The 115,343-nt window shown below is 67.8% G+C and carries 96 protein-coding genes, 1 other RNA gene and 1 riboswitch (2 of these 98 only partly in view); of the genes, 34 read left to right on the forward strand and 63 right to left on the reverse strand.

Translation table 11 applies throughout. The features are described 5' to 3' along the window. The 10 genes in view from murC to mraZ are tightly spaced (at most 40 nt apart) and all read right to left on the reverse strand, a layout consistent with a single transcriptional unit that may run on beyond the window. Positions 1-678: the 5' end (the start) of a UDP-N-acetylmuramate--L-alanine ligase gene (murC, locus tag B9Y64_RS04505; RefSeq protein ID WP_100439636.1), read on the reverse strand. Its footprint begins 759 nt before the window's first position; 678 of the gene's 1,437 nt are visible here — the first part of the coding sequence; it begins with the start codon at positions 676-678; its stop codon lies off the left edge, out of view. Between the two features lie 40 nt (positions 679-718). Continuing rightward, positions 719-1,807, reverse strand: a complete 1,089-nt coding sequence (gene murG, locus B9Y64_RS04510) for an undecaprenyldiphospho-muramoylpentapeptide beta-N-acetylglucosaminyltransferase (protein ID WP_100439637.1) — start codon at positions 1,805-1,807, stop codon at positions 719-721. Continuing rightward, a complete protein-coding gene (ftsW, locus tag B9Y64_RS04515; protein ID WP_100439638.1) occupies positions 1,804-3,135 on the reverse strand; it encodes a putative lipid II flippase FtsW in 1,332 nt (443 codons plus the stop codon). The genes murG and ftsW overlap by 4 nt, the downstream gene beginning before the upstream one ends. A gap of 1 nt (position 3,136) precedes the next feature. Continuing rightward, positions 3,137-4,222 (reverse strand): phospho-N-acetylmuramoyl-pentapeptide-transferase, encoded by a 1,086-nt coding sequence (gene mraY / locus B9Y64_RS04520; protein WP_100439639.1) that lies wholly within the window; start codon positions 4,220-4,222, stop codon positions 3,137-3,139. Then, on the reverse strand, positions 4,212-5,606 hold the full coding sequence (locus tag B9Y64_RS04525; RefSeq protein WP_100439640.1) for a UDP-N-acetylmuramoyl-tripeptide--D-alanyl-D-alanine ligase: 1,395 nt from the start codon (positions 5,604-5,606) through the stop codon (positions 4,212-4,214). Before B9Y64_RS04525 ends, mraY begins: the two co-directional genes overlap by 11 nt. Further along, the gene (locus tag B9Y64_RS04530) at positions 5,603-7,111 is read right to left on the reverse strand and encodes a UDP-N-acetylmuramoyl-L-alanyl-D-glutamate--2,6-diaminopimelate ligase (RefSeq protein WP_100439641.1); all 1,509 of its coding nucleotides are present in this window, start codon (positions 7,109-7,111) and stop codon (positions 5,603-5,605) included. The genes B9Y64_RS04525 and B9Y64_RS04530 overlap by 4 nt, the downstream gene beginning before the upstream one ends. Next, positions 7,108-8,952 (reverse strand): peptidoglycan D,D-transpeptidase FtsI family protein, encoded by a 1,845-nt coding sequence (locus B9Y64_RS04535; protein ID WP_100439642.1) that lies wholly within the window; start codon positions 8,950-8,952, stop codon positions 7,108-7,110. The genes B9Y64_RS04530 and B9Y64_RS04535 overlap by 4 nt, the downstream gene beginning before the upstream one ends. Next, positions 8,949-9,212, reverse strand: a complete 264-nt coding sequence (gene ftsL, locus B9Y64_RS04540; RefSeq protein WP_014035980.1) for a cell division protein FtsL — start codon at positions 9,210-9,212, stop codon at positions 8,949-8,951. The genes B9Y64_RS04535 and ftsL overlap by 4 nt, the downstream gene beginning before the upstream one ends. Then, positions 9,209-10,177, reverse strand: a complete 969-nt coding sequence (gene rsmH / locus B9Y64_RS04545) for a 16S rRNA (cytosine(1402)-N(4))-methyltransferase RsmH (protein ID WP_019661066.1) — start codon at positions 10,175-10,177, stop codon at positions 9,209-9,211. The genes ftsL and rsmH overlap by 4 nt, the downstream gene beginning before the upstream one ends. A 14-nt stretch (positions 10,178-10,191) precedes the next feature. Then, positions 10,192-10,638: a division/cell wall cluster transcriptional repressor MraZ gene (gene mraZ, locus B9Y64_RS04550; protein ID WP_004143635.1), complete on the reverse strand. Its 447-nt coding sequence runs from the start codon at positions 10,636-10,638 to the stop codon at positions 10,192-10,194. A gap of 324 nt (positions 10,639-10,962) precedes the next feature. Between mraZ and B9Y64_RS04555 the strand changes: the two genes are divergently transcribed. Further along, positions 10,963-11,751 (forward strand): NRDE family protein, encoded by a 789-nt coding sequence (locus B9Y64_RS04555; RefSeq protein ID WP_100439900.1) that lies wholly within the window; start codon positions 10,963-10,965, stop codon positions 11,749-11,751. Positions 11,752-12,067: 316 nt separating this feature from the next. Beyond that, entirely contained in the window at positions 12,068-12,538 is a 471-nt protein-coding gene (locus B9Y64_RS04560; protein ID WP_100439643.1) for a DM13 domain-containing protein, read from the forward strand. Between the two features lie 113 nt (positions 12,539-12,651). Here B9Y64_RS04560 and rnpB read toward each other — a convergent pair. Further along, positions 12,652-13,003, reverse strand: an RNA gene (rnpB, locus tag B9Y64_RS04565) — RNase P RNA component class A. A gap of 66 nt (positions 13,004-13,069) precedes the next feature. Beyond that, positions 13,070-13,888 carry a 16S rRNA (cytidine(1402)-2'-O)-methyltransferase gene (gene rsmI / locus B9Y64_RS04570; RefSeq protein ID WP_100439644.1) on the reverse strand — a complete coding sequence of 273 codons (819 nt, stop codon included), beginning with the start codon at positions 13,886-13,888 and terminating at the stop codon, positions 13,070-13,072. Between the two features lie 81 nt (positions 13,889-13,969). Here rsmI and B9Y64_RS04575 point away from each other — a divergent pair, with 81 nt between their 5' ends. The 4 genes from B9Y64_RS04575 (at position 13,970) to B9Y64_RS04590 (ending at position 18,249) form a co-directional block, all read left to right on the forward strand. Next, entirely contained in the window at positions 13,970-15,691 is a 1,722-nt protein-coding gene (locus tag B9Y64_RS04575) for a penicillin-binding protein activator (RefSeq protein ID WP_100439901.1), read from the forward strand. Beyond that, a complete protein-coding gene (locus B9Y64_RS04580) occupies positions 15,681-16,049 on the forward strand; it encodes a YraN family protein (protein ID WP_202909039.1) in 369 nt (122 codons plus the stop codon). Before B9Y64_RS04575 ends, B9Y64_RS04580 begins: the two co-directional genes overlap by 11 nt. 110 nt (positions 16,050-16,159) lie before the next feature. After that, on the forward strand, positions 16,160-16,867 hold the full coding sequence (locus tag B9Y64_RS04585) for a metal-dependent hydrolase (RefSeq protein ID WP_100439646.1): 708 nt from the start codon (positions 16,160-16,162) through the stop codon (positions 16,865-16,867). Next, on the forward strand, positions 16,864-18,249 hold the full coding sequence (locus B9Y64_RS04590) for an FAD-binding oxidoreductase (protein ID WP_100439647.1): 1,386 nt from the start codon (positions 16,864-16,866) through the stop codon (positions 18,247-18,249). Before B9Y64_RS04585 ends, B9Y64_RS04590 begins: the two co-directional genes overlap by 4 nt. 170 nt (positions 18,250-18,419) lie before the next feature. Here the strand turns inward: B9Y64_RS04590 and thiL are convergent, their stop codons facing one another. The 5 genes from thiL to B9Y64_RS04615 all read right to left on the reverse strand — a co-directional run bounded on the left by thiL (position 18,420) and on the right by B9Y64_RS04615 (position 22,326). Then, the gene (gene thiL, locus B9Y64_RS04595) at positions 18,420-19,382 is read right to left on the reverse strand and encodes a thiamine-phosphate kinase (protein ID WP_100439648.1); all 963 of its coding nucleotides are present in this window, start codon (positions 19,380-19,382) and stop codon (positions 18,420-18,422) included. 126 nt (positions 19,383-19,508) lie between these two features. Then, positions 19,509-19,988, reverse strand: a complete 480-nt coding sequence (gene nusB / locus B9Y64_RS04600; protein WP_005408062.1) for a transcription antitermination factor NusB — start codon at positions 19,986-19,988, stop codon at positions 19,509-19,511. Then, entirely contained in the window at positions 19,985-20,452 is a 468-nt protein-coding gene (gene ribH, locus B9Y64_RS04605) for a 6,7-dimethyl-8-ribityllumazine synthase (protein WP_049443133.1), read from the reverse strand. Before ribH ends, nusB begins: the two co-directional genes overlap by 4 nt. Positions 20,453-20,602: 150 nt before the next feature. Then, entirely contained in the window at positions 20,603-21,703 is a 1,101-nt protein-coding gene (gene ribB, locus B9Y64_RS04610; RefSeq protein ID WP_100439649.1) for a 3,4-dihydroxy-2-butanone-4-phosphate synthase, read from the reverse strand. Further along, positions 21,700-22,326 (reverse strand): riboflavin synthase, encoded by a 627-nt coding sequence (locus B9Y64_RS04615; RefSeq protein WP_100439650.1) that lies wholly within the window; start codon positions 22,324-22,326, stop codon positions 21,700-21,702. The genes ribB and B9Y64_RS04615 overlap by 4 nt, the downstream gene beginning before the upstream one ends. A 74-nt stretch (positions 22,327-22,400) precedes the next feature. Continuing rightward, positions 22,401-22,546, reverse strand: a riboswitch (FMN riboswitch). 297 nt (positions 22,547-22,843) lie between these two features. Between B9Y64_RS04615 and B9Y64_RS04620 the strand changes: the two genes are divergently transcribed. From B9Y64_RS04620 to B9Y64_RS04630, 3 genes are all read left to right on the forward strand, one after another. Further along, positions 22,844-23,479, forward strand: coding sequence for an outer membrane beta-barrel protein (locus B9Y64_RS04620; RefSeq protein ID WP_100439651.1), 636 nt, complete (start codon positions 22,844-22,846; stop codon positions 23,477-23,479). Between the two features lie 147 nt (positions 23,480-23,626). Beyond that, the gene (locus tag B9Y64_RS04625; RefSeq protein WP_100439652.1) at positions 23,627-24,511 is read left to right on the forward strand and encodes a hypothetical protein; all 885 of its coding nucleotides are present in this window, start codon (positions 23,627-23,629) and stop codon (positions 24,509-24,511) included. Positions 24,512-24,602: 91 nt separating this feature from the next. After that, the gene (locus B9Y64_RS04630; RefSeq protein ID WP_100439653.1) at positions 24,603-25,151 is read left to right on the forward strand and encodes a hypothetical protein; all 549 of its coding nucleotides are present in this window, start codon (positions 24,603-24,605) and stop codon (positions 25,149-25,151) included. Between the two features lie 186 nt (positions 25,152-25,337). Here the strand turns inward: B9Y64_RS04630 and ribD are convergent, their stop codons facing one another. The 6 genes from ribD to B9Y64_RS04660 all read right to left on the reverse strand — a co-directional run bounded on the left by ribD (position 25,338) and on the right by B9Y64_RS04660 (position 30,119). Then, a complete protein-coding gene (ribD, locus tag B9Y64_RS04635; RefSeq protein ID WP_100439654.1) occupies positions 25,338-26,423 on the reverse strand; it encodes a bifunctional diaminohydroxyphosphoribosylaminopyrimidine deaminase/5-amino-6-(5-phosphoribosylamino)uracil reductase RibD in 1,086 nt (361 codons plus the stop codon). A 157-nt stretch (positions 26,424-26,580) separates the two neighbouring features. Further along, on the reverse strand, positions 26,581-27,102 hold the full coding sequence (gene nrdR, locus B9Y64_RS04640) for a transcriptional regulator NrdR (RefSeq protein WP_004143350.1): 522 nt from the start codon (positions 27,100-27,102) through the stop codon (positions 26,581-26,583). 149 nt (positions 27,103-27,251) lie between these two features. Beyond that, positions 27,252-27,701: a hypothetical protein gene (locus tag B9Y64_RS04645; RefSeq protein ID WP_100439655.1), complete on the reverse strand. Its 450-nt coding sequence runs from the start codon at positions 27,699-27,701 to the stop codon at positions 27,252-27,254. Positions 27,702-27,728: 27 nt separating this feature from the next. Beyond that, the gene (locus B9Y64_RS04650; protein WP_100439656.1) at positions 27,729-28,145 is read right to left on the reverse strand and encodes a hypothetical protein; all 417 of its coding nucleotides are present in this window, start codon (positions 28,143-28,145) and stop codon (positions 27,729-27,731) included. A gap of 75 nt (positions 28,146-28,220) precedes the next feature. Further along, on the reverse strand, positions 28,221-29,489 hold the full coding sequence (gene glyA / locus B9Y64_RS04655) for a serine hydroxymethyltransferase (RefSeq protein ID WP_100439657.1): 1,269 nt from the start codon (positions 29,487-29,489) through the stop codon (positions 28,221-28,223). A gap of 186 nt (positions 29,490-29,675) precedes the next feature. After that, the gene (locus tag B9Y64_RS04660) at positions 29,676-30,119 is read right to left on the reverse strand and encodes an RcnB family protein (RefSeq protein WP_100439658.1); all 444 of its coding nucleotides are present in this window, start codon (positions 30,117-30,119) and stop codon (positions 29,676-29,678) included. Positions 30,120-30,372: 253 nt separating this feature from the next. Between B9Y64_RS04660 and ettA the strand changes: the two genes are divergently transcribed. From ettA to B9Y64_RS04675, 3 genes are all read left to right on the forward strand, one after another. Then, the gene (gene ettA, locus B9Y64_RS04665) at positions 30,373-32,037 is read left to right on the forward strand and encodes an energy-dependent translational throttle protein EttA (RefSeq protein WP_100439659.1); all 1,665 of its coding nucleotides are present in this window, start codon (positions 30,373-30,375) and stop codon (positions 32,035-32,037) included. A gap of 92 nt (positions 32,038-32,129) precedes the next feature. Continuing rightward, a complete protein-coding gene (locus tag B9Y64_RS04670) occupies positions 32,130-33,446 on the forward strand; it encodes an NCS2 family permease (RefSeq protein ID WP_005408048.1) in 1,317 nt (438 codons plus the stop codon). A gap of 82 nt (positions 33,447-33,528) precedes the next feature. Continuing rightward, positions 33,529-34,533 carry a DUF4434 domain-containing protein gene (locus B9Y64_RS04675; RefSeq protein ID WP_202909040.1) on the forward strand — a complete coding sequence of 335 codons (1,005 nt, stop codon included), beginning with the start codon at positions 33,529-33,531 and terminating at the stop codon, positions 34,531-34,533. Here B9Y64_RS04675 and B9Y64_RS04680 read toward each other — a convergent pair. The 8 genes from B9Y64_RS04680 to B9Y64_RS04715 all read right to left on the reverse strand — a co-directional run bounded on the left by B9Y64_RS04680 (position 34,527) and on the right by B9Y64_RS04715 (position 48,205). After that, positions 34,527-37,361 (reverse strand): NfrA family protein, encoded by a 2,835-nt coding sequence (locus B9Y64_RS04680; protein ID WP_100439660.1) that lies wholly within the window; start codon positions 37,359-37,361, stop codon positions 34,527-34,529. The two genes, B9Y64_RS04675 and B9Y64_RS04680, sit on opposite strands and share 7 nt — an antisense overlap. Next, a complete protein-coding gene (locus B9Y64_RS04685; RefSeq protein ID WP_100439661.1) occupies positions 37,358-39,505 on the reverse strand; it encodes a glycosyl transferase family protein in 2,148 nt (715 codons plus the stop codon). The genes B9Y64_RS04680 and B9Y64_RS04685 overlap by 4 nt, the downstream gene beginning before the upstream one ends. 6 nt (positions 39,506-39,511) lie before the next feature. Continuing rightward, positions 39,512-41,713, reverse strand: a complete 2,202-nt coding sequence (locus B9Y64_RS04690; protein ID WP_100439662.1) for a hypothetical protein — start codon at positions 41,711-41,713, stop codon at positions 39,512-39,514. Further along, positions 41,710-42,894: a non-hydrolyzing UDP-N-acetylglucosamine 2-epimerase gene (gene wecB / locus B9Y64_RS04695; protein WP_100439663.1), complete on the reverse strand. Its 1,185-nt coding sequence runs from the start codon at positions 42,892-42,894 to the stop codon at positions 41,710-41,712. Before wecB ends, B9Y64_RS04690 begins: the two co-directional genes overlap by 4 nt. Before the next feature lie 266 nt (positions 42,895-43,160). Further along, positions 43,161-44,195, reverse strand: a complete 1,035-nt coding sequence (locus B9Y64_RS04700; RefSeq protein WP_100439664.1) for a fimbrial protein — start codon at positions 44,193-44,195, stop codon at positions 43,161-43,163. Next, positions 44,186-46,750, reverse strand: coding sequence for a fimbria/pilus outer membrane usher protein (locus B9Y64_RS04705; protein WP_100439665.1), 2,565 nt, complete (start codon positions 46,748-46,750; stop codon positions 44,186-44,188). The genes B9Y64_RS04700 and B9Y64_RS04705 overlap by 10 nt, the downstream gene beginning before the upstream one ends. Before the next feature lie 92 nt (positions 46,751-46,842). Next, positions 46,843-47,571: a fimbrial biogenesis chaperone gene (locus B9Y64_RS04710; RefSeq protein ID WP_100439666.1), complete on the reverse strand. Its 729-nt coding sequence runs from the start codon at positions 47,569-47,571 to the stop codon at positions 46,843-46,845. Between the two features lie 85 nt (positions 47,572-47,656). Then, positions 47,657-48,205 carry a fimbrial protein gene (locus B9Y64_RS04715; protein ID WP_100439667.1) on the reverse strand — a complete coding sequence of 183 codons (549 nt, stop codon included), beginning with the start codon at positions 48,203-48,205 and terminating at the stop codon, positions 47,657-47,659. 459 nt (positions 48,206-48,664) lie between these two features. Between B9Y64_RS04715 and B9Y64_RS04720 the strand changes: the two genes are divergently transcribed. Continuing rightward, positions 48,665-49,030, forward strand: a complete 366-nt coding sequence (locus B9Y64_RS04720; RefSeq protein WP_049468305.1) for a hypothetical protein — start codon at positions 48,665-48,667, stop codon at positions 49,028-49,030. A 25-nt stretch (positions 49,031-49,055) separates the two neighbouring features. Here B9Y64_RS04720 and pncB read toward each other — a convergent pair whose 3' ends face one another. The 17 genes from pncB to purL form a co-directional block, all read right to left on the reverse strand. Beyond that, the gene (gene pncB / locus B9Y64_RS04725) at positions 49,056-50,234 is read right to left on the reverse strand and encodes a nicotinate phosphoribosyltransferase (RefSeq protein WP_100439668.1); all 1,179 of its coding nucleotides are present in this window, start codon (positions 50,232-50,234) and stop codon (positions 49,056-49,058) included. 86 nt (positions 50,235-50,320) lie between these two features. Continuing rightward, positions 50,321-51,160: a glycosyltransferase family 2 protein gene (locus B9Y64_RS04730; RefSeq protein WP_100439669.1), complete on the reverse strand. Its 840-nt coding sequence runs from the start codon at positions 51,158-51,160 to the stop codon at positions 50,321-50,323. Further along, positions 51,157-52,008 (reverse strand): glycosyltransferase family 2 protein, encoded by an 852-nt coding sequence (locus B9Y64_RS04735; protein ID WP_100439670.1) that lies wholly within the window; start codon positions 52,006-52,008, stop codon positions 51,157-51,159. The genes B9Y64_RS04730 and B9Y64_RS04735 overlap by 4 nt, the downstream gene beginning before the upstream one ends. Positions 52,009-52,543: 535 nt before the next feature. Continuing rightward, on the reverse strand, positions 52,544-54,745 hold the full coding sequence (gene gspD, locus B9Y64_RS04745; protein WP_100439671.1) for a type II secretion system secretin GspD: 2,202 nt from the start codon (positions 54,743-54,745) through the stop codon (positions 52,544-52,546). Between the two features lie 9 nt (positions 54,746-54,754). Then, on the reverse strand, positions 54,755-55,543 hold the full coding sequence (locus B9Y64_RS04750; protein WP_100439672.1) for a general secretion pathway protein GspN: 789 nt from the start codon (positions 55,541-55,543) through the stop codon (positions 54,755-54,757). Beyond that, positions 55,533-56,252: a type II secretion system protein GspM gene (gene gspM, locus B9Y64_RS04755; protein ID WP_100439673.1), complete on the reverse strand. Its 720-nt coding sequence runs from the start codon at positions 56,250-56,252 to the stop codon at positions 55,533-55,535. Before gspM ends, B9Y64_RS04750 begins: the two co-directional genes overlap by 11 nt. Then, on the reverse strand, positions 56,227-57,372 hold the full coding sequence (locus B9Y64_RS04760) for a PilN domain-containing protein (protein ID WP_100439674.1): 1,146 nt from the start codon (positions 57,370-57,372) through the stop codon (positions 56,227-56,229). The genes gspM and B9Y64_RS04760 overlap by 26 nt, the downstream gene beginning before the upstream one ends. After that, a complete protein-coding gene (locus tag B9Y64_RS04765; protein ID WP_100439675.1) occupies positions 57,369-58,232 on the reverse strand; it encodes a general secretion pathway protein GspK in 864 nt (287 codons plus the stop codon). Before B9Y64_RS04765 ends, B9Y64_RS04760 begins: the two co-directional genes overlap by 4 nt. Then, positions 58,229-58,861, reverse strand: a complete 633-nt coding sequence (locus B9Y64_RS04770; protein WP_100439676.1) for a type II secretion system protein J — start codon at positions 58,859-58,861, stop codon at positions 58,229-58,231. Before B9Y64_RS04770 ends, B9Y64_RS04765 begins: the two co-directional genes overlap by 4 nt. Then, entirely contained in the window at positions 58,858-59,277 is a 420-nt protein-coding gene (xpsI, locus tag B9Y64_RS04775; RefSeq protein WP_100439677.1) for a type II secretion system protein XpsI, read from the reverse strand. Before xpsI ends, B9Y64_RS04770 begins: the two co-directional genes overlap by 4 nt. Beyond that, positions 59,274-59,768, reverse strand: a complete 495-nt coding sequence (gene xpsH / locus B9Y64_RS04780) for a type II secretion system protein XpsH (RefSeq protein ID WP_005415226.1) — start codon at positions 59,766-59,768, stop codon at positions 59,274-59,276. The genes xpsI and xpsH overlap by 4 nt, the downstream gene beginning before the upstream one ends. 6 nt (positions 59,769-59,774) lie before the next feature. Next, a complete protein-coding gene (gspG, locus tag B9Y64_RS04785) occupies positions 59,775-60,218 on the reverse strand; it encodes a type II secretion system major pseudopilin GspG (protein ID WP_100439678.1) in 444 nt (147 codons plus the stop codon). A gap of 49 nt (positions 60,219-60,267) precedes the next feature. Next, a complete protein-coding gene (xpsF, locus tag B9Y64_RS04790) occupies positions 60,268-61,488 on the reverse strand; it encodes a type II secretion system protein XpsF (protein WP_100439679.1) in 1,221 nt (406 codons plus the stop codon). A 24-nt stretch (positions 61,489-61,512) separates the two neighbouring features. Continuing rightward, positions 61,513-63,234, reverse strand: coding sequence for a type II secretion system ATPase GspE (gene gspE, locus B9Y64_RS04795; RefSeq protein ID WP_100439680.1), 1,722 nt, complete (start codon positions 63,232-63,234; stop codon positions 61,513-61,515). A 136-nt stretch (positions 63,235-63,370) separates the two neighbouring features. Then, positions 63,371-65,224: a S8 family serine peptidase gene (locus B9Y64_RS04800; protein WP_100439681.1), complete on the reverse strand. Its 1,854-nt coding sequence runs from the start codon at positions 65,222-65,224 to the stop codon at positions 63,371-63,373. Between the two features lie 157 nt (positions 65,225-65,381). After that, complete coding sequence (locus tag B9Y64_RS04805) at positions 65,382-72,569, reverse strand: ESPR-type extended signal peptide-containing protein (RefSeq protein ID WP_100439682.1); 7,188 nt, start codon at positions 72,567-72,569, stop codon at positions 65,382-65,384. A 439-nt stretch (positions 72,570-73,008) separates the two neighbouring features. Further along, positions 73,009-76,893, reverse strand: coding sequence for a phosphoribosylformylglycinamidine synthase (purL, locus tag B9Y64_RS04810; RefSeq protein WP_100439683.1), 3,885 nt, complete (start codon positions 76,891-76,893; stop codon positions 73,009-73,011). An 884-nt stretch (positions 76,894-77,777) separates the two neighbouring features. Between purL and B9Y64_RS04815 the strand changes: the two genes are divergently transcribed. Continuing rightward, on the forward strand, positions 77,778-79,877 hold the full coding sequence (locus B9Y64_RS04815; RefSeq protein WP_100439684.1) for a glycosyl hydrolase family 18 protein: 2,100 nt from the start codon (positions 77,778-77,780) through the stop codon (positions 79,875-79,877). 118 nt (positions 79,878-79,995) lie between these two features. Here the strand turns inward: B9Y64_RS04815 and B9Y64_RS04820 are convergent, their stop codons facing one another. Beyond that, positions 79,996-80,778, reverse strand: a complete 783-nt coding sequence (locus tag B9Y64_RS04820) for a thioredoxin fold domain-containing protein (protein ID WP_100439685.1) — start codon at positions 80,776-80,778, stop codon at positions 79,996-79,998. Positions 80,779-80,878: 100 nt separating this feature from the next. Beyond that, entirely contained in the window at positions 80,879-81,856 is a 978-nt protein-coding gene (gene xerD / locus B9Y64_RS04825; protein WP_100439686.1) for a site-specific tyrosine recombinase XerD, read from the reverse strand. Positions 81,857-81,912: 56 nt separating this feature from the next. Between xerD and B9Y64_RS04830 the strand changes: the two genes are divergently transcribed. After that, complete coding sequence (locus B9Y64_RS04830) at positions 81,913-82,404, forward strand: RDD family protein (RefSeq protein WP_100439687.1); 492 nt, start codon at positions 81,913-81,915, stop codon at positions 82,402-82,404. Positions 82,405-82,631: 227 nt separating this feature from the next. Here B9Y64_RS04830 and lptG read toward each other — a convergent pair whose 3' ends face one another. Beyond that, entirely contained in the window at positions 82,632-83,738 is a 1,107-nt protein-coding gene (lptG, locus tag B9Y64_RS04835; protein ID WP_100439688.1) for an LPS export ABC transporter permease LptG, read from the reverse strand. Then, on the reverse strand, positions 83,735-84,817 hold the full coding sequence (gene lptF, locus B9Y64_RS04840) for an LPS export ABC transporter permease LptF (RefSeq protein WP_100439689.1): 1,083 nt from the start codon (positions 84,815-84,817) through the stop codon (positions 83,735-83,737). The genes lptG and lptF overlap by 4 nt, the downstream gene beginning before the upstream one ends. Before the next feature lie 104 nt (positions 84,818-84,921). Between lptF and B9Y64_RS04845 the strand changes: the two genes are divergently transcribed. The 5 genes from B9Y64_RS04845 (at position 84,922) to B9Y64_RS04865 (ending at position 90,931) form a co-directional block, all read left to right on the forward strand. After that, a complete protein-coding gene (locus tag B9Y64_RS04845) occupies positions 84,922-86,400 on the forward strand; it encodes a leucyl aminopeptidase (protein ID WP_100439690.1) in 1,479 nt (492 codons plus the stop codon). Between the two features lie 82 nt (positions 86,401-86,482). Beyond that, complete coding sequence (locus tag B9Y64_RS04850; RefSeq protein ID WP_005415211.1) at positions 86,483-86,908, forward strand: DNA polymerase III subunit chi; 426 nt, start codon at positions 86,483-86,485, stop codon at positions 86,906-86,908. A gap of 19 nt (positions 86,909-86,927) precedes the next feature. Further along, positions 86,928-87,119: a YqaE/Pmp3 family membrane protein gene (locus tag B9Y64_RS04855; RefSeq protein WP_100439691.1), complete on the forward strand. Its 192-nt coding sequence runs from the start codon at positions 86,928-86,930 to the stop codon at positions 87,117-87,119. A 33-nt stretch (positions 87,120-87,152) separates the two neighbouring features. Then, on the forward strand, positions 87,153-89,981 hold the full coding sequence (locus B9Y64_RS04860; RefSeq protein WP_100439692.1) for a valine--tRNA ligase: 2,829 nt from the start codon (positions 87,153-87,155) through the stop codon (positions 89,979-89,981). Positions 89,982-90,109: 128 nt separating this feature from the next. After that, positions 90,110-90,931 carry an EamA family transporter gene (locus B9Y64_RS04865; protein ID WP_100439693.1) on the forward strand — a complete coding sequence of 274 codons (822 nt, stop codon included), beginning with the start codon at positions 90,110-90,112 and terminating at the stop codon, positions 90,929-90,931. Positions 90,932-90,998: 67 nt separating this feature from the next. Here B9Y64_RS04865 and rimI read toward each other — a convergent pair whose 3' ends face one another. Genes rimI through pssA form a run of 3 tightly spaced genes read right to left on the reverse strand, consistent with a single transcriptional unit; the run spans position 90,999 to position 92,769 of the window. Then, positions 90,999-91,496 carry a ribosomal protein S18-alanine N-acetyltransferase gene (gene rimI / locus B9Y64_RS04870; RefSeq protein WP_100439694.1) on the reverse strand — a complete coding sequence of 166 codons (498 nt, stop codon included), beginning with the start codon at positions 91,494-91,496 and terminating at the stop codon, positions 90,999-91,001. After that, positions 91,493-91,996, reverse strand: coding sequence for a hypothetical protein (locus B9Y64_RS04875; RefSeq protein WP_100439695.1), 504 nt, complete (start codon positions 91,994-91,996; stop codon positions 91,493-91,495). The genes rimI and B9Y64_RS04875 overlap by 4 nt, the downstream gene beginning before the upstream one ends. Beyond that, positions 91,993-92,769, reverse strand: coding sequence for a CDP-diacylglycerol--serine O-phosphatidyltransferase (pssA, locus tag B9Y64_RS04880; protein WP_100439696.1), 777 nt, complete (start codon positions 92,767-92,769; stop codon positions 91,993-91,995). The genes B9Y64_RS04875 and pssA overlap by 4 nt, the downstream gene beginning before the upstream one ends. An 80-nt stretch (positions 92,770-92,849) precedes the next feature. Between pssA and B9Y64_RS04885 the strand changes: the two genes are divergently transcribed. The 3 genes from B9Y64_RS04885 (at position 92,850) to B9Y64_RS04895 (ending at position 96,229) form a co-directional block, all read left to right on the forward strand. Next, complete coding sequence (locus B9Y64_RS04885; protein WP_100439903.1) at positions 92,850-93,227, forward strand: DUF4124 domain-containing protein; 378 nt, start codon at positions 92,850-92,852, stop codon at positions 93,225-93,227. Positions 93,228-93,920: 693 nt separating this feature from the next. Continuing rightward, complete coding sequence (locus B9Y64_RS04890) at positions 93,921-95,624, forward strand: proline--tRNA ligase (protein WP_100439697.1); 1,704 nt, start codon at positions 93,921-93,923, stop codon at positions 95,622-95,624. Positions 95,625-95,845: 221 nt separating this feature from the next. After that, positions 95,846-96,229 carry an H-NS family nucleoid-associated regulatory protein gene (locus tag B9Y64_RS04895; RefSeq protein ID WP_049398421.1) on the forward strand — a complete coding sequence of 128 codons (384 nt, stop codon included), beginning with the start codon at positions 95,846-95,848 and terminating at the stop codon, positions 96,227-96,229. A 98-nt stretch (positions 96,230-96,327) separates the two neighbouring features. Here the strand turns inward: B9Y64_RS04895 and B9Y64_RS04900 are convergent, their stop codons facing one another. Further along, positions 96,328-97,587: a threonine/serine ThrE exporter family protein gene (locus B9Y64_RS04900; protein ID WP_014645868.1), complete on the reverse strand. Its 1,260-nt coding sequence runs from the start codon at positions 97,585-97,587 to the stop codon at positions 96,328-96,330. A gap of 91 nt (positions 97,588-97,678) precedes the next feature. Between B9Y64_RS04900 and B9Y64_RS04905 the strand changes: the two genes are divergently transcribed. The 4 genes from B9Y64_RS04905 to B9Y64_RS04920 are packed head-to-tail and all read left to right on the forward strand — an operon-like array spanning position 97,679 to position 101,197. Next, positions 97,679-98,800 carry an MlaE family ABC transporter permease gene (locus B9Y64_RS04905; RefSeq protein ID WP_100439698.1) on the forward strand — a complete coding sequence of 374 codons (1,122 nt, stop codon included), beginning with the start codon at positions 97,679-97,681 and terminating at the stop codon, positions 98,798-98,800. A gap of 1 nt (position 98,801) precedes the next feature. After that, the gene (locus B9Y64_RS04910; protein WP_100439699.1) at positions 98,802-99,629 is read left to right on the forward strand and encodes an ABC transporter ATP-binding protein; all 828 of its coding nucleotides are present in this window, start codon (positions 98,802-98,804) and stop codon (positions 99,627-99,629) included. Between the two features lie 3 nt (positions 99,630-99,632). Next, on the forward strand, positions 99,633-100,559 hold the full coding sequence (locus B9Y64_RS04915) for an MlaD family protein (RefSeq protein WP_100439700.1): 927 nt from the start codon (positions 99,633-99,635) through the stop codon (positions 100,557-100,559). Further along, a complete protein-coding gene (locus B9Y64_RS04920; RefSeq protein WP_100439701.1) occupies positions 100,556-101,197 on the forward strand; it encodes an ABC-type transport auxiliary lipoprotein family protein in 642 nt (213 codons plus the stop codon). The genes B9Y64_RS04915 and B9Y64_RS04920 overlap by 4 nt, the downstream gene beginning before the upstream one ends. 56 nt (positions 101,198-101,253) lie before the next feature. Here B9Y64_RS04920 and B9Y64_RS04925 read toward each other — a convergent pair whose 3' ends face one another. The 3 genes from B9Y64_RS04925 to B9Y64_RS04935 are packed head-to-tail and all read right to left on the reverse strand — an operon-like array spanning position 101,254 to position 103,256. Further along, positions 101,254-101,841: an alpha-ketoglutarate-dependent dioxygenase AlkB family protein gene (locus B9Y64_RS04925; RefSeq protein WP_100439702.1), complete on the reverse strand. Its 588-nt coding sequence runs from the start codon at positions 101,839-101,841 to the stop codon at positions 101,254-101,256. A 46-nt stretch (positions 101,842-101,887) separates the two neighbouring features. Then, entirely contained in the window at positions 101,888-102,520 is a 633-nt protein-coding gene (locus tag B9Y64_RS04930; protein WP_100439703.1) for a CoA transferase subunit B, read from the reverse strand. A 1-nt stretch (position 102,521) separates the two neighbouring features. After that, entirely contained in the window at positions 102,522-103,256 is a 735-nt protein-coding gene (locus B9Y64_RS04935; RefSeq protein ID WP_100439704.1) for a CoA transferase subunit A, read from the reverse strand. 139 nt (positions 103,257-103,395) lie between these two features. Here B9Y64_RS04935 and B9Y64_RS04940 point away from each other — a divergent pair, with 139 nt between their 5' ends. Both B9Y64_RS04940 and B9Y64_RS04945 read left to right on the forward strand, forming a co-directional pair. Beyond that, positions 103,396-104,742, forward strand: coding sequence for a phosphomannomutase (locus B9Y64_RS04940; RefSeq protein WP_100439705.1), 1,347 nt, complete (start codon positions 103,396-103,398; stop codon positions 104,740-104,742). A gap of 11 nt (positions 104,743-104,753) precedes the next feature. Beyond that, positions 104,754-106,157, forward strand: a complete 1,404-nt coding sequence (locus B9Y64_RS04945) for a mannose-1-phosphate guanylyltransferase/mannose-6-phosphate isomerase (protein WP_100439706.1) — start codon at positions 104,754-104,756, stop codon at positions 106,155-106,157. Positions 106,158-106,255: 98 nt separating this feature from the next. Here the strand turns inward: B9Y64_RS04945 and rfbD are convergent, their stop codons facing one another. The 4 genes from rfbD to rfbB are packed head-to-tail and all read right to left on the reverse strand — an operon-like array spanning position 106,256 to position 109,657. Beyond that, the gene (gene rfbD, locus B9Y64_RS04950; protein ID WP_100439707.1) at positions 106,256-107,149 is read right to left on the reverse strand and encodes a dTDP-4-dehydrorhamnose reductase; all 894 of its coding nucleotides are present in this window, start codon (positions 107,147-107,149) and stop codon (positions 106,256-106,258) included. Continuing rightward, positions 107,146-107,703 carry a dTDP-4-dehydrorhamnose 3,5-epimerase gene (gene rfbC, locus B9Y64_RS04955; protein WP_059036223.1) on the reverse strand — a complete coding sequence of 186 codons (558 nt, stop codon included), beginning with the start codon at positions 107,701-107,703 and terminating at the stop codon, positions 107,146-107,148. Before rfbC ends, rfbD begins: the two co-directional genes overlap by 4 nt. Next, entirely contained in the window at positions 107,700-108,587 is an 888-nt protein-coding gene (gene rfbA, locus B9Y64_RS04960; protein WP_100439708.1) for a glucose-1-phosphate thymidylyltransferase RfbA, read from the reverse strand. The genes rfbC and rfbA overlap by 4 nt, the downstream gene beginning before the upstream one ends. Positions 108,588-108,601: 14 nt before the next feature. Next, positions 108,602-109,657 (reverse strand): dTDP-glucose 4,6-dehydratase, encoded by a 1,056-nt coding sequence (gene rfbB, locus B9Y64_RS04965; protein ID WP_100439709.1) that lies wholly within the window; start codon positions 109,655-109,657, stop codon positions 108,602-108,604. Positions 109,658-109,946: 289 nt separating this feature from the next. Between rfbB and B9Y64_RS04970 the strand changes: the two genes are divergently transcribed. The 5 genes from B9Y64_RS04970 to B9Y64_RS04990 all read left to right on the forward strand — a co-directional run. Beyond that, the gene (locus B9Y64_RS04970; protein WP_100439710.1) at positions 109,947-110,693 is read left to right on the forward strand and encodes an electron transfer flavoprotein subunit beta/FixA family protein; all 747 of its coding nucleotides are present in this window, start codon (positions 109,947-109,949) and stop codon (positions 110,691-110,693) included. Continuing rightward, entirely contained in the window at positions 110,693-111,631 is a 939-nt protein-coding gene (locus B9Y64_RS04975; RefSeq protein WP_100439711.1) for an electron transfer flavoprotein subunit alpha/FixB family protein, read from the forward strand. Before B9Y64_RS04970 ends, B9Y64_RS04975 begins: the two co-directional genes overlap by 1 nt. Further along, positions 111,632-112,615, forward strand: coding sequence for a lysylphosphatidylglycerol synthase transmembrane domain-containing protein (locus B9Y64_RS04980; RefSeq protein WP_100439712.1), 984 nt, complete (start codon positions 111,632-111,634; stop codon positions 112,613-112,615). Positions 112,616-112,728: 113 nt separating this feature from the next. Further along, on the forward strand, positions 112,729-114,147 hold the full coding sequence (locus B9Y64_RS04985; protein WP_100439713.1) for a UbiA family prenyltransferase: 1,419 nt from the start codon (positions 112,729-112,731) through the stop codon (positions 114,145-114,147). Beyond that, a protein-coding gene (locus tag B9Y64_RS04990) for an FAD-binding oxidoreductase (RefSeq protein ID WP_100439714.1) crosses the window boundary here: on the forward strand, positions 114,144-115,343 show its 5' portion. The gene runs 114 nt beyond the window's last position; the window shows 1,200 of its 1,314 coding nt (coding positions 1-1,200); its start codon is at positions 114,144-114,146; its stop codon lies beyond the right edge, outside the window. Before B9Y64_RS04985 ends, B9Y64_RS04990 begins: the two co-directional genes overlap by 4 nt.

Raw genomic sequence — 115,343 nt, forward strand, 5'->3', positions numbered from 1 at the left:
GCACAGCACCGCCAGGCCGTAGAACGGCAGGCGCTGCAGGAACTCGGCGAACGCCGCCTGCACGCGGGCGAAATCGTTGCCGTAGTTCTCCAGGTGGTCGGCATCGATGTTCGTGATGATCGACATCAGCGGGTTCAGGCGCAGGAAGCTGCCGTCGCTTTCGTCAGCCTCGGCCACCAGCCACTGCCCACCCCCCAGCTTGGCGTTGGCACCGGCGGCCAGCAGCTGGCCACCGATCACGAACGTCGGGTCCAGGCCACCTTCGCTCAGTACCGCCGCGGTCAGGCTGGTGGTGGTGGTCTTTCCGTGGGTACCGGCCACGGCAATGCCGCGGCGGAAGCGCATCAGCTCGGCCAGCATCGCCGCGCGCGGCATGATCGGAATGCGCTGGCTGCGCGCTTCCATCAGTTCCGGGTTGTCTTCGCGGATGGCACTGGAGACCACCACGCAGTCGGTGCCCAGCACGTTGGCTGCAGAGTGGCCGCGCATGATGCGCGCGCCCAGGCTGGCCAGGCGACGGGTTGCCACGTTGTCAGCGTTGTCCGAACCGGACACTTCATAGCCCAGCGTCAGCATCACTTCGGCGATACCGCTCATGCCGGTGCCGCCGATGCCGACGAAATGCACGCGCGGGAACGCGCGCACCAGGTCGTTGGTGTCGTGCAGGCGACGGATCATGCGCGGCCTCGCGCAGGGCAGGCGCGGTGGCATGCCTTCTTCATACAGCTTCCTCGAGAATGATATCGGCGATGCGCTCGGCGGCATCAACCTTGGCCAGGGCACGCGCGGCTTGCGCCATCTGCATGCGGCGGGCGGGATTTTCGGACAGATCGCGCAGCAGTGCGGCAATGCCGTCGGCCAGCGTTCCGTCCTGCTTCAGCAAAATCGCCGCGCCGCGCTCGACCAGGTACTCCGCATTGCGGGTCTGGTGATCGTCGACGGCGGCGGGGAATGGCACCAGCACGCTGCCGACACCGACCGCGCACAGCTCGGCCAGCGTGGACGCGCCGGAACGGCACACGACCAGATCGGCCCAGGCGAAGGCCTCGGCCATGTCGGCGATGAACGGGGTGATTTCAGCCTGGACGCCGGCCTTGGCATACGCCTCGACCGCTTCGGCATGCATCTTCTCGCCGCTCTGGTGGCGCACCTGCACCGGCACGCCCGAACCCAGCGCAGCAATCGCCTGCGGCACGCCGGTGTTGAGAGCACGCGCACCCTGGCTGCCCCCCACCACCAGCACGCGCAGCGGGCCGTGACGGTCGGCGAAGCGCTGTTCCGGCGGGGCAATGGCGGCGATCTCCGCACGCACCGGGTTGCCGACGAACTCCTCGCGCTTGGCGAAGGTGCCCGGAAAACCGGTCAACAGGCGGCGCGCATAGCGCGACAGGATGCGGTTGGTCAGGCCCGGCGCACGGTTCTGCTCATGCACGATCAGCGGCAGGCCATGCAGGCGCGTGGCCATGCCACCGGGGCCGGAGGCGAAGCCACCGAAGGCGACCACCGCGCGCGGCTGGCGCTTGCGGATGATCAGCCCAGCCGCGCGCAGCGCACGCATCAGCCGCCACGGCGCAGCCAGCAGGGCCAGCTTGCCCTTGCCGCGCAGGCCGGTGATGGCCAGCGTGTCGATGGCGATGTCGTGCTGCGGCACCAGGCGGGTTTCCATCGCGCCGTCGGCGCCCATCCAGGTCACCGGCACGCCGCGCTCGCGCAGCACGCGGGCCACGGCCAGGCCGGGGAAGATGTGGCCGCCGGTGCCACCGGCCAGGATCATCACCGGACGTCCATTCTCGGTGGCTGCACTCATGACAGCCTCCCGAAGGTCGGTTCGATGCGCGACTGCAGGCGGCTGGTGCCGCGTGCGGCGTTCGCTGCAGCGGATGCGGGCGCCGATGCGGCTGGTTCGGCGCTCATCGGCACGCTGGCGGCCACCGCAGCGGCGGGCTCGTCCATCGGCTCGGCAGCGGCGTCTTCGGAGCCACCGATGCGCACGGCCTGGCGGCGCTCGGCGCGCTTGAGTTCATAGGACACGCGCAGCAGCAGGCCCATCGCCACGCAGGTCATCAGCACCGACGAACCGCCGGAGGAGATCAGCGGCAGGGTCAGGCCCTTGGTCGGCAGGATGCCCAGGTTCACGCCGATCGAGACGAAGGTCTGCATGCTGATCCACAGGCCGATGCCGAAGGCGATGTAGCCGGAGAAGTGGCGCTTCATTTCCACGCAGCGCATGCCCAGCCAGAAGGTGCGGCCCACCAGCAGCGCGTACAGCGCCACGATCACGCAGGTACCCAGGAAGCCGAATTCCTCGGCGGTGACCGAGAAGATGAAGTCGGTATGCGCTTCCGGCAGGTAGTACAGCTTCTGCACCGAATTGCCGAGGCCGACGCCGGTCCATTCGCCACGGCCCACCGCCATCAGCGCATTGGACAGCTGGTAGCCGTCGCCCTGCTGGTCGGCCCACGGGTCCAGGAAGGAGGTGATGCGGCGCATGCGGTACGGCTCGATGATCGCCAGTGCGCTCATGCCGACCAGGCCGATGATCACCGGCATCGACATGCGCGGCATGTTCACCCCGCCCAGCACCAGCATGCCGGCGGTGATCGCCAGCAGCAGGGTCGAAGAACCGAAGTCCGGCTGCAGCAGCAGCAGCACCACCAGCGCACCGGCCACGCCCAGCGGCTTGAGCATCGCCGGCCAGGTCGCATTGACCTCGTCGCGGAAGCGCACCAGGTAGCTGGACAGCCAGACGATGTACAGCACCTTCACCGCCTCGACCGTCTGGAACTTGGACACGCCCAGGTTGATCCAGCGGCGTGCACCGTTGACCGTGCTGCCCAGGCCCGGCATGAACACCGCCAGCAGCAGCACGAAGCAGCCCAGCAACAGCATCTGGTTGTACTGCTCGATGGACTTCAGCTCGGTGCGGGCGGCGATGACCGCCAGCACGATACCCACCGCCAGGAAGATCAGGTGGCGGTTGAGGTAGTAGAACGGGCTGCTCATCAGTGCGATCGAGCTGGACGCCACCATCACCACGCCGACACCGGTGAGCGCGATGATCGCGCCCAGCAGCCACTTGTCGTAGCTGCCTTCGATGGCTTCAAGGCGTGTTGCCTGGCGGGACAGGTCGTTCATCTCAGCGCACCTTCAACGTGGCCAGGCCGATCAGCACGAGCACGACGGAGATGATCCAGAAGCGCACGATCACGCGCGGCTCCGGCCAGCCCTTCAGTTCGAAATGGTGGTGGATCGGCGCCATGCGGAACACGCGCTTGCCGGTCAGCTTGAACGAAGCGACCTGGATCATCACCGACAGCGTTTCGATGACGAACACGCCGCCCATGATCACCAGCACCAGCTCCTGGCGGGTGATCACTGCGATGGTGCCCAGCACCGCGCCCAGCGACAGCGCGCCGATGTCGCCCATGAAGACCATGGCCGGATAGGTGTTGAACCACAGGAAGCCAAGGCCCGCGCCGGCAATCGCCGCGCAGATGATGACCAGCTCGCCGGCGCCCGGGATCTGCGGAATCTGCAGGTAGTTGGCGAACACCACGTTGCCCGAGGCATAGGCGAACACGCCCAGTGCGCAGGCCACCAGCACGGTCGGCATGATCGCCAGGCCATCCAGGCCGTCGGTCAGGTTCACCGCATTGGAGAATCCGACAATCCAGAAATAGGCGATGGCCACGAAGCCGATGCCGGCCAGGGGCAATGCCACCGACTTGAACATCGGGATGTAGAAGGTCAGCGCCGCCGGCACGTCGGCCGTGTAGAACAGGAACAGGCCCGCAGCCAGGCCGAAGATCGACTGCAGCAGGTACTTCCAGCGCGACTTCAGTCCGTTCGGGTCACGGCGGACGATCTTGATCCAGTCGTCATACCAGCCGATGGCGCCGAAGCACAGCATCACTGCCAGCACCAGCCACACGTAGCGGTTGCGCAGATCGGCCCACATCAGCACCGACAGCGTGACGGTGAGCAGGATCAGCGAACCACCCATGGTCGGCGTGCCGGCCTTGGAGAAGTGGGTCTGCGGGCCGTCCGTGCGGATCGGCTGGCCGCCCTTGAACTGGGCAAGCTTGCGGATCATCGCCGGGCCGAGCCACAGCGACAGGAACAGGGCCGTCAGCGCGGCAAGGATGGCGCGGAACGTCTGGTAGTTGAACAGCCCGAACAGGCTCTCCAACTGCTGCAACCATCGAGCCAGTTCATACAACATGCGGGGATTCCTCTCCTTGCGCCAGCAGCGCTTTGACGATCAGGTCCATGGCACTGCCACGGGAACCCTTGACCAGGCAGCGCACACCAGCGTGCAACTCGTCCTGCAGCGCCTTCGACAGCGCATCATGGGTGGCGAAATGGCGGCCACCTTCGCCGAAGGCAGCCGCAGCGGCGGTGCTGAGCGGGCCCAGCGCGTACAGACGCTTCAAGCCTGCGGCGCGCGCGCGCAGGCCGGCCTGCGCATGCAGCGCCTGCGCATCCGGGCCCAGCTCGCGCATGTCGCCCAGCACCAGCCACCCCTCTTCCGGCGCGGCGGCCAGGGCATCGATGGCAGCGGCCAGCGAACCGGGGTTGGCGTTGTAGCTGTCATCCACCAGCACCGCGCCGTTGCGCAGCTGATGGGCAATCTGGCGGCCCGGTACCGGCTGCGCTTCGGCCAGGCCGGACGCAATCAGCGCCAGATCGACACCGGCGGCCAGGGCCAGGCTGGCGGCGGCCAGCGCATTGCTGACGTTGTGTCGGCCCGGCAGGCCCAGCACCACGCGGGCTTCGCCGGTCGGTGCGACCAGGGTGAACTGGCTGCCCTGCGCACCGGCGCGGATATCACGCGCGGTCACGTCCGCCGAGTGTTCCAGGCCATAACGCAGCACACGGCAGCGCGCCGGGGTGCCGATGAAGTGCTGTTCGAACCAGCGGCCATAGGCATCGTCGGCGTTGATCACCGCCACGCCATCGGCCGGCAGCGCGGCATAGATCGCGCCCTTGGTCACCGCCACGCCAAGCAGGCTGCCCATGCGTTCCAGGTGTGCCGGGGCGATGTTGTTGACCAGTGCATAACGCGGGCGGGCGATGTCGGTCAGGTAGGCGATATCGCCCGGCTTGCCCGCGCCCATCTCGTAGACGGCGTAGTCGGCATCTTCCGGCGCATCGATCACTGCCAGCGGCAGGCCGATCTCGTTGTTGCGGTTGCCCGGGTTGGCATAGACCACCTTGTGCGCGTGCCGGGCCACCTGCTGCAGGATGGCCAGCAGCAGGCTCTTCACGCTGGTCTTGCCATTGCTGCCGGTGATCGCGAACACCTCGGTGCCGCGGTCGCGCTGCATGCCGGTGGCGATCTTCGCCAGTGCCAGTTCGCTGTCGGCCACCAGTACCTGCGGCAGTTCGATCGGCAGCAGGCGCTCGACCAGCAGCGCACTGGCACCGCGTGCCTGTGCGTCGGCGGCAAAGTCATGGCCGTCGAAACGCTCGCCGCGCAGCGCCACGTACAGGCTGCCCGGGCCGAGGTTGCGGGTGTCATTGCTGACCGCATCGATGGCCACGTCGTCGCCGTGGATCTCGCCACCGGCCCAGTGTGCGATCAGCGAAAGCAGGGTGCGCTTCATGCGATGCCCTCCCCGGCCTGAGCGGCCAGCACACCGGCCTTGGCCGCCAGTGCAGCGGCAGCCACTTCGGTGTCGTCGAAGTCATGGCGCACGCCATTGACCTCCTGGTAGGGCTCATGGCCCTTGCCAGCGATCAGGATGATGTCGCCGGCGCCGGCACGCTTCACTGCCAGGCCGATCGCACGCGCGCGGCTGCGCTGCACGGTCACGGCATCGGCATTCTGGAAGCCGGCCAGGATGTCGGCGACGATCACGTCGCCATCTTCGCCACGCGGGTTGTCATCGGTGACGATGACCTGGTTGGCCAGGCGCTCGGCAATCGCCGCCATCTGCGGGCGCTTGCCGGTATCGCGCTCGCCACCGCAGCCGAACACGCAGAACAGCGCCCCGTGCAGGTGGCCATGCAGGCTGTCCAGCGCCTGTTCCAGCGCGTCCGGGGTATGCGCGTAGTCGACCACCACGGTCGGCAGGCCGTCTTCGCCGCCCAGGCGGTTCATGCGGCCACGGATCGGCTGCAGCGCCGACAGCACCTCGGCGATACGCGGCAGCGGCTGGCCCTGCGCATGCAGGGTACCGGCCACGGCCAGCAGGTTGTCCACGTTGAAGCGGCCCAGCAGCGGCGACTGCACCGCCGCGCGCTGGCCGTCGATGACCAGCTCGAAAGCGATACCGCGTCCATCCAGCTGCAGCGCCTCGGCGCGCACGCTGGCGTCGCTGGCACCGCGCGAGCTCAGGCCGATCGCCTGCACCCCGGCCGGCAGGCCAGCGAACAGCTGGCGACCGAAGGCGTCGTCAAGATTGATCACCGCGGCCTTCAGGCCCGGGCGGTGGAACAGCCGCGCCTTGGCCGCGCCGTAGCTGGCCATGTCACCGTGGTAATCCAGATGGTCGCGGGTGAGGTTGGTGAACACCGCCACGTCGTAGTGCACGGCGTCCACGCGGCCCTGGTCCAGCGCGTGCGAGCTGACTTCCATCGCCACCGCGCGCGCACCGGCATCGCGCAGCTGCGCCAGCAACGCATGCATCTGCAGTACCAGCGGCGTGGTGAAGCCGGTCGGCTCGACCGAACCATAAAGTCCGGCGCCCAACGTGCCGATACTGCCACTGGGCGTTCCGAGCAGGTGCCAGGCCTGGGCCAGCAGCTGCACGGTGGATGTCTTGCCGTTGGTGCCGGTCACGCCCACCATCGCCATCGCCCGCGACGGCGCGCCATGGAACTGGTCGGCCATCGCACCCATGCGCGCGCGCAGGTCCGGCACGGCGATGGCATCGCCCGGTGCTGGCAGTTCGGCAGGTGCCGGCGGTTCGAACAGGATGGCGCTGGCACCGGCGGCGCGGGCCTGCTCGACAAAGCCCAGGCCATGCGCGCCGAAACCGGCGATGGCGACGAAGGCATTGCCGGGGCGCACGGCACGGCTGTCCAGCACCAGGCCGGTCAGAACGGGGTCGTGCCCTGCAAGGGCAACGTCCGGAAGCAACTGCGAAAGCAACATCGAAGGACTCATTGCGTGCCTCCCGTAGCGGGCGGCGTCAAAGCTTGTGCGCTCGGCAGCGCAGCATCGAATTCAGCAGCGGCATCGACCGGCAGTGCGGTCTCGGCCGGCGGCGCGGGCAGGATCGAGGCCGAATGGCCGACCTTGCCGGACTGCTGTGCGGCCAGCCACGACTGCAGGTCGTCCAGCGGCACGTCCATCAGGCGCAGGGTGCCTTCCATCACGTTGTGGTAGACCGGCGCCGACACCAGGCCGCCGTAGAACTTGCCGGCCTGCGGGTCGTTGATGACGATGACGGTGGCGAAACGCGGATTGGTGGCCGGCACCACGCCAGCGAACAGCGCGTTGTAATGGCCGCGCTCGTAACCGCCGGGGCCGGCCTTGCGCGCAGTACCGGTCTTGCCGGCCACGCGGTAGCCCAGTACCGCCGCCTGCTTCGCGCCGCCCTGGGTGACCACCGTTTCCATCATCGCCACCACCTGCCTGGCGACGTTCTCGTCGATGATCTGCTGGCCTTCGTTGCGCTGGCCCTTGACGAAGGTCGGCGCGATCAGGCGGCCGCCGTTGGCCAGCGCCGAGTACGCGGTGGCAATCTGCAGCGGCGTGACCGACAGGCCGTAGCCATAGGACATGGTGGTCTTGGTGGTGCCCGACCAGCGTGCCGGACGCATCACCACACCGGCCGACTCACCCGGGAAACCGCTGTGCGGCGCCGAGCCATAGCCGAAGCGGCGCACGCCGTCATAGAAGGTCTGGTCCGGCATCTTGGCCGCGACCTTGGCGGCACCCACGTTCGAACTGCGGGTGATCACGCCGGTCACGTTCAGCACGCCGTTGTTGCGCGGCACGTCGCGGATGGTGAAGCGGCCCAGGGTCATGTAGCCCGGGTTGGTGTCGATGACGGTGTCCTTGGTCACCGCACCGGCCTGCAGCGCGGTGGCGATGGTCAGCGGCTTCATCGTCGAACCCGGCTCGACCAGGTCGGTCACCGCGCGGTTGCGGCGCGTATCGGGGATCGCGCCGGTCAGCGAGTTCGGGTTGTAGGTCGGCAGGTTGACCATGGCCAGGATCTCGCCGGTGGTCACATCCATGATCACCATCGAACCGCCCGCCGCCTTGTTGGCCACCAGCGCGTTGCGCAGCTCCTTGAAGGCCAGGTACTGGATGCGGCGGTCGATGCTGAGGGTCAGGTCCTTGCCCGGTTCGGCGGCGCGCAGCAGGTCGCTCTCGACCGTCTCGCCCTTGCGGTTGCGGATCACCCGCTTGGCACCGGCCTTGCCGCGCAGCCATTCGTCGAACGCCAGTTCCAGGCCTTCCTGGCCGCGGTCGTCGATGTTGGTGAAGCCCAGCACGTGCGCCATCGCCTCACCCTGCGGGTAGAAGCGACGGAACTCGCGCTGCGCGGCCACGCCCGGAATCTTCAGCGCGACCACCTTCTCCGCTTCGTCCGGATTGATCCGGCGGCGCAGGTACATGAATTCCTTGTCCGACTTCTGCGACAGGCGGCTGCTCAGCTCATCCACCGACATGCCGACCGCCTGGGCCAGCTCGGGAATACGCTCGGGCGAGCGCAGCAGGTCCTGCGGGTTGACCCAGATCGAGGCAACCGGCGTGGACACCGCCAGCGGCTCGCCGTTGCGGTCGGTGATCATGCCTCGCGACGTCTTGATCGGCAGCTCGCGCAGGTAGCGGGCCTCGCCCTGGCGCTGGTAGAAATCGCTGTTGATGATCTGCACGTAGGCCGCACGACCGACCAGCGACACCGAGCACAGGCCGAGCGCCAGCGCGACCCAGCGCAGGCGCTGGCGCAGGTTGAAGGCATTGCGCGGGCGGTTGCGGCCGGTCTTGCTCATGGGCGCACCACGACGATGTCGCCGGCCTCTGGGAACTTCATGCCGAGCTTCTCGCGGGCAATGCGGTCCACGCGGTTGGCCTCGGCCAGGGTCGCCTGCTCCAGCTGCAGGCGGCCGAATTCAAGGTTGATGTCATCACGCGTGCGCTCGGCACGCGACAGTTCGATGAACGTCTGCCGATGACGGTGACGCACGAACACGACGCCGATCGCCGAGGCCACGGTGCAGGCCAGCAGGATGATCAGCAGCAGCCGGCTCATGCGTCGGCCTCCCGCTTCTGTGCCACGCGCAGCACGGCGCTGCGGGCACGCGGGTTGGCGGCCAGCTCTTCGTCGGTGGCCTTGATCGCACCGCCGATCAGGTCCAGCGTCGGCACGAACGCAACGGCCTCGGGCAGGCGGCGGTTGGCCGGCGGCGCCTTGGCCAGGCGGTTCATGTACTGCTTGACGATGCGGTCTTCCAGCGAGTGGAAGCTGATCACCGCCAGGCGGCCACCGGGCTTGAGCCGTTCCACCGCCGCATCGAGCCCGGCTTCCAGATCGGCCAGCTCGCGGTTGATGTGGATGCGGATGGCCTGGAAGCTGCGCGTGGCCGGGTGGATCTTGTCCTTGCCGCGCGGCATCACCGAGGCGATCAGTTCGGCCAGTTCGGCGGTGCGGGTAAATGGCTGCTTCTCACGGCGGGCCACGATGGCGCGGGCGATGCGCCGGCTCTGGCGCTCTTCGCCATAGGTCCACAGCACGTCGGCAATCTCGCGGTCTTCGACGCGGTTGATCCACTGCGCGGCGCTTTCACCGCTGTCCGGGTCCATGCGCATGTCCAGCGGGCCGTCCTTGCCGAAGCTGAAGCCGCGTTCGGCCACATCCAGCTGCGGCGACGACACGCCGAGGTCGAACAGCACGCCGTCCAGGCCTTCAGCCGTCGCATCCCACTGCAGCAGCTGGGCGAAGCTGCCACGGAAGATGGACACGCGCGGGTCCGGCGCGAAATCGCGCTCGGCAACGGCGATGGCTTCCGGATCCTTGTCCATGACCAGCAGGCGCCCCTCGGGACCGAGCTGGGTAAGCACGCCACGTGCATGACCGCCACGACCGAACGTGCCATCCAGATAACGTCCGTTTTCGATCACCCTCAGGCCTTCAAGGACCTGGGTGTACAGGACCGGCAGGTGCACCGCCGGCGACTGCGACACCGGAAGGTGACCGGTCTGCGCTTCTGGGCGCATCCGGGCACCCCGGCTCACAACTTCAGGTCGAGCAACCCATCACCCAGATCCTCGTCAGACAACGTCTGCTGGATCAAGGCCCGATGCGCCTGCTCGCTCCACAATTCGAACTTGTCGCCCATACCGAGCAATACCGCCTTCTTCTCAATGCCCACCGCACCGCGGTGGCTGGCGGGGATGCTGATGCGACCGTTGCCGTCCAGTTCCAGATGGGCGGCCGAGCCGACCAGCTTCTGCTGCAACAGGCGCACGACGCGCTGGGTGTTGGGCTTGGACATCACATCGTCGCGGACCCGCTCCCATTCCGACTCTGCGTACAGCCACAGGCAGCCGGCTTCGAACGGGTTGTAGGTCAGCACGAGACGGTTGTTGCTGGCGCGCGCGACGAGGTCGCGGTAAGCGGTGGGAACCGCCATGCGCCCTTTGTCGTCAACTGTGATGGCCGTCTCGCCCTGGAACACGACGCCTGCACCTTGTCCTTCGCCCGGTGAAACATTGAACCACGAAAACCCACAAAACACCCGGATTTCCCTCTGATGCCCACCTTAGCAGCGGGCCGAGGGTTGTCAACAACTTTTCAGCAGGGAAATCGCCAGCCGCATCAATGGCTTGCAACAACCTTTAGAGAATTGTTCAAGGCTTATCCACAAGTTGCTGATCCGTCTCAATTTTTGAGATTGAACGGAAGTTCAGGGGCGTGGACGGGGCGTGAAACATCGGTCGCGCATTCATCCGGAACGGGCCGGAAACGGCACCGGACTGCGCAAACCATGCACAATGAGGCCATGTGCCTGCTCGCTCTTGGCTGGATGCACCACCCGCGCTGGCGGCTGGTGATGACCGGCAACCGTGATGAGTTCCACGCCCGCCCGACGGCGGCGCTGGCCCCCTGGCAGGATGAGACGTCCGTCATCGGTGGACGCGACCTGCGCTCCGGCGGCGGCTGGGCGGGTGTCGGCGCCTCGGGCCGGATGGCGGTGGTCACCAACGTCCGCGACCCGCTGGCGGCCCAGACCGGCCCGTCGCGGGGCGCGCTGGTGGCCGACTTCCTGCGCGGCCGCGACCCGGCCGCTGTGCACATCGACCGCTTGGCGACCGTGGCCGGCGCCTACGCCCCGTTCAACCTGTTGCTGGCCGATGGCGAAAGCCTGGAGTACCTGGGCAACCATCCCGCTGAACGGCAGAGCCTGGGCCGGGGCGTACACGGCATGTCCAACGGCGCGCTGGACGCACCCTGGCCGAAGACCCGCAGGCTGATGGCTGCGCTCTCGGCCTGGCTGGAGGAAGACGGGGCCAGATCCCTGTCGCAACGCGAAAGGGATCCGACCGCGGACCTGACCCCTCTCTGGAATGCCCTCGCTGACGAACACCGCCCCGCCGACAGCGACCTGCCCGACACCGGCATCGGCCTGGAACGCGAGCGCTGGCTGAGCCCGGCCTTCATCCGCGGCGACGACTATGGCACCCGCGCCAGCACCGTGCTGCTGATCGACGCCGACGGCCACGGCGAGATCCACGAACGCCGCTTCGGCCCGCAGGGTGCCCCCAGCGGACAGAGCCACGTCATTTTCTGACGCGGTAGTGCCAGCCGCTGGCCGGCAGCTACGTGATGCCTGGACATGACACGAGGTTGCCCGCCAGCGGCCGGCACTACCCGCAGGCTTGTCGCCTTCGACGCGACAACAGTCGTCATCGCAGCGGGCCTGAAACGTCGTTCAGCTTCCAGCCGCGACCTCAATCCGCCCGCACCACAGGGGCTTCAGCATCGCAGTGACCCGACTGTGCCCTTTTTGTATTTGGCGCTGTGTCTATAAATGTCGCCCCTGACCTCCCAGGGTGGTCGCGCCCGGCATCGCACCGCGCAATCGACCGCAACCCCAAGGAGGCCCCATGCGCCGCATCCTCATCCTGCTCGCCACCCACCTGCTCACCCTCGGCCTTGGCTTCGGCCTGGGCGTCTACCTCCTGCCGATCCTGATCGCCCCCGATGATCCGCCGGTCGCGCAGGTGCAGGCCGCCATGAACGAGGCCACCTACCGCACCACCTTCCGCCGCGACCTCAAAGGCAGCGACGCGGTGCACTGGGCCGAAGGCAAGGTCAGCGTCAGCGCCACCCATGTCGCCTTCGACGGCAACATGGGGCCGGGCCCGGATTACAAGGTCTACCTGGTCCGCGATTTCGTCGACAACAAGGCCGACTTCCTGAAGGTCAAGGCGCAGGCCCAGCGCATCGGCGAGGTGAAGACCTTCAAGCGCTTCCTGGTGGAGGTGCCCGCGAATGTGGACGTGGACGACTACACCACGGTGGTGGTGTGGTGCGAGCGCTTCTCGCAGTTCATTTCCGCCGGGCAATACCGCTGACCGGGACGGGGTCGGATCCCTTTTCGCAGGAAAGGGCTCTGACCCCGCAATCCTGGCCGACCGACGCCACGCAGGGCATCAGTAGATCCACGCCATGCGTGGATGGAAGAAGGAGGCGGAGCCGGCCGATAAGCCGGGTTCTGTCGTGGACAGTCATTCCTCTAGGCGTTACGTCACCGCAACGCTCAAGCAACCTACCCGGATCCAACGCGGGCCGCGCCAAAGGATCCCTATTTGGTCTTGCTCCAGGTGGGGTTTGCCGTGCCGGTCTGTTGCCAGACTCGCGGTGCGCTCTTACCGCACCATTTCACCCTTACCGGCCTTCCGAAGAAGACGTAGGCGGTATCTTTCTGTTGCACTTTCCGTCGGCTTGCGCCGCCCAGGCGTTACCTGGCACCTTGCCCTATGGAGCCCGGACTTTCCTCGGCACCCCCGAAGGGATGACGCGACTGTCTGGCCGGCTCCGCCAGCGCATATTCTAGCGTACGCACGCCCTTCCTGCCGTGCTGATCGCGGCGTGCGGTTCATCCATCAACTGCCGTACAGCGCCTTGCGCGGTGCCCCGGTCAGCTCGGCAGCCAGTTTTGCGGCGGTCGACGGCGGCAGATGTTCGCTCAGCGTGGCGTACACGCGGCGGCCGTGCGCCAACTGTGCTTCCTCGTCATCGCCGGCACCCTGCACCATCACCACGAACTCGCCCTTGCGCTGGTTGTCGTCAGCCTCGACCTTGGCCAGCAAGCCCGCCAGGTCGCCATCGAGCACGGTCTCGAACAGCTTGGTCAACTCGCGGGCAAGCACCGCCGGGCGCTCGCCGCCGAAGATCGCCGCCATGTCGGCCAGCGACTCGGCGATGCGGTGCGAGGATTCGTAGAACACCATCGTGCGCACTTCACCGGCCAGCGTCTGCAGGCGGTCGCGGCGGCCGCTGGCCTTGGCCGGCAGAAAGCCCTCGAAACTGAAACGGTCACTGGGCAGCCCGGCCACGCTCAACGCGGCGATGGCGGCGCAGGCGCCGGGAATGGGGCTGACCTTGATACCCGCCGCGCGCGCGGCACGCACCAGGCGGAAACCGGGATCACTGACCAGCGGGGTGCCGGCGTCGCTGACCAGCGCCAGCGACTCGCCGGCCTGCAGACGCGAGACCAGGCGCTGCGCCAGGGCGTCCTCATTGTGTTCGTGCAGGGCCACCAGCGGTTGCTGGATGCCGAAATGGGACAGCAGCTGGCCGCTGCGGCGGGTGTCTTCGGCACAGATGGCCGCCACCGAACGCAGCACCTCCTGTGCGCGCGGGCTCAGATCGGCCAGGTTGCCGATCGGGGTGGCGACGACGTACAGGGTTGGGACACTCATTTCAGCGGTACTCACGGGGCAAGGGTAGAATCGTAGCGTGTACCCGGCCAAGGCCGCTGCCCTCATCGCATGGACCCGATCATGAACAAGCCCGCCGCACGGATCTCCGCCCTGTCGTTGTCGCTGATGCTGCTGGCCGGTTGTGCCACCACCAGCCTGACCAGCACGCCCGATTCGCCGGCCCAGAGCCAGGCGCTGGCGCTGATCGAACAGGGCAAGCCGCGCGACGCCGCGCTGCAACTGGAAGGCCTGGCCGCGACCCTGCGCGGCGGTGCCCGCAGCAACGCCCTGGCCGACGCAGCCTGGGCCTGGCACCTCGCCGGTGACAGTGCCCGCGCGCGCAGCCTGCTCGGCCAACTCACCGCACGCCAGCTGTCCGGCGCCAGCCTGCAGCGCTACCAGTTGACCGGTGCCGAGCTGGCCCTGGCCGACAAGCAGCCGGCGCAGGCACTGGCCCTGCTGAAGGACCATGGCGACAACGTGCTGCCGGCGCTGCGTACGCGCTGGTATGTGGCCCGCGCCAATGCCCTGCAGGGCACCGGCGATGCCTTTGGTGCCGCCACCGAGCGTGCCCGCGCCCATGCCAGCCTGACCGGCAGCGCGCGCAGCGAGAACCAGGCCGCCATCTCCAGCCTGCTCGGCACCCTCGACGATGCCACCCTGCGCAGCCGTGCCGCCGCCCTGCCGGCCAACGACCCGCTGTACAACTTCGCAGGCCGCGCACTGATCGCGCGTGGCCTGCCGCTGCCGCGCCCGTTCGACCGGGATGGCGCGGCCCAGTTCGATACCAGCAAGCGCCCGCCGGCAATGAGCGACGGTTACCGACCGCCCGCCAAGCTGGCCGTGCTGCTGCCGCTCAGCGGCCGCCTGGCCACCGCCGCGCAGCCGGTGCGCGATGGCCTGTTGAGCGCCTACTACGGTGAAAGCCGCCGCCGCCCGGACATCAACTTCTTCGACACCGCCGGCACCCCGGCCGGTGCTCTGGCCGCCTACGACAAGGCCGTCGCCTCCGGTGCCGACTTCGTGGTCGGCCCGCTGGGCCGCGACGAAGTGGATGCGGTGTACGGCCGCCAGCAGCTGCAGGTGCCGGTGCTGGCCCTGAACCGCGGCAAGGACGCACCGCCGGCCGGCAGCGCCGGCTTCTCGCTGGCACCGGAGGACGACGGCATCGTCGCCGCCGAATACCTGCGTGGCCGCGAGCGCAACCGTGCGCTGGTCATCAACAGCGCCGACGATACCGGCCGCCGTTCCGCTGCCGCCTTCGCACAGCGCTTCGCGCAGCGCGGTGGCCAGGTGGTGGCGACCGTAGGCGTCAACGATGCGGTGGGCGACATCGGCGCCCAGGTGCGCAATGCCGGCCAGGTCGATGCCGTGTTCCTCGCCGTGCGCGCGCCGCAGGCGCGCCTGCTGGCACCGCAGCTGGCGCTGGCCGGCGCCGGTGGCGCCACCCGCGTCGGCACCTCGCAGCTGACCGTCGGCAGCGGCAAGGTGGAAGAAGACGTCGCGCTGGACGGCATCGTCTACCCGAACGAAGCCTGGAACGTGCGCAGCGTGTCCGGCCTGCCGTCGGCCAGCCAGGTGGCCAGCACCCTGCCGAGCGCACGCGGTGCGGCCGGCCGCCTGTTCGCCTTCGGTGCCGATGCCTGGAAGATCACCGCCTATCTGGACAAGCTGTCCAACGAGGGCGGCCTGGACGGTGCCACCGGCACCCTGTTCCTGGACAGCAACGGCAACATCCTGCGCCAACCGGCATGGTCGACGTTCAATGGCGGCCGGCCGATGCCGATCGTCGGTGGTCGCTGAGCGCAGCCAACGTGGCTCGGCGGTGGAAGCCGCCGCCGAGCAGCACCTGCAACAGGCTGGGCTGCAGCCGCGTGCGCGCAACGTGCGCTATCGCGGCGGTGAACTGGATCTGGTGATGGAGGATGCCGGTACCGTGGTGTTCGTGGAAGTGCGCTATCGCGCGCGATCCGATTTCGGTGGCGGCGCCGCTTCGGTCGATGCGCGCAAATGCCGGCGCCTGGCGCATGCTGCACAGCTGTACCTGCAGGACAACCCGGCGCTGGCCAATGCGCCGTGCCGCTTCGATGTGGTGGAAGCCACGGGTGAACCACCCCAGCTGCACTGGCTGCGCGACGCGTTCCGGCTGGACGACTGCTGATGGGTACCGTCCGCTCTGGTAGAGGCCGACCTTGGTCGGCACTTCCGTGCCAACCAAGGTTGGCACCTGCCAGAGCGCAGCCTGGCCGGCACCATCATGGCCCGTGACTGATGCCTTCGATCATCACCCATGCCGCTGTGCCGCTGGCGCTGTGGTGCGCCGCTGATCGTGGCCGCATCCCGCCGCGCCTGCTTGCGGCCGGCGTGATCGCCGCCATGCTGCCCGATGCCGATGTACTGGCCTTCGCTCTGCACGTTCCCTATGCCGATGCCTTCGGCCATCGCGGCGCCAGCCATTCGTTGCTGTTTGCCTGCGTGCTGGCCATGCTGGCGGCGTTGCTGGCATTTCTTGCTGGCCGCCGGCCTTGGTCGGCGCAGAGCCGCCCCGGTAGTCGCCGGCCTTGGTCGGCGCAGAGCCGCCCTGGTAGTCGCCGACCTTGGTCGGCGCAGGTATGCCAACCAAGGTTGGCACCTACCGCACAGGCGGCGAGGTCGTTGCCCACCGCACAGGCGGCAACGTGGGCATCCACCGTACAGGCGGGGGCGTTCGTCTTCGTCTGTGCCGCCAGCCATCCGCTGCTGGATGCGATGACCTCCGGCGGCCTCGGCGTCGCGCTGGCCTGGCCATGGAGCGAACACCGCTTCTTCGCGCCGTGGCGACCGATCCGCGTTTCCCCCTTCGCCCCACAATTCTTCAGCGCGCGCGGCGTGGCCACCCTGCTCTCCGAACTGCGCTGGGTATGGCTGCCGCTGGCCGGCGCCGTTGTAGCCTGGAAACTGATCCAACCCGCTCCTGCTGCCCCACGAGACCCGTCATGAGTACTGCCCTGCCTGCTGCCCTGGTTGCCGAACTGTCCACTCTGCTGGGCCCGGAGGGCTGGCGCATGGATGACCGCGCACTGGAAGCCAACGCGCAGGACAACTCGTGGCGCCATCAACGCCCTGCAGCCGTCGCGCTACCGGCCAATGTCGAGCAGGTGCAGGCACTGGTGCGGACCTGCCGTGCGCACCGTGTGGCGCTGGTCGCGCGTGGCGCCGGCACCGGCACCACCGGTGCAGCGGTGCCATTGCCAGGCAGCATCGTGCTGTCATTCACCCGCATGGACCGCATCGTCGAGATCCGTGCAGGCGACCGCTGCGCAGTCGTGCAGCCGGGCGTGCTCAATGGAACGTTGCAGCAGGCACTGGCACCGCATGGGCTGTTCTGGGCACCGGATCCTTCCAGCGCCGAGATCTGCAGCATCGGCGGCAACCTCGCCTGCAATGCGGGCGGCCCACGCGCGGTGAAGTACGGCACCAGCCGCGACAACGTACTGGGCCTGGTGGCAGTGACCGGCAGCGGCGAGGTGATCCGCTGTGGTGGCGCGTACACCAAGGATGCCACCGGCTACGACCTCACGCATCTGCTGGTGGGCAGCGAAGGCACGCTGGCGCTGATCGTGGAAGCAACCTTGAAGCTGACCCCACTGCCGGTCAGCCAGGCCGGGCTGCGCGTGCTTTATCGCGATGCCGATGCCGCGGCGGCTGCGGTATCGCGGCTGATGTCACAGCCGGTGGTGCCCACGCGCCTGGAGTTCATGGACGCGCGCAGCCTGCAGCTGCTGCGCCTCAATGGCGCCGACGTGCCGCAGGCCGGTGCGATGCTGCTGGTCGAAGCCGATGGCGACCACGACACCCTGCCCTACCTGCTGCAGGCGCTGGCCACCGCGGCCGAAGGTGACGGCATGATCGAACTGGACGTGGCGATGGAAGGCCGTGCACGCGACCAGCTGTGGGCCGCACGCAAAGCGCTGTCGCCGGCATTGCGCAGTGTTGCCCCGGGCAAGATCAACGAGGATGTGGTGGTACCGGTGTCGCGCATTCCGGAGCTGGTGGCCGGCGTGCAGGCGTTGGCGCACGAGTACACGTTGACCATCGTCACCTTCGGCCATGCCGGCAACGGCAACCTGCACGTCAACATTCTCTACCACCCCGACGACGCCGACGAGAACGCACGCGCGCATGCGGCGCTGCCGAAGATCTTCGAACTGACCCTGGCGCTGGGCGGCACGCTGTCAGGTGAGCATGGCATCGGCCTGGCCAAGCGCGATTTCATGGCACAGGCATTTACCCCGGCAACCCTGGCAGCAATGCGCGCGATCAAGGCCGCGCTGGATCCGGACGGCATCCTCAACCCGGGCAAGGTGCTGCCGGCGGCGTAGGCCGCGCGCCTACCTGTAGAGCCGAGCCATGCTCGGCTCGCCGCGCGATGCGCCGGCTTCCCGCGAGCGGAACGCTGAGCAGCCGAGCGTCGGCTCGGCTCTACAACGTCGGTGTCATCCAGCATCCGCACATCGATACGGTAGCGCCGGGCCATGCCCGGCATCATCGATCAGGCGAAGTGCTGGTAACCGCCGTCGGCGGCTTCGCCATCCACGTGCACGCCCTGTCCTTCGGCAATACGACCGATGCGGGTGAGCGGCAGGTCCAGCGACTCGGCCAGGTAGTGCAGTGCATCGCGCTGGTCGGCGGCGGCGGTGAAACACAGCTCGTAGTCGTCGCCACCACGCAGTGCACAGTCGCGGGCGCCCTCGCGGCCGAGCAGCTCGCGCAACGCAGGCGAGATCGGCAGCAGGTCGGCATCGACATGTGCGGCCACCGCACTGCGCGTTGCGATGTGGCCGAGGTCGGCCAGCAGGCCGTCGGACACGTCCACCGCCGCGTGCGCGAAGGCACGCAGACGCAGGCCGAGAGTGACACGCGGGGTCGGACGCAGCAGGCGCAGACGCAGGCTTTCGTAGTCGGCCAGCAGGGTGGCGGTGGCCACGGCCAACGCATTCTGCTGCCACAGGCGCAGTGCACCGGCGGCATCACCCAGCGTGCCGCTGACCCAGATGTCATCACCCACCTGTGCGCGGTCGCGGCGCAGTGCCTGGCCACGGCCGACCTGGCCCAGCGCGGTGACCGAAAGCGACAGCGGACCACGCGTGGTGTCGCCGCCGATCAGCGCGATATCGTGCTGGTCGGCCAGGGCGAAGAAGCCATCGGCGAAGGACTCGATCCAGTCTTCCGTGGCTTCCGGCAACGACAACGCCAGCGTGCACCAGGCCGGGCGTGCGCCCATCGCGGCCAGATCGGAGAGGTTGACCGCCAGGGTCTTCCAGCCGATGTCGAAGGCCGGGGTTTCCGCCGGGAAGTGCACGCCGCTGTTGAGCGTGTCGGCGGTGACCACCAATTGTTCGTTGGCACGCGGTTGCAGCAGCGCGGCGTCGTCACCGATGCCGAGCAGGATGTCGTCGCGCTCGAGGGTGCGGGCGCGGATGCGGTCGATGAGGGCGAATTCGGCCAGGGACATGGGGGCGTTCTGCTTTTATGTAGAGCCGAGCCATGCTCGGCTGCAGTTGGATCACGCGCCGCGATGCCGGATGCAACCGTGCGCTGCACGGTGAGCCGAGCATGGCTCGGCTCTACAGAAACCGGGTCAGTGACCCGATTCGACCTTGCGCCATTCCACGGCGGCACGATCCAGCACGCCGTTGACGTAGGTGTGACCGTGTTCGGAACCGAAGCGCTTGGCCGATTCGATGGCTTCGTTGATCACCACGCGGTACGGCACGTCCAGGCGGTAGCGCAGCTCGTAGGCGGCCAGGCGCAGCACCGCGCGCTCGATCGCGTCCACTTCTTCAATGCCCCGGTCCAGGTACGGGCCGAGCGCTTCGTCGATGTCACGACGGTTGTCGAGCACGCCATGCAGCAGCGCCTCGAAGTACGCCAGGTCGGCGATTTCGCGGGCCTGCTCGTGGGCGAACTGGGCGATCAGCGACTGTGCGTTGCCGCCGGAGATCTGCCAGGCGTAGATGGCCTGCACGGCACGACGGCGGGCGCGCGAGCGCAGCACCGGATCGACGCCATCACGGCGGACGGGTTTACCGGAGGGCTTGCCCTGGGTGTTCTTGTTCATGGCAGCTGCTCCAGAAGGTTGACCATTTCCAATGCGGCGAGTGCGACTTCCTCGCCCTTGTTGCCGTGGCTGCCGCCTGCGCGGGCCTCGGCGTCTTCCGCACGTTCCACCGCCAGCACGCCATTCAGCACCGGCACGCCGAAGTCCAGCTGCACGCGCATCAGGCCTTCTGCGCAGCGGTCGGCCACATGCTCGTAGTGGCGGGTGTCACCACGGATCACGCAGCCCAGGGTGAGGATGGCGGCGTGTTCATGGGCGGCGGCCAGGCGCGCGGCCACCAGCGGCAGTTCCCAGGCACCCGGCACGCGGATCACGTCGATGTTGGCTTCGGTGATGCCGTTGCCGGCCAGGCTCAGGCGGGCGCCTGCGACCAGCGCGTCGGTGATGCGGGCGTTCCAGCGGCTGGCCAGGATGGCGAAGCGCGCCGATTCGGGAGTGCGAAGATCGCCTTCGTAGTGGCTCATATGCGGCTTGGGGGACTCGATAAGGGGGTAATTCTAGCGTGGATGGGCCCCGGCCGTGGCTGGCGGGGCATGGGGATGTGCCGACCAACGGTCGGCACCCACCAGAGGGCAGACGGTGGGTGCCGACCGTTGGTCGGCACGCCAAGGGGGTTACGGGGTGACCGTCTCCACCACTTCCAGGCCGTAACCGGCCAGGCCGATCTGGCGGCGCGGGGTGCCCAGCACGCGCAGCTTGCCCAGGCCCAGGTCGGACAGGATCTGCGCGCCGGCACCGTTGCGGCGCCACTGGCCCACATCCTTGTCCTTGCCCGGCACCACCGGCGCCGGCTGCTGGCGCAGGCGGGCCAGCAGGGCTTCACCATCGCGCGGGGCCGACAGCACCACCATCACGCCCGCGCCCTCGGCATCGATCGCACGCAGGGCATCGGTGGCCGCCACGCCGAAGTCGTCACGGCGCCAGTGCAGCAGGTCGGCCAGCGGGTTTTCCACCTGCACGCGCACCAGGGTCGGGGTTGCCGCATCCGGGGTGCCGCGGACCAGGGCGAAATGCAGGTCGTGGGCAATGCGGTCGCGGTAGGTCACCAGCTTGAACGGGCCGAATTCGGTGTCGATCTCGCGCTCGTCGACACGCTCGACGGTCTTTTCGGTGGCCAGGCGGTAGGCGATCAGGTCGGCGATGGAGCCCATCTTCAGGCCGTGTTCGCGCGCGAACACTTCCAGCTCCGGGCGGCGCGCCATGCTGCCATCCGGGTTCAGGATCTCCACCAGCACGCCGGCCGGCTCCAGCCCGGCCAGCATGGCCAGGTCGACGCCGGCTTCGGTATGGCCGGCGCGGGTCAGCACGCCGCCCGGCTGGGCGATCAGCGGGAAGATGTGGCCTGGCTGGTGCAGGTCCGACGGCTTGGCGTTGGGCTTCACCGCGGTGCGGATGGTGTGCGCGCGGTCGTGCGCCGAGATGCCGGTGGTGACGCCCTCGGCGGCCTCGATGCTGACCGTGAAGTTGGTCTGGAACTGCGCGGTATTGGCCTGCACCATCGGCGCCAGGCCGAGGTCGGCGGCGCGGGTGCGGGTCAGCGGCAGGCACACCAGGCCACGGCCATGGGTGACCATGAAGTTGATGTCCGACGGCTTGACCAGCTCGGCGGCCATGATCAGGTCGCCTTCGTTCTCGCGGTCTTCGTCATCGACGATGACCACCATGCGGCCCAGGCGGATCTCTTCCAGGATTTCCGGAATCGGGGCGAAATTCATGCTGCATCTCCCTGCGGTTGCTGACCGCTGGCCGGCACGCCGATCAGGCGCTCGACGTAGCGGGCGACCAGATCGATTTCAAGATTGACCGCGCTGCCCACGCCCGAAGCGGAGAAGGCGGTGTTGGCCACGGTGTGCGGGATCAGGGCGACTTCAAAGCCTTCGCCATCCACTTCGTTGACGGTGAGGCTGACGCCGTCCACGCAGATCGAGCCCTTCTTGGCGATGTAGCGACGCAGCGGGGCCGGCGCGGCGAAACGCCAGCGCTGGGCACGTGCGTCTTCATGGATGGACAGCACCTGGCCGAGGCCGTCGACGTGGCCGCTGACCAGATGGCCGCCAAGCCGGTCGGTCGGGCGCATGGCGCGCTCCAGGTTGATGACCGCCCCTTCTTCCAGCTGGCCCAGCGTGGTCAGGCCCAGGGTCTCGGTGGAGGCATCGGCCTGGAAGCTGCTGGCGTCGAACGCGATGACGGTGAGGCAGACGCCGTTGATGGCGATGCTCTCGCCCATCTGCACGTTGTCGAACGGCAGATTCCCGACATTGAAGGTGAAGCGGACATCGCCGCCGATGGATTCGCGTGCGGCCAGACGGCCGACGCCTTCGATGATTCCAGTAAACAAGTAACGTTCTCCGCGAAAAGTGAGCGAAAAACGCCGCAAGGCAAACAGGCGCACACAGAGCATCAGCCCTGTGGCACCGTCTTCTTTCATCCGGACTATGACCGTCGGCTCCGGCATCGGACCGGATCTGCTGACCCCCGGCCGTGGGCCGGGGCGCTCGCGGGCTCGTGCTTGCGCACCTACCGCCGGTGGGGAGTTGCACCCCGCCCTGAAGACGTTTGTGTACCGGCGAACCGGCGTGCCCAGTGTACCAGCCCGTGCTGAACGGGGTCGGATCCCTTTCCGCAGGAAAGGGCTCTGACCCCATCAGCCCGTGCCACGGCAGCACAGGGGGCAGAGCCGTTTTCCCATGGAAAACGGGTCCGACCCCGAGCCCGACCACGCCGGCCCAGCCTGTGATGGCCGTCTCTCGCATTCCGTGAAAATTTCATTAAACTCGACCGCCGGACGACATGAGGTCGCCACGGGTCGCCCGGAGGGCAGGCCCGCCAATGGACTGAAACTCACAGGAATTTCCATGCGCAAGATCCTGATCGTGGCCGCCCTGCTGGCCGCCGCCCCGTTCTCGGCTTCGGCCGAAGCCCTGAGCTACACCTACGTTGAAGGCGGCTGGACGCAGCTGCAGCTGGACCATGGTGGCGGCTCGAAGCCCAGGCTGGACGGCGGCTACATTCGTGGTTCGGTGGCCATTGCCGAGCAGGTGCACGTGTTTGGCGGCTACACCGCCGTCACCAAGACCTACAACCACAACTATTACGACATCGCGGTGCGCATCAAGCAGAAGGTGCAGTCGCCGGAACTGGGCATCGGCTATCACATGCCGTGGACCGATCGCGTGGATTTCACCGCTGATGCTGCATGGGTGCGCCTGGACGAAGAGTTCAAGATGTCGTTCAACGGCCGCCAGGTGGATCGCCTGAAGAATGACATCAACGTGGGCCGCGTCACCATGGGTATCCGCGGCAAGCCGTCGCGCATGACCGAAGCCTGGGCCAAGGCCGGCTACATGGACGGCGGCAGCGACTTCAAGGGCACCTGGGTCGGCACCGTTGGCGGCCAGATCAACTTCACCAAGACCTGGGGCCTGGTGGGCGAGATCTCCGGCTACCGCGACGTCACCCAGTACTCGGCCGGCGTCCGCGCCAGCTTCTGATTGCCCGATCCTCGTCGTGCGATCGAACGGGCCCCGCAAGGGGCCCGTTTTTTTGCCCCGCGCGCACCGGCATGTGATCACATGGCGCCATCGGGCCTGCGCAAAGATGCGCTAGGCTTGCGCGCCTCTGGAACAGGAAACACCGTCATGAAGACTCCCTTGCGTACCCTGCTGGCCAGTGCCCTGCTGGGCGCCCCGCTGTTGGCCAGCGCCGCCCCGGCCACGCTGACGCCCGAACAGGCGTTCGACCTGTATGCGCGCGTCCTGCTGGAAGACGACGCCACGGCGACCCGCGCCCTCAACGATGCGCTGAAGCCCGCCTTCGAGGGCCAGGACGCCGTGACCCCTGCGCCGGGTGCCTTGGCCAAGGCACTGGCCGAACCGTGGCAGGTCGTGCTTGCCAGCACCGGCGCGAAGGCCGATGCGGCCGCCACTGAAGCGCTGTATGCCAAGGCGCTGCGCGATTCGAAGTGCCGTGCGACGCAGAGCGTGATCGAAGACAACGAGTACGTCGAAGACCAGAAGCTGGCGCGCATCACCTTCAGCTGCCAGGTGCCCGACCTGGGCAAGGTGCGCCCGCTGTTCGCCGCCAGCCTTGCGTCCGACGCCAGCCCGGCCTCGCGCAAGCAGTTCACCGACGCCTACACCCAGGCGCTGCAGAGTGGCACGCGCGTCCCGGTCAGCGGCACCTTCACCCTGTACCCGGCCAAGGACAACGGCTACTGGTACAGCGGCAACTTCGACGATCTGGTGGGCACCGTGACCGGCGCGCTGGCACCGTTCGAGGACTGGATGCAGGACGCGCAGGCGGCCAACGCACCCAAGGTGACCGGCGTGCCGGGCTGCGACCTGCTGCTGCAACAGCACCGCGCCTGCGTGGCGAAGATCGCACCCGACCAGATCAGCGGCGTGGATGCGATGGCCGAGGAACTCAAGGCCAAGGCACAGGTGAAGTCGGCCGAGGACATGACGCAGGAGTGCAAGGCACTGCGCCCGATCGCCGAGATGATGTGGACCGACGAGTGCGCCTGAGGGGGTTCCACTGAAACGCCTGGGGCTGGCCGCGCTGCTGCTGGCCCCTTGCAGTGCGCTGGCCGGTGCCGAAGCGGCATCGCCGGCACGGTTGTTCGATCTGCATGCACAGGTGATCGTGCATGGCGATACCCGTGCGCAGCGGGCGCTGGCCGCGCAGCTGGAGAGGGATGACGCGCCGGCCTTCGTTGCTGCGTTGGCTGCTGCAAGCCAACTGGATGAAGCACCCGAGCTCGCGGATTGGCCGGCGGCTGCGCAGGCCGTGCGCAAGCGACAGGTTTCGGCACAGTGCAAGGCCGATGGCGTGAGTTGGCCACAGGGCCGCGATGGCGACATCGCCGAGGTGGCCTACCACTGCCACCTGCCGGATCTGTCGGGCCTGCTCCCGCTCTATCGCCAGCACCGCGTGCCCTTCAACGGGCCGCATCCACCGCAGATGTCCGCCCCCCTGGCGGCGGCCTACACGACGGCGATGCACAACGCACCCGACTGCGTGCGCAGCGGCACACTGACCTTCCAGCGCAGCGGCAGCCACAGTGCATGGCGCGTGCGCGACCCGGGCCCGCTGATGGCGCTGGTGGCCGACGCCTTCCTGCCCTTCTTCGAATGGAACGAGCACCTGCCGGATGATGCTGATTGACCTGCATGCAGACGCAGCCACCGCTGCGGTGGAAGGCGAGGCAACGGCAGGCAGAGGCAGTGGGCGCGTACTGCCGCGGCCCGCCTGTACGCTGCAAGCAACAGCGCAGGGGCCAGTGCCCGGTCAGCGCAGAAGACGACGAAGGCGCCTGGCGGCACAGAGGTGGCCCTTCTCTGTGTGGTTCCCTCACGGGCGCAACAGCAGCCTGATGTCCTCGCCCACCTGGCGCTGATCAACCACGCGCAGTCTGCGCTGCTGGTCCATCGCATCGATGCCGAGCCCGGCCAGCAGCGGGCGGCCGTTGTCGCCCAGCAGCGTGGGCGCCTGATAGAGCAGCAGTTCGTCCACCCAGCCACCACGCAGCAGCGCGCCGGCCAGTGTTGCGCCGGCTTCGGTGTGCACTTCGTTGATGCCGCGCTCGGCCAGCAGCGCCAGCACCGCGCCAAGCTCCAACCGCCCTTCTGCGCTGGGCACGCTGGCAAATCCGGCGTCGGCCGCATCCGGTGCGCTCACCGCCGCATCGTGCAGGTACAGCGTCGGCGCCCCACCCTCGCGCACGCGGCTGCATTCGAGCGAACGCAGGCGCGAATCGAGCACCACGCGCAGCGGCGGCATCACCTCGGTATCGGCCAGGCGCACGGTCAGCATCGGGTCGTCGGCCAGTACCGTGTCGGCGCCGGTCAGGATCGCACCGGCGCGTGCCCGCCAGTGCTGCACATCCTCGCGCGCGGCCGGCCCGGTGATCCATTTGGAGCTGCCATCGGCCATCGCGGTACGGCCATCGAGACTGGCGGCCAGCTTTACCCGCAGCCACGGGCGATTGCGCTCCACACGCGACAGGAAGCCCTTGTTGAGCTCGCGTGCCTGCGCCGCCATCAGCCCTTCGGCGACCTCGATGCCGGCATTGCGCAGCAGATCAAAGCCACCGCCATCGACCTTCGGGAAGGGATCACGCATCGCCGCGACCACGCGTGACACGCCCGCTTCGATCAGTGCCAGTGCACACGGCGGCGTGCGCCCGTAGTGCGCGCAGGGTTCCAGGGTGACGTAGGCAGTGGCGCCGCGGGCCTCGCTGCCGGCCTCGCGCAGCGCGAACACTTCAGCGTGCGGACCGCCGGCGCGCTGGTGCCAGCCCTGCCCGACCACGCGTTCGCCATGGGCGATGACGCAGCCGACCATCGGGTTGGGACGGGTGGTATAGGCAGCACGCTCGGCCAGGCGCAGTGCGTTGGCCATGTGCAGGTGGTCAAGGACGGAGAACGGAGTGCTCATGCCGCCATGGTACCCCTGTGGGTAGAGCCGGGCCCACGTTCGGCGGCAGCTACCAGCGCCAACCAAGGTTGGCATCTACCGGGGCAAGCGCGAACCAAGGTTGGCATCTACCGGGGCAAGCGCCAACCAGGGTTGGCATCTACCCGGGCAAGCGCGGTCAGCCCTTCTTCTTCTTGGTCAGGGCAATCACATCGCCCAGCAGCTGCAGCTGTTCGGTACTGGACGGCAGGTCACGCTCGAGCTTCTCGATCTCCTCGCGGAAATCGGCCACGTCCTCGAAGCTGCGGTAGACCGAAGCGAAGCGCACATAGCCGACATGATCGAGCTTGCGCAGTTCGTTCATCACGAACTCGCCGACCTTGATCGAGGGCACTTCGCGCTCGCCGCTGATGCGCAGCTGGTGAACCACCGCACGCACCGCCGCTTCGATCTTGTCTTCGGCCACTGCACGCTTCTGCAGCGCGCGGTCGAAGCCAGCACGGACCTTGCGCTGGTCGAACGCCTCGCGGGTGCCATCGCTCTTGACGATCGCAGGCAGCTTCAGCTCGACCGTTTCCATGGTGCTGAAGCGCTCGCCACAGGCTTCGCATTCACGCCGACGACGGATCGTCGCGCCGTCTTCAGAGACGCGCGAGTCGATGACCCGGGTATCGGCATGTTGGCAGAAGGGGCAATGCATGGAACGCCTGGCTCAGAGGCAATCTAATCGCCACGTTCATGGCAGCGTCGCAAAGGTACCTGAGAAGGGGCGCAGCAGCAAATGCTGTCTGCGCGGAAGCCCCTGCATTCCAGCCAACCAGCGCGTCCAGTGCGCTCGGCACGACCTTCTCAACCGGGAGCGGGCGGTGTCGAGGCTGCGCGTGCCCAGCGCAGCCATGCCAGATGCCCCGCCATCACCAACAGAGGCGGGCCGAACCCGAGGAAGCCCAATGTCGAGATTTCTCCCCGCCTGAAGGTGAAGTACAGAGTGGCGGCGACCACGCCCAACGCGGCCAGCACTCCCAGCGCCAGGCCGCCCCAGGCGACAATGGGTGACCGGCGCAGGCCGGCAAGGCCGCGCCACAGGAACAGGCCGCTCAGCCACAACCACGACAGCAGGCCGATGATTCCGGCCGACGACCACAACAGCAGCAGCGTGTGCTCATCGCCCGACAGGTACTTGCCGTCCAGTACGACCATCAACCCCAGCACGGCCCCCGTGCCGCCTGCCGCCACGGTGGGCAGGCCCACCAGCAGGCCGGCAATGGCCATCCAGCGTTTGTGATGACGCTCATCCATGCGTTCGATTTCCTTCGATGAGCCGCGTCATGCGCGGCGCTTGAGCCACACCAGCATCGCGGCCGGTACCAGCATCGACGGGCCCAGCAGCAGCAGCTCCAACGCGGTATGGCCCTCCTGGAATCCGGCCCAGGCGGCCAACCCAAGGACGGGTAATGCGGCCAGGCCACCCATCAGCAACAGCCACCACCACATCGTGCGCACCTGCAGGCCTGCCCGGCCCTGCAGCAGATAGCCGGCGCTGAGCCACAGCCACGCCGGGCAGCCGGCAACACCGGCCAGGCCCCACGACAGCAGCACCAGGTTGGGGTCGCTGTTGCGGCCGAAAGACTGCAGGCCGAGCAGCAGGAACATCGCGGCGACCATGCCCCCCATCGCCAGACTGGGCAGGCCGAATACCACCGCCAGCGCGGTGTACAGGTACTTGAGGCGGCGCTCATCCATGCGCGGGATTGCAGGGTTGCTGATGGCGGGGCCCGATCCCTTCCTCATGGGAAGGGATCCGACCCCACTACCCGATCAGCCGTAGACCGGGTACTTGCGGCACTGCGCGCTGACCGCGTCGCGCACGCGGGCGATGACGGCATCATCGCTCGGCGCGTCGAGCACGTCGGCGATCCAGTTGGCCAGGTCCACGCAATCCTGTTCGACGTAGCCGCGGGTGGTCACTGCCGGGGTACCCAGGCGCAGGCCCGAGGTCACGAACGGCGAGCGCGGGTCGTTCGGCACCGAGTTCTTGTTGACGGTGATGTGGGCCTTGCCCAGCGCGGCTTCCGCGTCCTTGCCGGACACGTCCTTGCCGATCATGTCGACCAGCATCAGGTGGTTCTGGGTGCCGCCGGAGACGATCTTGTAGCCGCGCGCGATCAGCGTGTTGGCCATCGCCTGGGCGTTCTTCACCACCTGCTGCTGATAGGCCTTGAAGCCCGGTTCCAGCGCTTCCTTGAAGGCCACGGCCTTGCCGGCGATGACGTGCATCAGCGGACCGCCCTGGATGCCCGGGAACACGATCGACTGCAGCTTCTTGACCAGATCTTCGTCGGCGCCCTTGGCGACGATGATGCCGCCGCGCGGGCCGCGCAGGGTCTTGTGGGTGGTCGAGGTGACCACGTGCGCGTGCTCCAGCGGGCTCGGGTAGACGCCAGCGGCAACCAGGCCTGCGACATGGGCCATGTCGACGAACAGGTAGGCACCGACCTTGTCGGCGATGGCGCGGAAGCGCGCCCAGTCGATCACCTGCGAGTAGGCCGAGAAGCCGGCCACGACCATCTTCGGCTTGTGCTCCAGGGCCAGCCGCTCGACTTCGTCATAATCGATCAGGCCCTGGTCGTTCACGCCGTACTGCACGGCGTTGAACAGCTTGCCCGAGGCGTTGACCTTGGCACCGTGGGTGAGGTGGCCGCCATGGGCCAGGCTCATGCCGAGGATGGTGTCACCCGGCTGCAGCAGGGCGAAGTACACGGCCTGGTTGGCCTGCGAGCCGCTGTGCGGCTGCACGTTGGCGTACATATCGTCTGTGGAGCCCGCGCCGAACAGCTGCTTGAGGCGGTCGATCGCCAGCTGCTCGGCGATGTCCACGTATTCGCAGCCACCGTAGTAGCGCTTGCCCGGGTAGCCTTCGGCATACTTGTTGGTCAGCTGGCTGCCCTGGGCTTCCATCACCGCCGGGCTGGTGTAGTTCTCGCTGGCGATCAGCTCGACGTGGTCTTCCTGGCGCTGGGTCTCAGCGGCGATGGCCTTGGCCAGTTCGGGATCGTAGGATTCGATGCGGACGTCACGCGGGAACATCGGGTACTCCAGCAGGCAGGGAAAGGGGTACGACTCAGCCCTCGATTGTAGCCCCGCACCGGCCTGCTGGGGCCGAAACAGACGGGGCCGGCATTCCCGAAGGAATCCGGCCCCGTATGGTTTCGACTGGCGTTGCGGGGTCGGAACCCTTGCCGTTGCAGAGGGATCCGGCCCCGGCCGCGATCCTCAGCGGCTGCTGAGCACGTACTGGGCGATCACGCCGGTGGCGATGGCGACCAGCAGCATGTTGCCGCGGTCATCGCGGATCCACTGGTGCCCATACGGCGGGCGGCGCAGGTGGTAGCGCGGATAGTCGTTCACGACATAGACCGGGCCGCGGTAGTAGTCGCGATAGCGGTGGCCGACCTGCCAGCCGTAGCCGGGGCCATAGGCCGGGCGATAGACCACGCGCGGCGGTGCCGGGCGGTAGTAGCGGTCATGGTCGCGGTGCCATTCACGGCGGTCCTGGCGGTAGTCGCGCCGGGCCTCGCGGCGGTCGCGCTCCCAGTCACGGCGATCCTGGCGCCATTCGCGGCGGTCACGGTGATCGTTGTCGGCGAAGGCCGGGGCCACGGCGCCGAGCGCCAGCACAGAGGCCACGGCGCCGGCCATTACTCGATTGATGCGCATGTCAGACCTCTGCATGGGTGGTTGGTGAGCCCATATTGCGCACCTGATCTGAACGGTCTCCGGCTGGAAACGCTTCCCGCTGCAGGACTGTGACGAGGTATTCAGGCCACGGCCAGCCCGGCGGCGCCTGCACGGCGCGGCCGCGAACCGGTTCCGGCTATAATTGGCGGTATTCCTTTTCAGTCTGTGCCCGCTGCCGCAACGGGATGTTCCCGTGACGGGTCGGGCGCAGGGCCGCGCCTACGGAGACCTCATGTCCTCGCAATACATCTACACCATGAACCGCGTGTCCAAGGTGGTCCCGCCCAAGCGGCAGATCATCAAGGACATCTCGCTGTCCTTCTTCCCGGGCGCGAAGATCGGCCTGCTGGGCCTGAACGGCGCCGGCAAGTCCACCGTGCTGAAGATCATGGCCGGCGTGGACACCGATTTCGAGGGCGAAGCCCGCCCGCAGGCCGGTATCAAGGTCGGCTACCTGGCGCAGGAGCCGGAACTGGACCCGACCAAGACCGTGCGTGAAGCGGTCGAGGAAGGCGTGGGCGAAGTGCTGCAGGCGCAGGCCGCGCTGGACGCGGTGTACCTGGCCTACGCCGAGGAAGGCGCCGACTTCGACGCGCTGGCCAAGGAACAGGAGCGCCTGGAGGCGATCCTGGCCGCTGGCGACGCGCACACCCTGGAAAACCAGCTGGACGTGGCCGCCGATGCGCTGCGCCTGCCGCCGTGGGATGCCATCGTCGGCAAGCTGTCCGGTGGTGAGAAGCGCCGCGTGGCGCTGTGCCGCCTGCTGCTGCAGAAGCCGGACATGCTGCTGCTCGACGAACCGACCAACCACCTCGACGCCGAGTCGGTGGAATGGCTGGAACAGTTCCTGGCGCGCTACACCGGCACCGTGGTGGCGGTCACCCACGATCGCTACTTCCTGGACAACGCCGCCGAGTGGATCCTGGAACTGGACCGCGGCCGCGGCATTCCGTGGAAGGGCAACTACACCGACTGGCTGACCCAGAAGGATGAGCGCCTGAAGCAGGAAGACAACCAGGAAAAGGCCCGCCAGAAGGCGATCCAGAAGGAACTGGAGTGGTCGCGCCAGAACGCCAAGGGCGGCCGCACCAAGGGCAAGGCCCGTCTGGCCCGCCTGGAAGAGCTGCAGTCGGTCGATTACCAGAAGCGCAACGAGACCAACGAAATCTTCATCCCGCCGGGCGAGCGCCTGGGCAATGCGGTGATGGAGTTCAAGAACGTCTCCAAGAAGTTCGGCGACCGCCTGCTGTTCGACAACCTGAACTTCCTGGTGCCGGCCGGCGCCATCGTCGGCATCATCGGCCCGAACGGTGCCGGTAAGTCGACCCTGTTCAAGATGATCACCGGCCAGGAAAAGCCGGACACCGGCGAGATCGTGGTCGGCCCGACCGTGAAGCTGTCCTACGTGGACCAGAGCCGCGACGCGCTGGAAGGCAACCACAACGTCTTCCAGGAAATCGCTGGCGGCCTGGACATCCTCAACATCAACGGCATCGAGATCCAGTCGCGCGCCTACATCGGCCGCTTCAACTTCAAGGGCCAGGACCAGCAGAAGATGGTCGGTTCGCTGTCCGGTGGTGAGCGTGGCCGCCTGCACATGGCCAAGACCCTGCTGCAGGGTGGCAACGTGCTGCTGCTCGACGAACCGTCCAACGACCTGGACATCGAAACCCTGCGTGCGCTGGAAGATGCGCTGCTGGAGTTCCCGGGCAACACCTTCGTCATCTCGCATGACCGCTGGTTCCTGGATCGCATCGCGACCCACATCCTGGCGTTCGAAGGCGACTCGCACGTGGAGTTCTTCCAGGGCAACTACCGCGAGTACGAAGAAGACAAGCGCCGCCGCATGGGCGACGACGCTGCGCCGAAGCGCCTGCGCTTCAAGGCACTGAAGTAAGGCAACAGGAAAGGCCGCGCTCGCGCGGCCTTTCTTCTTCTGGTGGGTCACCACCGTTGGTGGTGACTCCAATTATTGTTGTGAGATCCCCCATGTCCCTGTTCGAGCGCCTGTTCCAGCTGCAGCAGCACGGCACCACCGTGCGTACCGAGCTGCTGGCCGGTGTCACCACCTTCCTGACGATGTCCTACATCGTCTTCGTGAACCCCGAGATCCTCGGCACCACCGGCATGGATGCGGGTGCGGTGTTCGTGGCTACCTGCCTGGCTGCTGCGCTGGGTTCGGCGGTGATGGCGCTGGCCGCCAACTTCCCGGTCGGCATGGCACCGGGCATGGGCCTGAACGCGTTCTTCGCTTTCACCGTGGTCGGCGCCGCCGGGCTGCCGTGGCAGCAGGCACTGGGTGCGGTGTTCATCTCCGGACTGGTGTTCCTGGTGCTGTCGCTGACCGGCGTGCGGGCATGGCTGGTGTCGGGCATTCCTTCGTCGCTGCGCTCGGCGATCGTGGCCGGCATCGGCCTGTTCCTGGCGATCATCGCGCTGCAGAAGTCCGGCGTGATCGTCGGCAATGAAGACACGCTGGTGGCGCTGGGCCCGTTGAACACGGCGCCGCCACTGCTGGCATTGGCCGGCTTCCTGCTGATCGCGGTGCTGGAAGCGCGCCGCATCCGCGGTGCGATCCTGATCGGCATCCTGGCAGTGACCGGCGCTGGCTGGGCATTGGGCGACGTGCAGTACCAGGGCCTGGTCTCGCTGCCGCCGAGCCTGGCCCCCACCTTCCTGCAGCTGGACCTGCCGGGCCTGCTGCACCATGACGGTGGTGCGCCGATCGCGGTGCTGCTGCAAGTGGTGCTGGTGTTCGTGCTGGTGGAAGTGTTCGATGCCACCGGCACCCTGTACGGCGTGGTCGGTCGTGCCGGCCTGCTGAAGCTGCCGGGCGCGCAGAAGCGTTTTGGCCGTGCCCTGCTGGCCGACAGCACCGCGATCGTGGCCGGTTCGATGCTCGGCACCAGCAGCACCACCGCGTTCGCTGAAAGCGCCTCGGGCGTGCAGGTAGGCGGCCGTACCGGCCTGACCGCGCTGGTGGTATCGGCACTGTTCCTGGCCGCGCTGCTGTTCTCGCCGCTGGCGGCGATGGTACCCAGCTATGCCACCGCACCTGCGCTGCTGTTCGTGGCCGGCCTGATGCTGCGCGAACTGGTGGAAGTGGACTGGAGCGACCTGACCGAATCGGTGCCGGCCGCACTGTGCGCGCTGGCGATGCCGTTCACCTACTCCATCGCCAACGGCCTGGCGTTCGGCTTCATCGCCTATGCCGCGCTGAAGGCGGGCACCGGCCGCTGGCGCGAAGTGCATCCGGCGGTGTGGCTGGTGGCGGTGCTGTTCACCCTGCGCTACGCGCTGGAATAATCGGCAGGCGATGCCGGCCAGCGGCCGGCACTACCGGGTGGCGATTCACCTGCCACGCACGGTGCTCTGGGATGATGCGGGCATGGTTCGGCCCGACCTTCCCGCAGATCCGTCTTCGCCGTTGCGCCGCCGGCTGCTGCGTGCGGCGATGCTGGCGCCGTTGGCCGGTGCGCTCGCCACCCTGCCCGGCTGCTCGCTGCCGGTGCAGATCGATGGCACCTTCCTGCAGCCATGGCGCAGCCATCTGCAGTGGGGCCTGGCCGACTGGCAGCGCTCGTTGAAGCTGGCACATGTGCTGGGCTGCCGGCAGCTGGTGCTGCAATGGACCGGCATCCTCGGTGGCAGCGAGGGCGACTGGTCACTGCCCGACAGCAGCCTGCAGCAACTGTTCACCGCGGCCAGCGAGAACAACCTCCGCATCCGCGTCGGCCTGCCCTTCCAGCAACGCTGGTGGCAGGCCATCGGTGCCGACGATGCCACGCTGCAGGCATTCCTGGCCGACAGCCTGGCGCATGCACGCAGCTGGTTGGCACAGGCCCCCTGGGCACAGCAGCCGGCCTTCGGGGGCTGGTACCTGCCCTACGAACTGGAGCAGTACCACTGGGCCGATCCGGCCCGCCAGCAATGGCTGGCGCAGTGGCTGCACGGGCTGGTGCAGGCCGCCAGCGCGCGCGGCGGTGACTGCGCGATCTCCTGTTACTTCAGCCGCCTGCAGACCGATGGCAACCTGGTCACGCTGTGGCAGGCAGTACGTGCACACGCGGCCGTGCGACCCATGGTGCAGGACGGCGTGGGAGTGGCCGGTGCCGGCAATGTGCAGCAGCTTCAGCCGTTGCTCGATCATTTCCACGCACACGGCATCGGCTTCGATGCGATCGTCGAGCTGTTCCGTGAGCTGCCCGGCGGCGCTGCTGATGGCAGCGGATTCAAGGGCGAAACCGCCGATGCCGCACGTATCCAACGGCAGCTGGCGTGGGCGCACGGCAGCGGCGCACAGCATGTACTGGTCTATGCGCTGGAGCCGTGGCTGAGCCAGGACACGCCGCAGGCCGCGGCGCTGCGGCGACGCTGGGGCCTGCCTCAGTAGTAGAGGATGGCGGTGGCGAACAGGCCCTTGGCACGCTGCGTATCACCGCCACCGATCGCGAAGCGGTACTGCACGGTCAGGTCCAGGTAGGAGCGCGGCGTATTGTAGTGATCCTCGCGGAACCAGTAGCGCACGCCCACGCCCGGCCCCGCGCCGAGTGACCAGCTGCGCTGCGTATCGTTGAGCGCGAACGACTGCGCCGGGAACAGCGGGTAACGGATGTCGCGCACGCGCGAGCGCTGGTCCAGCCAGTCCGCCCCCACCACCACGTACGGCGTGACCACCCAGTGGGTCTGTCCGGCACCAAAGCGGAAGCTGCGGCCGGCGCGCAGTTCACCGGCAGCGAACCACTGTTCGCGGTGCAGGCGCCCGTTCGCATCGCCGATCCGCCGCACCGGCGTGCCGCTGGCATCGACTGCGTCCAGGGTGAAATGCGCGCTGTTGTCATCCCAGGTGTAGCCGCCCTGCGCGTAGCCGCTGACCATCCACCACTGGTTCACATCGGTGCGCAGGTCGGTGCCGTGGTAATAGCCGTAGGTCAGGTAGGACATCCAGCCACCGGAACCGCTGGCCAAGCGGTAGCGGGCCAGTGTGCTGGTTTCCAGTGGTGGGTTCAGGGCCAGCTGCAGGCTGCACTGCACAGCCGCCGATGCAGGATAGACATCGCCCGAGCGGGTGGCGCTGCCGAGAAACTGGCGGCGCTCGATGCCGGCGCTCAGGCCGGTCTGGCCGAAGGCGTAGCGCATGCCGAACGAGGCGATGGTGGACGGCCAGCCAGTGGTTGAACGCGAATGGCTGAGACGCTCGGCGCGTGCGCGTGCGTCCGGGGTCGATTCGCCGGTGCATGGATCCACCGCGCGGATCGATTCGTAGGTGCCGCCCTGGTCGTACAGGGTGTTGAGCAGTCGCACGTAGAGCTCCAGCGTGCCGTGCTGGTCGTTGAAAGCCGGGGGCCGCCAGAACGCTTCCAGCGTGCTGAACACCGAATCGCCCGGCGTACTGATCGCCGCGCCGCCGACATTGGTCGCCGCCTGGCGCGCGCCACGGAAACCGGCCGAGGCGATCACGCCCCACTCGCGCGAGTAGTTGGCGATGGCATCACGCACGTTGTAGCGCTGGTGCTCATCCAGCGGCAGCTCACCGGCATCGGCGCGATCAATGGCGCTGCGCAGCAGCGTCACCGCCTGTGGATGATCGCCGTTGGCCGCACTCGCGTACGCCTGGTCGAGCACGACGCTCTTCGGTGCATTGCCGGTCGCCTCGGCGGCACGGAAATCGGCCAGCGCGCGCGCCGGTTCGCGCGCCTTCTGGTTGAGGTAGCCACGCTGCATCAGCAGCCCGGCGTCGGCAGGATGCTGTGCCAGTGCCGTATCCAGGCGCTGCCGCGCTTCATCCTGCTGGCTGCGGTTGCCCGCCGCCAGCGTGGTGGTCAGCAGCTCCTGCAGCTGCGTGTCGTCCGGTGCGGCCTGCAGCGCCTGGCGCGCTGCGCCAATGGCCTCGGCATAGTCCTGCCGCGCGTAGGCTGCATAGGCGCGTTGTGCAGCGCCTCCGTCACCCTGCAGGTCCGCCGGCATCAGCTCGCAGACGTTGCCGCTGTCACCAGGCTCGCAGTACTGGAACGGCGCCGGATAGGCCTGCGCAGTCATCCGCGGAAGCTCGTGACTGGAACCGATCGCCCTGGTGCGCTGCTCGATGCCCTGCTGCAGCAGCTGCTGTGCCCGTGCGTCGCTCCCACCTGCAGGCGCCTCCCCCTGCAGCGGCACCATCAGTGCAGCCGCACGGGCGCGATCGCCGGCGGCCAGGGCCGCATCCACCGCCAGCAGGCGCACGTTGCGCTGCTGCGTTGTTGCTCCTGGCGTGGCGAGCGCGGCGTCGAAGTCCTCGTTGGCGAGCACGGTATTGCCTTGCCGCTGGCGCAGATAGCCGCGCATCACCCGCGCGTTGAGATCCTGGCCGTCAGCCTGCAAGGCCTGGTCGGCACTGCGCTCGGCGTCGGCCAACTGCCCCTGTTGCAGCTGCGCGGTGATCAGCAGCAACCGATACGAGGCGACCTCCGGTGCGAGCTCGACGGCGGCACGCGCCTGCGCGACGGCAGCAGCATCGTCCTGCGTGGACAGCGATCGATATGCCTGCTGGGCCTGCAGCAGCGCGCGCTGGTGGTTCAGCGCCACACGCCGGGTACGCAGCGCCTCGCCATTCGGCGCGCCCAGCTGCAGCGCGGTGGCAATGGCAGCGTCGGCCTGTTCGGGCTGCTGCTGCGCCTCCAGCGCAGCCACCCACAGCAACGCCCAGGCGCCCTGATTCGGCTGCTGCCGGAAGGCCTGCTCGGCCTTGCTGGCCGCCTCTCCCATGCGTCCGGCGTCATAGGCGGCGTAGGCCCCGGTGGCCAGCGCGTAGGCCTGCTGCCGGCTGCGGTCTGCGGCACTGCCGACCGGACGCGAGGGAGATGCAGCGCGCGCACTGCTGCCATCCGTGGAGGTGCTGCGTGCAGCGGTGGCAGCAGCCAGCGCCGGCAGGGCCGGATCCTTCAACCCCGCATCCAGTGCACGACGCGCCTGTTGCTGTGCCTCGGCCCCCCGGCCCAGTTTCTGCAACGCATAGATCTGCAGCAGGCGCAGCCGCACCACATCCGGGCGCAGCCGGATCGCTTCAGTGGACTGCTGGTAAGCCGCGCGGTAGTCGCCACGCTCATAGGCGGAGAACGCCTGCTCGGCAATGCGGTAGGCAGCACCGGACAGCGGCAGTGCGGCATCGGCCTGTGCCAGCACCGGCGCGGCCGCCGCGGCCAGTGCCACGGCAATGACGGTGGACAGCAGCGTGGTCTTCATGCCGGCATGGCTCCGGGAGGCGGCGACTGCAGCGCGGCCGCACGCCGGCGCTGCTCCTGCATGGCCTGGGCCACGGCGTCTTCGGTGGTGATGCCCTGCTTGACCAGGTAATCGCCGATGCGGCCATCGCGCTGCGGCTTGTACTCGTCCAGTGCGATCTCGAAGCGCGCGTGGTCGATCAGGCGCATTTCCACCAGCAGGTCGCCAAGCAGGGGCACGTCGTCCAGCTGCCAGTGCCGGTCACCGCCGATCAGGCGCAGGCCGGCGTTGATTTCGCTTTCGCGGGCAATGCTCTGTTCGATGTGCTGGCTGTGGGTTTCCTGCTTCAGCAGCGCCAACGCGTCTTCGGGCAATGGGCTGGCCACGGCCAGCCGCAGTGTCCCTTCCTGGCGCGGCGGCAGCGGCAGCATGCGCCACTGCACGCAGGCATCGGTACTGACCGGGAACTGGCAGGCCCGCAGGTAGTCCACATCGATCACCGCGCGCTGCAGGTCACCCTGGAAGGCGATCGCCTCGGCCAGGGTCTCATCGTCCAGCCAACCCTGTGTGAGCAGGATGCGGCCCAGCGGCTGCTGCCGCCCGGCATGCTGCTGCTCCAGCGCCTGCTGCAGCCGCTCCGGTTCCACTGCCTGCCAGGTGGTCAACAGCTCGCCCAGCTGTTTGCGGGTCTGCACCAGCTGTGCCGCATCCGGGAAGTCGTGCATGGTCTTGTCCCAGACCATGCGCTTGCCGAACAGCAGGTAGGCCAGGAACACCTTCCACGCACGGGCGGTGGCCATGAAATTGATCATGTTGCCGACCACCATGCGCGGGATCGACATCAGCGCATGCTCCCAGCCGTACAACCGGTTGACGAAGTAGAAACGCTGCACGACGCGGGTCGCCAGCGCCGCAGTGGTCAGCAGCGCGACATTCATCTGCCAGGTACCGGCCTGGAACACGCTGGGGAACTGCATCGTCCATACCCCGGTCATCTTCAACAGCCAGAACAGCAGCAGCTGCAGGAAAATGATGTAGGCGATGATGCTGACGAACGAGGTGATGATGCCCTTGCGGTCGCGCGCCAGCAGGTACTTGGTGGCCAGCGAGCCACGCCAGCCCAGCGACTCCCAGCTCTGCAGGCCGATGCCCAGTACCCAGCGTGCCTTCTGCCGGTACGAGGCGCGGAAATTGTCGGGGAAGTACTCGCGCACGCACAGTGCCATCTGCTGGGTGCGCTCGCGCACGGGCCCCCAGCCGAACCACGAGGGACGGCGCACGCGGAACTGCACCGGAAAGCGGGCGAAGATCGACTGCATGCCCATCGCCGCCAGCCGCGCACCAACATCGTAATCCTCGGTGAGGCTGTCGGTGTTGAAAGGCTGGTTGCCGGTCTGCGCACTCAACGCCAGCAACGCGCGCCGCGAGAAGCAGGTACCGACGCCAGCCGACGGCACCATGCCGGATACGCTCTCGCGCACCACCAGGTCCTTGGCGTGCCATTCGGCGAACTCGTCCATGTAGACACCGGCAACCAGTTCGTACCACTCGCGGTCCAGCGAAGTGACCGGCAACTGGATCATGTCCTTGCGCGGCAGCAGGTAGTTGTAGAAGCGCAGTTCCATCGGGTGCAGCACGTCTTCGCTGTCGTGCAGGATCACACCGGCGAACTCGATGTCGTGGCGCTTCTCGTAATCGAAGATCGCCAGGATCAGCCAGTTCAGGCAGTCGGCCTTGCTGGTCGGCCCGTCGTGCGGTACCTCCACGCGGCGCAGGCGCTTGTAGCGGCGCCGCATGCGCTCGACTTCGTCGATGGTCTGCTGGTCGTTGGGATAGGTGCCGACAAACACGACGTACTCGCGGTAGTCGAGCACATTGATCATGTTCTCCACCATCTGCGCGATGACGTCGTACTCCATCCACGCCGGCACCATGATCGCCAGCGGCTGTTCCGGCCGCTGCAGCAGGTCTTCCTGGGTCAACGGCCGGTACGCATCGCGGCGCTTGATGGTGAGCGTGCGCCAGCTCTCGCGCACCCAGTACCAGACATCGATGAACAGGTCATCGAGGCTGGAGATCAGGATCAGCACGGCAACCGCCGCCGCCGTGGTTTCCAGGGCGGCGTAGTAGTTGGCCAGCTGGATGTTCCAGAACAGACCGTCCACGGTGGATCAATGCCCTGCGTTGGCGGACTTGCGGCGGCGCACCTGGGTGACGCGGGCGGCCAGCAGCGCGAATACGATCACGCCGACCAGCAGCAGCAGCCAGACCATGTGCCGTTCCCACTTCGATTGCGGATTGCCGTCCTGCGCGATACGCGTGCCATAGGGATCCTGGCGGTCGAATTCGTGCACGGCATCACTGCCGTCGAGCACGGCAAGATCGCCCCGCAGCAGCCGGAACGGCGCGCCGAACGACGGCGCCTGAGCGCCCAGGTCGCTGTACAGCACGCCGAGCTGGCCGCCGGACGACCCCACCTGCACCACGGCGGCGCGATCCAGGCCGCTGACATCCAGCAGCGGCTGCGGCTTGCCACCGATCAGCAGGTGGCCGTCCTTCAGGCCGGCCACATCGACACCGGCCGGCGCCACGCCGAAGGCCAGCCACGGTGCGCCCGGGCTGACCGCGGCACCGGCATCGACCACCTTCAGCTCCGACGCCTCCGGCGAGGCGCCCACTGCGCTGGCCACCGCGATGACCTTGCCCAGCGATGCCGGCGCATCCTGCAGCCAGGCGCCGGGCACGAACACCTGGTTGCCACGTGACAGCTGGCTGCTGGCACCGACGAAATCACTGCCCAGCGAACGCTTGGCCAGGGTCAGGTGGCTGCTGGGCAGGATCGATACCGGATAGCCGGTGGCTGGATCGTGGCAGTAGGGGCGTGCCGGCTGGCGCAGGAAGCTGACCCGGATCTCGTTGCGCGCCGACAGCGCGTAGGCCGGTACCTTGGCCACCAGCCGTTGCGGCTGGCCGTTGGCCGACAGCACCTTGCCACCCAGCAGATAGTCGTTGAAGTAGATCGTGGCCACCGCGCCCTGGCCGGCAGCATTGGGGGCCGCCGAAACATCGATCACCACCTGCTCGGGCAGGCGGCCATCGGCCGACAGCGCGCCGAGATCGAAGCTGGCGCTGCGATCGGCGCGGGTGACCACATCCATCGTGCCGGCGATGTTGCCGAGCCGGCTCAGCAGCACCTGGTCACCGTCCAGCCTGGGCGTGCCCGCTGCGCTGACCTGCAGGCTGCGGCCCAGCGCATAGCTCCGCCACTGTTCGGCGAACAACCCAGCAACCTTGCCCGCTGCCGTCGGGTCGACCACCAGCGTCGGACGACCGGCAACGGCCACCACGCTGACCGACGCGTTGGCGGCGGGCTTCTCCAGGCCGCCCATGTCGGTGCCGCGCCACGCGGCAAACGCTGCGCCCGCATCAGCGCCAGCCGCGCCGACCTGTGCGGCCAGCGCATCCAGCGCCGCACGTACGCCGGATCGCAGAGCATCGCTGCCGATCATCACGTCGGCAGCCAACGGCCCGCTGTCACGCAACGACAGCAGCGCACCCACTTCGGCCAGATCCTTGATCGCATGCGCACGCTCGCCCTGAGCCAGCGCGGCATAGGCCGGCACGCCCTGCAGGCTGGCCGGGATGCTGATGCCGGCCAGGTCGACGCTGTCACCCACCTTGGGCAGCGCCACCACCTGTACCTGCTTGCCACCGGCCTGCAATGCGGTACCGATGCGCCAGGCCGCGTCGTAGGCGGGCGCCTGCAGCGCCTTGCCGTCCACCAGCAGGCGCACCTGCGGTGGCAACGCCCCCCACGCCTTGGCCACGGTATCCACGGCGCGGCCGTCGAAGCGGTAGCTGAAGCGCGAGTCTGGCGACAGCCGCAGCACGTTGGCCGGTGCACTCTGGTCGGCACACTGGTAGTCGGACACGATCGACCACCAGCCGACACCGACCCGCACGAACCCGTTCTGGCGGGGTTCGCCATCGATGGCCAGCAGCTGGCTGGCATCGCCCTGGGCATCGGTGATCGAACGCGCGGCGATGGGATCGCCATCGACCGACCACAGGCCCGAGGTACGCCCGGCGTGGCCGCGCACGTAGCGCCCATCGAGCTGCAGCTGCGCATCACGGGTGGCAACGCCGGCCGGCACCGGCAGGTAGACCTCGCGCTGGCTCTCCTGCCCGCTCAACACCAGCGGCTGGCGGAAGCCGAGTTCGCGCAGGGTCATCTGCCGGTTGACCGTGCTGTCGCCACTCCATTCGGCGAACTGGCCGGCGACGCTGTCGGCGGCATGGGCACTGCCGACCCCGCCCGACAGGACGAACGCGGCGGCGGAAACAAACAGGGAAGAGCGGCCGGTCTGGGTCATGGCGTCACTTCATGCGGATGGGGGTGGACGGCACCGCCACTGCGGAGACCGGGCGAGAACTCGGGAAGGGGCGTGCCGCGCAGGGCTGCGACGATGCGGGCGCTGGCGCGGCCATCACCGTAGGGGCTGGCATCAGGGTCGAAGCGGGTCGGCTGCGGGGGCTGTGCCAATGCTGCGTTGACGCCCTCGACGATGCGCGAGGGCGTGGTGCCGACCAGCGTCACCACACCGGCCTCGACCGCCTCCGGGCGTTCGGTGACGTCGCGCATCACCAGCACCGGTTTGGCCAGGGCCGGCGCTTCTTCCTGCACACCACCGGAGTCGGTGAGGATGGCATCGGCACGCTGCATCAGGCGCACGAAACGCAGGTAGTCCTGCGGCGGCACCAGGTGCACATTGTCGAGGTTGCCGAGGTGGGCGTTGACCGGTCCCTGCACGTTCGGATTGAGGTGCACCGGATACAGCACCTGCAGGTCCGGCCGCCGGGCCAGCTCGGCCAGCGCACGGCAGATGTCCTCGAAGCCCTGGCCGAAGCTCTCGCGGCGGTGGCCGGTGACCAGCAGCAGGCGGCGCCCGGGGTCGAGCATGTGGAAGGGTTGGTCGGCCCGGGCACGCAGTGCCGGATCGGCATCCAGGCGCTGCACGGTCTGCTGCAGGGCATCGATGACGGTGTTGCCGGTGACCAGGATCTGCCCGCCCAGATGCTCGCGGCCCAGGTTGGCGCGCGAGCCGGGGGTGGGCGCATACAGCTGATGGCCGACCACGTCGATCACCCGCCGGTTCATCTCCTCCGGCCACGGCCGGTTGATGTCGCCGGTGCGCAGGCCGGCCTCGACATGGCCGATCGGGATGCGGTGGTGGAACGCGGCCAGGGCGGCGGTCATCGCCGTGGTGGTATCGCCGTGCACCAGCACGTAGTCGGGGCGGACCTGCGTGTAGAGCGCGTCAAGCCGCTCGAACAGCTTGGAACACAGGCCATTGAGGGTCTGGTTCGGCACCATGACATCAAGGTCATGGTCGGCCGTGATCTCGAACAGCGACATCACCTGGTCGAGCATCGCCCGGTGCTGCCCGGTGATGCAGACCACCGATTCGATGTCCGCGGCCTGTGCCAATGCCCGCACCAGCGGCCCCATCTTGATCGCTTCCGGTCGGGTGCCAAACACCGACAGGACCTTCACCGGGGCGCTCCCGAAGGCCGGCGCGGGGGGAGACAAGCAGCAGTGGCCACGTCTGGATCCTTTCGGCGTTCCCGTCCAATACCCGCAGGCAGGAGACGGTCACCTCATGAGGGAACTCCAAATTCGCGACGTACATCACACTCAGTTGACGGTACGTGCGTCGTGGCATTGATCTTCATCGTTGGAAGATCAAGACGCAGTCAACGCCGCCCGTGGAACCGGCGACGTTGCGGTGGAACGCAGCAGGGACAGCCGCCTGGGCGGCCTTACTCGTACTGGATGGTGAACGTGGCCTGGCCGTTCGCGACACCCGCGCCGACCGTGCCGGCCTGGGTCTGCACATAGCGCGCGCGCAGCGGCAGCGCCATGACGCTGGTCCCCGGCGCGGTGGTGCCGACGTTGATGGTCTGGCCGAAGCGCACTTCACGCTCGGTGGTGCCATCGCGCTGGACCATCTGGATGCCGATGCGGGTCGCACTGTTGCTGGCTGCGCTGAGCTTCAGCACGCCCGGCATGTTCGAGCTGTCCTGGTCGGCATCCAGGCGGATGCCGATCTTGCTCTGGTAGGCGGCGACGTTGCTGCCCTGGCAGTTCAGCCGGATCTCGAAATCGCGATCGACCGCGCGCGAACCGACACCGGTGAAGGTGGTGTTGGGCACGCTGCCGAAGTCGACGGCGATGTTGCGGCTGCCGGCCTGCACTTCGCAGGTCGGGCTGACCACGGTGGTGCCCGAGCCCTTGAAGGTCGAGGTCAGTACCGGGCGACTGGCACCATCACCGTCGAAGTAGTACGTGGTGAAGCGGCCGTTCGGCGCGATCACGCCCGAACCGGTCTGCGCGGCGGTCTTGATCAGCTGGATGCGGAAGGTGCCGCCAATCAGCGAGATGGTGGCGTTGCCGGCAAAGTTGATGGAGTGCGGGTAGTAGGTCTGGATGGCGCCGGAATCGCGGAACAGGCGGATGCCCACGCCGGCAACATCGGTTTCATACACATTGGAGAAACCGGCAACCGGCCGCCGCTGCGCTGCGTTGACGTACTCACCGATGGAACGGCCACCGGACCAGTCGCAGCGCGCAACGCTGTTCTGCTGGGTGATCGACTCGCTGATCTCCTTGATCACGCCACCGACCGGCGTGCTGGGCAGGATCACGATCTGGCCCATGTCCATGGTCACGTCCTGCGCGGTGAACCAGCTGGACTGGATGCGGCACGCGGCACTGGCCTGCTGTGCCAGCAGCGCGCCGCCCAGCATCGCAACGACTGTCAGTGCCTTGCGGCGACGGGAAGAAATCATCGGCATGCTGCCTCCAGCGGGATGAAGCCGGTCTTGGACGCATCGGCGCCCGCCGGAACCTGGTAATCGATGGTGCAGCGCTGGTCGGCGCCGGCGCCCCACTCCACCAGCAGGCGGCCCTGGTTCTTTTCACTGCGCACGTACAGGCGGCCACCCTGGCTGACCATGCCGACCGGCTGGCCCTGCTCATCCTTGACCTGCGCGCCGAACGGCATGCTGCGGCCATCCGGGTTGCGCACCTGGATCAGCAGCGCATTGCCCTTGCGGGTGTCGAAACGCAGGTAGCTGATGGCACCGGCGAACGGTGCGATCGACTGGCTGGTGCTTTCCAGCTCGACGTCGTGGGCCATGCCCTGCGGGTCGAGGGTGACGGTGTTGAGGCGGTACGGCGACACGTACGGCACCACCGCGTAGCCGCGGCCATCGACACGCAGGCCCGGAGCGTTGCTGACGATCGCATCGCGCGCGCCCGGTGCTTCGATCAGCACCATGGTGTCGCCACGCTGCGGGGTGAAGGTGAAGCCGCCCGGATGCACGACCACGCTGCCGTTGGCGCCGACCGAGGCCTGGCGGAAATCACGCGAGTGGCTGTAGGTGGCGTTCAGCGCGGAGTAGCGGCTGCGGTATTCGGCATTGCCGATCGCGGTAGTGCCACCCTCGCGGGAATCGGACAGGGCTGCGCCGTAGCTGAAGTTGTTGTCGACGCCGGCCGAACCGGTGATGCCGACGCGGCTGTTGTCGTAGCCACCGCGGTCGCGCACGCCGAGATCGGCGCTGAACGACACCGGGTGGGTACCACGGCCCAGCGGCACGCTCATCGACAGCAGGTACTGGGTGTCGGAACGGCCGAGCACGCCTTCTTCGGTGCGCAGCGCCGAGAAGCCGTAGTTCACCGAACGCCAGGCGTTGTTGTAGCCCACCTGGTACTGCTTGGAGGTGCCGGGACGGTCATAGAAGTCACGCACCGAACCGGTCACGTACAGCGCACCACCGCGGCGGCCCAGCGGCTGGTTCAGGGTCACCTGGAACTGGCTGCGCTGGCGACCACGGGTGGTCGGATCGATGCCGCGCTTGTCCGAGTCACGGCCATACAGCGCGTCCTGCAGGCTGTAGAAGCCTTCAGTCGAGTAGCGGTAGGCGGCCAGGGTCAGGTTGGTGCCGGTCTCGCCGATCATGTTGCTGTAGCTCAGCCGCACACTGGCGCCGGTGTGGCTGCCGTAGTGGTCGAAGGAGGTACGTGCATGGGTGACGTCGGCAGCGAAGGCACCGACCCGCGTGGACAGGCCGACACCGTACAGCAGCGACAGGTAGCCGTCGCTCAGCGCGCTGCCGCCGTACAGGGTCAGCTGGTTGCCGATGCCGCGCTGGTAGGTGCCCTGCACCAGCCAGGGTTCGTCGGCCAGCAGCTTGTTGCGCACCTGGCCGGCGGTCAGCGAGTAGCGCGACACGCCCTCGCGCAGCATCTGCGGCACCGAGCCGAACGGCACCTTGAATTCACGACGGCGGCCATCGGCCTCGATCACGCTCACTTCCAGGTCGCCGCCGTAGCCGGTCGGGTACAGGTCGTCGATGACGAAGCTGCCCGGCGAGACGGTGGAGGAGTAGATCAGCTGCTGGTTCTGGCGCACTTCGATGCGCGCGTTGGTCTCGGCGATGCCGCGCACGACCGGCGCGTAACCGCGCAGCGAATCAGGCAGCATGCGATCGTCGCTGGCCAGGCTGGCACCGCGGTAACCGATCGAGTCGAACAGCTCGCCGGTGGTGTAGGCCTCACCGATGGTCAGCATGCCGCGCACCTGCGGGATGCCGCGCTGTGCGTAGGTGGCGATGCTCTGCCAATGGCGGCCGTCGCCCTCGGACCAGGTCAGGTTGGAGTCGTGGCGGAACTGCCAGCCGCCCAGGTTCAGGCCGGCATTGAGGCCGAGGTAGGCACTGCGGTTGCGCTGGCCACCTTCGACACGGCTGTTGCTGTCGATGGCATTGAAGCTGTAGCCGACGAAGCCGGCATTGATGCCGCGGTCCCACAGCGCCGGGTTGACGTAGCCGCGCGCCTCACGACGCAGGAACACCTGCGGGATGCTGAGGTCGTAGCGCAGGTTGCCACTGTCATAGACACCATAGGCATTGGCCATGCGCTGCTGCACCGGCACGCAGCTGGTCTTGTCGGTCGGCAGCGTCGGGTCCTGCTGCAGCAGCACGGCCTCGCTGTCCACGCCCATTTCTTCCAGCATCGGCAGCGGCAGGCAGGCGTCGACATGGCCCTGCGCATCGGCCTTGAACTGCAGGTCACGACGGCCCTGCCAGGCACCGTTGACGTAGACATCGACACGGTAGCTGCCGGCCACCATCGGGTTGCCGTTGCTGAAGGCCGCCAGGTCGACCTGCTTGGCCTGGCCCGACAGGAAGCTGGAATTGAACTGGGCCGATTCCGGTGCACGCGCATTGGCCGCACCACTCTGCGCCATCAGCGCCTGTTCGCCGAGATTGGCCGGTGCAGCCAGCGCCCATCCTGGGCAGGCTGCGCCAACAACCAACAGGCAAAGCGCCTGATGGATCGACAATGTCAATCTGTTTCCGATCACACTGACATTCCTTCAATTCGCCGCACGGCGGCGGTGGCGGGATGCGCAGGCCCCTGGCCCGCGCGGCGCGTTCAGCTCCCGGTGCTGCCGAGGCGGACGGTATGCTCGACCCGGCCGCCGTAATCGTTGATGGTGATGAAGCGCACCTGGTTGGTGCCCGCCGGTGCGGCGAACTCCAGGCTCTGCTTCGGCGCAACCATCGCGCCCTTGTCCTCGACGGCCTTTTCACTGCTGCCGGTCACGGCATGCACTTCGGCCAGCGTGACGTGGAAGGGGCTGGGGTTTTCCACCCGCAGGCGGTCGCCATTGCGGGTCCAGCGCAGCGCTGCCGGTGCGTCGTTGGCGACGCCCTTCAGGCCCTGCGGCCGGTAGAAAAGCTTCAGGCGCGAACGGAACGCGACCTGCAGGTAATTCTGTTCGCCGCTGTCGGCGTTGTCCGGCGACGGCGGTACGTCCAGCACGTTGAGCCAGAACACCGTCTCGCGATCGGTCGGCAGCTGTGCGCCGGAGAAGATCAGGCGCAGCGCCTGGCTGCGGCCCGGCTCGACGCGCGCGATCGGCGGCGTCAGCACGAACGGAGCATCGCTGGTATCGGCGGTCTGGTTGGCGTCGCCACTGTCGATCCAGGCCTGGACCAGTGCGGGCGAATCGCCCACGTTGTCGACCTGCACGGTGACTTCGCGCGCCTGTGCCGGGTAGATCACCCGCGTGCCATTGACCACCACGCCGGCCAGTGCGTTCTGGCAGAAGGGCAGCGTGAACGCTGCCAGCAGCAGCGCCCGGGGAAAGATTGCTTTCATCGGAAGTACTACGCTCGAGGGGTGTGGCCAGGGGCCGCGGAGCACTGGCCGGCGCGTACGCCGGCCAATGCGGGTACGACGACGATCAGTTGTAGATGATCGTGTACTTGACGCTGCTGGTGACGTCGCCCGGGGTGGCGGCGGCAGTGGCGTAGTACTCAGCGTAGTAGTTCAGGTCGGCCGAGCCGTCGGTGCCGACGGTGACCCACTGCGAGTTGGTCTGGGCCTGGCCAGCGCCAGCAGCCTTGATCGGCAGGAACTGGTTGTTCGAGCCCAGCAGCTGCAGCTGCACGTTGTTGGCAGCGTTGGCCGAAGCCTGGTTGACCAGACGGCCGCTGTTGAAGTCGACGGTCGAACCCGGCTCGAAGTAGGTGGCGACGTTGCCGGCGCTGCACTTGGTCAGGTTGATGGCGAACGGGGTACGGCCCGCAACGGCACCGGCAGTGGCCAGGGTGTTCTTGGACACGGTCGGCAGGTTGACGGCGAAGTCCTTGCCGCCCGGGGTCGAGATGGTGCAGGTCTTGTCGGTCACCTTGCCATTGAAGGTGATGGTGCCGTCGGCGGCGTTGGCGGCGTTGGCGGCCAGCGGAGCGGCGGCCAGCATCAGAGCGGCAATGAGATTGATCTTGTGCATTCGCTTTTACCTAACCCTACTGAAGAGATGAGAAGTAGAGGAGGAAGCAAGGAGCACTGCCGGGCTAACAAGACCCATCCTTGCGTCTCACCTGTGGCCGGACTCGGACATACCTTCCCCTGAATCCGTGACGCAAGTATATGCACAACTGTGATGAAAGTCTCATTATTTTTCTGAACGACAATTTATTGACGCCCTAAATGTGACGTGGTAGGCGAAAGCCGGTCCACGGGTGCGTGGGGGAATTGACGGGGGTGCAATCAGGCCAGAGACGACTGCTGATGTCGCATTGAGTGGCGCATTCGGCATTCGCGGAAACATGCTTTTTTCAAGGGAAAATCACCTTCCTTGATGCGCATCACTCTTTCTTGGTGATGGCCCTAGCAGATTCAGAATCGTCCTATTAAAGGTTGATCGATCCTGTCGCTAACTAGGACACACCGAACCAGAGAACGTGTCATGAGGAACTCCATTCTGCTGTGCGTGGCCCTGATGTCCGTCAGTGCGCTGGCCCAGGCCAGCAGCGGCAGCATCCGTTTCAGCGGTCGCATCGCCGAGCCGGGCTGCACGACGAACCTGTCCCAGGGTGAGCTGAGCCTGGCGGCCTGCCCGCCGTCGGCCAAGGGCTCGACGGTGGCCGTGACGGCACTGGCCGATGGCCAGGCCGCGACGCTGCGCGATGGCAAGCGCCAGGGCCAGAAGCTGTCGGTGTCGGCCAGCGCGATGCGCGCCGGCGATATCGCCTTCTCCGAGCGCTACAGCGTGCAGGCCGCCAAGCAGCAGCCGCTGCAGGGTGCCTACCTGGTAGTGGTCGACTACCTGTAAGCCTGCCTGCTGCAGGCCGACGTGTTTACGCCGGCGGCAGCTCGAAGACCTGGCGCAGATAGGCCAGGTAACCCGGGTCGTCGCACATGCTCTTGCCCGGCGAATCGCTGAGCTTGGCCACCGGCTGGCCGTTGCAGCGGACCATCTTGATGACGATGTTGAGCGGTGTCGGGCCCAGATCATTGGTCAGGTGGGTGCCGACACCGAACGCGACCTGGCAGCGGCCACGGAAGTAGTCGTACAGGCGCATCACCTTGGCGATGTCGAGCCCATCGCTGAACACCAGCACCTTGCTGCGCGGATCGACCCGGCGCTGCTGGAAATGCGCCAGCATGCGGTCACCCCAGTCGAACGGATCGCCGGAGTCATGGCGCACGCCGTCGAACAGCTTGCAGAAATACATGTCGAAGTCGCGCAGGAACGCGTCCAGGCCGACCACATCGGACAACGCGATGCCGAGGTCGCCGCGGTACTCGCGCGCCCACGATTCCAGTGCCGCCACCTGCGAATCACGCAACCGCGGGCCGAGGGCCTGGAACGCCTGCAGGTACTCATGGGCCATGGTGCCGTGCGGGGTCATGCCGTACAGGCGCGCGAAGTGCACGTTGCTGGTGCCGACCAGCTGCGGGCCGAGCGCATCGCGCAGCAGCGGCAGCAGCCGCGCATGCCAGTCACGCGAGTAGCGGCGACGGCTGCCGTAGTCAGCGATGCGGCATTGCTCGAAGCCGGGGGTATCGCGCAGCAGCGCGGCCTTGGCCTGCAGGCGGCGCTCGCCTTCGGCGAAGTCGGCCGTGGTGGTGTTGCGGAACCAGACTTCGTTGATGATCGCCAGCAGCGGCACTTCGAACAGGATGGTGTGCAGCCACGGGCCGGTGATGTCCAGTTCGATCTCGCCGGGCACGGTCTTCGATGCGCGCAGCTGGATGTACTTGCGGTCGAGATGGAACAGGCCGAGGAAATCGGCGAAGTCCGGCTTCACGAAGCGCAGGCCACGCATGTAGTCCAGCTCCGCGTCGCTGAAACGCAGGTTGCACAGGTGGTCGATTTCTTCGTCGATCTGGTCGATGTAGCTTGCCAGGTCGATACCGGGCGTGCGGCACTTGAACCGGTACTGCACCTGGGCGCCGGGATGCTGGTGGAGCACCGCCTGCATCATGGTGAACTTGTACAGGTCGGTGTCGAGCAGGGACTGGATGATAGGCATGGGGCGGATTATGCGCCCGGCAGGGTGAACCGGGGTGCCTGCAGCCACGCGTGGCTGCGCGGCCTGGGCCGAGCATGGGCGCCGCTCTACAAGGACCTGCGCAGCAGGCGCGGCACCAGCATCAGCGCATGTGCCCAGATCGCGGCCCACACCGCCGCCCGCACCGGCAGCGAACGCTGCCCGGCCTCGAACTTCTGGAAATAGCGCCACAGGCCCCTGTGCTTGTGCCATTCCACGAAGAACGGCCGCGAGCGGCTGGAGACACCGCGCACATGGGTGACCTGCAGGTCGTTGGCGATCGCCACCACCGCACCGGCCTCGCGCGCGCGCCGGCACAGGTCCAGGTCCTCGGCGTGCAGGCGGTAGCCCGCGTCCCAGCCCCCCACACGGTCGAACAGCGCACGCGGCATCATCAGCAGTGCGCCGGACAGCGCAGGAACCCGCTGCAGCGCCTGGTGCGGCGCGCGCGGAACCGCCAGCTTCGAGCCCTTGCCGGGCGAACGCAGCATCATCAGGAAATCCGGATCGCGGCGGCGAACCGCCTCGTCGGCATGGCCATGCTCGTCCACCTGTTCGACGCCCAGCAGGCAGTCGCCCAGCGCTTCGGCACGGGAGCGCAGTTCGGCCAGCGTGCCCGGCTCGACCATCAGGTCCGGGTTGATGAAGGCCAGCCACGGGCTGTGCGAGTCGGCCACGCCCTGGTTGTTGGCGGCGGCGAAACCGGGATTGTCCGGGTTGCCGACGAAGCGCACTCGTGGATCATGGCTGGCATGGCGCTGCACGATGTCCAGGGTGCCATCCAGCGAACCATTGTCGATCACCCGGATCTCGGCCACATCCTGCGCCTGGCGCAGGCGCGAGAGGCAGGCGTCGATGGTGCTGCCACTCTGGTAGGTGACGACGATGGCGGCAATGGCAACATTCAAGCGGTTGGCTCCGGCGCGGACGGGACGAACAGGTCGCCCTGCTCCCGCGGCATTATCGCCTGACGCATGCGCTGCTGCAGATCGGCGCGCAGCCCGTGCAGCGGATCGTGCATCAGGAAATCGGCCAGCCGTGGCACCCAGCCTGGCCAGCGTGCGGCGAGCGCCTCCAGATCGCCATCGCGGCTGACCGCCTCCCCTGCCCGGCTGACGAAGGCGGTCTCGCACAACACATTGCGCCACCCCAGCCCGGCCATGCGCAGGCTGAGGTCGACCAGCGCAGCGTTCCAGCCCGCGTAGCTGTCCACGTCCAGGCCGCCGGCACGACGACGCGCGTTGCCACGCACCAGCACCGCATGGGTGACCGCCGATGGCAGCTCCGGGTGCAGCGTCGGCAACGTGGCGCAGGTGTGCGCCAGCAGGGCCGGATCATGGGGCTCGGGGTTGATCTCGCCCAGCCGTGGCCACGCTGCGGTCTCGCCGGCATTGCACCAGGGGGTCGCGGTGGCGATGGCGGCATCGCGGGCGAAGGCATCCTGCAACTGCTGCAACCAGCCGGGTGATGGCACGCTGTCCGGCGCCAGCACGGCCACGTCCAGGCCGTCGCAGGCGCGGAGCATCTCGTCCAGATGAGCGACTTCGCCCAGTGGCCGCGCGCGCCGGGTGTACTCGGCCTGCAGCGGCGTATGCGCCAACCAGTGCTCGACCACGGCCTGCGCACGCGGCCCGGTCTGCGCGTCATCGGCCAACCAGACCGCGGTGCCCGGTGCGGTGCCGGCATCCAGCGCGGCCAGGCAGCGGTCGAGCGCGGCATCATCCACGCACAGCGGCAACAACACGATCGCCCCCATCCCGCCTCCGTGGTTGTCGGTGGCCACAGCGTAGCACCGGGAGGGTATCGGCCGGGTTGCACCCGGCACCCGCCTCAGGCCAGGGCAACAGCAACAGCCGAAGCAAAAGCTGGGTTCCTGGGGGTTGGCGGGGTGGGTCCGGTTGCGGGGGACGCTGCAAGTACGTCCATGTAAGCTCGGTCGCCGCATCCATGCGGCTCACGCCCCCGCAACCGGACCCACCCCGCCTTCGACAGATCTCCGCGATCTGTTGGACATGCCGATGGGGGTCAGATCCGTTTTCCAAAGGAAAACGGATCTGACCCCATTTTCTGATTTCGAAATCTGGCAGAGATTCATCCACGCATAGCGTGGATCCAGCGTGTCGACCAAGGTCGACACCTACCAACAGCCGCGGGAATCTGTCAGAGGTGGGGCGGTCCTGCCAACCCACACCGCCCTGCCCTCCCCCAGTAAACCCGCTGTTGCTGTTGCTGTTGCTGTTGCTCCAGCTCCGGCCTCTGCGGGTGCCGGGCGCCGCCCGGCCGCAAACCCCTTACTTCTTCGCGCGCGGCTGGTTCAGCGGCTCCATCGCACGGAAGCGCTTGCTGTACTCGTCGGTCAGGTTGCGCGATTCCTGGCTGTTGCGGACGATGGTCGGGGTCAGCAGCACGATCACTTCCGAACGGCGGCTGGTGCGGGTCTTCTGCCCGAACAGCGCGCCAACCACCGGGATCTTGCTCAGGCCCGGGATGCCGCTGCTGCCATCGGTGGCCGAATCGGTGATCAGGCCCGCCAGCATGATGGTATCGCCGCTCTGCACCGCTGCTTCAGTGGACAGCTTCTTGGTCGAGATGCGCGGGTTGCAGTTGCGCTCGTTCGGGTTGCAGGTATCCGGCACGTCCGAGGCGCTGCTGACCTCCTGCACGATGTCCAGGAACACGGTGCCATCACGGGTCACCCGTGGGCGCACCTTCAGGATCACGCCGGTGTCGATGTACTGCACCGAGCTGTAGGTGCTGGTGCCCACGCCGGTGTTCACCGTGGTGGTGTTGATCGGCACCTTGTCGCCGACGTTGAGCGTGGCCTCTGCGTTGTTGCGCACGAACACCGACGGCGTCTGCAGCAGGCGCAGGTCGGTCACCTTGTCCAGCGCGCTGACCACGGCGGCGGCGTTGTGGCCGGTGAACGCCCAGCCCACGCCATCGTTGCCGGTGATCCCGCCGGCGAAGGTACTCCACGAACCGGCCGCTGCCGGCGGCAGGGTCAGGCCTGCCAATGCGCCGGTCAGTGCGCGACCGGCCACGGCGTTGTCGAAGAACCAGTTCACGCCGTACTTCAGGTCGCCGGTCAGCGCGACTTCGGCCACCTGTGCCTCGATATGCACCTGCAGCGGCATCACATCCAGCTTCTCGATCACCTCGCGGATGGAGCGCCAGGCCTGCGGGGTCGAACGCACCAGCAGGGTGTTGGTTTCCTCCACCGCAGACACGCCGACGCGGTCGCCTTCCACTTCCAGGCTGACACTGACGTTGCCGGGCTGGCGCTGCGGCAGGTTCAGGCTGCCATTGCTGCTGCCACTGCCACTGCTCCCACCCAGCGTCGACCCCAGGTTGCTGCTGCTGTTGTCCATGCCACGATCGCCGTCACCGCCAAGCTGCGACGGGATGGCGCCCGGCGCCAGCGAGGCCGGGCTGGAGCCGCCACGGTTGCCGCTGCTGGCAAAGGCCTCGCTGAGGCGCTCGGCCAGGTCGCGTGCCTTGATGTAGCGCAGCTCGTAGGAGAACAGGCGGGCGCTGCCGCCCGCGGTGTCGATGCGATCCAGCCACTGCTGGATCTGGTCCAGGTAGCGTACCTGCGGAGTGATCACCAACACGGCGTTGGCATTCTCCAGCGGCAGGAAACGGAACATGCCGGCACTGGGAGTCTTGCTCTCTTCACCGAACACCTTTTCCAGGTCGGCCGCGACCTGTTCGGCCTTGCCCGACTGGATCGGGAACACACCCACCGACATGCCCGACAACCAGTCGACGTCGAAGATCTCGACGGTGCGCAGGTAGTTTTCCAGTTCGGCGCGGGTACCGCCGAGGGTGATCACGTTGCGGCCGCTGTCCACGTTGACGATGGCGTTGGGCCGCGCGTACGGCTCCAGCACCTTCTTCATCTCGGTGGCGGAGATGAACTGCAGCGGGATCACGCGGACTTCAAAGCCGCGCGCACTGGCGGCCGGCGCGGTGCTCGGCGCAACCGTGCCGGCCAGCGCCTGGTCGGCGGCGACGATGTTGTAGCGCCCACCGCTGTAGACCATGCGCGCGTTGTTCCAGCCCAGCACCATCTCCAGCAGGTTCAGCGCCTGTGCCGGCGAAACCGGCTTGGGCGTGGCCAGGGTGACCGTGCCCTGCACGCCCGGCGCGATCACGTAGTTCTGGCCCAGCATGTCGCCGAGGATGGCCTTGACCACCGCATGCAGCGATTCGCCTTCGAAATTGAAGGTCGCCTCGCCGGTGCTGGCGCCGTGCAGTGCCGGCGCCGGTGCGCGTGCGGCCTCGCGGTTGATCATCGTGCCAGTGCCGCGGCGGATCACCGCCTGCGGCGCCCCCTGGCTTTCACGGGCGGCATCGGCGGCGACGTCGGCCGCCTGCCCGGCATCGGCACTGGGCGACAGGTTGCCGTTGCGCTGCACGTGCGGCGCGGACACCGTACTGCAGCCGACCAGCAGCGCGAGGGCAAAGGACCAGGGAAGAAAACGCAGGTTCATGCATTCACTCTATCGGTTGGTGCCATCGCCCGGGGGCGGCGACGGTTGTTGCTGCTGTTGTTGCAGCTGGCGGCGGCGGGCCTGGATGCGTTCGCGGATGGCCTGCATCTGCGCTTCGCTGGGACCGTTGTTGTTGGCCGGTGGTGTTTTTGCAGCTGCCGCCGCGGGTGCTTGCGCACTGGCCGCGGGCGACGGCGGTGTGGTTGCCGCAGCCGGTGACGGCGCGGGCGGAGCGCCTGCTGGCGGCGGCACAACGATCGCACCTGCAGGCGGTGCACCGTTTGCACCGCGCAGCACCGTCGGCGGCTCACCCCCCTGGCCGTTGAACACGGCCAGTTCCAGGACCTGGTTGCCACCGGGGCCGATCACCGTCGCCTGGCGCGGCTGCAGCGCCACCAGCTGCCAGCCATCCACGGCTTCGCCGTTGAGTCGCAGGCGCAGCGAGCGGTTCTGTTCCGTGGTGAACGTGGCCATGCCGAAATCGCCGGTCAGCAGCACGCCGGTCAGGCGCAACGCGGCGCTGGCAGCCGGTTCGCTGCCCCCCAGCAGATAGGGCCGTGGCCTGCGGTCTTCGGCGAACAGCGGGCGCTCTCCGATCGCGCTGTAGCTGTCGGCGCTGGCCATGCGCTCAGCAGCCAGCGGCGGCAGCGAAGGCAGCGATGGCGCGGCGTCGGCATCACCACCGGCACCCGGCAGATGGCTGCCCAGCCCGAAGCCGGTGGCCAGCCAGACGGCAGCCGCCCAGCCGGCCAGCGCCAGCAGGAAGCCGGTACGCAGGCTGATCTGCTCAAGCTTCATCGGCCACCTCCTGTCCTTCGGACGGGGGCACCGGATGAGGTGCAGGCGTGGCCTCTGCCGGCGAAGCCGGCGGTGCAGGTGCAGGTGCCGCAGCGGGTGCCGGAACCGAGCCGTCGGCGGCGGCGCCTGGCAGCAGGTAGCCGGCCAGCTCGAAGGACACATCCAGGCCCAGCCCCGATTCGTTCGGCGATTGCTGGAAGCGCTGCGCGATCAGGTTGAGGTTGTCGACGAACAGGCGTGGGCTGCCGGTTTCCAGGCTGTGCAGCACGGTGGCCAGTTCGGCCACACCGCAGCGCAGGCGCACCTGCATGGCGACACGCACGAACTCGGCGTCACGGCGGTTGTCGGTCAGCGGCGTGCGGTTGCTGATGGTGCAGCTGCGGTTGCCGGGGCTGGCCATCGCCACCGCATCCTGCAGCCGGGTACCCAATGCAGCGGCGGCGGCTTCGGCAGTGGCTTCGCGCAGGAAGCCCGGCCGCTGCTGCAGTGCCTCGCGGGTGGCACGCAGGCGCTGTTCGATCTGCGGCTGCTGCTGCAGCTGCGCCTGCACGCGCGACTCGCGTTCGCGCAGGGCGGCGACATCGGCATCGATCGCGCGCAGCGGCTGGGTGAACCAGGGGTGCACCAGCAACAGATAGGCCAGGCCCAGCACTGCCAGCAGCAGTGCCAGCGCCAGCCAGCGGTCACGGCGTGCGCTTGGCATCGGCATCGGCCGCCTCCTGGGTCGGTGCTGCGGCCGGCAGCGGCTGCAGTTCAGCGGTCATGGTGAAGCGGTCGCGGCCACTGGCCGCGCCATCAGCCTGCAGCACCCCGGTCAGGTTGACCTTGCGCCACTGCGGTGCGTCCTGCAGCAGCTGCACCAGCTGCGATGCCTCGCGGCTCAGGCCGATCAGCTGCAGGTTGTTGTTCTCGATCGCCAGCTTTTCCAGGTAGGTGCCTTCCGGCAGGCGCCGGGTCAGTTCGTTCCAGATCTCTACCGTGGTGGCGCGCTGGCTGCGCTGCTTCTCCAGGAATGCGGCGCCATCGATCAGCGCCTGCAGCTGCGCGCGTTCGCTGGCCACGCCACGCGCACTGCGCGCGCTGCGCTCGACCTGCGCACGCAGTTCGTCGGCGGCGGCCTGGCGGTTGTCGAGCAGCTGCACGGCGGCCAGTACCAGCATCACCATGGCAGCCACTGCCAGCAGCAGGTTCCAGCGCCGCATCGGATCCGGCCGCAGCTGGCGCTGCGCGGGCGGCAGCAGGTTCACCTGCAGTACGTTGCCCTGCGCATCGATGGCGTCGACACCCGCCAGCGCGTCGGCCCATTGGCCCACACCGGTGCGCCATGCTTCCAGTTGCCGCAGTGGCCACGCCACCAGTTCGACCTGCAGCTGCCCTTCGCCGCCCGCGCCGAGTTCACGCACGTCATAGCTGACCTGGGAGGATTCGAACGGGGTCTGCCGGTCGATTTCGAAACCGACCACGGCACGCAGGCGGTCGGCCGCTGCAGCGGGCAGGCGCAGGGTGCGCCGCAGGACGTCCGCCGCGGGCAGCAGCCACACCCGGGGCAGGCTGCGCAGGCGCGGCTCCAGCACGCGGTCCAGTTCGACCGGCGACAGCGGCCATGGCAGGCGCGCCACCGCTTCGCGGCGGTCACCGGCTTCACGCCAGACCTGCAGCTGGTCGCCCTCAAGCTGCAGCAGCAGGCGTGCCTGGCCCCAGCCCAATGCCCATTGCCAGCGCACCGGCACCCAGGCCAGCAGCGACTGCCGCCACCAGCGCAGGAAACGGCCGGCGCCCGGACCGATCCGGCCCTGCACCTGCCGCAGACTGTCCTGCCATGCCGTCATCTTGCTGTCATTCCCTGCTCCCAGCGAAGCACTGTGTAGGTCCGCCCGGGAACCCCGCCCGAGCCACTGCGTACCACTGCCTGCAACACCGACCTGCGTCCACTGCTGTCGATGGCACCGGACTCGATACTATAGGTGCCGCTGCTGCTGGCAAGCGTTGTCGTACCACCAGCGGAATCTGCATCACGCTCCTGCTGTGCGCGCTGCGCCATCACCATGTCCGCATCCAGCCCCAGCGCGGTCAGCACCGGCGCGCTGGCGAACTGCGGATCCGGCCGTGCCTGGCGGCTGTACAGGGTCAGGTGCGGCAGCATCGCCCGGTACAGCGGGCCGCGCATGCCCAGCACCCGCTGCAGCTCGCCCAGGGTCTCGAACCGCTTGTTGCGTGGGCCGTAGGGCAATCCGGCTGCAGCGTAGTCCTGCGCTTCAGCGCCACCGCCCGGCTGCAGCAGGCTGTCCTCGTCACGCCAGTCGATGATGGCCCCGGCCAACTGCCGGGCCTGCGCATCGTCTTCCCCCAGCGCCTTGAGGAAGGCGGCCAGCAGCGCGGCATCGGCCAGGTTCAGGTTGATCTTGCCGTTCTCGTCCAGCACCTTGATCTCGATGCTGGCGTCGTCGAACTGCCAGCGATAGGTGCGGCCATCGGCGCGCCAGGGCGCGCGTTGCGGATCGGCCGACAGGCGCAGCAGGGCATATTCGAGGCCGGCGCGCGCACGCTCCTGCCCGCGTGCATCGTCATCCAGCACGCGCTGCTGCAGGTGTTCGACCCGTGCGCTCAGCGCGAACGCGCCGACCAGCGCCGTCATCAACGCGATCAGCCACAGCACCAGCACCAAGGCCGCCCCACCCTGCCGGGTCATCGCGCACCTCCACTGCCACCGGCACGCGGCGCCACCACCAGCGGCGGCCACGGCGTGCCCCGGGCAGGCACGATCCGGATCTCCACCAGCATCGGCAGGCGGCGGGTGTCATCCCAGTGCGGCATCCAGTCGGTCACCTGCCCGGTGCTGGCATCGATGCCGCGATAGCGCAGCTGCACCGACTTCAGGTTCTCCACCAGCACCTCGGGCGGGCGCGGCGGATTCTCGGCGATGCGCTCGCCTTCCTGCAGCAGCACCAGGTCCAGCAGCAGGCGCTGTTGGCCATCGCGCCCGTCCACCTGCAGCGCATGCAGGTAGGGTCCGCCACGGCCGAGGTATCCGGGCAGGTCAGCGGCGAACAACATGCGTTGCTCCTCCCCCTGGAAGAAGACCGGTTCGCGGGTAGGGTCCGGGACCTCCAGCGGGGTGCGCAATGCACCCGCCAACTGCCTGCGCAGCAAGGACTCGACCGCGCGCATGCGTTCGCTCTCGGCGGCGATCTGCTCGCCGCGCTGGCTGATCGCCATCGCCGAGCGCACGCTGGCAAAGGCCAATGCCAGGCCACCGGCCAGCAGCACGGTGGCCAGCATCACTTCGACCAGGGTGAAACCTGCGGCAGGGCGCCTCATCGCGCATTCTCCAGGTCGGGCGGCAACAGCCGCAGGCTGCGCCAGCGCAGCTGCTCGCGCTCGCTGTCGCCCCAGCGCACCTGCAATTGCAACTCCGCCAGCCACGGGGTCCCCGGTGAGGTTGCCTGCACGATGTTGCCGGCACGTGGCTCCACCCACGGCTGAACCTGCAGTTCCCAGTGATAGCGCCCCTGTTCCCAGTCACCCTGCTGGCTGCCCACCTGCAGCGGTGCGTCGACGCCGGCCTCGGCCAGCAACGACTGTGCATGCAGCACCGCGCGCGTGCGCAGCTCGGCATCACGTACCTGTTTCGCGCCGCCGGACAGGCTGCCCAGCAGCAAGGTCAGCGCCAGGCCCAGCAGGGCGAAGGCGATGATCACTTCCAGCAGGGTGAAGCCACGCGCGCGCCGCCTCATTGCGCCCGCCAGGGGCCGGAGCGGACCTCGCCGGTGAGCCAGCCGACGTCGACGCGCCATTCGGCACCGTCGCGCTGCAACCGGATGCGGCCACCGCTGGAGCCGCCATCGGGGTGGAATTCGATCACCCCCTGCCCCGGCGCGGTGGCCAGCTGTGCGGCACCTTCGAACTGTACCTGCAGCTGTGCCGGGACCTCACCGTGGCGCTGGTTGGCACCCTCCCAGCGCCGCCGTGCCGGTTCGATCACGAAGCGCTGCGGTTCACCGCGGGCGATCGCCTGCGCACGCACCATGCGCAGCTGGTTGGCGATGTCCTTGCCCGCGCTGCGCAGCTGCATGCCGGCGAAACCGCGCGACAGCCCGGCGGCCGTGATCAGGCCAATCGCCGCGATCAGTGCGATCACCAGCAGCATTTCCAGCAGCGACAGTCCCGCCGCGCGCCTGCCATGCAGGCGCGGATGGGGCAACCGGCGCGGCAGGAAGTACGTCATGCGCGGTTACGGCTGGTAGCGGATATCAGCGTCGACGCTGCTGCCACCAGCCTTGCCGTCCTTGCCCAGGCTGACCAGCTCATACGGCTGGCCTTCGCCGGGCGCACGGTATTCCAGCGCGTGGCCCCACGGGTCGTTCAGGTCGGCCGGCTTGGCATAGGGGCCGAGCCAGCCGCCCACGCCGGCCGGTGCGGTCACCAGGTCATTGAGCGTGCCCGGCAGCTTGCCGGTGTCGATCTGGTAGTTGTCGATCTTGGACGCGACGGTCTGCACCTGCGCCTTGGCGATGTTGGCCTTGCCACGGTCGGCGCCGCCCAGCACGCGGCTGGCGACCAGGGTCAGCACCGCGCCGATCAGCACGATGACGATGATGATCTCCAGCAGGCTCATGCCCGACTGGTTGCGCGCGGCGGTGAAGGAAAGGCGGATCGGTCGGCGACTGGCAATCATGGACGGTCCTTTCAGTTGCGGAGTGTCGGGGTTGCGGGGAGTGCCATCGTCAACCGATGGCATTGGTCAGGTCGTACAGCGGCACCAGCACGGCCACGATCACCGCGCCAACCACCGAGGCCAGTATCAGGGTGATCGCCGGCACCATCGCCGCCAGCATGCGGTCGATGCGCCGGGCACTGTCCTGTTCGAAGGTGTCGGCGGCCTTCAACAGCATGGTATCGAGCGCGCCGGATTCTTCACCGACCTGGATCATCTGCAGGGCCAGGCGCGGGAACCGCTTGCCGCGCGACAGTGCCAGCGACAGGCCGGCACCGTTCTTCACTTCATCGGCGGCCGCTTCCACGTCAGCGGCCAGTGCGCGGTTGCCCAGCACGTTGCGGGCGATGCCCAGCGCACCCAGCAGCGGCACGCCATTGCGCAGCAGCGTACCCAGCGTACGCGCCAGCCGCGCGGTCTCCAGCTCGCCGACGAGGCGACCGATGCCACGCCGCTGCAGCAGCCAGCCATCCAGCGCCAGCCGGAACGCCGGTTGCCGCGCCTTGCGCTCGAAGAACAGCGCCACCAGCGCCGGCACCACCAGCAGCAGCACCCACCAGTCGCGCACAAACAGGCCCAGCTGCAGCACCGCGTTGGTGAACCACGGCAGCGCCACGTCCAGGCTCTCGTACATCTGCGCGAACTGCGGCACCACGTAGCCGAGCAGGAACAACAGCGCGCCGCCCACCACCACCAGCAGGATCGCCGGGTAGACCAGTGCGTTGATGACCTTGCCCTGCAGCGCGCGGCTGCGCTCGAGGTAGTCGGCCAGGCGTTGCAGGGTTTCATGCAGGCTGCCACCGGCTTCGCCGGCGCGCACCATGTTCACGTACAGGCGCGAGAACAGCCCATGCTGGCGTTCCAGCGCGGTGGACAGCGGCGCACCACCGCGCACCACGTCGCGGATGTCGGTGATCGCGCGGCGCGATCGTTCGTCCTCGGGCAACCCCAGCAGGATCGACAGCGCGCGGTCCAGCGGCTGGCCGGCACCGAGCAGGGTCGCCAGCTGCTGGGTGAACTGCAGTAATGCGGCGCCCTGCAACGGGCGCTGCTGCAGCAGGTTGCGCCAGCTGCTGCCGCCGATCGCGCCGGCATCGGCCAGCTGCGTCTCCATCGGCAGGTGGCCCTGGTCCTGCAGGCGCGCGATCAGCTCGGCCTCGCTGGCCGCTTCCATCTGCCCGTCGAAGACCTCGCCGTGCGGGTTGAGCGCCTTGTAGCGATAGTTCGGCATGTCAGCCCCGGCGTCCTGGGCGCATCAGCTTTCCTCGGTCACGCGCAGCACTTCCTCGATGGTGGTCTGTCCGCTCAACGCCTTGGACAGGCCATCTTCGTACATGGTGCGCATGCCGGCTTCGCGGGCGATGCGCTCGATCTCGCCCATGCCATCGCGACGCATCACCGCACGCCGCAGCGCATCGTTCATCACCAGGAATTCCATGATGGTGGTGCGCCCCAGGTAGCCGGTCGGCGCCAGCGCCGAGGGCTTCGGGCGGTACAGGTGGATCGGCCCTTCCGGCTGCAGGCGGCGCAGCTCGAACCGCTCGATCTCTTCCGGCGAGGCTTCGTAGCGCTCGGCATGGGTCGGCTCCAGCCGGCGTACCAGGCGCTGGGCCAGGATGCCGTTGATGGTGGAGGTGAGCAGGTAGTCTTCCACGCCCATGTCGAGCAACCGGGTGATGCCACCGGCTGCATTGTTGGTGTGCAGGGTGGACAGCACCAGGTGGCCGGTCAGCGCCGACTGGATGGCGATGCGCGCGGTTTCCAGGTCGCGCATTTCGCCGATCATGATGATGTCCGGATCCTGGCGGACGATGCTGCGCAGCGCGTTGGCGAAGTCCAGGCCGATCTGTGGCTTGGCCTGGATCTGGTTGATGCCCTCGATCTGGTATTCGACCGGGTCCTCGACCGTGATGATCTTGACGTCGGCGGTGTTGAGCTGGCTCAGCGCGGTGTACAGCGTGGTGGTCTTGCCCGAGCCGGTCGGACCGGTGACCAGCAGGATGCCATGCGGCTGTTCCAGCACTTTGCGGAACTGCGGCAGGAAGGCGTCGGTGAAGCCGAGCCGGTGGAAATCGAACACCACCGTTTCGCGGTCCAGCAGGCGCATCACCACGCTTTCGCCATGTGCGGTCGGCACGGTGCTCACGCGCAGGTCCAGCTCCTTGCCCTGCACGCGCAGCATGATGCGGCCGTCCTGCGGCAGGCGGCGCTCGGCGATGTTGAGCCGGGCCATGATCTTGATGCGGCTGATCACCGCTGCGGTGAGGTTGGCCGGCGGGCTTTCGCCCTCCACCAGCACGCCATCGACGCGGTAGCGGACCTTCAACCGGCTCTCGAACGGTTCAACATGGATATCCGAAGCACGCAGCTCCACCGCACGCTGGATCACCAGGTTGACCAGGCGGATCACCGGCGCTTCCGAAGCCAGGTCACGCAGGTGCTCGATATCGTCGACCGCACCACCCTCGCCATCCGCGGTTTCCACGATCGCGCCCATCGCGCTGCGGCCCTGGCCGAACCAGCGCTCGACCAGGTCATCGATCTCCGCGCGCATGCCCAGCACCGGTGTCACCGGAACCCCCAGCGCCAACTGCACAGCCTGCTGTGGATAGGCGTCATGGGCATCGGCCAGCCACAGCCGCACCCCGTGTTCATTCAACTCCAGCGGGCACACATGGAACTGTTTCAGGAAGCGCAGCGACAGCGGCAGTCCCTCGGCCAGCGCCTGCGGCGGGGCTTCAGGTACCTGCCGGCCCTCCAGCAGCGGCAGGCCCAGCACCTCGGCGCTGGCCTGCGCCTGGTCGCGTTCAGACACCAGGCCCAGGCGCACCAGCAGGCCCAGCAGGCTGCCACCGGCCTCGGCATGCAAGGGCCGCGCGCGTGCCAGGTCTCCTTCCTTGAGCCGGCCGCGCGCCAGCAGCGCATCCAGGATGCGGCCTTCGGCGTCGTCGGTAACGGTTGCAGCGAGCGCGTTCACGTGACTCTCCTGTCAATCGGCCCGACTTTAGCAGTTAAGCCGTGTTCTCCGCCGCCTCGCGGCCACCTTTCGTAAAAAGACGAAGCCCGTCACACAGGATGACGGGCTTCGGCCATTCAACTACGACACGAGGGGCTTACTGCGTGGCGAGAATGCTCACACCGTTGTAAGCCGCTTCACCCACCACCTTGATGTAGTAGGTGCCCGCGGTCGGTGCCGTCACCCGCACCGTTTCCGAGGTGCCCGGACGCGTCGAGCGCGCGTCGTTGTCGGTGGCGCTCGGCTCACGGCCCTTGGCCAGATAGACCGAGACGTTGCCGGTGCCACCGTAGGTGATCACGCTGAGCTGCTTGCCGGCGACGGCTTCGAAGCTGTACAGCGTGCTGCTGCCGGCGGCGCCGTTCAGGCCACCGATGGCGGCCTTGTTGGTCAGCGGCGTGGCCACCGGCCCGCAGTTCTCGGTGCAGGGCTCTTCCAGTGCCTTGGCCAGCGCGGCCTTGGCATCGACGATGCCGGTGCCGATCGGAGTGGCGGCCGGGATCGCGACCGGGAACGGGCGCGCGGTTTCCTTCAGCAGGGTACGCATCGCGGCCGGGGTCAGCGGATCCTTGCCCTTGGCAATCAGCGCGCTCTGCACCAGTGCAGCGACGGCGGCGACGTGCGGCGACGCCATCGAGGTGCCGCCCAGGCCCATGTAGCTGGGCGTACCCGATTCCGGCGTGGTGGCGGCGTTGGAGCCGGTCTGCCAGATGTAGCCGCCCGGGTTGCCGTCGACGCTGCCGCCACCGCCCGGACCTGACAGGTCCACGCGGGTGCCGTAGTTGGAGTAGTAGGTGATGCCGCCGGTGATGCGGGTGGCACCCACGGTCACCACGCCTTCGCAGCTGGCCGGACGGTACTTGGAGGCGTTGTCGGTTTCATTGCCGGCCGCCACCACCACCGTGGTGCCACGCGAGATCGCGCCGTTGATCGCGTCTTGGTAGGTGCTGCCACAGGCACCGCTGCCGCCCAGGCTCATGTTGATGATTTCGGCCGGGTTGGTGTTGGCCGGGATGCCGGTCACGGTGCCACCGGATGCCCAGATCACCGCGTCGGCGATGTCGGAGAGATAGCCACCGCACTTGCCCAGCACGCGCACCGGCAGCACCTTGGCCTTGTGCGCGACACCGGCCATGCCGACGCCGTTGTTGGTCTGCTCGGCGACAGTGCCGGCCACGTGGGTGCCGTGCCAGGAGCTGTCCTCGGCCACCGAGCCGGTGTAGCACTCGTTGTCGTTCTCGACCCAGTCACCGTAGTCCTGTGCACCCGGCACGCGATCATTGGTCGGGCGCCGCGAGGTCTCCGCATCGCTGATGAAGTCGTAGCCTTCCAGCAGGTTGCCGACCAGGTCGGGGTGCTGCGGCAGGATGCCGGTGTCGATCACCGCCACCACGATGCCCTCGCCCTTGGAGACATCCCACGCCGACGGGGCGTTGATGCCGCCGGTGGCGTTGTAGTAGTGCCACTGGTACTGCTGGTACAGCGGGTCGTTGGGCACCAGCGCGGGCTGCACGTCACCGGCGCGCAGCTCGGTGCGGCGCAGCTTCACGTCCGCCTCGGCGTACTGCACCGCCGGGTCGGCCTGCAGCTCCTTCAGCACGCGCTGCAGTTCGGCAGGCGCCAGGCGGCCCTGCAGGCGGATCAGGTCGGCACCGACGCCCAGCCTGCGCACGACCTGCGGGCCGAGCGTGCTGGCGCGGGTGGTGCCACCGGACAGGCTGGCGCGGGTCAGCGCAGACTGCACGGTGGACAGCTTGGCCGAACGGTCGCTCGCCGCAGCGGTGCCGGTACGGTACTTGACGATGATGCGCTGTGCGCCCGGCTCGGCGGTGCTGGCCTGGCGCACCGGCTCACGGGTCGGCAACCCGGCGGCGTGGACGGCACCGACCGCGGTCATCGACAGCACGGCGGCGGCAAGCACATTGATGCGAAGGTTCTGCTTCTTGATCACGTCGAATTCCTCTTCTGGGTCATGGATCGAACCAACACTGCGGCCATCATTCCTTGACGACTCCCGGCCGGCCCAGCCGGGATTGCCGTGACCTCCCCCCAGGCCCTCATTGCAGGTGCGGCGCCGGCGTGGGTGGCCGCCGGCGCAATGGAGTGGCTTACCAGCCGAAGCCGGCACCGACGCCGACCGAACTGTCGTCGCTGCTGAAGGCACCGCCGAAGGTGACCGTGGCGCGATCGCTGATCGCACGCTGGTAACCCAGCGACAGCGCCGATTCGCCGCCCTGGAAACCGATGCCGACGCCGACCCGGTTCTGGGTGCGGATGCCGGCGGCACTGGTGGCCATGTTGAGCATCGCCGCGCTCATCGCGCCCTGGCGGTCGATGCGGCGATCCATGTGGCGCAGGCGTCCATCGATCTCGCCCTTGAACACATCGAAGCTGTCGGCGACGGCCTTGACGCGGCTGTCGGTATAGCTGTTCGCCGTCGCCATGCCACGGTCCAGCTGGCCCTTGTTGACGGCGTCGGTAGCGGTGGTGCCGGCGGCGACGTTGGTGACCTGGCGCTCGTTGCCTTCGCTGCCCACCGACACCGTATTGGCACGATCGGCAACCGAGCCCTGGCCCAGCGCCACGGCATTCGCTGCTGTGGCAGTCGCGCCCTGGCCGATGGCCGTGGACGAAGCGCCGCTGGCCACGGCACCGTCGCCCATGGCAACGGCGTTGATGCCCGTCGCCGGGGTGCCGACCGGAATGCCCGCCCCTGCCGCAGCGACCGTCGGCGTGCCCTGCACGCGTGCGTTGCCCGCAGTTGCCGCGGCCGGTGCGGCATCGGCAGCTGCGGTTGCGTCGGCAAGGCTGGCCGAGGTGTCATCCAGCGATGCACTCATCGCGCGCAGGCTGGACGTGCCGGCACGCGTTCCACCGGCACTGCGGCGGTCGATCTCGCTGACCTTGCGGTCCAGCGCGCCCAGCGCATCTCCAACGTTGCTGTACGTCGCGCCCTGGATCACGTAGTTCGGCGCCACGAACACACCCTGCATGCCGACGCTGGCGCCACCGCCGAGGAAGCTGGCGGCATCACTGAGCGACTGGAACAGCTGCCCGCCATTGATCGCCTGGCGACTGCCGGCGGCGATGCTGCCCGCACCGACGTTGTCGATGGTGGTGCCCTGGAAACCGGACAGGGTCAGGCGATCACGGCTGGCGTCGTCATAGCCGACCGCGCTGGCCGCCGTGGTCTCGACCGTAGCGATGCGCGAGTCGAAATCACCGACGCGGGTTTCCACCGCGCCCACCCGCTGGTTGGTGACATTGAGCTGGGAGCCGGTGACCGCATCGGTGCTGCCGGCGCCGATGCGGCCGTCGGCGACATTGACGATCCGCCGCGTTGCCGGGCCATCGGTGCCATTGCCACCGCCCACCGACACCACGTTGGCATCCAACGCGCGCGAGCCCGCACCCAGCGCTACCGAATTCGCACCGGACGCACCGGCGCTGGTACCCAGTGCAAGTGCACCATTGCCGATGGCCATCGCGTTGGCACCCAGCGCATTGCTGCGTGCGCCGCTGGCGGAGGCAGCCGAACCGATCGCGCTGGCGTCACTGCCGCTGGCACTGGCGGTGCCCGCGCCGGTGGCCTTGACGTAACGCGCCGTGCCGTCGGCGGTCGCCGCGACCGCATCAAGCTGTCCACGATTGACCGCATCGGTGCGCTCGGTACCAGCAGCGACACGGGTGATCTGACGATCACTGCTGGCACTGCCGACCGACACGGTATTGGCACGATCGGCCACCGAGCCTGCGCCCAGTGCGATGCTGCCGGCCGCCGAAGCATTGGCACTGACACCCACCGCGGTGGCATTCGCTCCAGTGGCCTTGCTGCCGTAGCCCACCGCAGTACCCAGGCGACCACTGGCTTCGGCGTAGCTGCCCAGCGCCGAGGCGCCATCGGCCGAGGCGTTGGCGCGGAAGCCGCTTGCCTGCGACTGCGTACCGCTGGCCGTGGCCTGTGCACCACTGGCGGTGCTGTAGGCGCCCTTGGCCTGGGCACCGGCGCCGCTGGCGCTGGCACCGAGTTCGCTGGCGCTGGCACCGCTGCCCACCGCCACGCTGTCGACACCACTGGCCTGTGCGTTGTTGCCCAGTGCCGCCGCGTTGTTGCCGGTGGCCAGGGCATCGACGCCGACCGCGGTGGCGTTGACGGCCATGGCGTTGGCGCCGCTGCCCAGCGCGGTGGCGCCGTTGCCGATGGCGTTGGCCGCGTTGCCGGCAGCCAGTGCGTTGTCACCGTCCACCAGGGCACCCGCCTCGCCATCGGCATTGCCGCTGGCCTGGAACTGCCGGCTGGTCTTGTCGGCGACGCTGGCTACCGCATCCAGCTGGCCCTTGTTCACCGCATCAGTGGCCTCGCTGCCGGCTGCGACATGGGTCACCTGGCGTTCGCCACCGGCCTTGCCGACGGCCACGGTGTTGTCACGGTCGGCCTTGGAGCCGGCACCGAGGGCGACGCTGTTGCTGCCGTTGGCGGTGGCATTGGCGCCCAGTGCGGTGGCGCTGCCGCCGGCCGCCCACGAATTCCAGCCGATCGCGGTCGCGTAGTCTTCGGTCGCCCATGCACCGGCACCGAATGCCGCGGCACCGGTGCCGCTGGCACGCGAAGGGATCAGGCCGAAGAAGGTGCTGCCACCGATGGCCACGCTCTCCTCGCCACTGGCCTCGCTGGACTGACCCACTGCCACGGCACCGGCACCGGCTGCAGCGGCACCGAAGCCCACTGCGGTGGTGTTGGCGCCACTGGCCGCCGAGCCGTAGCCGAGGGCGGTACCGAGGCGGCCGCTGGCTTCGGCATAGCCACCTACGGCGGTGGTGCCATCGGCCGAGGCGGCACTGCGGAAGCCGCTGGCCAGTGCCTGCGTACCGCTGGCGTTGGACTCGGTACCGGTTGCGGTGCTGTACGCACCGCTGGCCTGCGCACGCGCACCCACCGCGCTGGCGCCAAGCTCGCTGGCGCTGGCGCCGCTACCAAGCGCCAGGCTGTCTTCGCCGGTGGCCTGTGCGGTACTGCCCAGTGCTGCAGCATTGTTGCCGGTGGCCAGCGCATCGATGCCGACCGCCGTGGCGTTGGCCGCCAGTGCATTGGCGCCGCTACCGAGTGCGGTGGCACCGTTGCCGATGGCATTGGCCGCATCACCGGCTGCCAGCGCGTTGTCGCCCTCGACCAGCGCGCCGGTTTCACCATCGGCGTTGCCACTGGCCTGGAACTGCCTGCTGGTCTTCGCCGCAGCTGCGGCAACCGCATCGAGCTGGTTTCTGTTGACTGCGTCGGTGCCCTGCGTGCCATCGGCCACGTTGGTGATCTGGCGGGTGTTGCCGCCACCGCCTACCGACACGGTGTTGTCACGGTCCGCGATCGAATCGGCACCCAGCGCCACGCTGTTGGCAGCGCGCGATTCAGCGGCGTTGCCCAGCGCGGTGCTGTTGATGCCACCGGACCATGCGCCGCCACCGACGGCGGTGGAGTAGTTGCCCGACGCTTCGGTGGCCAGCACGCCGAACAGCGAACCGCCGACGGCAACGCTGTTGGTGCCGGTGGCCAGGCTGCCCTGGCCGGTAGCCGTGCTGTAGGCACCGGAGGCTTCCGAATCACCACCCAGCGCCACGCTGTTGGAACCGGAGGCATTGGCGAAATTGCCGAAGGCGGTGGCGTTGAACGCCGAAGCCTGCGCATAGCCACCGATGGCGGTGCTGTAACCGCCCGTCGCTTCGGCACCGATGCCGAATGCTGCCGACGCGGTGCCACTGGCGACGCTTTCGCTGCCGACCGCGGTGGAGCCGCTGCCACTGGCATTGCTGAAGTAACCCACCGCCACGGCCTCCTCGCCGGAGGCATCGGACAGTGCACCGCTGGCGGTACTGCCGGCGCCACTGGCGATGCTGGCTGCGCCGAACGCCGCGCTCTGCTCGCCGCTGGCCTCGCTTTCCGCACCCTGCGCGGTGGCGTATTCACCGGTAGCCTGCGCGTTGGCACCGACCGCGCTGGCGTTGGCGGCGCTGGCCAGGGCGTTGAAGCCCAGCGCCTGCGCATTGCTGGCCAGAGCGTTGGCGCCACTGCCGAGTGCGGTGGCACCGTTGCCGATGGCGTTGGCCGCATCACCAGCGGCCAGCGCGTTGTCACCGTCGACCAGTGCACCGGCCACATCATCACCGTTGCCGCTGGCCTGGAAGAAGCGGCTGGTGGTGGCTGCTGCGCCCGCCACGGCATCCAGCTGCGCCTTGTTCACTGCATCGGTTGCCTGGGTACCGGCAGCGACGTTGGTTACCTGGCGCTCGTTGCCGGTGCTGCCGACCGAAACGCTGCGGGCGCGGTTGGCGACTGAGCCGGCACCCAGTGCGACGGCGTTGTTGGCGCTGGCGTTGCTGCCGGCACCGAGGGCGATCGCGCTTTCACCACCGGCCACCGTGTTGGTGCCGATGGCGATGCTGTTGAGGCTGTTGCCCAGCGCCTGGAAGCCCAGCGCCACGCTGTTGTCGCCATAGCCGAAGGCACCACGGCCGACCGCAGTGGAGCTGGCGCCATTGGCCCAGCTGTTGTAGCCGATGGAGGTCGCGCCACTTCCGCTGGCCCACGCGGCATTGCCGAATGCCGAAGCGTTGGTGGCCGTCGCCCAGGCACCGGAACCGAAGGCGCTGGCGCCGCTGGCCGTAGCCCAGCTGTAGCCGCCCACGGCGGTGCTGTCGTCACTGCTGGCGAAGGCGCTGTCGCCGACCGCGACCGCGTAGCCGCCGGTCGCACGCGACTTGCCGCCGGCCGCGAAGCTGTTGTCTCCGCTGGCCTTGGCGGCATTGCCGAACGCGCTGCTGGCGGCACCGGTGGCCTGTGCACCGCTGCCGACCGCGGTAGCGTCGGCGACCGCGGTGGTCCCCACCTGCTGCGCCGTGCCGTCTGCACCGATGATCGGCTGGTTGTACTCGTCGTAGGCCTGGCCGAGGCCGCCAATGGCAACTCCGCCATTTCCGCTGGCGTTGCTGTTGCGGCCCACCGCCACGGCATCGTCACCGATGGCCGAAGCCGCTGCACCATGCGCAACCGCGCCGGCGCCGATCGCGTTGCTTGACGAACCGGCCGCCACCGCCCCTTCGCCCTCGGCCAACGCACCGGCATCACTGCCTTCTTCCGGCTGTGCCTGGAAGAAGCGCGCGGTGCTGTCGGCGGTGCTGGCCACGGCGTCCAGCTGCGCCTTGTTCACTGCGTCGGTGGCTTCACTGCCAGCGGCAACGCTGGTGATCTGCCGTTCGTTGCCGGCGCTGCCGACCGCCACGCTGTTGGCGCGGACGGCTTCGGAGTTCGCGCCCAGTGCAACGCTGTTGGCACCGCGTGCGGTGGCGTAGTAGCCGACGGCGGTGCTCTGCGCGCCGCTGGCCCAGGTCTGCGCGCCGAACGCGCTGGCATTCTCGCCGGGGGCATAGGCGAAGTAGCCGACGGCGGTGGATTCCGCACCGGAGGCTTCGGTCAGGCTGCCGTTGGCCACCGCACGATCACCGCTGGCGATGGCGCCGGCACCGACCGCAGTGGCCGCTTCACCACTGGCCTGGGTCTGCACGAAGAACCCCAGGCCCGGAATCAGGTCGGCCGGGCCACCGATGGCCACGCTGCTGGTACCGGTGGCGTTGCTCTGCGTACCCAGCGCAGTGGAGTAGTCACCGATGGCGTTGGCGACCGCACCGAACGCGGACGATTGCGCGCCGGCCGCATATGCGCCGACGCCATAGGCCGACGCCGCGAAACCTCCGGCATCGGCACTCGCGCCCACCGCGGTACCGCCGACGCCGGCACTGGTGGCGCCGGTTTCCACCGGCACGCCGCCACTGGTGATCAGCGGGTTGCCATCCGCATCGACCGCGGCACCACCCACGGCAACGCTGCCTGGGCCATTGGCCTGCGCGTTGTTGCCGAACGCTGCGCTGTTCTGGCCCGACGCCAACGCGTTGTTGCCGACCGCAGTGGCGTTCTGGGCAATGGCATTGGCACCGGCGCCCACGGCGGTCGCGCCGTTGCCGATCGCATTGGCCGCCTCGCCGGCCGCCAGTGCCTCGTCACCTTCGGCCAGTGCGCCGGCATCGCTGTTGCTGCTGCCGTTGGCCTGGAAACGCTTGGCGGTGGCATCGGCCACGGCGGCAACGCCCTTCAACTGGCCGACATTGACCGCGTCGGTATCTTCAGTGCCCGCAGCGACGCTGGTGATCTGCCGGGTCAGCCCATACGCGGCGGCACCGACCGACACCGTATCAACACGGTCGGCCAGCGAGCCGGCGCCGAGCGCCACGCTGCCGGTGGCGACCGCCGCCGAATTGGAGCCCAGCGCGGTGCTGTATTCACCCACGGCGGTGCTGAACGCCCCCACCGCGATCGAGGCTTCGTTTGCGGCGGTAGCGCCGCGACCCAGTGCGGTACTGCCCGGGCCCATCGCCACGGCACCGCCACCCACGGCAGTGGCGCCATCGGCGGTTGCTTCGGACAACGCCCCCAGTGCAGTGGCTGCGCCATTTTCGCTGGCGGCATAGGCGCTGGCACCGACGGCGGTATCGCCGAGGCCAAACGCGGCCGCGCTCTGGCCAACCACCACGCTGGCATCACCGATCGCCAAAGCACCCTGGCCGAACGCGCTGGCACCGATGCCAGCGGCAATCGCCTGAGTACCGATGGCGGTCGTGGCATTGGCCAACGACTGTGCACCGGCGCCCACTGCAACCGCCCCCTGCCCGTCGATCTTCGCCGCGTCGCTGTCATCACCCGCGCCATCGGCCTTGAAATAGCGGTTTCCATCTGCGGCGACATCCGCCAGCGCGGCCTGCGTGGCGCGCGCCTGCGCATCCAGCTGCGACTTGTTCACCGCGTCGGTGGCCTGGGTGCCTGCAGCAACGTTGGTGATCTGCCGTTCCTTGCCGGCATCGCCGACGGACACCGTGTTGGCGCGGGTGGCCTTGGAGCCGGCGCCCAGTGCCACGCTGTTGGCGGCAGTGGCGCTGCTGTTGCTGCCGATCGCCACCGCATTGCTGCCCTTGGCGCTGGCCGAGCCTTCGATCAGGCACTTTTCCAGCAGCTTGCCGCTGAATGCGACGCAGGTGGCGCTGCCGCCGATCTGCACCGACTGTGCAGCCGCGGAGCCGCTCATGCCCAATCCCAATACCAGGCCCAGTGCCACCGCCAACAGGGCGGGCGTGGCCTGTGTCGTATCGCGGCGCTGGTCGACAACACCACCGCTGCTGTCGGAGGAGGCCAGTTCCGAGGCCACCACCAACTGACCCAATGCTTTGTTCCAGACCTTGCGATAAATCCGATTCATCGGTACGGCTCCTGATTGGACTGGTTTTGGGCAAAGCAACGCCACCGCCGGGCCTTCTGGCCCAACGTCCCCTGGGGGCGTTTATTCGCGTGATTTACTGCGGGGTATTGCCGAACGGCGCGCAGCGACAGAAAACCGAGCGCGTGCGCCGAGCGGTTACTGCGGAATGAATGGTTCTGAAACGGGGTTCAAGTGTTAACGGCAACTTTGCAGATCGTCAAGACTTTGACACGACAAATCCTATTGCCGTGAAGCAGTTCACCATTTCACGTGTTTATGAAAGTATTTTGTTAGATATGCGTGACGAAAGACTGGCGCATGAAAACCGATGTAACTAGCGGGCGCGACAGGGGTTTCACGCGCGCAAAGAAAAACCCGCCGGCAAAGCGGCGGGTTTCTCCATACGCGGTGGCATTGCGGCCTGCGCGGAACGATGCGATCAGCCGCACCACACCCGTGCGTTGCGGAACATGCGCATCCACGGCGAATCACCCTGCCATTCGGCCGGTGCCCAGCTCAGGTTGAGCGCGCGCGGGGTGCGTTCCGGGTGCGGCATCATGATGGTGACGCGGCCGTCGCTGCTGGTCAGGCCGGTGATGCCGTCCGGCGAACCGTTCGGGTTCAGCGGGTACTGGCTGGCGACCGCGCCACTGCCATCGATGTAGCGCAGCGAGACACGGGCGGCGGCCTGGTCGACCGCATTGTCGAACACGGCCTGCCCTTCACCATGCGCCACGGCCACCTGCAGGCGCGAGCCGGCCATGCCGCGCAGCAGTATCGACGGAGATTCCACCACTTCCAGCAGCGCGGTGCGGGCTTCGAACTGCTCGCTGGCGTTACGGCGGAACTGCGGCCAGTGCTCGGCACCCGGAATGATGTTCTTCAGCTGGCTCATCATCTGGCAGCCGTTGCACACGCCCAGCGCGAAGCTGTCTTCGCGCGCGAAGAACGCGGCGAAGGCATCACGCAGTGCGCTACGCTCCAGGATCGAGGTTGCCCAGCCACGGCCGGCACCGAGCACGTCGCCATAACTGAAGCCACCACAGGCCACCAGGCCGGTGAAATCCTGCAGGGCCACGCGGCCTTCGATCAGGTCGCTCATGTGCACGTCGAAGGCGCGGAAGCCGGCACGTTCGAAGGCGTTGGCCATTTCGATCTGGCCGTTGACGCCCTGCTCGCGCAGTACCGCTACGCGCGGGCGCGCACCGGTGCTGATGAACGGCGCTGCCACGTCTTCGTTGAGGTCGAAGCTGAGCCTGGGCTTCAGGCCCGGTGCGTTGAAGGCACGGGCGACGTCACGCTCGGCATCGGCATTGGCCGGGTTGTCGCGGCGCTTCTGCATCGCGTGGGTGACCGACCACCAGGCGTCGAACAGCGCTTCCCAGCGCCATTCGGCCAGGTTTTCGCCGGCCAGCGACACGCGCACCACCGGTGCGGTGGTCGGCTTGGCGATGCGCTGCGCGCATTCGGTCAGTGCATGGCGTTCGACCAGGTCGGCAAACGCGGCACGGTCTTCACGCGCGATCTGCACCACTGCGCCCAGTTCTTCATTGAACAGGCTGCGGAACGGATCATCGCCCCAGGCATCGAGGGTGATGTCCAGGCCCAGCCGCGAGGTGAAGGCCATCTCGCACAGCGCGGCGAAGGCACCGCCGTCGCTGCGGTCGTGGTAGGCCAGCAGCAGGCCGGACTGGCGCGCATCGCGGATCAGCTCGAAGAAGCCACGCAGGCGCTGCGGGTCATCCAGGTCCGGGGCGGCACCGGCGAAGGCCGGCAGGTCGCCGTGGTCGGCATGCACCTGGGCCAGGATCGAACCACCCAGGCGCTGCTTGCCGGCACCGAGGCCGATCAGCCACAGCTCGCTGTCCACGTCGCGATCGAGCAGCGGGGTCAGCTGCTGGCGCACGTCGGCGACCGGCGCGAACGCCGAGATCACCAGCGACACCGGCGACACGCTCTTGTGCGCTTCGCCCTGGTCGTGCCACTGCGCCTGCATCGACAGCGAGTCCTTGCCCACCGGGATGCTGATGTCCAGCTGCGGGCACAGTTGCATGCCCACCGCCTTCACCGCGTCGTACAGCAGCGCGTCTTCGCCCGGGTGGCCGGCCGCAGCCATCCAGTTCGCGGACAGCTTGATTTCATCCAGCGCATCGACCGGGGCCGCGCACAGGTTGGTCAGCGCTTCGCCTACCGCCATGCGTGCCGAAGCAGCAGCATCGAGCAGGGCCAGCGGGGTGCGCTCGCCGATCGACATCGCTTCGCCGGCCACGCCATCGAAGTCGGCCAGGGTGATCGCCACGTCGGCCACCGGCAGCTGCCACGGGCCAACCATCTGTTCGCGCGCGGTCAGGCCGCCGACGCTGCGGTCACCGATGGTGACCAGGAAGTTCTTCGAGGCGACGGTCGGGTGCGCGAGCACGCGCAGGCCGGCTTCCTGCAGGTCCAGGCCACCGGTCTTCAGCGCCGGCCAGCGCGGTGCCGGCGGGTGCGCGGTGTCGCGGTGCATCTTCGGCGGCTTGCCGAACAGCACATCCATCGGCAGGTCGATCGGTGCATCGGCCGGGGTGTGGCCCGGCACGGCACCGTAGGCCACCACCAGGTGTTCCTCGGCGGTGGCCACGCCAACGGCAGCGAACGGGCAGCGCTCGCGCGCGCACAGCGCGGCGAACTCGGCCAGGCGCTCCTGGGCCACGCCCAGCACGTAGCGTTCCTGCGACTCGTTGCACCACAGCTGCATCGGCGACAGCGACGGATCATCGGTGGGCACCTTGCCCAGGTCGATGACACCGCCGACCTTGGAGTCGTGCAGCAGTTCGGGGATGGCATTGGACAGGCCACCGGCACCGACGTCGTGGAAGAACTTGATCGGATTGTCGGTACCCATCGCCACGCAGCGGTCGATGACCTCCTGGCAGCGGCGCTCCATTTCCGGGTTGTCGCGCTGCACGCTGGCGAAGTCCAGATCCTCGGCGCTCTCGCCGGACGCCACCGAACTGGCGGCACCTCCGCCCAGGCCGATCAGCATTGCCGGGCCACCCAGCACGATGACCGCGTCACCGGCCTGCAGCTGGATCTTGTCGACCTGCACGCGATCGATCGCACCGAGGCCACCGGCCAGCATGATCGGCTTGTCGTAGGCACGCACCAGATCGGCGCCTTCAGGCAGCTCGAAGCTGCGGAAGTAGCCGAGCAGGTTCGGGCGGCCGAATTCGTTGTTGAACGCAGCACCGCCGAGCGGGCCGTCGGTCATGATTTCCAGCGCCGGTGCCATGCGCGGGTTCAGCGCGCGCGGCGCTTCCCACGGCTGCGGCAGCTCGGGAATGCGCAGGTGCGAGACCGAGAAACCGGACAGGCCCGCCTTCGGCTTGCCACCGCGGCCGGTCGCGCCTTCGTCGCGGATCTCGCCACCGTTGCCGGTCGACGCGCCGGGGAACGGCGCGATCGCGGTCGGGTGGTTGTGCGTTTCCACCTTGATCTGGAAGGCGCTGGGTACCTGCGGCTCGCGGCGGTATTCGCCACTGGCCGGGTCCGGGCGATAGCGCGACGCCGGATGACCTTCGATCACCGCGGCGTTGTCGCTGTACGCGCTGAGCGTGTGCTGCGGGGTCTGCTGGTGGGTGTTCTTGATCATCCGGAACAGCGAGCGGTCCTGCTCCTGGCCGTCGATGGTCCAGCTGGCGTTGAAGATCTTGTGGCGGCAGTGCTCGGAATTGGCCTGCGCGAACATCATCAGTTCCACGTCGGACGGCGCGCGGCCCAGCGCGGTGAAGCGTTCGCGCAGGTAGTCGATCTCGTCCTGGGCCATGGCCAGGCCGAGGCGCTGGTTGGCGGCCTCCAGCTGGTCCACCGGGACGCGTTCCAGTTCGCCACGGGCCGGCGCCGAGAACAGCGCCTGACCCTGTTCCACGGTCTCCAGCACCGACTGCGTCATCGGGTCGTGCAGCGCCTTCACCAGCGCCTGCTGGGCGGCGGCATCGGCCGGCCAGCCCTGCACGTCGATGCGCAGGCCACGCTCGACCCGGCTCACCGGCTGCCCGGCACCGCGGACCAGCTCGGTGGCCTTGCTCGACCACGGCGACAGCGTGCCCAGGCGCGGCACCACGATGCGGCTGACCGCGCCTTCGGCCACGGCTTCGGCCTGCGGCGCAGCTTCGAGGATGCGGCACAGCGTGGCCAAGTCGGGGGAGGCGCTGCCTTCGGGCTGCACGAAGTAGACGTGCCAGGCACCGCTGATGCGCAGGGAGGGAGCGATGGACTGCAGGCGGGATTCAAGACGTTCGCGGCGGAACGGCGACAGGGCGGGCGCGCCCTCGAGGACCATCATGTCCGGGGAACCGTAGTTGGGAAACGGGCCCGACATTGTACCGGAAGCGGGGGAAGGGCTTTGGCCGGGCGGCGCCCGGCACCCGCGGTAGTGCCGGCCGCTGGCCGGCAACCCCAAAGGCCAAAGCAACAGCAGGCAATACGTGAGCTGGCGGGGCGGTGGGGGCCAGCAGGACACGCCGTAAACCCATCCCTGGGGGCTCGATGGCGCCATCCATGGCGCCAACGGTCCTGCCAGCCCCCACCACCCCGCCTCCGACAGATCTCCGCCATCTGCCGGAACTGCACGGGGTCGGATCCCGTTGCTTCGCAACGGGCTCTGACCCTGGATTTGTTGCGATATCTGATGGATCCATCCACGCATGGCGTGGATCTACTGTCGGTCCCGAGAACGGGTAGATCCACGCCATGCGTGGATGGGAGCGAAGCGACCGGCTTTTGCTTTTGATTTTTTGTTCTGTCTTCCGTGGCTGGCCGCGCAGGAACCTGTCCGTGGCCGGGTGGGTGGGCTGCGCAGGGGCGTAAGCGCCATGGATGGCGCGCCCGAGCCTACAGGGACGTATTCACGGCGTCCCCTGCGCAGCCCACCCACCCGGCCAACCTCCAGAAACCCGCTGTTCGCGTAAAGCCCCAGCCACGAGGGGCTCCGCCGCTGGCCGCCGACCGCGCGCAGCGTCGCCCTCCGCCCGAATCCCGGAACCATGCGCTTGCTCACGGATTGACCACGCGATTGATGACAACGTTGTCCCAACCTGGCGCCGGACTCTCTCCCCGGCCTCCCAGGTACCCCGTCCGCCCCCTCCGTCGCCTTCCCGGGCGACGCCCGGACCTGCGTCACGCGCGGCGCCATCGGGGCCCGCGCGCCCTTTGATCGGAGACTTACCCATGTACGACCCGATTGTGCGCAGTGCCGAACGTTCGACCCGAAGCTGTCGTCCCCGCCGCCTGGCCTGGCTGCTTGCCCTGGCCGCCGGCGCCGCCACCCTGCCCGGCCTGGCGCAGGCCGCCAGCTGTGCCGGCGTGGCCCAGTGGGACCAGGCCAAGATCTACCGGGCCGGCGATACCCTGCAGAAAGGAGGCGTCCTCTATCGGGCGAACCAGGACATCTGGAACGCGCCGCCGGACCATCCGGCCGGTGCGCCCTACTACACCAACCTCGGCGCCTGTGATGGCGGCGGCGCCAACCAGCCGCCAGTGGTCAGCCTGACCTCGCCGGCCAACGGCGCCACCTTCAGCGCCGGCAGCACGATCAACGTGACCGCCACCGCCAGTGATCCGGACGGCAGCGTCGCCAAGGTCGAATTCTTCCGCGATGGCAGCACGCTCGGCGTGGCCACCAGTGCGCCCTATGCGGCCAGCTGGGCCAATGCCAGCGCCGGCAGCCACACCCTGCGCGCGGTGGCCACCGACAACAACAACGCCACCACCAGCACCCCGACCATCACCATCACCGTCAACGCCGCCGGTGGCGATACCACCGCACCGAGCGTACCGGGTGGGCTGGCGGCCGGAACGCGTACCGCCAACAGCATCGCGCTCAGCTGGAGTCCCTCCACCGACAACACCGGTGGCAGCGGCATGGCCGGCTATGACGTGTACCGCAACGGCAGCCTGGTCGGTTCGCCGTCCAGTGCCAGCTATGTGGATGGCGGGCTGACCGCGTCGACCACCTACCGCTACCGCGTACGGGCCCGCGACAACGCCGGCAATGCGTCAGCGCAGGGCACCGAGATCAGCGCCACCACGCTGGCCGGTGACGGTGGCACCACCGGCAAGCGGGTCATCGGTTACTTCACCCAGTGGGGCATCTACGGGCGCAACTACCGGGTCAAGAACATCGACAGCAGCGGCTCCGCCGCACGCCTGACCCACATCAACTACGCCTTCGGCAACGTGCGCAACAACCGCTGCGAAGTGGGCATCACCCAGCCATCGGATCCGAACAGCGGTGCCGGTGGCGATGCCTTCGCCGACTACACCAAGGCCTTCAGTGCCGCCGAGAGTGTCAGCGGCAGCGCCGATACCTGGGACCAGCCGCTGCGCGGCAACTGGAACCAGCTCAAGCAACTCAAGGCCAAGTACCCGGGCATGAAGGTGCTGATCTCGCTGGGTGGCTGGACCTGGTCGCGCGGCTTCTCCAGCGCGGCGCGCCCGGAAAACCGCCAGGCCTTCGTCGCCTCGTGCATCGACGCCTACATCAAGGGCAACCTGCCGGTGACCGACGGTGCCGGTGGCGCCGGTGCCGCGCTGGGCGTATTCGACGGCATCGACATCGACTGGGAATACCCGGTGGCCTGCGGCATCGAATGCGGCAAGCCGGAAGACAACGCCAACTTCACCGCGCTGATGGCCGAGTTCCGCCGCCAGCTCGATGCGGTGCGTCCGGGCCTGTTGCTGACGGTGGCGGTGGGTGCCGGCATCGACAAGATCCGCGTCACCGATCCGGCCGCGTACCACCCGTACCTGGACTACATCAACGTGATGACCTACGACTTCCACGGCGCGTGGGATGCGAAGACCAATCACCAGTCGGCGCTGTTCGATTCGCCGAATGATCCGTCCACCGGCGACCAGAAGCTGTACAACAGCAACGATGCCATCGAGGCCTTCATCAGCCGTGGCGTGCCCGCCGCCAAGCTCAACCTGGGCATCGGCTATTACGGGCGTGGCTGGACCGGCGTGGCCAATGCCAACAACGGCCTGTACCAGACCGCCAGCGGCGCCGCTCCGGGCACGTATGAAGCCGGCATCGAGGACTGGAAGGTGCTGAAGAACCTGGCGTGGCCGGGCTATACCGACAACACCGCCGGTGCCACCTGGATCTACAACGGCAGCACGCTGTGGAGCTTCGACACGCCGGCCAACATCACCCGCAAGATGGGTTACGTGAAGACCCAGGGCCTGGGCGGCGCGTTCGTCTGGGAGTTCAGCGGTGACGATGCGCAGGGCACGCTGACCAAGGCGGTCAGTGATGGCCTGAAGTAAGGAGAAAAAGCCGGGGATGCGACACGCATCCCCGGCCTCGAATCTGTAGAGCCGAGCCATGCTCGGCTGCCACATGTGGAACCGCAGTCGAGCATGGCTCGACGCTACAGTTCCGCTGTCAGCGCTTCTCGGACAATTTGTCCAGCGCCGCACGCAGCTGCGCCGGCGGCAGGTAACCGCCCAGCTGGGTGCCATCCGGCGCGAAGATCGCCGGCGTTCCGTTCACGCCCAGCTGCTGGCCCAGCGCGTACTGCATCGCCACCGGGTTGGTGCAGTTCTTGGCCGGCACGCTGCCACCGCGCTTGGCGTTGGTCAGCGCCTGGCGACGATCCGCTGCGCACCAGACCGAGATCATGTCGGTGTAATCCTTGCTGCCCAGGCCCATGCGCGGGAACGCCAGGTACTCGACGGTGATGCCGTTGCGGTTGAGCTCGGCGATGTCCTGGTGAAGCTTGCGGCAGTAGCCACACTCGATGTCGGTGAACACGCTGATGGTGTACTTGGCGTTCGGCGCGGCGAACACGATGCGATCGCCGTGGTTGGCCTTGGCCAGCAGGCCGCGACGGTAGCCGAGCAGGCCTTCACTGTTGGCCGGGCCCTTGGCGCGGGTGTCGTACGGCTGCGACTGGAACAGGTAGCGACCGTCATCGGACACGTACAGCAGCTGGCCGGAGACCACTACTTCGCGGAAGCCGGGGAATGGCGCGGCACCGATGTAATCCACCTGGAAACCCGGATTGAGCGCGGTCAGCGCGGCACGTACCGCCTGGTCGGCCGGTGCATTGGCGGACGGGCTGGCCTTGGCCGCAGCGGCAGGCGCCTTGGCGGCAGGCGGAGCCGGCTGGGCGCAGGCAGTCAGGCTGAGCGCACCCAACACGGCGGCGATGGCAAATCGGAGCATGGAACGATCCGCAGCAGAAGAAGATTCCGGATTCTGACACAGCCGCCGGTACCGGGCCGCGACGCCCTGTACTGCCCCGGGCAGCGATTCAGCCCGGCACTCAGCCGCGCGGATGGTGGCGGGCGTGCAGCTTCTGCAGGTGTTCGCGCGCCACCAGGGTGTAGATCTGGGTGGTCGACAGTGAACTGTGGCCGAGCAGCATCTGCAGCGCGCGCAGGTCGGCACCGCGGTTGAGCAGATGGGTGGCGAAGCTGTGACGCAGGCCATGCGGGCTGATCCGCGCCGGGTCGATGCCGGCCACCTGTGCGTGGCGCTTGACCAGGTGCCAGAACGCCTGCCGGGTCAGCGCATGCAACGTCGGTTCGATGAACAACGGGGTCTGCCCGTCCGCCAGGGCGTGCACCCTGCCCTTGCCGACCAGCTGCGGGCGCGACTGCTGCAGGTAACGCTCCAGCCAGTGCTGCGATTCCTCACCCAGCGGCACCAGCCGTTCCTTGCTGCCCTTGCCGGTGACCCGCAGCACGCCCTGGCGCAGGTTGACCGCCGTGGCCGGCAGCAGCACCAGCTCGCTCACGCGCAGGCCGGCGGCATACATCAGTTCCAGCATGGCGCGATCACGCAGCCCCAGCGGGCTGTCGATATCCGGCGCCGCCAGCAGCGCATCGATCTGGCTTTCGGCCAGCGCCTTGGGCAACAGCCGTGGCAGCTTGGGCGGATCCAGCAGTGCGCTCGGATCCTCGCTGCGTTCGCCACGGCGCACGCCATCGGCGAAGAACGCCCGCAGCGCCGACAGCAGGCGCGCATTGCTGCGTGGCGACCAGCCATGCCGGGTGCGCCAGGCCAGATAATCGAACAGCCCGGGTCGCTCGATGCCAGCCAGGCCACCGTCGCGTCCGTCCGTCCAGCGCGCCAGCCCTTCCAGGTCGCGCCGGTAGCTGTCGAGGGTGGCGCGGGCCAGGCCGTTCTCGGCCCAGATCGCATCGAGGAAGCGCTGGATGCGCAGGCTGTCGTCGGCGCGCAGCTCGGGCAGTTGCTGGACCAGCTGGCGTCGCTCGGCGGGGGTGGAAACAAGGGCCATGCGTGCAGGATACGAGGGCCACTGCGGGCACGGCCAGCTTTGCGTATGCTCGGCGCATGTCCCGCCCTGCCACCGACACGGCCTCTGCGGCCGCTACCGAAATGCCCCGCCCACGTGCGCTGCTGCCCTGGCGCGTGCTGGCGATGGTCTACGACGCGCTGCCGGTGCTGGCGCTGTGGATGCTGGCCGGCACGCTGTTCACCCTCGCCTACACCTTCAGCGGCCACGCGCAGCGCGAGAACATTGCGCCATTCAGTGCCTGGCAGTGGCTGCTGTGGACGGTGTGCTGGGTGATCACGGGGGGGTACGCCACGGCCAGCTGGCGCCGCGGCGGACAGACCCTGGGCATGCGGCCGTGGCGGCTGAAACTGCAATCGAGCGATGGCACGCCGTTGCGGCGCGGCCAGCTGTGGCTGCGCTTTGCGATAGGAACGCTGTCACTGCTGCTGGGCGGGCTGGGATTCTGGTGGGCGTGGGTCGACCGCCAACGCCTGACCTGGCATGACCGCGCGAGCGGCACCCGCCTGGTACGCATGCCCAAGCGGTGATCTGCCGCCCGTCACTCCGATCCTGCGCGGCGCCTGGGTAGCGCCGGGCCCATGCCCGGCTGACGGCCTGTGAGCGGAAGGCAGCCGAGCGTGGGCTCGGCTCTACAGAATCCAGCGCGCTGGGCCTGGGACGACCGCCAGCAGACGCACGTTCTGTAGAGTCGAGCCATGCTCGACTCACGCGCGCAGCGCGGAAAGCAGCCGGGGCATGCCCGGCGCCACAGCAATCAGCCCGACTTGCGCCGGAACAGCAGTCCGGACACCGCCAGCATCACGATCGGGGGCAACGCATAGGCGATGCGGTAGTCGAACTTCAGCGCGCCGGCCATGCGGCCGAAGAACAGCTGCAGCAGCCAGAAGCCCAGCGCGAACAGGATGCCCAGGAACAGGCGCTTGCCCATGCCGCCGCTGCGCAGCGACCCGAACGCGAACGGCACCGCCGCCAGGCACAGCGCCAGCACGTTCACCGGGTAGAACCAGCGGCTCCAGTACACATCCTCGAAGTCGCGCGCATCCAGCCCGTTGCGCTGGCGGTAGGCAATGCTGGTGCTCAGCTCGGCCACGCTGAGGTTTCGCGGCTTGGCGATGCCGGTGGCCAGCGCCGCTGCATCCAGCTTCGAGCTCCACGGCTCGCGCGCCACCTCCTGGCGGGTCGCCGAGCGCTCGCCAAAGGTGTCGCGGCGCACCCCGGTCAGCACCCAGCCGTCCTTGTCGTGCTCGGCGGTGGCCGCATGGGTCAACGAGGCGATCTTGCCGTCTTCAGCGATCCGGTACAGGCGCACATCACGCAGGATCAGCCGCGTGCCCTTGTCGCCCACCAGCTGCTCCTCGCCGCTCTGGGCATTGAGGAAGGTGTCGCCTTCGCGCGCCCACAGCCCCGAGTAGCGGGTGGTGGAGATGTCCCGTCCCCACTTGGCACTGGCCTTCAATGCGTCGGCACGGTCCTGGCCCCATGGGCCCAGCGTCTCGGCGCTGAGCACCATCACCGCGGTCAGCAGCGACAGCGCGATCGCCACCGACACGCTCAGACGCTTGCGCGACAGGCCCAGCGCACGCAGTGCGGTCAGCTCCGAGGTCGCGGCCAGCTGGCCCAGGCCCATCAGTGCGCCGATCACCGCGGCCGTCGGGAACATCGTGTAGGCGCGGCGCGGCACCGTGTACAGCACCCACGCGGCGGCATGGCCCAGGGTGTAGCCGTTCTTGCCGATGTCCTTGAACTCGCCGGAGAAGGCCATCACCACGTCCAGGCCGACCAGCACCGCCCAGGTCAGCAGTACCGTGGTGAACACCGACTGGCCCAGGTACAGGTCGAAACGCATCGGGCGCAGCCTCATGCGCGGGCTCCCTTCGGGCGGCCCAGGCGGCCATCACGTGCATACATCCAGATCGCCAGCGCCAGCAGCGGCACGGTCAACCACCACAGGCCAAGCGCGGCCGGAATCTTGCCGTTGGCGATCCAGCCGCTGCCGATGAACATCAGGTTGGTGCCCACCATGTAGGCCATCAGGGCCAGCATCATGCGGCCGTAGCGCTGCTGGCGCGGCGAGCTGCGGCCCAGCGGCACGGTCAGCAGGGCGAAGGCCAGCGCGATCAGCGGCGGTGCCAGGCGGCGGTGCAGCTGCGCCTGCGCCTGCGGGCGCTCGTCGCCGATCAGCTTCAGGGTCGGCATCAGTTCCGGGTCATCCTCGGTGCGGGTCTGCGCGCCATCAGGCAGGGCCACATCGTTGCGGGCAAAGGTCGCCAGCCGGTAATCCAGCGCGCCGGCCACCGGGCCTTCCACCTGGTGGCCGTCATCCAGCTCCAGGAAGCGCTGGCGGGTGCCCTCGAAGAACATGCGACCACTGTTGGCCGACACCACCTCCAGGCGATCGTCCTTCTGCCGCTGCATGAACACCTTGCCCAGCTCGGTGCCGTCGGGCGAGATCGAGGACAGGTAGACCACGCCGCCATTGGGCAGCGGCGTGAAACGGCCCGGCTCCAGGCCGGCCATCAGCACGCTGCGGTTGGCCTCGATGATCATCTGCTCGGCCACCCGGCCGGCCCACGGGCCCAGCCACAGCGAGCAGGTGCCGACCAGCAGCACCACCGGCACCACCAGCATCAGCAGTGGCCGCAGCAGCCGCTTGGGCCCCACTCCGATGGCGGTGATGACCGCCATCTCCGAGTCGCGGTACAGGCGGGCGATGGCCAGCAGCAGGCCCAGCATCAGCGCCAGCGGCAGGATCAGCGGCAGGTAGGCGATGAACTGCAGGCCCAGCTGGGAGAACAGCAGCTTGGCCGGCAGGCGCCCGTCGGCGATGTTGCCGAGGATGTCCACCAGCACGCCGCCCACGCTGACCACCAGCAGGACGATCAGGGTAGCCAGGAAACTCTGGACGAAATCGCCCAGCAGGTATCGGTCGAGCTTCAGCATGGGGCGGTGGTTTAAACTCTGGGGTTCGTTCGCGGTGCCGCCCAGTCTACTGTCTGGGCGTAAACGGCCTGCGATTGTACGGACTCGCCAATGGAATCTGCTCAATGGCCCTCGAATTCACCCTGAACCACGTTGCTCCGGCCGCCGCCACCGTTGATTGCCTGGTGGTAGGCGCGTATGCCGACCATACCCTGACCCCGGCCGCGCAGGCCCTGGACGCCGCCAGTGGCGGCCGCTTGGCCGCCCTGGCCCAGCGCGGCGACCTGTCCGGCAAGACCGGCGCCACCACCCTGCTGCACGACCTGCCGGGCGTGACCGCCCCGCGCGTGCTGGTGGTTGGCCTCGGCGAAGCCGCCCGCTTCGGCGTGCCGCAGTACCTGAAGGCCGTTGGCGACGCCGTGCGCGCGCTGAAGGCCGGCGCCGCCCGCAGCGCGCTGTTCACCCTGTCCGAAGTGGCCATCAAGGACCGCGACGCCGCCTGGGCGATCCGCCAGGCGGTGATCGCCGCCGATCACGCCGCCTACCGCTATACCGCCACCCTGGGCAAGAAGAAGGCCGACGATGCCGGCCTGACCCAGCTGGCCGTAGCCGGTGAGGACGCCCAGGCCCTGGCCCAGGGCCAGGCCATCGCCGCCGGTGTCGAGTTCGCCCGCGAGCTGGGCAACCTGCCGCCGAACTACTGCACCCCGGCCTACCTGGCCGACGTGGGCGTGAAGTTCGCTGGCGAGCACGAGGGTGCCGAGGCCGAGATCCTCGACGAGCAGCAGATGGAAGCGCTGGGCATGGGCTCGCTGCTGGCCGTGGCCCGCGGTTCGGCCAACCGCCCGCGCCTGGTCGTGCTGAAGTGGACCGGCGCTGGTGACGCCAAGCCGTACGTGCTGGTCGGCAAGGGCATCACCTTCGATACCGGTGGCGTCAACCTGAAGACCCAGGGCGGCATCGAAGAGATGAAGTACGACATGTGCGGTGGCGCCAACGTCATCGGCACCTTCGTCGCTGCGGTCAAGGCCAAGCTGCCGCTGAACCTGGTGGTGGTGGTGCCGGCGGTGGAGAACGCCATCGATGGCAACGCCTACCGTCCGTCCGACGTGATCACCTCGATGTCGGGCAAGACCATCGAAGTCGGCAACACCGACGCCGAAGGCCGCCTGATCCTGTGCGACGCGCTGACCTACGCGCAGCGCTTCGAGCCGGCCGCGCTGGTCGACGTCGCCACCCTGACCGGTGCCTGCATGGTCGCCCTCGGCCACCAGACCGCCGGCCTGATGAGCAAGCACGACGACCTGGCCAACGAGCTGCTGGCCGCCGGCGAGCATGTGTTCGACCGCGCCTGGCGCCTGCCGCTGTGGGACGAGTACCAGCCGATGCTGGATTCGACCTTCGCCGACGTCTACAACATCGGCGGCCGCTGGGCCGGCGCGATCACCGCCGGCTGCTTCCTGTCGCGCTTCGCCGAAGGCCAGCGCTGGGCCCACCTGGACATCGCCGGCGTGGCCAGCGATGAAGGCAAGCGTGGCATGGCCACCGGCCGCCCGGTTGGCCTGCTGAGCCAGTGGCTGCTGGACCAGGTCGCCCGCGCCTGATGCCGTACCCGACCCTGGCCGGCAAACGCCGGCCGGGGCTTCGCCCGGCAACGCCGGGCCCCTGCCTGACCCGGACCCTGCCATGCCCCGCGCCGACTTCTACCTGATCGCCAAGCCCCGCTTCCTGACCGAGCCACTGCGCCTGGTCTGCGAGCTGGCGCGCAAGGCCAACGACGCCGGGCTGTTCACCCTGGTGCTGGCCCGCGACCAGGCCCAGGCCGAGGAGCTGGACGAGCTGTTGTGGGCGTTCGACAACGATGCCTACATCCCGCACCAGATCGCCGGGGAAGACATGGACGAGGAAGAGGCCCTGGTACTGATCGCCGTGCCTGGCACCGAGGCACCGGCACGTCCGCTGGTGATCAACCTGCGCGACGAGCCCTGGCTGGGCCAGTGCGAGCGCGTGCTGGAAGTGGTTCCGGCCGATCCGGAAGCGCGCGAACCGCTGCGCGAGCGCTGGCGCCAGTACAAGGCCGCCGGCTACGACCTGAACAAGCACGACATGTAAGTCCCGCGAGGACCCCTTGATGCGCCTGCTGATCGCCCTGATTCTTCCCTGGCTGTCTTTCTTCACCATCGGCCGGCCGCTGGCCGGGATCGCCTGCCTGATCCTGCAGATCACCCTGATCGGCTGGTTGCCCGCCGCGATCTGGGCCGCCTACGCGGTCAGCCAGTACCACACCGACCAGAAGATCCGGCGCGCCCTCGGGTCGCGCTGATCTCCCTTCCGCCTTGATTACCGGTTCCCCCGCATGACCCAACTCGCCTCCAGCTACGACCCGAAGTCCTTCGAGACCGACCTCTACGAGGCCTGGGAGAAGGCCGGCCACTTCAAGCCGTCCGGCACGGGCGAGCCGTACACCATCCTGCTGCCGCCGCCGAACGTGACCGGCACCCTGCACATGGGCCACGCGTTCCAGCAGACCCTGATGGACGCGCTGGTGCGCTATCACCGCATGCGCGGCTACGACACGCTGTGGCAGGTCGGTACCGACCACGCCGGCATCGCCACCGAAATGGTGGTCAGCCGCAATCTGGCGCTGGAAGGCAAGGGCGAGACCCGCGACTCGCTGGGCCGCGAAGGCTTCATCGGCAAGGTCTGGGAGTGGAAGCAGCAGTCCGGCGACACCATCGAACGCCAGATGCGCCGCCTCGGCACCTCCGCCGACTGGTCGCGCAGCACCTTCACCATGGACCCGCAGCCGTCGGCGGCAGTCAACGAAGCCTTCGTGCGCTGGTACGAGCAGGGGCTGATCTACCGTGGCCAGCGCCTGGTCAACTGGGATCCGGTGTTGAAGACCGCCATTTCCGACCTGGAAGTGGAGAGCGCCGAGGAAGACGGTTTCCTGTGGTCGATCGCCTACACGCTGGACGAGGGCCTGAGCTACGAGCACGTCGAGCGCGATGCCGACGGCGTGGAAACCCTGCGCGAAACCCGCGACTACCTGGTCGTCGCCACCACCCGCCCGGAAACCCTGCTGGGTGATACCGCGGTGATGGTGCACCCGGAAGACGAGCGCTATGCGCACCTGATCGGCAAGAACGTGGTGCTGCCACTGACCGGCCGCCGCGTGCCGGTGATCGCCGATGACTACGTGGACCGTGCCTTCGGTACCGGCGTGGTCAAGGTCACCCCGGCGCACGATTTCAACGACTACGAAGTGGGCGTGCGCCACAGCCTGCCGATGATCAACCTGTTCACTCCGGTGGCTGCGCTGAACGAGAACGCGCCGGAGCGCTTCCAGGGGCTGGACCGCTACGCCGCCCGCAAGGCCGTGCTGGCCGAGCTGGAAGACCTGGGCATCCTGGTCGAGACCAAGGCACACAAGCTGCAGGTGCCGCGCGGCGACCGTACCGGCCAGGTGATCGAGCCTTACCTGACCGACCAGTGGTTCGTGAAGATGGACGACCTGGCCAAGCGTGGCCTGGAACTGGTCGAAGACGGAAGCATTTCCTTCGTGCCGCCGAACTGGATCAACACCTACCGCCACTGGATGAACAACATCCAGGACTGGTGCATCAGCCGCCAGCTGTGGTGGGGCCACCGCATTCCGGCGTGGTTCGATGCCGCCACCGGCAGCTGCTACGTCGGTCGCAGCGAAGACGAAGTGCGCGCCAGCAACAACCTCGGCAGCGACGTGGTGCTGAACCAGGAAAGCGACGTGCTGGAGACCTGGTTCTCCTCGCAGCTGTGGCCGTTCTCCACCCTGGGCTGGCCGAACGAGCAGGCCATGGCCGAGCGCGGCTTCGACCGCTACCTGCCGTCGTCGGTGCTGATCACCGGCTTCGACATCATCTTCTTCTGGGTGGCGCGCATGATCATGGCCACCGACAACCTGGTCGGGAAGATCCCGTTCAAGGACGTCTACTTCACCGGCCTGATCCGCGACGGCCAGGGCCAGAAGATGTCCAAGAGCAAGGGCAACGTGCTCGACCCGCTGGACATCATCGACGGCATCACCATCGACGACCTGGTCGCCAAGCGCACCGGTGGCCTGATGCAGCCGAAGATGGTGGAGAAGATCGAGAAGGCCACCCGCAAGGAATTCCCGGACGGCATTGCTGCCCACGGTGCCGATGCGCTGCGCTTCACCATCGCCGCGCTGGCCACCCACGGCCGCGACATCAAGTTCGACATGAACCGCGCCGAGGGCTACAAGAACTTCTGCAACAAGCTGTGGAACGCCAGCCGCTTTGCCCTGATGAACACCGAGGGCGCTGCGTTCACCGGCGTGCCGACGCCGCGCACCGATGCCGAGCGCTGGATCCTCTCGCGCCTGGCGGCGACCACCGCCGAGGCGCAGGGCCATTTCGCCGCGTATCGCTTCGACCTGCTGGCGCAGTGCCTGTACGAGTTCGCCTGGAACGAGTTCTGCGACTGGTTCCTGGAACTGAGCAAGCCGGCACTGAACGGCAGCGACGCCGCCGATGCCGAAAGCACCCGCCACACCCTGCTGTACGTGCTGGAAGCGCTGCTGCGCCTGCTGCACCCGCTCACCCCGTTCATCACCGAACAGCTGTGGCAGCAGCTGGCCCCGCGCCTGGGCCTGGCCGAAACCACGCTGTCGCTGCGCCCGTATCCGACCGCCGCCGAATTCGCCGGTGATTTCGCCCAGGCCGAGGCCGACGTGGAATGGCTGAAGGCGGTGATCAGTGCGGTGCGTCGCGTGCGCAGCGAACTGAACGTCGCCCCGTCCAAGCAGGTGCCACTGCGCCTGCAGGCCGGCCTGGAGCAGGACCGCGCCCGCATTGAACGCTTCAGCGCCTCGCTGTCGTTCCTGCTGAAGCTGGACAGCATCCAGTGGCTGGCCGAAGGCGAAAGCGCACCGCCGGCCGCCGCCGCGATCGTGGGCGAACTGAAGCTGCTGGTGCCGCTGGAAGGCCTGGTCGACCTGGATGCCGAGCGCGCGCGCCTGGACAAGGAGATCAAGCGCGTGGAAGGCGAGCAGGAAAAGAGCGAGGCCAAGCTGGCCAAGTTCACCGACAAGGTGCCAGCGGCCGTGGTCGAGCAGGAGCGCGTGCGCCTGGCCGACTGGAACACCCAGCTGGCCGGCCTGCGCGAGCAGCGCGCGAAGCTGTAAGGCCTCTCTGGCGGGTGCGGCCCCTGTGGTCCGCACCCGTGCGATGTGCCAACCAAGGTTGGCACCTGCTACACCAACGCCGGGCAACGCCCGGCGTTTCCTTTTGTACGGCATGGCATCATCAGCGGATGCCGCTTTCCATCTACCTGCTGGTTCTCGCCGCTGCGGCACTGCATGCCAGCTGGAATGCGATCGTCAAGCGCGGGCCGGACAAGTTCCTCGGCACCGTCCTGGTAACCGGCAGTGCCGCGCTGCTGTCCGCCGCCACGCTGCCCTTGCTGCCCCTGCCTGCCGCACACAGCTGGCCGTGGCTCGGCGCATCGGTACTGTTGCAGGTGACCTATTACGGGCTGGTCGCGCGCTGTTACCAGCAGGTCGACATGAGCCTGGCCTACCCCTTGATGCGTGGCAGCGCGCCGATCCTGGTCGCACTGGCGGGCACCCTGCTCGGTGAGTCATTGCCTGCAGCTGCGTGGCTGGGCGTGGTGCTGGTGAGCACCGGCATCCTGTGCATGGCACTGGGTGCGCGTGGTGGCCAGCTGCGCCTGCCGCTGCTGACTGCGGCGATGATCGCCACCTACACGCTGGTCGATGCGCAGGGCGCGCGCCAGTCAGGCAACGCGCTCAGCTACACGCTGTGGCTGTTCCTGCTGTCGGGTATTCCCCTGCCGCTGTGGGCGTTGTACACCCGGCGCGGCGCGGTGCTGGACTACGCGCGGCAGCATTGGCCGCTGGGACTGGCCGGTGGCTTCGGCACCACGGCCTCCTATGCGATGGCGTTGTGGGCGATGACCCAGGTGCCGGTCGCGTTGGTGTCGGCGCTGCGCGAATCATCGATCCTGTTCGCGCTGCTGATCTCGGTGTTCCTGCTGCGCGAACGGATACCGCGCGCACGCTGGCTGGCGGCGGCGTTGATCGTGGGCGGGGTATTGGCATTGCGGTTGGCGTGAGCAGAGCGTGCCAACCAGGGTTGGCACCTGCCGGTAGTGCCGGCCGCTGGCCGGCAACCCTTCTCCGTTACAGCGGCGGCATCGCCTGCAGGTCGCCGTGGACCAGCTCGATCGCCATCACCACCGCATCCTCGCGGCCCTGTGCGGCCGGGTAGTAGCGCGGGCGGCGGCCGATCTCGTTGAAGCCTTCGCTGTGATAAAGCGCCAGCGCCGGCGTGTTGGACGGGCGCACTTCCAGGAACACGCGCTGTGCGCCACGATCACCCGCCAGCTGCACCAGTGCGCGCAGCAGCTGGCGGCCCAGCCCGCGCGACTGTGCCAGCGGATCGATGCAGATGTTCAGCACATGCGCTTCATCAGCGGCGATGCTGAGCACGCCATAGCCGATCAGCAGACCATCACGCTCCATCGCCAGGCCGGGATAACCAGCACGCAGGCAGTCGATGAAGATGCCGCGGGTCCAGGGAAAAGGGTAGCCCCGCAGCTCGATCGCCATCACGGCATTGAGGTCGCTCTCGCGCAGCGCGCGCAGGCTGACCGGACCGGGCCGGGTCACCGCGCTCACGGCGTGCCCCGCTTGCGCAGAGCGCGCAGCTGCGGCCACAGCGCACGCTTGGCGGCCGGGTCGTGGCGCAGCTGGTCCAGCGGCCAGCTGTCCATCAGCAGCTGCGTAGCCGGGTCGTTCGGGTTGCAGCCTGACGCGCGCAGCAGCGCGATCTGCAGGCGATCCGGCAGGCGTACCACCGGCTGTCGTGCATTTCCGCTGGGCACCGGGCGCTCAGCCGCCGGCACGGTATCCGGGGCGCTGACCGGCGTTTCGCGGCGCGGCGGTGCCGGGCGTTCCGCGCGTACTGCAGGCGCGGGCCCGGTGTGGTCTTCGCGCGACGGCACCGCGGCCCGCACCGGTTCCGGCGGGGCGACGCTGGCCTCGGCTTCGGCCACGCTCAACTGCAGCGCGGCATCCAGCTCGGCGGCCAGTTGGCCATCGTGGTAGACGGTGTAGCCCATGGCCTGCAGCCAGGCCTGCTGGGCCGGTGACCACAGCACGGGCAGGTCCTGGCTCACGCGGCCTCGGGCTTCTTGCGCAGGCGCTGCACGGCCCACATCACCGGGCCGGACAGGGCATACAGGATGCCGACCGCGAACAACACGCGTGGCAGGTCGATCACCGCGATGGCAATGGCCACCGGCACCAGTGCCAGCACAAGGAACGGTACGCGGTCCGAACGGCTGCCCTTTGCAGCGCCGCCCTTGAAGCTCCAGAAGCGGATACGGCTGACCATCAGCAGTGCAGCGATGATCGTCACCGCCAGCGCCACGTAGCGCAGCTGGTTGCCGTCCCAGCCCAGGTTGCCATCGGCGAACGCCCAGACGAAGGACATCATCAGGCCCGCTGCGGCCGGGCTGGCCAGGCCGACGAACCAGCGCTTGTCGACCACCGCCACCTGCGTGTTGAAGCGGGCCAGGCGCAGTGCCGCGCAGGCCGCATACAGGAAGGCCACGGCCCAGCCGACGCGGCCGAGCAGCGGATCGTCGAACTTCAGCCACGACAGCGACCAGTGGTACATCACCAGCGCCGGGGCCATGCCGAAGCTGACCAGATCGGCCAGGGAGTCGTACTGCACGCCGAATTCACTGCTGGTGCCGGTCAGGCGCGCCACGCGCCCGTCCAGGCCATCCATCACCGCCGCCACGAACACGGCGATGCTCGCGTTGACGAAATCCCCGTTGGCCGCGGCGATGATCGCGTAGAAACCGGCGAACAGTCCGGCAGTGGTGAACAGGTTGGGCAGCAGGTAAATCGTGCGCGAACGCGGCGGCGGTGTGATCGGGTCCATGGAATCCAGTTTAATCGACTTGCCAGTGCTCGGCGCCAATGCTGCAATCGGCGTTCTACGCCCATTCCGTGGAGTTTGCCATGCGTGCCCTGTCCTGCCTTGGATGCCTGCTGCTGTTGGCCAGTGCCAACGCCCTGGCCGGTCCCGTCTACAAATGGAAGGACGCCCAGGGCGTGACCCAGTACTCGGAGACCCCACCGGCGGGCAAGAAGTACGAAACCCGCGAGCAGGCCCGTACCCCGCAGGCTGCGGCCAGCACCGGGACCCCGGCCGCGCCGGTCCCCGAGCGGTGCAGCACGGCCCGGGCCAACCTGGCCCTGCTGGACGGCGGTGGCCAGGTGATGCAGGACACCGATGGCGATGGCAAGCCCGATACCCCGTTGACCCCGGAGCAGCACACCGCGCAGAAGGGATTGGCGGAGGCCGCCATCAAGGCGTACTGCCCACCGGCGGGTTAAGGGGGCCGGCAGGGCTTGCAGCCCTGCACCCGCTTCAAGCCACATCAACGTCAAATGCAAAAGCGGCTCTGGTTTTCTGCGGGTTTGGCGGGGCGGTGTGGGCTGGCAGGACACGCCGTAAACCCATCCCTGGGGGCTCGATGGCGCCATCCATGGCGCCAACGGTCCTGCCAGCCCACACCGCCCCACCTCCGACAGGTTCCTGGTGACGGTGGTAGATCCACGCCATGCGTGGATGAAATCTGTCAGATCTCGAATTGAATCCGGGGTCAGATCCGTTTTCCTGCGGAAAACGGATCTGACCCCCATCGGCATGTCCAACAGGTCGCGGAAAACGGATCTGACCCCCATCGGCATGTCCAACAGGTCGCGGGAAACTGTCGAAGGCGGGGTGGGTCCGGCGGCAGGGGTGTGAGCGGCATGGATGCCGCGACCAAGCCCCCATGGGTGAGGGCGCTTTGCTTGCGAAGCACTGCTTCGCAAGCGCCCGAACGCACAGCCGCCAGCGGCTGGGCCGGTCTGGGGGTTTACGGCGTCCCCTGCCGCCGGACCCACCCCGCCATCTCCCAGGAAACGCGTTTTTGCTGTTGCTGTTGACGTTGCTTGAGGCGGGTGCAGGGCGCAGCCCTGCCAATACCCCTCCCCCGGCCGGGCTGGCAGAATAGGCGTCTCTGCCGTTATCCGAAGCCGACGATGCGCCTCTCCCAGTTCCACCTGCACACCACCAAGGAAACCCCCAGCGACGCCGAGCTGACCAGCCATCGGCTGATGCTGCGCGCGGGCATGATCCGCAAGCTGGCATCGGGCCTGTATACCTGGTCGCCGCTGGGCCTGCGCGTGCTGCGCAAGGTCGAGCGCATCGTGCGCGAGGAAATGGACCGGGCCGGTGCCGTGGAATTCCAGATCCCGACCATCCAGCCGAAGGAACTGTGGGAGCAGACCGGCCGCTGGCAGAAGTTCGGCCCGCAGCTGCTGAAGATCAAGGACCGCAAGGACCAGGTGTTCTGCTACAGCCCGACCGCCGAAGAAGCCGCCTGCGACTTCGCGCGCAGCGAGCTGTCCAGCTACAAGCAGCTGCCGGTGAACTTCTACCAGGTGCAGACCAAGTTCCGCGACGAGATCCGTCCGCGCTTCGGCGTGATGCGCTCGCGCGAATTCCTGATGAAGGACGCCTACTCGTTCCACCTGCACGATGAGTGCCTGGTGCGCGAGTACGAGAACATGAAGTCGGCCTACAGCCGCATCTTCACCCGCCTCGGCCTGGACTTCCGCATGGTGCAGGCCGACTCCGGCGCGATCGGCGGCGATGCATCGCAGGAATTCCACGTGATCGCCGATTCCGGCGAGGACGCACTGGTGTTCTCCACCGGTTCGGACTACGCGGCCAACATGGAAGCGGCGATCGCCGCCGATCCGGCGCCGCGCGCCGCCGCCACCGAAACGATGCGCAAGGTGGATACCCCCACCCAGAAGACCTGCGAGGACGTCGCGGCCCTGCTCGGCATCGACCTGCAGCGCACCGTGAAGTCGGTGGCACTGATCGCCGGCGAAGGCGAGGCACAGCAGTTCGTGCTGGTGCTGGTGCGCGGCGACCATGAGGTCAACGAGATCAAGCTGGCCAAGGTGCCGGGCCTGGACGAGCAGCGCTTCGCCAGCGAGGCGGAAATCGCCGAGTACCTGGGCAGCGTGCCAGGCTTCCTCGGTCCGGTCGCCCCGGCCAAGGCGATCCGCGTGGTCGCCGATCGCGAAGTGGCGGCGATGGCCGACTTCGTCGTCGGCGCCAACGAAGCCGGTTTCCACCTGGCCGGCGTCAACTGGGGCCGCGATCTGCCGGAACCGGAAGTGGCCGACCTCCGCAACGTGCGTGCGGGCGACCGTGCCCTGGACGGCGGTGAACTGAAGATCGCCCGTGGCATCGAAGTCGGCCACGTGTTCCAGCTCGGCCGCAAGTACGCCGAAGCGCTGGATGCCACCGTGCTGGATGAAAACGGCAAGGCGGCGGTGATGGCGATGGGCTGCTACGGCATCGGTATCTCGCGCGTGGTGGCTGCCGCGATCGAACAGAACCATGACGATGCCGGCATCATCTGGCCGGATGCGATGGCACCGTGGCAGGTCGTGGTGTGCGTGATCAACCCGAAGGGCGATGCTGCCGTGGCCGATGCCGCTGCCAACCTGCTGCAGGAGCTGCGCGACGCCGGCCTGGACGCTGCACTCGACGACCGTGGCCTGCGCCCGGGCGCGATGTTCGCCGACATGGAACTGATCGGTATCCCGCACCGCGTGGTGGTCAGCGAACGCGGCCTGGCCGCCGGCACCTACGAGTACCGCTCGCGCCGCGCCAGCGACGCGGAGAGCCTGGACAAGGCGACCCTGCTGCAGCGACTGCAGGGCTGACGTGGAAAGACCGGGGCCTGCCCCGGTCTTTTTTTGCCTGCGCCAGCGCGGGCGGATATTGCAGCGGACATAATCCGGTCAAAATCACCGCGACAGCGTCGGCATGCCGCCACGGCATGTCCTGCCTGCATTTGTGCTCGGATTAATTCATCTCTATTCTGTCCGCCGACGCCATGGACTGGCTTGTCCCGTCCACACATTAGTTTCCGGAGTAACCGTAAATGAGCATTGACCTGACCGGCCTGTCGGCACGAGAGCTGGGCGCCCTGATCCGCACCGCGAAGAAGCAGCAGACCATCGTCGCCAAGCGCCGGCCGATCACCAAGGTTCGCGCCCAGCTGACCAAGCTGGCCAAGACCGAGGGTTACACCATCGAGGAACTGTTCGGCGACGCCCCGGCTCCGCGCGCGCGCAAGGTGGCCAAGGCCGCCAAGGCACCGTCGAAGACCGCTGGCCGCAAGCTGGGCAAGGTCGCCCCGAAGTACCGCAACCCCGCCAACCCCAAGGAAACCTGGACCGGCCGTGGCAAGCAGCCGCGCTGGATGGCTGAACTGACCGCCAAGGGCAACAAGAAGCCGGAAGATTTCCTGATCAAGAAGGCCTGAGGCCGGATCGGGATACAAGGAAAAACGCCGGCGAAAGCCGGCGTTTTTTCATTTCCGGGAGAGGTGTGTGGACCAACGGTCCACACCCACATCCACACCTACAGGGTTTTGCGTGCCGGCATCAGCAGGTTGCCGAACAGCAGGCCCGCCACCAGCGCCATCACCACGTTAAGCACGGTGAGGAACACACTCTGGCCGGCGCCCACGTCCTGCTGCTGGACCAGGGTCAGCACGCCGCGCAGGCTGGTGCTTCCGGGCACCATCATGATGATGCCGGGGAGCCGGATGATCGCGCCCGGACGCCCGACCAGGCGACCGAACAGATTGCCACCAGCCGTCAGCAGCATTGCCGACAGGAAGATGCCGGCGGGCGCCCCCCAGGCGTGGCCGCCGAACTTGGAGATCGCATAACCGGCCACCGAGGCGGCGATCACCCACGGGTAATCGCGGCGGTTGGCCTTGAACAGCATCGCGAAGGCAAACGCCGCGGTCAGCAACGAGCCCCACTCCACCCACGGCCCCTGCGGCCGCGTGGCCCGGATCACCGGATCCAGGCCGAGCACGTCGGCCAGGGTCACCGCGATCATCGCGCCGACGCTGAGCTTCATGATGGTGGTCAGCGCGCCGGCAAAGCGCGCGGTACCCGACACCCAGTGCTGGCTGGCCAGCTCGTTGACCGCGTTGGTCAGCGACATGCCGGGCAGCAGCACCACCAGCGAGGCGATGATCACCGTATTGAGGTTGAGCGCACCAATGAAGGACGCCACCAGGGTGGCGACCATGCCGGCCAGCAGCGCGGCCAGCGCCTCGGCGGCCTCACGGGTGGCCGGGCGACGGTCGGTGACCATCCCCAGCAGGCCGATCATCAAGCCGATGACACCGGCGGTGGCGATGTCCAGCCACGGCAACTTCCACATGCCGGCCACGCCCGCCGCGCCCAGGGTGAACGACAGGATGGTGCGCAGCTTGCCGCGCCGGCCCGGATCCTTGTCCAACTGGCGCAGCGCCGTGTGGCCCTGGGCGATGCTCATCCGCCCGTTGGACACTTCTTCAGCGATGTGGTCGGCGACGCTGAGCTTGTGCAGGTCGTTCTCACCGGGCGCCAGGCGGATCACACGGGTGATGTCACTGGAGCCGATCGCCTGCGCCGGATCGCTGAAGCTGAGGATGATACCGGTGGGATTCGACCACGGTTCACAATCCAGATCGAGCTGGCGGGCCAGTGCCACCACCGCCGTCTCCAGGCGCTGGGCCGTTGTGCCATAGCTGTGCAGGCGTCCGGCGATCTCGGAAACAAAGGCCACGCGCTGCGCGTAGGTGGCCTGGGGCGTGGGGATCGTGTGAGCGTCTGCGGACATGCGCCGTAGTATTACCTAGCTGGGCCCCACCGGAGAAATTCATCCGAGTTCGACGCGAAGCCCGATACAGACCGGTTATGCTGCGACCCGAATGGCCCAAGTGAACCCGAACCACGCCCCCCAGCTCGAACAGGATGCCCACGACCCGGGGCTGATCCGCCTGTCCGGCACCTGGACCCTGAAGACCGCGCTGGCCGCGGCCGAGGTCCTGCACGGCGTTCCCGACAAGTTGACCGGCATCGATGCCACCGGCATCGAGCAGCTCGACTCCGCCGGCGTGCTGCAGGTGCTGCGCGTGGCCCATCGTGCCGATCTGCACGAAGACGCGCTGCAGTTCCGCCCGGACCACCAGGCGCTGGTGTGCACCATCGAGGAAGTGGCCGACGACCGGCCCAAGCCCAAGCGCGATTTCGGCGTGCTGGCCGCGCTGGAACGGCTGGGCGTCAGCGTCCACACCACCGCCCACAACATCAAGGCGCTGTGCAGCTTCCTCGGCGAGAACCTGGTCAAGGCGGCCCGGCTGGTCAAGGAACCGCGCCGCTTCCGGTTGACCGCCACCGTGCACCAGATGGAGCAGGTCGGGCTGGACGCGGTACCGCTGGTGGCGCTGCTGTCCTACCTGGTGGGCGCGGTGATCGCGTTCCTCGGCTCGACCATCCTGCGCGACTTCGGTGCCGAGATCTACGTGGTCGAGCTGGTCAACATCGCCTTCCTGCGCGAGTTCGCGGTACTGCTGACCGCCATCGTGCTGGCCGGCCGTACGGCCAGTGCGTTCACCGCACAGATCGGTGCGATGAAGGCACGCGAGGAAATCGATGCGATGCGCACGCTGGGGCTGGACCCGGTCGACCTGCTGGTGCTGCCACGCCTGCTGGCGCTGCTGGTCACCCTGCCCCTGCTGACCTTCATCGCGATGGTCGCCGGCCTGGCCGGCGGCATCACCGTCGGCGCGTTCGACCTCGACATCCCGCCGCAGATGTACATCGCGCGCATGCACGAGACAATGGAAGTGCGGCACATGCTGGTCGGCCTGTCGAAGGCGCCGGTATTCGCGCTGGTGATCGGCCTGATCGGCTGCCTGGAAGGACTGAAGGTCGAGGGCACCGCGCAGTCGGTCGGCGAGCGCACTACCTCCAGCGTGGTGCAGACGATCTCGCTGGTGATCATCATCGACGCCTTCGCGGCGTTGTGGTTCATGCACATGGACTGGTGACATGAGCACATCCACCCCACCCGAAACCCTCGACATGCGCGATGGCGACGGCCACGAGCTGGCCATCCGCGTGCGGGGCCTGATCAACCGCTTCGGCAGCCAGACCGTGCACGAAGACCTGGACCTGGACGTGCGCCGCGGCGAGATCCTGGGCGTGGTCGGCGGCTCCGGTACCGGCAAGTCGGTGCTGATGCGCTCGATCCTTGGGCTGCGCACGCCCGACGAGGGCCGGATCGAAGTGCTGGGCCGCGATGCGCGTGCCGACGACGCCGAAAGCCGCCTGCACATCGAACGCAATACCGGCGTGCTGTTCCAGGACGGCGCCCTGTTCTCGTCGCTGACCGTGGGCGAGAACGTGCAGGTGCCGCTGAAGGAACACCACCGCGAGCTGCCAGAGCGCTGGCACTACGAGCTGGCGCTGCTGAAGGTGAAGCTGGCCGGGCTGCCCGCCGATGCGATCAACAAGCTGCCCTCGCAGCTGTCCGGCGGCATGCGCAAGCGCGCCGGCCTGGCCCGGGCGTTGGCGCTGGACCCGCCGTTGCTGTTCCTGGATGAACCGACCGCCGGGCTCGACCCGATCGGCGCGGCCGCCTTCGACCGCCTGATCAAGACCCTGCAGGAAGCGCTGGGGCTGACCGTGTTCCTGATCACCCACGACCTGGACACCCTTTACGCCATCTGCGACCGCGTCGCCGTGCTGGCCGACCGCAAGGTGGTGGCCAACGCGCCCCTCCCGGAAATCGAGAAACTGGATCATCCGTGGATCCAGGAATACTTCCACGGACCCCGCGCGCGCGCCGCGCGTGGCGAACAGATCGAGAGTGCCTGAGCCATGGAAACCAAAGCCAACTACGTGCTGATCGGCGCGTTCACCCTGATCACCGGCCTGGCCCTGCTGGCCTTCGGCCTGTGGGCCGCCAAGTACTCCTCCGACCGTACGTGGCAGGAATACCGCGTGGTGTTCCGCGAAGCGGTGACCGGCCTGTCGGTGGGCAGCCCGGTGCAGTACAACGGCATCGCGGTCGGTTCGATCACCGAACTGAACCTGGTGCCGGACGACCCGCGCCAGGTGGTCGCGCGCATCCGCCTGAACTCCAACACGCCGGTCAAGACCGATACCCGCGCCAAGCTGGCGATCACCAGCCTGACCGGCCCGTCGATCATCCAGCTCAGCGGCGGCACGCCGCAGTCGCCGGCGCTGACCACGGTCAACAAGGATCCGGCACCGATCATCCCGACCACGCCCTCGGCGCTGCAGAACATCACCGACGTCGCCAACCGCATCGTCGAGCGCATGGACCAGATCCTCAGCGACCGCAACGTGGCCTCGATCAACGCGACGCTGGCCAACCTGGAGACGATCAGTGGTGGCCTGGCCGACCGTGACCAGGGCACGCAGGCGCTGCTGCTCAGCGCGCGCGATGCCGCGCGCAGCCTGGACACCACGCTGAAGACCACCAACGGCACCATCGAGCGCCTGGACAAGAACCTGGTGCAGCAGCTGCCCGGCATCATCGACAAGCTCGATGGCACCCTGGCCAAGCTCGATTCGGCCGCCGGCAACGCCGATTCGATCCTGGGCGAGAACCGCGCCGCGATCAACAGCTTCGCCAACGATGGCCTCGGCCAGCTGGGCCCGACGCTGACCGAACTGCGCGGCCTGGTCCGCGACCTGCGCCGGGTCAGCGACCGCCTCGAGAACAATCCCGCGCGCTACCTGCTGGGCCGCGACGCACCGAAGGAGTTCGAACCCAAATGAGCCCGACCACCCTTCCGCGCCTGCTGCTGGCCGCTTCGATGGTCCCCCTGCTGGGCGGCTGCTCCATCCTCGGCAGCAGCGAAAAAACCGCGGTGACGCTGTACTCGCCGTCCGTGCAGGTCAAGGCGGACCCGGCGTGGCCGCAGGCCAGCTGGCAGCTGGTGCTGGCCAAGCCCAGCGCCGCGCGCATGGTCGACAGCCCGCGCATCAATGTGCGGCCGGCACCGTCGCAGCTGGAGATCTACAAGGGTGCCAGCTGGGCGCAGCCGGCCACCGACATGATCGAGGACACCCTGCTGCGCGGCTTCGAGGATTCCGGCCGCATCCGCGGCGTGGCCCGCAGCACCGCCGGCATCCGCGCCGACTACAAGCTGTCCACCGACGTGCGCCGCTTCGAATCGGATTACCAGGGACAGGCCACGCCGACCGTGGTGATCGAGGTCAACGCCAAGCTGATCCACGTCGCCGACCAGCGCGTGGTGGCTGACCGCACCTTCCGCCAGGCCCAGCCGGTCGGCAGCACCGACGTACCGGCGGTGACCGCGGCCTTCGAGCGTGGCCTGCAGCAGCTGACGCAGGACGTGGTCGGCTGGACGTTGACCAGCGGCCAGAACGACACGCTGGCGGCCAAGCGCTGATGCGTTGCAGGGGTCAGATCCCTTTCCGGCAGGAAAGGGATCTGACCCCTTCTTCGTCAACGTGGGGTAATCCAGCGGAAGGTCAGGTTGATCCGCTCGCTCTGCACCCGCGCCATCTTCGGCAGCGCGTGCTGGTAGAAGCGCTGGGTCTGCCCGGCCATCAGCAGCAGGTCACCATGGCCAAGCACGAATTCGGCCTTGCGCGCCGGATCGTCGCGGCGGCGCAGCAGGAACCGGCGCTCAGCGCCCAGGCTCAGCGAAGCGATCACCGGGGCCGGCCCCAGCTCCGGCTCGTCATCACTGTGCCAGCCCATGTAATCACCGCCACCACGGTAGCGGTTCAGCAGCACGCTGTTGAAGCGGCCGTGACCCTCGGCTTCCAGGCGCTCGCGCACGGCCTGCAGCACGGGCGGCCATGGGTGCGGCACGAACTCGGCACCGGAATAGCGATAGCGGGCCTGCGGGTCGCCGATCCAGCAGCTCAGCCGCGGCGAGTCCACCCAGTTGCCGAACATGCGGATGCGGTGGACCTCCCACGGCACGCTGGCCTGCAGCACGTCCATGAGCCGGCCTGCGTCGGCCGCAGCCAGCCAGCCCGGCACGTGCAGGACATCGGCATCGGGCAGGTCGTGGGGGAACAGCATGGCGATCCCTCAGGAAACAGGGCGGCCCTGGGCCGCCCTTGTACCATCAGCCGCGCTGGAACGCGACGCCGGTCTTTTCCTGCAATTCCTCATCGCTGACACCCGGCGCAGCTTCCACCAGCAGCAGGCCCCTGTCAGTCACGTCGAACACCGCCAGGTCGGTGATGATGCGGTCGACCACGCCCACGCCGGTCAACGGCAGCGTGCATTCGGCCAGGATCTTGTGCTCGCCGTTCTTGGCGGTGTGCTCCATCAGCACCACCACGCGCTGCACGCCGGCGACCAGGTCCATCGCGCCGCCCATGCCCTTGACCATCTTGCCGGGCACCATCCAGTTGGCCAGGTCGCCCTTGTCGGTCACCTGCATGGCACCGAGGATGGCCAGGTTGATGTGCCCACCGCGGATCATCGCGAAGCTGTCGTGGCTGCCGAAGTAGCTGGCGCCCGCGCGTGCAGTGACGGTCTGCTTGCCGGCATTGATCAGGTCGGCGTCGACTTCGGCGTCGGTCGGGAACGGGCCGATACCGAGCAGGCCGTTTTCCGACTGCAGCCACACATCCACGCCTTCGGGAATGTGGTTGGCCACCAGCGTCGGCAGGCCGATGCCCAGGTTCACGTACGCGCCGTCGGTCAGCTCGCGCGCCGCGCGTGCGGCCATTTCGTCACGGGTCCACGCCATGTCAGTTGCCCTCCGCGCGGATGGTGCGCTGTTCGATTCGCTTCTCAGGATGCGCGTTGTGCACGATGCGGTGCACGTAGATGCCCGGCAGATGCACCTGGTCCGGGTCGATGGCGCCGACCGGCACCACCTCTTCCACTTCCACGATGCAGACCTTGCCCGCCATTGCGCAGGCCGGGTTGAAGTTGCGTGCGGTCTTGCGGAACACCAGGTTGCCAGCCTCGTCGGCCTTCCAGGCCTTGACCAGCGCCACGTCGGCGCGCAGCGCGGTCTCCATCACATAGTGCTTGCCATCGAACTCGCGGGTTTCCTTGCCCTCGGCCACCACCGTGCCGTAGCCGGTGGCAGTGAAGAACGCCGGAATACCCGCGCCACCGGCGCGCAGGCGCTCGGCCAGGGTGCCCTGCGGGTTGAACTCCAGCTCCAGCTCGCCGGCCAGGAACTGCCGTTCGAATTCCTTGTTCTCGCCCACGTAGGACGAAATCATCTTCTTGATCTGCCGCGTTTCCAGCAGTTGGCCCAGGCCGAAGCCATCGACGCCGGCATTGTTGGAGATCACGGTCAGGCCCTTGGCGCCACTGTCGCGCAGCGCAGCGATCAGCGCCTCGGGAATGCCACACAGGCCAAAGCCGCCCACGGCCAGGGTCTGGCCATCGGCGACGACCCCCTGCAGGGCCTCCGCCGCACTGGCGAAGCGCTTGCCGCGCTTTCCGCCGGTCGTTGCCAGGTTGCTCATCTACGCCCTCACCTCGTTGATGTAATGCGCCCATTCTAGGCCAGCGCGCCGACCGGTCACGTGGCGTTGCGGCATGGAAACGATTCCCATACAGGACTGGGACTACAATCTTGGGCTGAGCTCCCCAAGGATCCGATCGATGCCCCTGCCCGCCTTCAAGGCCTATGACATCCGCGGCCGCGTGCCGGAAGAACTGAACGAAACGCTGGCGCGCCGCATCGGCGTGGCACTGGCGGCACAGCTTGCGCCGGGCCCGGTGGTACTGGGCCACGACGTACGCCTGACCAGCCCCGCGCTGCAGGACGCATTGGCCGCGGGCCTGCGCGGTACCGGGCGCGAAGTGATCGACATCGGCCTGTGCGGCACGGAAGAAGTCTATTTCCAGACCGACCATCTGGGTGCGGCCGGCGGCGTGATGGTCACCGCCAGCCACAACCCGATGGACTACAACGGCATGAAGCTGGTCAAGGAGAACGCGCGCCCGATCAGCTCCGATACGGGCCTGTTCGCGATTTCCGATGCGGTCGCCGCCGATACGTCCGAGGCACAACCGCCGCGTGCCGGGCAGAGCGCCCAGCACGACAAGAGCGCCTACATCGAGCACCTGCTGAGCTACGTCGATGCCGGCAAGCTGCGACCGCTGAAGCTGGTGGTCAACGCCGGCAACGGCGGCGCCGGTGCCATCGTCGATCTGCTGGCACCGCACCTGCCGTTCGAGTTCATCCGCATCTGCCACGAACCGGATGGCAGCTTCCCCAACGGCATTCCCAACCCGCTGCTGCCGGAGAACCGCGCCGCCACCGCCGATGCGGTGCGCGAACACGGCGCCGATTTCGGCATTGCCTGGGATGGTGACTTCGACCGTTGCTTCTTCTTCGACCATACCGGCCGCTTCATCGAGGGCTACTACCTGGTCGGCCTGCTGGCCAAGGCGATCCTGGCACGCAACCCGGGCGGGAAGATCGTGCATGACCCGCGCCTGGTCTGGAACACCGTGGACATGGTCGAGCAGGCCGGCGGCGTGCCGGTGCAGTGCAAGAGCGGCCACGCCTTCATCAAGGAAAAGATGCGCGCCGAAGACGCGGTGTATGGCGGCGAGATGAGCGCCCACCACTACTTCCGCGAGTTCGCCTATGCCGACTCCGGCATGATCCCGTGGCTGCTGATCGCCCAGCTGGTCTCCGAAAGCGGGCGCTCGCTGGCCGACTGGGTCGAAGACCGCATGGCCGCCTACCCGTGCAGTGGCGAGATCAACTTCAAGGTTGCCGATGCCAAGGCCGCCGTCGCGCGCGTGATGGAACACTTCGCGGCGCAGTCGCCCGCGCTGGACCACACCGATGGCATCAGCGCCGACTTCGGCGACTGGCGCTTCAACCTGCGCAGCTCCAACACCGAGCCGCTGCTGCGCCTGAATGTTGAAGCCCGGGGCGATGCAGCGCTGATGCAGGCACGCACCGACGACATCTCCCGCCTCATCCAGCAGTAACCGAGGAACGCATGAGCAGCATCCAGCCCGTCATCCTGTCCGGTGGATCCGGTACCCGCCTTTGGCCGCTGTCGCGCGAGGCGTACCCGAAGCAGTTCCTGCCATTGGCGGGCGAATTGACGATGCTGCAGGCCACCTGGAAGCGCGTGGCGCCAATCGCCGCGCGCGGACCGCTGGTGATCGCCAACGAAGAACACCGCTTCGTCGCCGCCGAGCAGCTGCAGCAGGTCGGTGCCGAGCCGGCCGCGATCATCCTTGAGCCGGTCGGCCGCAACACCGCCCCTGCCATCGCGGTGGCCGCGCTGGAGGCCACCCGCGACGGTGCCGATGCCCTGCTGCTGGTGCTGCCCTCCGATCATGTGATCACCAACGAGACCGCGTTCCGCAGCGCCGTACAGGCCGCCGCCGCCGCTGCCGAGGCCGGCAAGCTGGTGACCTTCGGCATCGTGCCGACCGGCCCGGAAACCGGCTACGGCTATATCAAGGCCGCCGATGGCCAGGGCCTGCGCGCGGTCGAGCGCTTCGTCGAGAAGCCCGACCTGGGTACCGCCACCGGCTACGTCAGCAGCGGCCAGTACTACTGGAACAGCGGCATGTTCCTGTTCAAGGCCTCGCGTTACCTGCAGGAACTGGAACGCTTCCAGCCCACCATGCTGGCCGGCAGCCGCCAGGCCTGGCAGCAGGCCCGTCGCGATGCCGATTTCACCCGCCTGGACAAGGACGCCTTCACGGCCGTTCCGTCCGATTCCATCGACTATGCGGTGATGGAGAAGACCGCCGATGCAGTGGTGATTCCACTGGATGCAGGCTGGAACGATGTCGGTTCGTGGACCGCGCTGCGCGATGTCTCGCAGCAGGACGGCGATGGCAATGCCCACCAGGGCGACGTGATCGCCATCGACTGCCGCAACACCTATGCCTACGCGCAACGCCTGGTGGCGCTGGTCGGGCTGGACGATGTGGTGGTGGTGGAAACTGACGACGCCGTGCTGGTCGGCAAGGCCGACCGCATGCAGGACGTCAAGACCGTGGTCGCGCAGCTCAAGGCCGAAGGCCGCAGCGAGGCCACCTGGCATCGCAAGGTCTATCGTCCGTGGGGCGCCTACGACTCGATCGACAACGGCGAGCGCTTCCAGGTCAAGCGGATCACGGTCAAGCCCGGCGGCACGCTGAGCCTGCAGATGCACCACCATCGCGCCGAGCACTGGATCGTGGTCAGCGGCACCGCCGAGGTGACCCGTGGCGATGAAGTGATCCTGCTCAGCGAAAACCAGAGCACCTACATTCCGCTGGGCGTGACCCATCGCCTGCGCAACCCCGGCAAGCTGCCGCTGGAGCTGATCGAAGTGCAGTCCGGCAGCTATCTGGGCGAGGATGACATCGTGCGCTTCGAGGACACCTACGGGCGCAGTTGAGCCCGCGCCCGCGGGTGGATGCCGACCATGGGTCGGGCTGGATACCGACCGTTGGTCGGGGTGGGTGCCGACCGTTGGTCGGCACATCACCTACCAGGTCAGGCGATCTCCGCCATCACCCGCTTCAGGCCGTCCTGCCAGGTCGGCAGCACGATGCCGAAATCCTGCTGCAGCTTGCGGTTGTCCAGCACCGACCAGGCCGGGCGCTTGGCCGGCGTCGGATACTCGGAGCTCGCAATCGCTTCGACCGTCGGCACCTTGGCCAACACGCCGGTGGCCAACGCTTCGGCGAAGATCGCCTCGGCGAACCCATGCCAGCTGGTCTGACCGCTGGCGGTCAGGTGCCAGGTCCCGGACAGCTGGCCCGGATGCTGCAGCGCCTGCGCGGTGACATCGGCGATCAGCGCGGCCGGCGTCGGCGTGCCGACCTGATCAGCCACCACCCGCAACGCATCGCGCTCGGCGCCCACGCGCAGCATGGTGCGCAGGAAATTCGCGCCATGCGAGGCATACACCCACGCCGTGCGGAAGATCAAATGACGGCCGCCGGCCGCACGCACCGCATCCTCGCCATCGCGCTTGCTGGTGCCGTACACGCCCAATGGCGCGGTGGGTTCGTCCTCGCGGTAGGGCGCGCTGCCCTGGCCATCGAACACGTAGTCGGTGGAGTAATGCACGAACGGCACGCCGTGTGCAGCACACCAGCGCGCAATCACACCCGGCGCCTGCGCATTGGCTGCGAAGGCGGCATCGACTTCCTGCTCGGCGCGATCAACGGCGGTATAGGCGGCCGCATTGACCACCACCGACGGTTGCACGCGATCAAGCAGCGTCGGCAGGCTGTCCGGCTGGCCGAAATCGGCCGTTTCGCAGGGACTGCCGTCGGGCAGCTGGCCGCTGCGGGTGGTCGCGACCACCCTGCCCAGCGGCGCCAGCGCGCGCAGCAGCTCCTGGCCGACCTGGCCGTTGCCACCGAACACGAGCACGGTCATGGCACGTAGACCGGCAGGCGGTCTTCAGCAATGTCCTTCAGGAACGGCGCGTTCTCGTCCTTGGCCGACAAGGTCGGCGCGCTGACCGGCCAGTCCACGGCGATGTCCGCATCGTTCCAGCGCACACCGGCATCGAAGTCCTTGAGGTACACCTCGGTGCACAGGTAACTGAACACCGCGCGCTCGGACAGCACGGCAAAGCCGTGCGCGAAGCCTTCCGGAATCCAGAACTGCTTCTTGTTCTCCGCACTCAGCACCACCGCTTCCCACTGCCCGAAGGTCGGCGAGCCGCGACGGATGTCCACGGCCACGTCGTAGACCTCACCTTCCAGCACGCTGACCAGCTTGCCCTGCGGGCGCGGCCACTGGTAGTGCAGCCCGCGCAGGACACCCTGCGCCGAGGTCGAGACATTGCTCTGCACGAAGCGGTCCGGCAGGCCCAACGCGGCGAAGCGCTCGGCGTTCCAGGTCTCGAAGAAATAACCACGGGCGTCGCCGAATACGGCTGGCTCGATGACCACACAGCCAGGCAACCTGGTTTCAATCACTTTCACGGAACGACTCCACGCAGGGCGAGCTTGTGCAGGTACTGGCCGTAGCCGTTCTTGATCAGCGGTGCAGCCAGTGCCTCCAGCTGCTCGGCGTTGATCCAGCCCTGGCCGAAGGCAATTTCTTCGGGGCAGCAGACCTGCAGGCCCTGGCGGGTCTGGATGGTCTCGATGAAGTTGGAGGCCTCAAGCAGGGACTGATGGGTACCGGTATCCAGCCAGGCATAACCGCGGCCCAGCGCTTCCAGATGGAGATTGCCCTCCTGCAGGTAGCGCTTGTTGAGATCGGTGATCTCCAGTTCGCCACGCGGCGACGGCTTCAGCTCAGCGGCGTAGTCGCTGGCCTTGCCGTCGTAGAAGTACAGGCCGGTAACCGCGTAGTTCGAACGCGGATTGTCCGGCTTCTCGACCAGATCGATCACCTTGCCGCTCTTGTCGAACTCGGCCACGCCATAGCGCTCCGGGTCGTTCACCCAGTAACCGAACACGGTGGCGCCGTCCACACGTTCGTCGGCGCGCTTGAGCACTTCGCGCAGGCCGTGGCCGTGGAAGATGTTGTCACCCAGCACCAGGCAGCTCGGTTTGCCGGCGACGAAGTCGCGGCCGATCAGGTAGGCCTGGGCCAGGCCATCCGGACTCGGCTGCACCGCGTACTGGATGTCCATGCCCCACTGCGAACCGTCGCCCAGCAACTGCTGGAACAGGGCCTGCTCGTGCGGCGTGTTGATGATGAGCACTTCGCGGATACCCGCCAGCATCAGCACGCTGAGCGGGTAATAGATCATCGGCTTGTCGTACACCGGCAACAGCTGCTTGCTGACGCCCTTGGTGATCGGATACAGCCGGGTGCCGGAACCACCGGCGAGGATGATGCCCTTGCGCTGGGTCATGAGGTCTCCTGGATTCAGGCTGCGGTGCCGATGCGCTGCAGACGGTAGCTGCCGTCGAGCACGCCGTTGACCCATTCCTGGTTGTCCAGGTACCAGTCGACGGTGAAGGTGATGCCCTGCTCGAAGGTGTAGGCCGGTTCCCAGCCCAGGTCGTTCTTCAGCTTGGAAGCATCGATCGCATAGCGGCGGTCATGACCAGGACGGTCGGTGACATAGGTGATCTGGCTGCTGCGCGGCTGGCCGTCTTCGCGCGGACGGCGCTGGTCCAGCAATGCGCAGATGGCCTGCACCACTTCGATGTTCTGCTTTTCCGAGTTGCCGCCGACGTTGTAGGTCTCGCCGACCTGGCCCTTGGCCAGCACGGTGCGGATCGCCTCGCAGTGGTCGGACACGAACAGCCAGTCGCGCACCTGCTTGCCATCGCCGTACACCGGCAGCGGCTCGCCGGCCAGCGCCTTGGCGATCACCAGCGGGATCAGCTTCTCGGGGAAGTGGTAGGGGCCGTAGTTGTTCGAGCAGTTGGTGGTCAGCACCGGCAGCCCGTAGGTGTGATGGAACGCGCGCACCAGGTGGTCCGAGGCCGCCTTCGACGCCGAGTACGGCGAGTTCGGGGCATACGGGGTGGTTTCGCTGAACTTGCCGGTCTCGCCCAGGGTGCCGTACACCTCGTCGGTGGACACGTGCAGGAAGCGGAAGGCCGCGCCCTGCCCGGCCGGCAGCGCCTTCCAGTAGTCGCGCACCGCTTCCAGCAGGCCCAGGGTGCCCACCACGTTGGTCTGGATGAAGGCGCCCGGGCCGTCGATGGAGCGGTCCACGTGGCTTTCGGCAGCGAAGTTCAGTACCGCGTCCGGCTGGTGTTCGGCCAGCAGGCGAGCGACCAGATCACGGTCGCCGATGTCGCCCTGCACGAACACATGGTTGGGGTTGCCTTCCAGGCTGGACAGGGTCTTCAGGTTACCGGCGTAGGTAAGGACATCGAGGTTGACGACCTTGATGCCGCGGGCGACGGCTTCGAGAACGAAATTACCGCCAATGAATCCGGCGCCGCCGGTGACAAGCCATGTGGGCACTACCTGTTCTCCTGATCGAAATGTCATCCATGGGGCGCACTTGGGCGCCCCCGCACAGCGGCACAGCATACATGCCCCCCGTCTTCACGACTGCCAGCGTGTCGTGAATGGCGCTCTTGCTACGTCCGTCCCATGCCGCGCTGCAGCATCACCATACGCATTCGCATGGTCCCCTCAAGCCAGCTAGAATCGTGATCCCACCCCCCGAACCGGTTGCTGTTGCAGGACCGGATGATCTCCAGCAAATGTGAGCCGGCCAGCGGCCGGCACTACAAGGACCCCGTACCAGATGAAAATCCTCGTCGCGTACAAGCGCGTGGTGGACTATAACGTCCGCATTCAGGTCAAGCCGGACGGTTCCGGCGTGGTCACCGACGGCGTCAAGCTGTCCCCCAATCCCTTCGATGAAATCGCCCTGGAAGAAGCCCTGCGCCTGCGCGACAAGGGCATCGCCAGCGAAGTGGTGGTCGCCACCATCGCCCCGGCCGACGCCCAGGCGCATCTGCGCAACGGCCTGGCCATGGGCGCCAACCGCGCCGTGCATGTGGTCACCGACCAGGCCATCCAGCCGCTGACCGCCGCCCGCACCCTGCTCAAGCTGATCGAGAAGGAACAGCCGGACCTGGTGATCCTGGGCAAGCAGGCCATCGACGACGACGCCAACCAGACCGGCCAGATGCTGGCCACGCTGTGGGGCCGCCCGCAGGCGACCTTCGCCAGCAAGCTTGAAATCGCCGACGGCAAGGCCACGGTCACCCGTGAAGTCGACGCCGGCCTGGAAACGCTGGAAGTCGACCTGCCGGCCGTGGTCACCACCGACCTGCGCCTGAACGAGCCGCGCTTCATCAAGCTGCCGGACATCATGAAGGCCAAGGCCAAGCCGCTGGAGACCCTGCAGCTGGCCGAGCTCGGCGTTGAAGCCGCTGACACCTTCAAGACCACCCAGTACGCCGCGCCGTCCAAGCGCAGCAAGGGTGTGATGGTCAAGGACGCGGCCGAACTGGTTGCCGCACTCAAGCAGAAGGGGTTGCTGTAATGAGCAGGATTCTCGTCATCGCCGAGCACCACGACGGCAAGCTCAACGCCGCGACCGCCAAGACCGTCAGCGCCGCTGCCGCCATCAGCGGTGCCAGCATCGACGTGCTGGTGCTGGCCGCCGATCCGGCCGCAGTGGCCGCCGAGGCCGCGAAGATCACCGGCGTCGCCAAGGTCCTGACCGTGGCCAATGCTGCCAACGCACAGGCCATCGCCCAGGTGCTGGCACCGCAGATCGCGCAGCTGGCCAAGGGCTACACCCACGTGTTCGGCCCGTCGACCACCTTCGGCAAGGATCTGATGCCGTGCGTGGCCGCCCTGCTCGGCGTCAACCAGGTCTCCGACCTGATGAGCGTTGAAGGCAGCCACACCTTCAAGCGCCCGATCTACGCCGGCAACGCGATCATCACCGTCGAAGCCCCGGCCGACCAGATCGTGGTCGCCACCGTGCGTGCCGCATCGTGGCCGGAAGCCGCCCAGGGCGGCAGCGCCGCCATCGAAGCGGCCAGCGTCGATGCTGCCCTGCCGAGCCATACCCGCTTCGTCGGCCTCGCCGCCGGTGCCAGCGACCGCCCGGACCTGCAGAGCGCCAAGCGCGTGGTCTCAGGCGGCCGCGGTGTCGGCTCGGAAGAGAACTTCAAGGTCATCTTCCAGCTGGCCGACAAGCTCGGTGCCGCCGTCGGTGCCTCGCGTGCTGCGGTCGATGCCGGTTACGTACCCAGCGACCTGCAGGTCGGCCAGACCGGCAAGATCATCGCGCCGGAACTGTACGTGGCCGTCGGCATCAGTGGTGCCATCCAGCACCTGACCGGCATCAAGGATGCCGGCACGATCGTCGCGATCAACAAGGACGGCGATGCGCCGATCTTCGAGATTGCCGATATCGGCCTGGTGGGGGATCTGTTTGCGATCCTGCCGGAGCTGGAAAAGGCGTTGTAAATGAGTGGAAGCGCGTCCCCGGCACCGGCGTCGCCGGACCGCCGGGGACGAGCGGCCCGCTGGGTCATCATCATCGCAGCGGTCTATATCGCTGCTCTGTGCTACATCGATCGGGACAGGAATATTCTGTCCCGGCTCGCCGACATGGCGGCGCCTCTCGGCGCCTGCGCCCTGCTGGTACTTCTGAGTTATCTCCTGCGTTACCTGCGATGGCGCAGCATTCTGCGTGCCCAGGGTTTCCCGCTGCCGCAATGGAGGCAGGGGCTTCTGGCCTATCTGGCAGGCTTTGCTTTCACCGCCTCACCCGGCAAGGCAGGCGAACTGCTGCGAATCCGCTACTTCGGATGGCTGCATGTCCCCGCCAGGACCACCCTCAGCACTTTCATCTTCGAACGCGCCATCGACCTGCTGGTCATCACCCTGCTGGCAATCGGAGCTGCCACGCTGGTGCCCGTGTTCGGCCTGCTCACCGTGATCATTCTGCTGGTCCTGTCTGCGCTGGTTGCATTTGCCTGCTGGTCACCGCTGGCACGTGCCTCACGCCATGTGATCGATCTGGTGCCGGGAAGGCCGCTGCGCCAGCTCGGTCACTTCCTGGTGGACGGTGCCGGCGCTCTGGGCCCACTGATGCGTCCTGGCCTGCTGGCCAGCAGCTCCAGCTGGGGCGTGGGCGCCTGGGGGCTCACCGCAATCGCCTTCGCGTGGCTGTGCCATACCTCCGGCATTGACCTGCCGTGGCCACTCGCGCTCGGCATCTATCCGTTGGCAATGCTGGTCGGCGCGCTGTCCTTCGTACCCGGTGGGGTAGGCACCACCGAGGCATCCATCGTAATGATGCTGAACGCGAGCGGTGTCGACACCGACGCGGCGCTGGCCATCGCCATCGGCATCCGCCTGGTCAGCCTGTGGCTGGCCGTGCTGGTGGGCGTGCTGGCGATGATCGCGCTGGAGTCTGCCGGTTCAGCGCCCCGGCAAGGCCACTGAAGCCCTACTGCTGCCCCTGAAGCCCCGATCACTTATCATCGTCGGGTTATCAGGGACTTGAAGAACACTGCAATGCGAAATTTGGATGCACCCAGGAATGGAGCCGACGCACTGTGACGGTTTCCAATCGCCCGCTCTGCGTTGACCTCGACGGCACCCTGTTGCGCTCGGACATCCTGTACGAGTCACTGCTGGCCCTGCTGGCCCACAATCCGCTTTACGTCTTTCTCCTGCCCTTCTGGCTGCTGAAGGGCAAGGCCCATGTGAAGCGCCAGCTGGCCTCCCGCGTGAAACTGCCGGCCGAAACCCTGCCCTACGACGAGCGCGTGCTGGAGATCCTGCGCACCACCACGCAGCGCCCGCGCGTGCTGTGCACCGCCTCCGACCGCCTGCTGGTCCAGCCCATCGCCGACCATCTGGGCCTGTTCGAGGAAGTGATGGCCAGCGACGGCCACACCAACCTGTCCGGCAGCAACAAGGGCAAGGCACTGGCGGCGCGCTTTGGCGAGCGCGGCTTCGATTACATGGGCAACGGCACCGTCGACCTGAAGGTCTGGGCCCATGCCGGTGGTGCATTCGTGGTCAACAACGGCCCGGCACTGGCGCGCGCAGCGGCCAGGCAGACCGAGGTGCTGGCCCATCTGCCATCGCAGAATGGCGGCCTGCTCACCTGGGTCAAGGCCCTGCGTGTCTACCAGTGGCTGAAGAACCTGCTGGTGCTGGTGCCGCTGCTCACGGCGCATCGCTTCTTCGACCTCACCTCGATCATCGATGCAGGCGTGGCCTTCCTGGCCTTCGGCCTGTGCGCATCAGGTGTCTACCTGCTCAATGACCTGCTGGACCTGACGCCTGATCGCATGCACCCGCGCAAACGCAAGCGTCCGTTTGCTGCCGGCACGCTGCCGCTGCTGCAGGGCCTGCTGGTCGCCCCCCTGATCACCCTGGCCGGTTTCGCGCTGGCACTGGTCTGCAGCCCGGCCTTCGCTGCCGTATTGCTGTGCTACTACGTGATGACCCTGAGCTATTCGCTCAAGCTCAAGCGCATCGTGATGATCGACGTGGTGATGCTCGCGGCGCTCTACACCGTGCGCATCATCGGCGGCACGGTGGCGATCAACTCCGAGCTTTCATTCTGGCTGCTGGCGTTCTCGATGTTCGTGTTCCTCAGCCTGGCCATGCTCAAGCGCTATACCGAACTGGCTTCGGCCCTGGCCAGTGGCAAGGAAATGGCCATCGGCCGCGGCTATTCGGTGGCTGACCTGCCGCTGGTGCAGTCGCTGGGTGCGGCCGCCGGCTATATCGGCGTGCTGGTCTTTGCGCTGTACATCAACAGCCCCGAGAGCCTGGAGCTGTACACCAACCCGAAGCTGCTGTGGCTGCTGTGCCCGATCCTGTTGTATTGGATCAGCCGCATGTGGATCGTTTCCCACCGTGGCGACATGCATGACGACCCGATCGTGTTCGCGGCCATGGACCGCGGCAGCCAGATCGTCATCGGCCTCTGCGTGCTCATCGTCCTGCTTGCGATATGAGTGGGACAATCGGCCAGTCCTGGGGGCGCTACCCGCGCGTCGAGCAACGGATCCTTCCGGTGCTCGACCGTGATGCCGCGCTGCCGCTGCCGCCTGATGGCGGCAGCGTGCTGGGCCATGGCAACGGTCGCAGCTACGGCGACAGCTGCCTGAATCCAGGCGCCACGCTGCTGACCAGCCGCGGGCTGGACCGGTTCATCGCATTCGATCCTGCCACCGGCATCGTGCGCTGCGAGGCGGGCGTGACCCTGGCCGCCATCCTGGATATCGCGCTGCCCTCCGGCTGGTTCCTGCCCGTCACCCCAGGCACCCGCTACGCCACTGTTGGGGGTGCCATCGGCAACGACGTGCATGGCAAGAACCACCATCGCGCCGGTACGTTCTGCCACCACGTGCGGCGCCTTGAACTGCTGCGCAGCGATGGTTCGCGGCAGCAGCTCACGCCAGACGACAGCAGTGGCCTGTTCGCAGCCACCGCAGGTGGGCTTGGCCTGACCGGCTTCATCACCTGGGCCGAGCTGCAACTGCGTCGGGTACCCGGCCCATGGATCGAAACCGAGTCGATCCGTTTCGGCAATCTCAACGAATTCTTCGAGCTTTCGCGCGACTCCGCCGAAGGGTTTGAATATACGGTGGCCTGGATCGACTGCCTGGCCAAGGGCGCAAACCTCGGCCGCGGCCATTTCCTTCGTGGTGACCATGCCCCTGGCAATGCGCAGGCGGCCACGCCCGGTTCGGCCCCGCGGCGCAGCATGCCACTGGTGCCACCGGTCTCGCTGGTCAACGGCCTTACCCTGCGACCGTTCAACACCCTGTACTACTGGCGCCAGCCGGCTCGCCGGGCTCGCCACGTATCGCACTACCAGAGCTATTTCTATCCGCTGGACGGCATCAACCACTGGAACCGCATGTATGGCCCGCGCGGCTTCCTGCAACACCAGTGCGTGCTTCCGCCGGAACACGCCCGCGATGCAACGGCGGCGCTGCTGGCAGAAATCGCCCGCAGCGGCCGTGGCTCGTTCCTGGCCGTGCTGAAGGAGTTCGGCAACCGCCCCTCACCGGGCATGTTGTCCTTCCCGCGCCCCGGCACAACGCTGGCCCTGGATTTCCCCAATGACGGACCGGATCTGCTGAAGATGCTCGACCGGCTCGATCGCATCGTCAGCGAGGCTGGCGGCGCGGTGTATCCGGCCAAG

It is taken from the genome of Stenotrophomonas maltophilia (assembly GCF_002799245.1).
Lineage (GTDB): Bacteria > Pseudomonadota > Gammaproteobacteria > Xanthomonadales > Xanthomonadaceae > Stenotrophomonas > Stenotrophomonas maltophilia_S.

Excerpts from the sequence above, each read along its gene's own strand:
- B9Y64_RS04855 (WP_100439691.1), top strand. The coding sequence starts at position 86,928 with ATGCGCCTGCTGATCGCCCTGATTCTTCCCTGGCTGTCTTTCTTCACC.
- pncB (WP_100439668.1), bottom strand. The coding sequence starts at position 50,234 with ATGCCTATCATCCAGTCCCTGCTCGACACCGACCTGTACAAGTTCACC.
- thiL (WP_100439648.1), bottom strand. The coding sequence starts at position 19,382 with ATGTCCCTGGCCGAATTCGCCCTCATCGACCGCATCCGCGCCCGCACC.
- B9Y64_RS04735 (WP_100439670.1), bottom strand. The coding sequence starts at position 52,008 with ATGGGGGCGATCGTGTTGTTGCCGCTGTGCGTGGATGATGCCGCGCTC.
- B9Y64_RS04970 (WP_100439710.1), top strand. The coding sequence starts at position 109,947 with ATGAAAATCCTCGTCGCGTACAAGCGCGTGGTGGACTATAACGTCCGC.
- B9Y64_RS04675 (WP_202909040.1), top strand. The coding sequence starts at position 33,529 with ATGGTTCGGCCCGACCTTCCCGCAGATCCGTCTTCGCCGTTGCGCCGC.
- B9Y64_RS04760 (WP_100439674.1), bottom strand. The coding sequence starts at position 57,372 with ATGACGGCATGGCAGGACAGTCTGCGGCAGGTGCAGGGCCGGATCGGT.
- xpsH (WP_005415226.1), bottom strand. The coding sequence starts at position 59,768 with ATGACGTACTTCCTGCCGCGCCGGTTGCCCCATCCGCGCCTGCATGGC.
- B9Y64_RS04905 (WP_100439698.1), top strand. The coding sequence starts at position 97,679 with ATGGCCCAAGTGAACCCGAACCACGCCCCCCAGCTCGAACAGGATGCC.
- B9Y64_RS04770 (WP_100439676.1), bottom strand. The coding sequence starts at position 58,861 with ATGAGGCGCCCTGCCGCAGGTTTCACCCTGGTCGAAGTGATGCTGGCC.
- B9Y64_RS04590 (WP_100439647.1), top strand. The coding sequence starts at position 16,864 with ATGAGTACTGCCCTGCCTGCTGCCCTGGTTGCCGAACTGTCCACTCTG.
- mraY (WP_100439639.1), bottom strand. The coding sequence starts at position 4,222 with ATGTTGTATGAACTGGCTCGATGGTTGCAGCAGTTGGAGAGCCTGTTC.
- purL (WP_100439683.1), bottom strand. The coding sequence starts at position 76,893 with ATGATGGTCCTCGAGGGCGCGCCCGCCCTGTCGCCGTTCCGCCGCGAA.
- B9Y64_RS04690 (WP_100439662.1), bottom strand. The coding sequence starts at position 41,713 with ATGACCCAGACCGGCCGCTCTTCCCTGTTTGTTTCCGCCGCCGCGTTC.
- B9Y64_RS04585 (WP_100439646.1), top strand. The coding sequence starts at position 16,160 with ATGCCTTCGATCATCACCCATGCCGCTGTGCCGCTGGCGCTGTGGTGC.
- gspM (WP_100439673.1), bottom strand. The coding sequence starts at position 56,252 with ATGCCGATGCCAAGCGCACGCCGTGACCGCTGGCTGGCGCTGGCACTG.
- B9Y64_RS04865 (WP_100439693.1), top strand. The coding sequence starts at position 90,110 with ATGCCGCTTTCCATCTACCTGCTGGTTCTCGCCGCTGCGGCACTGCAT.
- B9Y64_RS04700 (WP_100439664.1), bottom strand. The coding sequence starts at position 44,195 with ATGCCGATGATTTCTTCCCGTCGCCGCAAGGCACTGACAGTCGTTGCG.
- B9Y64_RS04940 (WP_100439705.1), top strand. The coding sequence starts at position 103,396 with ATGCCCCTGCCCGCCTTCAAGGCCTATGACATCCGCGGCCGCGTGCCG.
- rsmH (WP_019661066.1), bottom strand. The coding sequence starts at position 10,177 with ATGCGCCCAGAAGCGCAGACCGGTCACCTTCCGGTGTCGCAGTCGCCG.
- nrdR (WP_004143350.1), bottom strand. The coding sequence starts at position 27,102 with ATGCATTGCCCCTTCTGCCAACATGCCGATACCCGGGTCATCGACTCG.
- B9Y64_RS04830 (WP_100439687.1), top strand. The coding sequence starts at position 81,913 with ATGTCCCGCCCTGCCACCGACACGGCCTCTGCGGCCGCTACCGAAATG.
- B9Y64_RS04980 (WP_100439712.1), top strand. The coding sequence starts at position 111,632 with ATGAGTGGAAGCGCGTCCCCGGCACCGGCGTCGCCGGACCGCCGGGGA.
- B9Y64_RS04820 (WP_100439685.1), bottom strand. The coding sequence starts at position 80,778 with ATGCTCCGATTTGCCATCGCCGCCGTGTTGGGTGCGCTCAGCCTGACT.
- B9Y64_RS04575 (WP_100439901.1), top strand. The coding sequence starts at position 13,970 with ATGAACAAGCCCGCCGCACGGATCTCCGCCCTGTCGTTGTCGCTGATG.
- B9Y64_RS04895 (WP_049398421.1), top strand. The coding sequence starts at position 95,846 with ATGAGCATTGACCTGACCGGCCTGTCGGCACGAGAGCTGGGCGCCCTG.
- B9Y64_RS04945 (WP_100439706.1), top strand. The coding sequence starts at position 104,754 with ATGAGCAGCATCCAGCCCGTCATCCTGTCCGGTGGATCCGGTACCCGC.
- lptG (WP_100439688.1), bottom strand. The coding sequence starts at position 83,738 with ATGAGGCTGCGCCCGATGCGTTTCGACCTGTACCTGGGCCAGTCGGTG.
- xerD (WP_100439686.1), bottom strand. The coding sequence starts at position 81,856 with ATGGCCCTTGTTTCCACCCCCGCCGAGCGACGCCAGCTGGTCCAGCAA.
- B9Y64_RS04920 (WP_100439701.1), top strand. The coding sequence starts at position 100,556 with ATGAGCCCGACCACCCTTCCGCGCCTGCTGCTGGCCGCTTCGATGGTC.
- xpsI (WP_100439677.1), bottom strand. The coding sequence starts at position 59,277 with ATGAGGCGGCGCGCGCGTGGCTTCACCCTGCTGGAAGTGATCATCGCC.
- B9Y64_RS04555 (WP_100439900.1), top strand. The coding sequence starts at position 10,963 with ATGTGCCTGCTCGCTCTTGGCTGGATGCACCACCCGCGCTGGCGGCTG.
- lptF (WP_100439689.1), bottom strand. The coding sequence starts at position 84,817 with ATGCTGAAGCTCGACCGATACCTGCTGGGCGATTTCGTCCAGAGTTTC.
- B9Y64_RS04645 (WP_100439655.1), bottom strand. The coding sequence starts at position 27,701 with ATGGATGAGCGTCATCACAAACGCTGGATGGCCATTGCCGGCCTGCTG.
- B9Y64_RS04850 (WP_005415211.1), top strand. The coding sequence starts at position 86,483 with ATGCCCCGCGCCGACTTCTACCTGATCGCCAAGCCCCGCTTCCTGACC.
- murG (WP_100439637.1), bottom strand. The coding sequence starts at position 1,807 with ATGAGTGCAGCCACCGAGAATGGACGTCCGGTGATGATCCTGGCCGGT.
- B9Y64_RS04815 (WP_100439684.1), top strand. The coding sequence starts at position 77,778 with ATGTACGACCCGATTGTGCGCAGTGCCGAACGTTCGACCCGAAGCTGT.
- B9Y64_RS04860 (WP_100439692.1), top strand. The coding sequence starts at position 87,153 with ATGACCCAACTCGCCTCCAGCTACGACCCGAAGTCCTTCGAGACCGAC.
- B9Y64_RS04710 (WP_100439666.1), bottom strand. The coding sequence starts at position 47,571 with ATGAAAGCAATCTTTCCCCGGGCGCTGCTGCTGGCAGCGTTCACGCTG.
- ftsL (WP_014035980.1), bottom strand. The coding sequence starts at position 9,212 with ATGAGCCGGCTGCTGCTGATCATCCTGCTGGCCTGCACCGTGGCCTCG.
- B9Y64_RS04720 (WP_049468305.1), top strand. The coding sequence starts at position 48,665 with ATGAGGAACTCCATTCTGCTGTGCGTGGCCCTGATGTCCGTCAGTGCG.
- B9Y64_RS04910 (WP_100439699.1), top strand. The coding sequence starts at position 98,802 with ATGAGCACATCCACCCCACCCGAAACCCTCGACATGCGCGATGGCGAC.
- B9Y64_RS04885 (WP_100439903.1), top strand. The coding sequence starts at position 92,850 with ATGCGTGCCCTGTCCTGCCTTGGATGCCTGCTGCTGTTGGCCAGTGCC.
- B9Y64_RS04750 (WP_100439672.1), bottom strand. The coding sequence starts at position 55,543 with ATGAAGCTTGAGCAGATCAGCCTGCGTACCGGCTTCCTGCTGGCGCTG.
- xpsF (WP_100439679.1), bottom strand. The coding sequence starts at position 61,488 with ATGCCGAACTATCGCTACAAGGCGCTCAACCCGCACGGCGAGGTCTTC.
- glyA (WP_100439657.1), bottom strand. The coding sequence starts at position 29,489 with ATGTTCCCGCGTGACGTCCGCATCGAATCCTACGATCCCGAACTGGCC.
- gspD (WP_100439671.1), bottom strand. The coding sequence starts at position 54,745 with ATGAACCTGCGTTTTCTTCCCTGGTCCTTTGCCCTCGCGCTGCTGGTC.
- B9Y64_RS04915 (WP_100439700.1), top strand. The coding sequence starts at position 99,633 with ATGGAAACCAAAGCCAACTACGTGCTGATCGGCGCGTTCACCCTGATC.
- B9Y64_RS04935 (WP_100439704.1), bottom strand. The coding sequence starts at position 103,256 with ATGAGCAACCTGGCAACGACCGGCGGAAAGCGCGGCAAGCGCTTCGCC.
- ftsW (WP_100439638.1), bottom strand. The coding sequence starts at position 3,135 with ATGAACGACCTGTCCCGCCAGGCAACACGCCTTGAAGCCATCGAAGGC.
- B9Y64_RS04805 (WP_100439682.1), bottom strand. The coding sequence starts at position 72,569 with ATGAATCGGATTTATCGCAAGGTCTGGAACAAAGCATTGGGTCAGTTG.
- B9Y64_RS04975 (WP_100439711.1), top strand. The coding sequence starts at position 110,693 with ATGAGCAGGATTCTCGTCATCGCCGAGCACCACGACGGCAAGCTCAAC.
- B9Y64_RS04650 (WP_100439656.1), bottom strand. The coding sequence starts at position 28,145 with ATGGATGAGCGCCGCCTCAAGTACCTGTACACCGCGCTGGCGGTGGTA.
- ribD (WP_100439654.1), bottom strand. The coding sequence starts at position 26,423 with ATGAGCACTCCGTTCTCCGTCCTTGACCACCTGCACATGGCCAACGCA.
- nusB (WP_005408062.1), bottom strand. The coding sequence starts at position 19,988 with ATGAACAAGAACACCCAGGGCAAGCCCTCCGGTAAACCCGTCCGCCGT.
- B9Y64_RS04765 (WP_100439675.1), bottom strand. The coding sequence starts at position 58,232 with ATGACCCGGCAGGGTGGGGCGGCCTTGGTGCTGGTGCTGTGGCTGATC.
- ribH (WP_049443133.1), bottom strand. The coding sequence starts at position 20,452 with ATGAGCCACTACGAAGGCGATCTTCGCACTCCCGAATCGGCGCGCTTC.
- gspG (WP_100439678.1), bottom strand. The coding sequence starts at position 60,218 with ATGATTGCCAGTCGCCGACCGATCCGCCTTTCCTTCACCGCCGCGCGC.
- B9Y64_RS04670 (WP_005408048.1), top strand. The coding sequence starts at position 32,130 with ATGTCCCTGTTCGAGCGCCTGTTCCAGCTGCAGCAGCACGGCACCACC.
- B9Y64_RS04930 (WP_100439703.1), bottom strand. The coding sequence starts at position 102,520 with ATGGCGTGGACCCGTGACGAAATGGCCGCACGCGCGGCGCGCGAGCTG.
- B9Y64_RS04890 (WP_100439697.1), top strand. The coding sequence starts at position 93,921 with ATGCGCCTCTCCCAGTTCCACCTGCACACCACCAAGGAAACCCCCAGC.
- B9Y64_RS04525 (WP_100439640.1), bottom strand. The coding sequence starts at position 5,606 with ATGAAGCGCACCCTGCTTTCGCTGATCGCACACTGGGCCGGTGGCGAG.
- B9Y64_RS04845 (WP_100439690.1), top strand. The coding sequence starts at position 84,922 with ATGGCCCTCGAATTCACCCTGAACCACGTTGCTCCGGCCGCCGCCACC.
- B9Y64_RS04925 (WP_100439702.1), bottom strand. The coding sequence starts at position 101,841 with ATGCTGTTCCCCCACGACCTGCCCGATGCCGATGTCCTGCACGTGCCG.
- rsmI (WP_100439644.1), bottom strand. The coding sequence starts at position 13,888 with ATGAGTGTCCCAACCCTGTACGTCGTCGCCACCCCGATCGGCAACCTG.
- ribB (WP_100439649.1), bottom strand. The coding sequence starts at position 21,703 with ATGAATTTCGCCCCGATTCCGGAAATCCTGGAAGAGATCCGCCTGGGC.
- B9Y64_RS04660 (WP_100439658.1), bottom strand. The coding sequence starts at position 30,119 with ATGCGCATCAATCGAGTAATGGCCGGCGCCGTGGCCTCTGTGCTGGCG.
- ettA (WP_100439659.1), top strand. The coding sequence starts at position 30,373 with ATGTCCTCGCAATACATCTACACCATGAACCGCGTGTCCAAGGTGGTC.
- B9Y64_RS04560 (WP_100439643.1), top strand. The coding sequence starts at position 12,068 with ATGCGCCGCATCCTCATCCTGCTCGCCACCCACCTGCTCACCCTCGGC.
- B9Y64_RS04680 (WP_100439660.1), bottom strand. The coding sequence starts at position 37,361 with ATGAAGACCACGCTGCTGTCCACCGTCATTGCCGTGGCACTGGCCGCG.
- B9Y64_RS04625 (WP_100439652.1), top strand. The coding sequence starts at position 23,627 with ATGAAGACTCCCTTGCGTACCCTGCTGGCCAGTGCCCTGCTGGGCGCC.
- B9Y64_RS04620 (WP_100439651.1), top strand. The coding sequence starts at position 22,844 with ATGCGCAAGATCCTGATCGTGGCCGCCCTGCTGGCCGCCGCCCCGTTC.
- B9Y64_RS04530 (WP_100439641.1), bottom strand. The coding sequence starts at position 7,111 with ATGAGTCCTTCGATGTTGCTTTCGCAGTTGCTTCCGGACGTTGCCCTT.
- pssA (WP_100439696.1), bottom strand. The coding sequence starts at position 92,769 with ATGGACCCGATCACACCGCCGCCGCGTTCGCGCACGATTTACCTGCTG.
- B9Y64_RS04715 (WP_100439667.1), bottom strand. The coding sequence starts at position 48,205 with ATGCACAAGATCAATCTCATTGCCGCTCTGATGCTGGCCGCCGCTCCG.
- rfbD (WP_100439707.1), bottom strand. The coding sequence starts at position 107,149 with ATGACCGTGCTCGTGTTCGGTGGCAACGGCCAGGTCGGCCAGGAGCTG.
- B9Y64_RS04535 (WP_100439642.1), bottom strand. The coding sequence starts at position 8,952 with ATGAGCAAGACCGGCCGCAACCGCCCGCGCAATGCCTTCAACCTGCGC.
- rfbA (WP_100439708.1), bottom strand. The coding sequence starts at position 108,587 with ATGACCCAGCGCAAGGGCATCATCCTCGCCGGTGGTTCCGGCACCCGG.
- B9Y64_RS04900 (WP_014645868.1), bottom strand. The coding sequence starts at position 97,587 with ATGTCCGCAGACGCTCACACGATCCCCACGCCCCAGGCCACCTACGCG.